Below are 89,777 nucleotides of genomic sequence, written 5' to 3' on the forward strand. Positions count from 1 at the left end.
AGGCCAACAGCGCCAACAGATCGTCAACCGGGTATTTCACATAGGCGCCGTGATCGGCCGTTTCACCATAAGGGATCCACCATAAACGCAGCATCGCCATCACGTGATCGATACGCAAGGCGCCACAGCTGGTCATATTGGCCCGCAGCAAATCGATGAACGGTTGATACCCACGTGCCACCATCACATGCGGATCCATCGGCGGCAGGCCCCAGTTTTGCCCCAGCGGCCCGAGAATATCCGGCGGAGCACCCACCGAGGCTTGCATGCAATACAGCTCGCGTTCACACCAGGTTTCCGCCCCGCCCTCTGCCACCCCGACCGCCAGATCGCGGTACAGGCCAATCGGCATCTGGCACTGCTGGCTTTGGCCGAAGCACTCGGCAAACTGGCTGGCCGCCAACCATTGCAGCCACAGGTAGAAGGTAACCTCATCCTCATGCTGCTTACAGAAGGTTTCCACTGCCGGGCTATTGCCCTGCTGATACTCCTCCGGCCAGGCTGGCCATCCCCACATAGTGCTGTCTTTAGCACTGAGATGAGCATGTAACGCGTCGAACGTTGCCTGCTGATACAGGCTGCTGCCCCCTTCGCCGACGAAGCGTTCAAATTCCTGCTTCAGCGCATCCTGCGGCTTGCGGGCCTGGAAATGCGGGAAAGCCAGCTTCAACGCCGCCAGCTTCAACTGCGTTACCGTGCTGTAGTCCACCAGCTCACTACTACGCGCTTTGGCCAACAGCTTCTGCGTCGCGGCCTTCTGCCACCATTTTTGCGCGGCCTGGCTGAGCTGGAAATCCTCCACCACGTTGACGTCGATATACACCACGTTCAACCAGCGGCGCGAAGACGGGCTATAAGGGCTGGCGCTTTCCGGGCTGGCCGGATACAGCGCGTGGATCGGGTTGAGCCCGATAAAGGCGCCGCCGCGTTCCCCCACCTCACCGACCATCGCCCGCAGATCGCCAAAGTCGCCAATCCCCCAGTTACGCTCGGAACGCAGCGTGTAGAGCTGTACGCAGGCTCCCCACAGCTTCTTGCCGGTCAACAAGGCATCCGGCTCGTAGCAACGCTTGGGGGCAACAATCAGCCGGCAGGCCCATTGCTGCTCCCCCTGTGACAAAGTGAGCTGGTGATAACCCAGCGGTAACTTGCCCGGCAGGGTCAAGGTTTTGTGCGCACTGGCACGGCCTTCTTGCTGGCTACCATCCTCGCGCAACAATACCCACTGAAACTCGCCTTCTCCCCCCAGCGGCAGCGCCACCGGGTTGCCATGATAAAAGACTTTAACCAGCGGCAAGGGAGCCGTTGACGGCTGCAACGACGCGGGGTTCATCGCCGCCAACAACTTGCGTTTGGTTTCTGGCGAAATTGCCTGCCGTTGGCCGTGGGCATTGATGTAATCGGCAGCAATCCCAGCCTGGGCTGCTACCTGATCGATACCTTTACTCATTCGCACTCCTTAACGCTTGGCTTGCCAAATGCGTTGCTGATAGTCACGGATCGAACGATCAGAGCTGAACATGCCTACGCGCGCGGTGTTAAGGATAGTGCGGCGCGTCCATTCGTCGCGGTCACGATACAGTTTGTCTACCTGCCGTTGAGCTTCGCAGTAGGAAGCAAAGTCCGCCAGCACCAGATACGGATCGCCACCTTCCAACAGGCTGTGCAGCATCATATCGAATGCGTGCTTGTCACCGTGACTGAATGCGCCGCTGGCCAGTTCGTCCAGGATTGCCTTCAGGTGCTTGTCTTTCTTGCGATAGCTCAGCGGATCATAACCCTTGGCCAACAGCGCTTTAACCTGCTCCACGGTGTTGCCGAAAATAAAGATGTTGTCCTCGCCGACCTGCTCGGCGATCTCGACGTTGGCTCCGTCCAGCGTGCCAACGGTCAGTGCGCCGTTCAGCGCCAGCTTCATATTCCCGGTGCCCGACGCTTCTTTACCGGCGGTGGAGATCTGCTCGGAAATGTCCGCCGCCGGGATCATCAATTCAGCGACGGAAACGCGGTAATCAGGGATGAAGGCCACTTTCAGACGATCTTTGACGATCGGATCGTTATTGATCTTCTCTGCGGCCTGGTTGATCGCATAGATGATGTTCTTCGCCAGGTAGTAGCCCGGTGCGGCTTTGGCACCAAACAGGAATACGCGTGGCACGATGTCCAGGTTCGGGTTATCCCGCAGTTGGCGATACAGAGAAAGAATGTGCAGCAGGTTCAGGTGCTGGCGCTTGTACTCGTGCAGACGTTTGATCTGCACGTCGAAGATTGCGTCTGGATTGAGCGTCAGCCCCATTACGCTGTGCACGTAGTTGGCCAGGATCACCTTGTTATCACGCTTGATCTGCTGATACTTCTCGCGGAATGCGGCATCTTCAGCGTATTTTTCCAGCCCCTTCAGCGCATCAAGATCGTTGGCCCACTCCACTTTCAGGGTGGTATCGATCAGGCCCGACAATGCCGGGTTACACTGCTTGAGCCAGCGGCGCGGCGTAATGCCGTTGGTAACGTTGTGGAATTTGTTCGGCCACAGCTGGTGATATTCCGGGAACAGATCTTTTACTACCAGATCCGAGTGCAGCTGGGCCACACCGTTCACCGCAAAGCCGCTGACCACGCACAGGTTGGCCATGCGTACCTGCTTGTTGTGGTGTACTGCCAGCTTGGCCCACACCGCCTCATCGCCCGGCCAGTGTTGATCTACCAACCGCTTAAAGTTGGCATTGATCTGCTTGATGATGGAGAAGTGGCGCGGCAGCAGGCTGCGGACCAGTTTCTCATCCCAGCACTCCAGGGCTTCCGGCATCAGGGTGTGGTTGGTATAGGCAAAGGTCTTGCTGGTGATCGCCCAGGCCGCATCCCAATCCAGTTGGTGCTCATCGAGCAGAATACGCAGTAGCTCTGGAATGGCGATGGTTGGGTGGGTATCGTTGAGTTGGATCACTTCGTACTTCGGCAACTCTTCAATCTTGCGCCCGGCCAGATGGTGCTTACGCAGAATATCGGCCACTGAGCAGGCACACTGGAAATACTGCTGCATCAGGCGCAGGCGTTTGCCTGCCTGATGGTTGTCATTCGGATAGAGCACCTTGGTCAGCTTGGCAGCTTCTACGCCCTGCTTTTCCGCCTGCAGGAATTTGCCGTCGTTGAAATCCCCCAGGTCGAATGGATGACTATGCGTTGCCTGCCACAGGCGCAGCGGCTGGGTGACCCCGTTACGGAAGCCCAGCACCGGCAGATCCCAAGCTTCCCCACGCAGGGTAAACTCCGGGTGCCACAGCTCGCGGCCATCGGCCAGTTTCTCGATCTTGCCACCAATCCCGACATCCACCGCCAACGCAGCATTATGGCGGAACCACGGGTAGCTCTCGCGCTGCCAGTTATCCGGTGCCTCTTGCTGATGGCCCTCTTTGAACGACTGACGGAACAGCCCATATTGATAGTTCAGCCCATAGCCGGTAGCCGGTTGCTCCACCGTAGCCATCGAGTCCAGGAAGCAAGCGGCTAAACGCCCCAGACCACCGTTACCCAACGCCGGATCGGTTTCCTGCTCCAACAGATCGGCCAGTTTGACGTCCTGCTCTGCCAACGCCGCCTCAACGGTGTCATACCAGCCAAGGTTGATCAGGTTGTTGGCCGTCAGGCGGCCAATCAGGAATTCCATCGAGATGTAGTTTACATGGCGCAACGACTTGCTGCTTTTACGCGGCGCAGGCTGCGCGGCCAGCTGTTCGGCGAGAGCGGCACTCACGGCCTCCCACCATTGATGCTGAGTCATCTGCTGTGCGGAGCTGAGGCCAAAACGCTGCCACTGACGAGTCAGTGCAGCCAGAAAAACGTCCTTTTTGAGCATAGGCTGTGACATAGGTAAAACTCTCTATCCGGTGTACCCGTCGTCTTTCAAGCGGCAACTTGAGTTCCATTGGGTAGTAAATGGGCCAATTTTTTCACTATCGTGCCGGGGAGAACCCGCAATGGCATCATCCCGCCTGGGGGTTAGCTGGGGAGGAGGATTGGGGCGTAGCTGAAACTGTGATCTCAGGCACTTTTTAAGCCCCCTTGCGTGCGGTAAGAAAGCCCATCGATATCACCGGTGAGCATAAAATCGACGGCAAACCTCAGGACGTTAGCACAGTTATGATAGCTGATGAAGTTTTGTACTTGTCCACTAACAGCCGAAAAACAGGGTAATTTCTGAGGGTAATCAGGCGCGATGTAAAGCGCAGTTAGAGCGGAACCCGGGGCAAACATAAAAAAGTGTGATCAATAGCAATTTAACTTCAAGCCAAAGCGCAAGCTTGTTGCATTACCGTTGACGATGTTCGAAGTTAAAGAGGGGGATTAATTACGAGCTACAAAATAATTAACTCAACCCGGTCCCGAGACAGGAACACGGTGAAATGAATCCTTCGGGCAGTCCTTCGGCGGCGGGAACCGCACTTTACACCTGGAATATTATGCTGATCCCATCAAAACTGAGCCGTCCGGTACGGCTGCAAAATACCGTGGTACGCGATCGTCTGCTGGCGAAGCTGGCCGGTGCGGCGAACTATCGCCTGACATTGGTCAATTGCCCGGCAGGCTACGGTAAGACCACGCTGGTGGCACAATGGGCTGCGGGCAAATCAGATCTGGGGTGGTACTCCCTGGACGAGAGCGACAACCAGCCGGAGCGCTTCGCCAGCTATCTGATCGCCGCGCTGCAACAGGCCACCACTGGCCACTGCGTGAAAAGCGAGGCACTAAGCCAGAAGCACCAATACGCCAACCTTTCGGCGCTGTTTGCCCAGCTGTTTATCGAGCTGTCTGACTGGCACCAGCCGCTGTACCTGGTGATCGACGATTACCACCTGATCACCAATGACCAGATCCATGAAGCGATGCGTTTCTTCCTGCGCCACCAGCCAGAAAACCTGACGCTGCTGATCCTTTCCCGCACCCTGCCTCCCCTGGGGATTGCCAATCTTCGCGTACGCGATCAGCTGTTAGAGCTGAGCACGCGCCAGTTGGCTTTTAATCATCAGGAGGCGAAACAGTTCTTTGACTGCCGCCTTACCTCCCCGCTGGAGCACAATGACAGCAGCCGTCTGTGTGACGAAGTGGAGGGCTGGGCAACCGCCTTGCAGCTAATCGCGCTCTCCGCCCGTCAATCCACCTCTTCCGCTCAGCAATCTGCCAAACGTCTGGCCGGGCTGAACGCCAGCCACCTGTCCGATTATCTGGTGGATGAGGTGCTGGATCGCGTTGATGCCGATGCCCGCGCGTTCCTGTTGCGCTGCTCGGTACTGCGTTCGATGAACGACGCGTTGATCGTTCGCCTGACCGGAGAAGACAACGGCCAGCAGCGCCTGGAAGAGCTTGAGCGCCAGGGCCTGTTTATTCACCGTATGGACGACACCGGCGAATGGTTCTGTTTCCATCCGCTGTTTGCCTCGTTCCTGCGCCAGCGTTGCCAGTGGGAATTGGCGCTGGAACTGCCAGGCCTGCACCATGCGGCGGCGGAAGGTTGGCTGGCGCTCGGGTACCCGGCGGAAGCCATTCACCATGCGTTGGCAGCCAGCGATGTCAGCATGTTACGCGATATCCTGTTGCAACATGCCTGGTCGTTGTTCCATCACAGCGAACTGGCCTTGCTGGAAGAGTGTCTGAATGCCCTGCCGTACGAACGGCTGATCCAGAACCCGAAACTGGCCCTGCTGCAAGCCTGGCTGGCACAAAGCCAGCATCGTTACAGCGAAGTGAATACCCAGCTGGAACGCGCCGAACAGGCCATGCTCCAGCAAAAGATCGTCATTGACCAGACTCTGCATGCTGAATTTGACGCGCTGCGTGCTCAGGTGGCGATCAACGCCGGTAAACCGGAAGAGGCCGAACGCCTGGCCACCGAGGCGCTGAAATTCCTGCCGCTATCCAGCTATTACAGCCGCATAGTGGCCACCTCGGTCACCGGTGAGGTTCACCACTGCAAGGGAGAACTGGCACGCGCGTTGCCCATGATGCAGCAAACCGAACAGATGGCTCGCCGCCATCAGGCTTATCACTATGCGCTGTGGGCGCTGTTGCAGCAGAGCGAAATTCTGATCGCACAAGGGTTCCTGCAAGCCGCCTATGAAACGCAGGATAAGGCCTTCGAACTGGTGCGTGAACAGCATCTGGAGCAGTTACCGATGCACGAATTCCTGCTGCGCATTCGCTCGCAGGTACTATGGTCGTGGTCACGGTTGGACGAAGCCGAAGAAGCGGCACGTGAAGGGCTGAAGGTGTTGGCTAACTACCAGCCGCAGCAACAGTTGCAATGCCTGGCGATGTTGGCGAAATGCTCGCTGGCGCGTGGCGATCTGGATAATGCCAATGCTCACCTGCTGCGCAGCGAAGTCCTGCTGCATGGCTCGCAGTATCACCGAGACTGGCTGACCAATGCCGATAAACCCAGGGTGATCCACTGGCAGATGACCGGGGATACCACCGCAGCGGCCAATTGGCTGCGCCATACCGAAAAACCGGGGATGGCCAACAACCACTTTATGCAGGGGCAATGGCGTAATATCGCCCGCGTGCAGATCCTGCTTGGGCAGTACGAAGAAGCCGAAGTGGTGTTGGACGAGCTGAACGAAAATGCCCGCCGCCTGCGGTTGGTGAGCGATCTCAACCGTAATCTGCTGCTCAGTAACCACCTCTACTGGCAGATGGACCGCAAAGTGGATGCCCAGCGCGCGCTGATAGAATCGCTCTCGCTGGCTAATCGCACCGGGTTTATCAGCCACTTTGTGATCGAGGGAGAGGCTATGGCGCAGCAGTTGCGTCAACTGATCCAGCTCAACACGCTGCCGGAGATGGAACAGCATCGCGCCCAGCGCATTCTGCGCGATATCAACCAGCATCACCGACACAAGTTCGCCCATTTTGACGAGAACTTCGTTGATAAGCTGCTAACTCACCCACAAGTGCCGGAGCTGATCCGCACCAGCCCGCTGACACAGCGTGAATGGCAGGTGCTGGGCCTGATTTACTCCGGTTACAGCAACGATCAGATCGCCGGGGAACTGGCCGTGGCGGCCACCACCATCAAAACCCATATCCGTAATCTGTACCAGAAACTGGGGGTCGCACATCGGCAGGAAGCGGTGCAGCAGGCGCAGCAGTTGCTGAAAATGATGGGTTATGGCGCATAGTTTAAAAGCAGATCAGTAGGTTAAGCCCGGTGTAGCGCCCCTCACCCTAACCCTCTCCCACAGGGAGAGGGGACCGAACGTGCCACATTTGACAACTGCGTTCGACCCTAAATCCGTAAGGGGTGACTGTACACAGCTGGTTTCATCTTTACTCCACTGCCTTGCTCTCTATTTTTGTCATTCTGGGTGATTTCCCAAGATGAGCATTAATCCTCCTTTTATTAAGTAACCTATAGTTTAGATAATATATAGAGCCTGATATATCCACCAAATAAATAGGTAGAGCGATATCACCAGCGGTTAATCTAAAGCCCGCCGGTTTTCTCATGACATTATCGTTTCATCTGGGTACTATTGCGGCAAATTTCCATAGGGAGTTGGGATTGTGGCAATAAACAGGAAAACACTTATTGTGGCAGGGATTTATCTTGCCACCTCTCCGGCCATGGCGAGCACGGAAACCCTCATCGATTATAGTTCTCGGCCCGACGCCGGGGTTTATCTGGGGAATCAGGTTGCCGCATCAACGTTATTTTCTCATACCCTGCACCAAAGAAAGACCGCGCCAGGGGACAGTCAATTCTGGATGCGAGTTTCGGGTTATCACAGCAAGGATCTGAGCGCGGGCGATAACGGCTTGCCCGTCGATATGGATCGTCAGGTCTTTATGCTTGGCGGCGATTTGCTGGCCTTGGATAACAACAAAGAAGAGTGGACGGCAGGCCTGATGACCGGCTACGGCCACGCCAAGAGCAGCGCTAACAACGCCACCCTCTCATCCGAAGGTAAAGTCGACGGCTATTCTATCGGCGCTTACAGCACCTGGTATCAGGATAAGAAAAAGCATTCTGGGGCGTATGTGGATACCTGGCTGCAATATGCCTGGTTTAACAACAGCGTGACCTATGCCCAAGGCAAGCAGAATTATGACAGCACCGGCTTTAGCGCCTCGCTGGAAACCGGCTATGCCTTGCAGCCTTTTTCAGCACTCGAGTTGATTATCGAGCCACAGCTGCAGATTATTTATAACCGCTTTGATGCCGATAATTATCAGGATCCGGCAGGCGTCTATATTCATCAGGCCGATGCGCCAAACTTTACTTCACGCGTCGGTATTCGCTGGTACAGCGATCAAGACGATTATACTACCGCCTATCTCGCCACCAACTGGTGGCATAATAGTGGCAAGAACACGGTCAATTTTAATGATACGCGGGTAGAATCCAATTCGCTGGATGATCTGTTTGAGGTCAAATTAGGCCTGCATTCGCCTAGTACTTACAACATGCAGCTGTGGTTTGAAGGCGGGATCACCATGGGAGCCAACAGCTACCAGGATTACGGCGGCACCTTGGGTGTGAGCTATCGCTGGTAATAATGCTACGGCTGCAAGACGGCGGGGGTAAAGACCCTGCCGTTGCTCTGGTCTAATACCTGCAGAAATTGGATACAATAAAGACATTATCCCATTACCCGGTATTTTGCAGTTATGGAACAGTTTGAAACGATCGACGTTGTGCAGGCACACCAACGCCTGAAAGACGGTAGCGCCGCACTGGTTGATATCCGCGATCCACAAAGCTTTGAGGCTGGACATACGCCAGGCGCTTTTCATCTGACCAACGCCACCCTGTCCGCCTTTATGCAGCAGAACGAGTTCGATCGCCCAGTGATGGTCATGTGCTATCACGGCAACAGCAGCCGCAGCGCCGCACAGTATCTGCTGCATCAGGGGTTTGACGCGGTTTACAGTATTGATGGCGGCTTTGAGGCCTGGGCCCGCCAGTTCCCACAGGACGTTGAGACTTCCGCTTGATCCCCATTAGGCCGCCTTTCTGGGCGGCCAATTGCTGAATTCTGCACTGTTTTTGTCAGATCCCTTCCCTGCGCTCAGGATTTCAACGGTATAATCAGCCGCCAATGCCATCGGCGGTTTTGCCCGTGGCCAAAGTCATCTACTTAGACGGAAAATCTATGGTTCGAGTGATCGCCGTATCCAACCCTCGCCTGGCGCAGGCCTTTGTCGATTACATGGCAACGCAGGGGGTTGTACTTGAAGTCCGCGCCACGGGCGATGCAGCCGAAATCTGGCTGGCGGACGAGGCCCATCTGGAGCAGGTGCAACACGAACTGCAACAGTTCCTGCTCGATCCGTTTAACCGCCGCTATCAGGCCGCCAGTTGGCAGGCAGGCAGCACCGATGCCGGTCTACAGTATCAACAGTTTTCTTACCTGCAAATCATCCGCAGCAAGGCCGGGCCACTGACGCTGACGGTGATGAGCCTGTGTATTCTGGTCTATATCCTGATGCAGGTGCTGGGCGATGATACCGTCATGTTCTGGCTCTCCTGGCCGCAAAACAGCTCGCAATATGGCCAGCTGTGGCGCTGGGTCAGCCATGCGTTTCTGCACTTCTCGCTGCTGCACATTACTTTTAACCTGATGTGGTGGTGGTATCTTGGTGGTCCGCTAGAAAAACTCCTCGGCACCGGCAAGCTATTTGTGATCGCCGTAGTGTCGGCCTTTTTCAGTGGCTGGGCGCAGTCGTTGTTCAGCGGTGCGCTGTTCGGTGGGCTTTCCGGGGTAGTTTACGCGCTGATGGGCTACGTCTGGCTGAGCGGAGAACGCGCACCGGAACGCGGTTTGAACCTGCCAAGGGGCTTAATGGTCTTTTCCGCGCTCTGGCTGGTGGCCGGTTATTTCGATATTTTAGGAATGTCGATCGCCAATGCGGCACACGTTGCCGGTTTAGTGATAGGGTTATTAATGGCATTCTGGGATACGCGGCATCGCGCGCACAACGAACAATAACAACCAGGCACATCGGTGTATTAGGGGAATATCGTGAAGCAAACACAGCGTCATGACGCAATTATCGAATTAGTGCGCCTACAGGGATATGTCAGTACGGAAGAGCTGGTGGAGCACTTTGCCGTCAGCCCGCAGACCATTCGCCGTGATTTGAATGACCTGGCCGATCAGAACAAAATACAGCGTCATCACGGTGGGGCTGCGTTACCTTCCAGTTCGGTGAACACCGCTTATCACGATCGTAAGGTGATGTGGTCGGAAGAGAAAGCCCGCATCGCCCAACGTGTAGCCAGCCAGATACCGGACGGTGCCACGCTGTTTATCGATATTGGTACCACGCCGGAAGCGGTAGCCCACGCCTTGATGGGCCATAAAAATCTGCGGGTCGTGACCAACAACCTGAACGTGGCCACACTGCTCACCGCCAAGGAGGATTTCCGCCTGATCCTGGCCGGTGGCGAAGTCCGTACCCGTGATGGCGGCATTATGGGCGAAGCCACGCTGGACTTTATCTCCCAGTTCCGCCTTGATTTCGGCATTCTTGGCATCAGCGGCATCGATATGGATGGTTCGTTGCTCGAATTCGACTATCACGAAGTGCGAACCAAACGCGCGATTATCGAAAACTCCCGCTGCGTGATGTTGGTTACCGACCATTCCAAATTTGGCCGTAACGCGATGGTGAACCTGGGTAACATGAACCTGATCGACTATCTGTTTACCGATCAGGCTCCACCGCCTAGCGTGATGAAGATTATCGAACAGTACGACGTACAGCTGGAACTCTGCTGATCGCCCCGCCCCCTCACCAAATGGAGAGGGGGCCTAACGTGCCACAAATTAGCTCATCACCCAGGGCAATACATGCGGCCATTGCTGAAGCTCCAGTCAGCGGCGTTGTTGAACTGAATAATCACCATGACATCATCGGGATGAATATTCAGCCCCCTGTTCAGGCGCTCACTCAGCACACGGTAAAAACTCTGTTTCTGCCCGACGGTACGCGGCTTTCCCGCGATGATCTGAAACAGGATAAAGTTGTCGCTGCGTTCACCACTCTGATAATGCCGGTCAAAAATGCGCTGGCTGGCAGGTAGCGTGTCTATGACCTGAAAACGGTCGTCTGGCGGAACGCCAAACTCCTCCGTCAGGCTCTGGTGCAGAATGTCAGAAATTTTCTGAAGTTGTGTCTCACTGTAGCCTTGGCGAAGTGTAATTCGGCTGAAGGGCATCAGATACTCTCCTCATCAATACAACCGATTGCAGATACTGCGGCCGGCCAGCCTGCATAAAAAGCCAAATGGGTGAACGCTTCAATAATCTCCTGGTGGCTCAGACCATTTTTCCGAGCAAAATCGAGGTGCCACGGTAGTTGTTGCACCCGCCCTAGCGCTGCCAGAGCAGACAATGTTATCAGGCTGCGATCACGCGGGGAGAGCTCACCGCGCTGCCATATATCATCAAAAAGAACCTCCTTGCTCAATTCAGCCAGTTTGGGGGCCAGTCGGGCAAGCATGTCTCGGTCGGTGGATTGGGTCATGGCATTCTCTCCGTATTGACAGTCAGCCCATTCTGGCGCGATAGTCACATCCTGAAAATCGAATTAATCAGGACCAACCATCCTGAATATAAGGATGATAATGAAGAAGCTTTTACCCGCGCTGGATCTGGATGCACTCCGCAGCTTTGTTACCGGCATTGAATGTGGCAGCTTTGCACTAGCGGCAACACGCCTGTCCCGCTCCACTTCCGCCGTCAGCGCCCAGCTGAAAAAGCTGGAAATGCAGTGCAATGCGACATTGGTGATGAAAAAGGGCCGTCATCTGGAACTGACCCCTCAGGGTGAAATGCTGATGGGTTATGCGCGGCGCATGCTGGAGCTAAACGATGAAACACAGCGTGCTCTGAAAGGAGAATTGTTAAAGGGGGAGATAAGCATTGGTATGCAGGAGGATTTTGGTGAATCGCTGATGCCAGGGATCCTCGGCCAGTTCAGGCGCCATCATCCAGAGCTGAAGATCATCGCCAGGGTTGACCGTCAACGTGCGCTGCAAACCGCATTAGACGATAAAACGGTCGATATGGCACTCATGTGGCAGCCAGATGCACAGATACGCGAAGGCCGACGGTTAGGCGAACGCCAGCTAGAGTGGATTTACCATCCGGACCTGGATCTTTCTAGTCTGCTGGCAAAAGGTGAACCGCTACCACTGGTGATGTTTGAAAGCCCGTGCCTGATGCGCTCGCGTGCTACTGCCAGCCTGGATGATGCAGGGATCCCCTGGCGGGTAATGTTTGTCAGCCACAGTCTGAGCGGTATCTGGGCTGCGGTTAAGGCCGGGTTTGGCCTGACCGTGCGCACACGCCTTGGCATGCCAGGAGATCTGCACATAGCGGGCAACCTTCTGCCAACACTCGGAAATCTGGGGATCACACTTGAGCAGACCAAGGCCGACGGTGAGAATCTCACTGCGCGGACCATGCTTGGCCAGTTAATGGAGGAAGCGTTGTCAGGATTGAAATGATACCCATACTTATGTTCATCCTCTTATCCACCCCAGTCGCTTCGTCACCAAAATCAAAAACCTCCTTATATCCACGCCCGCAATGGGCATGGGTTTGCGGCGGATGTGGCTAAGCGAAAGCTGCATCAAATATCCCTTCAATTTGTATACCTACTATCACCAAACTGTTATCTCTATCACGCAAGAATGTTTTTGTTTGGTTAACTCTTGGCTTGCTTGTTGGTTTCCGATTACAATAATGAGCGAAAACGAACATAAAAGAGCTATTTCGAACACCAGGAGGAAGTTAACGTGGAAACCAAAGACTTGATCGTTATCGGTGGTGGTATCAACGGAGCCGGCATCGCAGCCGATGCAGCCGGGCGTGGGCTGTCCGTACTGCTGCTGGAAGCGCAAGACTTGGCCTGTGCTACGTCTTCCGCCAGTTCAAAACTGATCCACGGTGGCCTGCGCTACCTGGAACACTACGAGTTTCGTCTGGTCAGCGAAGCGCTGGCCGAACGTGAAGTGCTGCTGAAACTGGCACCGCACATCGCCTTCCCAATGCGTTTCCGCCTGCCGCATCAGCCCCATCTGCGCCCGGCCTGGATGATCCGCATCGGCCTGTTCCTGTACGATCATTTGGGCAAACGCACCAGCCTGCCAGGCAGTAAGGGTTTGCGCTTTGGACCAGAGTCCGTCCTGAAGCCGGACTTAAAGCGCGGTTTCGAATATTCTGACTGTTGGGTAGACGATGCGCGCCTGGTCGTGCTGAACGCCCAAGCCGTAGCCGAACGCGGTGGCGAAGTGCGCACTCGCACCAAAGTGACCCGCGCCTGGCGCGAAAATGGCCTGTGGATGGTGGAAGCCATCGACGTCGACAGCGGCAAAACCTTTACCTGGCGCGCCAAAGGCCTGGTAAACGCCACCGGCCCATGGGTAAAACATTTCTTCGACGATGGCCTGAAGCTCAAGTCTCCTTACGGTATCCGCCTGATCAAAGGCAGCCATATCGTGGTACCTCGGGCACATAACCAGCCACAGTCTTATATCTTGCAGAACGAAGATCACCGTATCGTATTTGTCATTCCGTGGCTGGACGAGTTCTCCATCATCGGCACCACCGACGTGGAATACCACGGCGATCCGAAAGACGTGAAGATCGACGATAACGAAATCAACTATCTGTTGAAGGTGTATAACGATCACTTCAAAAAACAGCTGGGCCGTGACGATATCGTCTGGACCTACTCTGGCGTACGCCCACTGTGTGATGACGAATCTGACTCACCGCAGGCCGTAACTCGCGACTATACGCTGGATGTGCATGACGAGCAGGGCAAAGCCCCACTGCTTTCCGTGTTTGGTGGCAAACTCACCACCTACCGCAAACTAGCCGAGCATGCGATGGAGAAGTTGGCTCACTACTATCCTGGCTGTGGCCCAGCGTGGACCAAAAACGGTTCCCTGCCAGGAGGCAATATTGACGGCGATCGCGATAGCTATGCCGCTAAACTGCGCCGTCAGCACGGCTGGATGACGGAGTCTCTGGCTCGCCGTTACGCTCGCACCTATGGCAGCCATAGCGAAATTATCCTGGCCAATGCCAATAGCCTGAGCGATTTGGGTGAAGATTTCGGCCATGACCTGTACGAAGCTGAACTGCGTTATCTGGTAGAGAAAGAGTGGGTTGTCGAGCTGGATGATGCCCTGTGGCGCCGTACCAAACTGGGGATGTGGCTCAGCGAAGAACAGCAGGCGCGGGTGAAAACCTGGCTGGCAGAAAATGCCAAACCAAAAGCGTTGTCATTGGCGTCTTGATTGAGCTGTGAGTAGACGGGCGCAGCATGCAGCGCCCCTACGGCATACGGGACGCAACAAGTTAAATTCAAGGGCCGGTGATCCGGCCCTTGACTATTACAGCTTTATCGGTTTGATATTCCAAATCTCGTCCGCGTACTCCTGGATCGTGCGGTCGGAAGAGAAGTAGCCCATGTTGGCGATATTGAGTATCGCGCGTTTGGTCCAGTCGTCCTGATTGAGATACACCTCATCCACCTTATCCTGGGTATCCACATAGCTGCGGTAGTCAGCCAACAGCTGATAGTGATCGCCAAGATTGACCAGTGAATCGAACAGGCTGCTGTAGCGCTTGGGCTCCTCGGGGCTGAACGCACCGGTAGCAATCTGCGTCAAAGCCAGATGCAACTCTTCATCCTGCTCGTAATACTGACGCGGGTTATACCCATCGTGGCGCAGCGCTTCCACCTGATCGGCAGTATTGCCAAAGATAAAGATATTCTCTTCGCCCACGTGTTCCAGCATTTCGACGTTGGCCCCGTCCAGCGTACCGATGGTCAAGGCACCGTTGAGAGCAAACTTCATATTACTGGTACCCGAAGCCTCGGTCCCCGCCAGCGAGATCTGTTCGGAGAGATCGGCCGCTGGAATGATCATCTGGGCCAGGCTCACCCCGTAGTTAGGGATAAACACCACCTTCAAATCATCATGCACTCGCGGATCGTTGTTGATCACCTTCGCTACGTCGTTGATCAAGCGGATGATCTGTTTGGCGGCATAGTAGGCAGAAGCCGCTTTACCCGCAAAGATCACTACGCGCGGTACGCGTTTGGCATCAGGATCCTGCAGCAGACGGTTATAACGCGTGATCACATGCAATACGTTCAGCAGTTGCCGCTTATATTCGTGGATCCGTTTGATCTGTACGTCGAACAACGCGTCGGGGTTCACCACCACGTTGAGCTTTTTGGCGATATACGCCGCCAGCCGCTCTTTGTTCTGCCGTTTGGCAGCCTGTACGGCCTGCAAGAAGCTCGGGTAATCCGCATTCGCTTTAATTTCGCCAAGCTGGCTAAGGTCGGTACGCCAGTTATGGCCAATGCTGTCATCCAGCACTTTAGATAGCGGCCGGTTAGCCAACCCCAGCCAGCGGCGCGGCGTTACCCCGTTGGTTTTATTGCAGAAGCGATCGGGGAATACACGAGCAAAATCGGCAAACAGGGACTGTACCATCAGTTCGGAGTGCAGCGCCGAGACGCCATTCACCTTATGGCTGGCGACCACTGCCAACCACGCCATCCGCACTCTGCGCCCGTTGGTTTCATCAATGATGGAGACCCGTGCCAGCAATTGATTATCACCCGGCACCACTTGCTTAACCTGCTTGAGGAAATGATCGTTGATTTCGAAAATCAGCTGTAAGTGGCGCGGCAGGATCTTGCCCAGCATATCGACCGGCCAGGTTTCCAGCGCTTCGCTCATCAAGGTGTGGTTGGTATAGGAGAATACCTTTTCCACCACTTCCCAGGCATCCAGCCAGCTGAATTTGTGCTCATCAATCAGCAGGTGCATCAGTTCAGGGATCGACAACACCGGGTGGGTATCGTTGAGGTGGATGGCAATCTTGTCGGCCAGATTGTCGAAGGTTTTGTGCATCGTCCAATGGCGGTTGAGGATGTCCTGGGTAGTAGCTGAAACCAGGAAATACTCCTGCCGCAGGCGCAGTTCACGCCCGGAATAGGTGGAGTCATCGGGATAGAGCACGCGCGAGACGTTCTCGGAGTGGTTTTTATCTTCCACGGCGGCAAAATAATCCCCCTGGTTGAACTTACCCAGGTTGATTTCATTACTGGCCTGAGCGCTCCACAAACGCAGCGTGTTGGTGGCATCGGTATCGAAGCCTGGGATCACCTGATCGTAGGCGATGGCGATAATCTCTTCGGTTTCCACCCAGCGGGCCTTCGCCCCTTCCTGCTGTACGCGGCCACCAAAACGCACTTTATAGCGGGTATTGTGGCGCGGGAATTCCCAAGGGTTACCGTATTCCAACCAATAATCCGGCGACTCCATCTGTTGGCCATCGACGATGTTCTGTTTGAACATGCCATATTCGTAGCGGATACCGTAACCCCGGCCAGGCAGCGCCAGCGTGGCCAACGAATCCAGGAAGCATGCAGCCAACCGCCCTAGACCCCCATTGCCCAAGCCAGGATCGTTCTCTTCCTCGAGCAGTTCACTCAGGTTCAGACCCATCTCATCGAGTGCGTCCTCAATATCCTGGTAAATCCCCATCGATAACAGCGCATTCGACAGCGTACGGCCGAGCAGAAACTCCATCGACAGGTAATACACCTGCCGGACATCTTGTGAAAGCTGGGCGCGATTGGATCGCAACCAACGTTCCACCATCCTGTCGCGCACCGCAAACAACACGGCGTTAAGCCAGTCGTGCTGGGTGGCGATAGCCGGATCCTTACCGACAATAAACATCAGTTTATAGGCGATGGAATGTTTCAGCGCTTCAACACTGACCGTGGGTGAGGTGTAACTAAACGGTGAAGTCATAGTAATTCAATCCCAAGTACGTGATTACAACAAGCGTTGATAAAGCGACAGATATTCCTTTGCCGCGACTTGCCAGCCAAAATCCAGACTCATGGCGTGGCGTTGTACGTGATGCCAATGTCTCGGCCTGCTCCAGAGCACCAGAGCACGCCGAATGGCATTGCCCAGGGCAACAGCATTACAATCATCAAACACAAACCCGCTGGCAGTGCCGTCGGCCAAATTCTCCAGCGCACAGTCCACCACCGTATCTGCCAACCCACCGGTGCGGCGCACCAGCGGCAACGTGCCATATTTCAGGCCATAAAGCTGTGTTAACCCGCAAGGCTCAAAGCGGCTGGGCACCAGGATCACGTCCGCTCCGCCGATAATGCGGTGGGAGAAGGCATCGTGGTAGCCAATCTGCACGCCGACCTGTTCCGGATAATCGGCCGCCGCGGCCAGGAAAGCCTGCTGCAATACCGCGTCCCCCGCCCCCAGCAGCACCAACTGCCCCCCTTGTTCCAGCAACGCTGGCAGGGCTTCCAGCACCAGGTCCAACCCTTTCTGGTTGGTCAAACGGCTGACCACTGCAAACAGCGGCAACGATTCATCCACCTGCAGCCCCATGGCTTTTTGCAGATGAACCTTATTCTTGGCCTTGTTTTTCAAGCTGTTGGCGTCATAGCGTGCCGCCAGGCGCGCATCGTGTGACGGGTCCCAAATCTTGTCATCAACACCGTTGAGAATGCCGCTCAATCTCCCCTGCCGTTGCCGCTCCTGAAGCAACCCTTCCATCCCGTAACCAAACTCCGGCTGGGTGATTTCACGCGCATAGGTCGGGCTGACGGCGGTGATATGGTCAGCGTAGTACAGGCCTGCCTTCAGGAAAGACATCTGGCCATAAAACTCCAGGCCATAGATATTCAAGAATGACGATGGCAACCACAGCTCCGCCATATGGTGGGCGGAGAATAGCCCCTGATAGGCCAGATTGTGTACGGTGAAGATCGAGCGTGCCGGGTGGCCATTCGCCGCCAGATAAGCGCAGGCCAGGCCAGCATGCCAGTCGTGAGCATGGACCAGTTTTGGCCGCCAGTAATGATCCAACCCCTTCGCCAGCTCGCAGGCCATCCAGCCCAGCAAGGCAAAACGGCGGTGGTTGTCCGGGTAGGCATACATCGACTGATCGTGGTACGGGCTGCCCGGCCGGTCATACAGCCAGGGGGCATCGATCAGGTAAACGCCCACGCCATGATAGGTGCCATAACGCAGGCCTACGCGCCCGGCAAAAGAGTCGATCTCGGCAACCAATACCGTGTCCGGGATACCGTTGCGCACGTCAGGAAAAGCCGGTAATAGCACCCGAACATCAGCTCCTGCGGCAATCTGCGCCGTCGGTAATGCGCCAACCACGTCTGCAAGCCCGCCGGTTTTAAGCAGTGGGAACATCTCGGAACATACGTGTAAAACCTGCATTATCACTCCTGAAATTCGGTAAAAACGTCTTTACGCAGATAAGGGGCGCGGCTTGCCACGCCCTAGGTTCCGGCCGGAATGGCTACAGTTTTGCCAACATTTCGCGCGTTACCAGCACGATGCCCTCTTCCGAGCGGTAAAAACGCTTGCTGTCTTCCTCGGCGTTTTCACCAATCACCATGCCTTCGGGAATATGGCAGGCGCGATCGATAATGCAGCGACGCAGGCGGCAGGAGCGACCAACGTTGACATCGGGCAGTAATACTGAAGAGTCGATAGTGCAGAAGGAGTTCACCCGCACCTTCGAGAACAGCACCGAATGCACCACCACAGAACCGGAGACAATGCACCCACCGGCCACCAGCGAGTTCATGGTCATGCCATGGCTGCCGGAACGGTCTTGCACAAATTTGGCCGGTGGCAGTGGCTCCATATAGGTACGGATCGGCCAGGAACGGTCGTACATATCCAGCTCAGGCGTTACCGAAGCCAGATCGAGATTGGCGCGCCAGTAGGCTTCCAGGGTCCCGACATCACGCCAATACGGTGGTAGATTCGGACCACATCCCACACAGGAAAGCGTAAATGGATGCGCCCAGGCAGCACCCTGCGCGGTAATTTTTGGGATCAGATCCTTACCGAAATCGTGAGTGGAGTCAGGGGTCGACATATCCTCTTCCAGCAGTTGGAAGAGGTAGCTGGCGTTGAAAATATAGATGCCCATGCTGGCGAGTGACATATCCGGGTTGCCAGGCATAGCCGGCGGATTGTCTGGCTTCTCCAGGAATTCGAGGATCAGATCGTTATCGTCCACCTTCATCACGCCAAACTCGCTGGCTTCCTTGCGCGGTACCGGAATACAGGCCACCGTGCACTGCGCCCCTTTCTCGACGTGGTCGATCAGCATGCGCGAGTAGTCCATTTTATAAATATGGTCACCTGCCAGGATCACCACGTATTCCGCTTCATAGCGGCGAATGATGTCGAGGTTCTGGTAGACCGCATCCGCGGTGCCTTTGTACCAATGTTCGGTGCTGAGGCGCTGCTGGGCAGGCAGCAGATCGACGAACTCGTTCATCTCTTCGTTCAGGAACGACCAGCCCCGCTGAATATGCTGCACCAGCGTATGGGAATGATACTGAGTGATCACCCCCATACGACGGATCCCTGAGTTCAGGCAGTTGGACATGGCAAAATCGATGATGCGGTACTTGCCACCGAAGTGAACGGCTGGCTTGGCGCGGGTAGAGGTTAAATCTTTCAAACGCGAGCCACGGCCGCCTGCCAATATCAGGGCAACGGATTTATTCGGCAGTTGGCGCGCCAACATCAGAGGGTCTTTATTTTCGTGCTTAACCATAACTGACTCCTTTTAATTTTTCTCTACCAGCACGCAAAGCGAATGCGCAACCTGGCACCAGGCGGGTAAAACCGCCCGCGAATCTTCCTGAGTGAAGGGGGCGACAACCTGCCAATCACCCTCGGGTAACGTCATCTCAACGGTCTGCTGGGTGGCGTTGATCACCATCAGCCAGCGTTGCGACAGGCGGATCTGCAAGCAGCGATCGCCCTGTTCCCACTGTTGCGCACTGAGCGGCTGCCCCTGCGCGTTTAACCACTGCACGCTGCCGTCTCCCTCCTGCCACCAGCGGTCTGCCTGCAAAGCAGGAATTTGCTGGCGCAAGCGGATCAGCGCGGCGGTGTATGCGGTCAGTGACTCATCCGCATTGGCCCAATCGAGCCAGGTGGTTGCGTTATCCTGACAGTAAGCATTGTTGTTGCCTTGCTGGCTATTTCCGTGCTCATCACCGGCCAGCAGCATCGGTGTCCCCTGTGCCAGAAGCAGCGTGGCAAGCAGTGCTCGCTGGCTGGCCTGGCGGCGTTGCAAAACGGTTTCGTCGGCAATCAGGCCTTCAACTCCGTGGTTACAGCTAAAGTTTTGGTCGCTGCCATCACGGTTTCCCTCTCCGTTAGGCTGGTTATGTTTCTCCTTGAAACTCACTACGTCCTGTAAGGTAAAGCCGTCGTGGGCCGTCAGCATATTGATGCTGACATAAGGCGCGCGCCCACGTTGGTTGAATACCTCGCTGGAGGCAGCAAAACGCTGGGCAAACTGACCCAGTGACAGATCGCCCCGCAGCCAGAAACGGCGGATATCGTCACGGAAATGGTCATTCCACTCAGCAAAACGGCCGGGAAACGCGCCAACCTGATAACCCCCCGGGCCAATGTCCCAGGGCTCGGCGATCAGTTTGCAGCGCCCCAGCGTATCGTCCGCCAGCATCGCCTGAAACAGCGGTGCATCGCGGTCAAACGCCGGTGTACGGCCTAACACGGTGCCAAGATCGAAGCGGAAACCGTCGACATGGCACTCCCGAACCCAAAAGCGCAGGCAATCCATCACCCACGCCACGCCCGCTGGCTGATCCAACCGCAGCGTATTGCCACAGCCGGTGAGGTTATCGTAGCCACCCTCAGGGGTTAGCCAGTAGTAACTGGGGTTATCGATACCACGCAGCGACAACGTTGGCCCATCCACATCCAGCTCTGCACTGTGGTTGAACACCACGTCCAGGATCACTTCGATCCCCGCCTGGTGCAGCGCTTTCACCGCATCGCGGAACTCACGTAGCGGCGTCGTCCCGGTGCTCAAACTGCTGTAACGGTTGTCTGGCGCGAAAGGAGCCAGCACGTTGTATCCCCAGTAATTGATCAGCCCCAGGCGCTGCAAACGCGGCTCCGTGGTGTGCTGCTGCACCGGCAAAAGCTCCAGAGCCGTGATCCCCAACCGCTTGAAGTAGGCAATCATCGCCGGGTGGCCAAGAGCGGCAAAGCTGCCACGCAATACGGCCGGGATCTCCGGGTGCGTTAACGTCAGCCCCCGGACGTGGGCTTCGTAGATCACCGTTTTGCCCCAAGGGGTGGCTGGCGGGCGATCGTCTTGCCAATCGTAGCTTTCGTCGATCACTACGCATTTGGGCATCAACGGGGCGCTGTCTTGCTGGTCCGGTTGATCGTACCCCCCGTGCAAATGCACATGGTCGGCAACCGGACCTTCGACTGCCCGCGCAGCTGGATCTAGCAACAGCTTGTTGGCGTTAAAGCGCAACCCAAGATGCGGCTCAAACGGGCCATGCACCCGAAAACCATAACGTTGCCCCAACTCGCCCCCTGGCAGATATCCATGCCAGATATCACCGCTGCGGGCAGGTAGCGGCAGGCGTGTTTCACGATATTGCGCATCGAACAGGCACAGCTCAACCTGCGTGGCGTGCGCAGAAAACAGGGTAAAGTTGATGCCATTACCGTCGTAATAAGCCCCTAAAGGCGCGGCAAGACCCGGCGTCAGCTCTACCATCAAGCCTCCCGCCGTAAATAAACCGTGGCCAGCGGTGGCACCATCACGCTGATCGAATGTTCACGACCGTGGCTGCCGATCGGCTGCGAAATCACCCGCCCCTGATTACCCGCGTTGCTGCCGTGATAATGGTGTGAATCGGTATTGAGGATCTCCTGATATTCGCCAGCGCGCCCAATACCGATACGATAATGAGGGCGCGGCACCGGGGTAAAGTTGCTGATGGCAATCAGCTCATTGCCCTGCGAGTCGTAGCGTGCAAAGGCAAATACCGAGTTTTCATGATCGTCGACCACCAGCCATTCAAAACCGTCAGGACGATAATCACGCTCATACAGCGGCGCATTCTCCTGGTAGCAGTGGTTGAGATCGCGTACCAGCCGTTGCACGCCGTGGTGCCAACCGTCCAATCCATCCAGCAGATGCCAGTCCAGGCTGTTATCGAAATTCCACTCACGCCCTTGAGCAAATTCACTGCCCATAAACAGCAGTTTTTTGCCCGGGTGCGCCCACATAAAACCGTAATAGGCCCGCAGGTTGGCGAATTTCTGCCAGGCATCTCCCGGCATCCGATCCAGCACGGAGCCTTTGCCATGCACCACTTCATCGTGCGAGATCGGCAGCACGAAGTTTTCGGTATAGGCGTAGAGCATGCCGAAGGTCATCAGATTGTGATGGTATTTACGGTGCACCGGATCGCACTTCATATAATCCAGCGTGTCGTGCATCCAGCCGAGATCCCACTTGTAGTGGAAGCCTAAGCCGTTGGCATCTGGCGGTAGAGTAACGCCCGGATAATCGGTGGATTCTTCCGCCAGCGTCACCGCCCCTGGCCGCTCTTTGCCCAGAGTCTGGTTGGTGTAACGCAGGAAGGAGATCGCTTCCAGGTTCTCATTGCCGCCATAGTAGTTCGGCACCCACTCACCGTCAGCGCGGCTGTAATCACGGTAAATCATCGACGCCACCGCATCGACGCGCAGGGCGTCGATACCAAAGCGCTCCAGCCAGTAAAACGCATTGCCCGCCAGGTAGTTACGCACCTCGTGGCGGCCATAGTTGTAGATCAGCGTGTTCCAGTCCTGGTGGAATCCTTCGCGAGGATCGGCATATTCATACAGCGCGGTGCCGTCGAAGTTGGCCAGGCCATGGGCATCGCTAGGGAAATGCCCCGGTACCCAATCCAGGATCACGTTGATCCCGGCATCATGAGCCGCGGCGACAAAAGCCTTGAATTCCGCTGGCGTGCCAAAACGACGGGTTGGCGCATACATTCCCAACGGCTGATAACCCCAGCTGCCGTCGAACGGGTGCTCGTTAATCGGCAACAGTTCAATATGGGTGAAGCCCATATATTTAACGTAGGGGATCAGTTGCTCGGCCAATTCTTGATAGCTGAGCCAGAAATTATTGTCGGTATGGCGACGCCAGGAGCCCAGGTGCACTTCGTAGATGGAAATCGGACGGTCAAAGTCATTGGCCCGCTGCCTTTCCGGCGTGTTTTCCACCACCGCAGGCAGCGGTGTGATCAACGAGGCCGTTTCCGGCCGCATCTGCGCTTCGAAAGCATAAGGATCGGCTTTCAGCTGCACGTTGCCGTAACAATCGATAATCTCGTATTTATACAGCTGCCCGGCCTTCACACCCGGTAAAAACAGCTCCCAAATCCCGTTTTCTCTACGCAGGCGCATAGGATGGCGCCGTCCATCCCAAAAGTTGAACTCCCCCACTACCGATACACGTTGGGCATTCGGTGCCCAAACGGCAAAGCTGACCCCATCCACATTATCCAACGAGCCAGGATGCGCTCCCAACCGCTCATAAGGCCGCAGATGGGTGCCCTCGGCCAGCAGCCAGCTGTCAATATCCTGCAGCAGGGTGCCAAAACGGTAAGGGTCTTCGAGAAGTTGTTGATGGTCGCGCCAGCTGACTTCAAGCTGATAGCGGAAAGGGGTTTTACGACGCGGTACGAGAGCGCTGAAAAAACCACGAGCGTCATCGCAATTGAGCTGAACCAGACGGTTACCGGTTTTACTCTCTACCAGCCACACGGTGCCCGCATCCGGCAACAGCGCACAAATCTGTAGGCCGTTTTCGGTTACATGCATGCCAAGCAAGGAAAAGGGATCGGCATAGTGACCGGAGATGAGCTGATTGATCACGTCACGTTCGGGAAGTACAGGCATAGCATTCTTCCTTTGATTAAGAGCATGACTTTTAAAAGGCTACGCTGAACAAAAAGCAGCCGTTGCACCTATCATGCAATTCATTTGCTACCTAAAGCGTGATTTCAGTCGGTTATTGATTAATCGATCGCCTTCATGCTCGCAGTTTCGCTCTTTATGCTTAATTTTTAGGCGAATTTTCACCATTGATGGAAAACTTTTCATCCACCTAATAAGCATAGCCATGTCTGCTAAAAACACGGTGGCATTACCAAGGAAAATTTTTAGCCGAAAAACCGGCGGAGCGGGCAACCTTCGCTGTCTGCGTCTGATATACGACAGGCGTGACGTCACCTTGCCTCTATCGCCTTTACTGCGACAGCAATCGAGACCCAAAATGTGGAAAATAGTGCATTAGAGGACTGAAAGAGATCAGCCTTGAGGAAGTTCAATGTTATAGCAGTAACGTGCAGTGTTGGGGCTCACCGAACGTCAGATCAAACAACGCTCCAGCCCTTATCCCCCAACTCAGTAAAAACACCTAGCCAAGTAGGTAATCAAGACAATAGATTGCTTCAATGACACCCTCTATTCTCTTTGTTACACCAAAGGTCTATTCAGGAGCAAACCAAGATGAAACGTATAATCTCATGCGCCATTTTATTTAGCAGTGTGCTGTCATTCACCAGTGCAGCCAGTGGCATTCTGACCGAAAAGAATCTCTCCCTCGAATTGGCTGATAAGTTGGCGCAAAGTGCTATCCAGGCCTGTAGCGCCAATAACTACAATGTTGCCGTTACCGTTGTAGACCGCGCCGGCATTCCTCTGGTTATCAAGAAGATGGATAACGCAGGTCCTCATACGGTGGAAGCCAGCCGGATGAAAGCATTTACCGCGCTGACCACCAAAAACCCTACCGAAAATGTGATGAAAAATGCCCAGACCAACGCCGGGGCAGAAAATCTGCGTGATATCCCTGGATTTTTATTGCTGGCCGGTGGCGTACCGGTGAAAAGCGGTGAAGAAGTCGTTGGCGCTATTGGTGTAGGCGGCGCACCGGGTGGACACCTTGATCAGCAATGCGCACTTACCGCATTAGAAAAGGTGCTGACGAAATAACACGGCGGGCTTGAATCGGTACGCTGTTTCAATGACATACCGCCAGGCAGGTGCCACACAGCCCCCGCATTACGTTGCCTCCTATCGACGTCCCCAAAGTACGGCCTTGGGGATAACCTAAATGTGCGTTTTGGTCATGCTATCCACATAAAAAAGCCCGCTTTTCAGCGGGCTATCGGGATTTTTGCAGCTTAGTGATTCTTCATGCCACGCAACTCAATATCCTACAGCAGGATACGCAGCATGCGACGCAGCGGTTCGGCCGCACCCCACAACAGCTGATCGCCAACGGTGAAGGCAGAGAGGTATTCCGGCCCCATATTCAGCTTGCGCAGACGGCCAACTGGCGTGTTCAAAGTACCGGTTACGGCAGCAGGCGTCAGCTCACGCATGGTCAGTTCGCGGTCGTTCGGGATCACCCGTACCCAGTCGTTGTGCGTGGCCAGCAGTTGCTCGATTTCTGGCAGAGGGATGTCTTTTTTCAGCTTCAGGGTAAATGCCTGGCTGTGGCAACGCAAAGCGCCCACGCGCACGCACAAACCATCAACCGGGATGATGCTTGAGGTGCTGAGGATCTTGTTGGTTTCCGCCTGGCCTTTCCACTCTTCGCGGCTTTGGCCGTTATCCAGTTGCTTGTCGATCCAAGGGATCAGGCTGCCCGCCAGAGGAACGCCAAAGTTATCGGTTGGCAGCTTACCGGAACGGGTGGCCTCCGTGACTTTACGTTCGATGTCCAGGATCGCCGAGGCCGGGTTCTGCAACTCCTTCGCCACATCCGCATGCAGCATGCCCATCTGGGTCAACAGCTCACGCATATGACGCGCACCGCCGCCAGAGGCAGCCTGATAGGTGGCAACAGAGGCCCACTCCACCAAGTCGTTGGCAAACAGACCGCCCAGCGACATCAGCATCAGGCTGACGGTGCAGTTACCGCCAACAAAGGTCTTGATACCTTTGTTCAGCCCTTCCTGGATCACCGCATGGTTGACCGGGTCGAGGATGATAATCGCATCGTCTTTCATACGCAGAGAAGAGGCCGCATCGATCCAATAGCCCTGCCAGCCGGTAGCCCGCAGCTTTGGATAGATTTCATTGGTGTAATCGCCGCCCTGGCAGGTAATAATAATATCGAGAGCGCTTAATGCTTCGACATCATACGCATCTTGCAGCGTGCCTTGCTGCTGGCCACCGAAAGCCGGGGCGGCAGCACCGAGTTGCGAAGTGGAGAAGAATACCGGGCGAATGGCGTCAAAATCGCGCTCTTCAGTCATGCGCTGCATGAGAACCGAGCCGACCATACCACGCCAACCAATGAAACCAACGTTTTTCATATTTACTGTCCTGCCTTGGAGGATGACTATGCTCTATACCCTTTCAGGAAGGATATGAGATAGAGTTAAGTTATATGTTGTGTGCAATATCTACCCACCTTACAAAATGTCGGCGCGAGCGCAAAGTGAATTTATTCGATAAACGGGCATTTCTCAGCAATGCTGCTTATACCCGCCGTTTTTTCTGATTTTGAGGCCTTAGATGACAGAAATGATTGCGGCAACGGTGTTGCTGTTTTTAATTATGGATCCGCTGGGTAACCTGCCGATTTTCATGTCGGTACTGAAACACCTGGAACCGCGCCGTCGCCGGGCGGTGGTGATCCGCGAGTTACTGATAGCCTTGGTATTGATGCTGATCTTCCTGTTCGCGGGCGAACATATTTTGGCGTTCCTTAACCTGCGCACCGAAACCGTGTCGATCTCCGGCGGGATTATCCTGTTCCTGATCGCCATCAAGATGATTTTCCCTTCGCAGGAGGGCAGCGGTAGCGATCTTTCCGCCGGAGAGGAACCTTTCCTCGTGCCGCTCGCCATTCCGTTAGTGGCCGGACCGTCGATTCTGGCAACCTTGATGTTGCTTTCACACCAGTACCCCAACCAGATTTCGCATCTGGTAGTGGCCTTGCTGATTGCCTGGGGATTGTCGGCGGCCATCCTGCTGATGTCGAACGTGTTCCTACGCTTACTGGGCAGCAAAGGGGTGAGTGCACTGGAACGACTGATGGGGTTGATTCTGGTAATGCTGTCCACCCAGATGTTCCTGGACGGCGTTCGGGCCTATCTGAACCTTTAGCAGTCAGGGCGCAGCAGAGATTGCTGCGCCCCACCGTTAAGACTTAAACCACCATCGCCAACAGCAGGCAGCCAATCAGGCCACAGACTGAAATGATGGTTTCCAACACGGACCAGGACCTGATGGTTTCCATAATGGTCAGGTTGAAATACTCCTTGAACAGCCAGAAGCCTGGGTCGTTAACGTGAGAGAAAATCACGCTGCCCGAACCGACGGCGATAACCATCAGTTCCGGGCTGGCCCCGGTGGTGGCAATCAGCGGAGCCACAATGCCCCCGGCGGTGATTGCCGCTACGGTCGCGGAACCCAGTGCAATACGCAGCACTGCGGCAATTGACCAGGCCATCAGGATCGGTGACACGTCGCTGCCATGCATGATGCCAGCGATATATTGCTCAATGCCGCTGTCCACCAGCACCTGTTTGAACGCCCCGCCACCGCCGATGATTAACAGCATCATGGCGATGATTTTGATGGAGTCACTGACGGTGCCCATCACTTCGTCCATGGTACGGCCACGGTTCAGGCCGAAGGTAAAGATGGCGATCAGCACCGCGATCAGCGTTGCCATTACCGGGTCACCAAAGAACTCGGCGTAAGCCAAGATCGGGTGGCCTTTTGGCAACACCATTTCCGCCACGGCACGCAACGCCATCAGGATCACCGGCACCAGTGCAGTCGCTACACTGACGCCAAACCCTGGCATCTCTTCTTCGGTAAAGGTTTTTGGGTTGTATAAACCGACCGGAACCGGCTTATCGATGCCTTTCAGGAAGCGGGCATAGACCGGACCTGCCAGGATCACGGTTGGGATTGCCAGCAAGGTGCCATACAGCAGGGTTTTACCCATGTCCGCATGGAAAATGGTAGCAATGGCCGTTGGGCCTGGGTGCGGCGGCAGAAAACCGTGGGTAACGGACAGCGCCGCAGCCATCGGCACACCGACATACAGCAGTGGGATACGCGCAGAGGCAGCAATGGTAAACACCAAAGGCAGCAACAGCACGAAGCCCACTTCGTAGAACAGAGCAAAACCGACGGTAAAACCAGTCAGCACGATGGCCCATTGGATATGCTGTTTACCGAACTTGTCGATCAGCGTGGTAGCAATCCTCTGCGCACCGCCACAGTCCGCCAGCAGCTTACCGAGCATGGCACCAAAGCCCATGATCAGCGCCAGACCGCCCAGCGTTCCGCCCACGCCGGCCTTGATGGAACCAATTACTTTGTCTACCGGCATTCCCTGCATGATACCAACCGCCAGAGCGACCAGAATCAACGAGATAAAGCCGTTCAGCTTAAAGCGGATCATCAGCAGCAGTAGCATGGCTACGCCGATGGCAACAATCACTAGTGGCATAATTTTTCTCCAACCCTTTTATCACTTGGCCTCTTTACGCAACGGCAGCGAAAGAAGGTGCTTTGTTTTATTGTACGACCTTATCCTGGTGGTCTAAGTAGGCAGCTGAGTACAGTGGTATAGCCAATGGATGCAGATTGCAGCCCGCCACGTGGCAACATGAAACGCCGGGCGAGTTCCCTGTTCTATGCTGTGTGATGACAATCACATCTCCATTTGTTACCCGTATCATGATACCGGTAACATGATAAGATCCGGAACCAGGTAACCCAGCAAAATTCGCATTCTGAGATAGAGATCAAACTTATGGCGGGAAAAAGCATCATCCTGATGGGCGTCTCCGGCAGCGGCAAATCCACGATTGGCGCGGCGGTAGCACGGGAAATCAAGGCAAAATTTATCGATGGCGACGATCTGCATCCACGCGCCAATATCCAGAAGATGGCCAGCGGCCAGCCGCTGAATGACGAGGACCGCGCACCCTGGCTGCAGCGCCTCAACGACGCGGCGTACAGCCTGAATCACAAGAACGAAAGCGGGATTATTGTCTGCTCGGCGCTCAAGCGCCGCTACCGCGATCTGCTACGCAAAGACAATGACAATATGGTGTTTATCTATCTGAAAGGCAGCTTCGAGGTGATCCTGGCCCGTCTGCAAGCCCGCTCCGGGCATTTTATGCCCACCGAGCTGCTAAAAAGTCAGTTTGAAGCATTAGAAGAGCCCGGGGCCGACGAAAAAGATGTGATTTGCGTGGATATCGATACCGACGTTGAAGGCGTAGTTGGCCGCTGTGTTGCAGCGCTGAAGCAATAAGTTAGCCGTGCTGGGCGCTGGTGGTTGCGCCCAGGTTCAGATGCTGCCACCGGGTGCCACGGTGAAACCCACGTCCACCATACGTGGGGAAACAACTTCTCCACGCAGCCGTGCCAACAGGCGCTCAGCGGCGATCTGGCCCATATGCTCACGCGGTGTCAGCACGCTCGCCAGTTTTGGCACCATCACCTGGCCGATATCGTGGCCGTGGAAACCGGCAATCGCCATATCCTGCGGGATAGATAGCCCCTGGCGCTGGCACTCGAATGCCGCACCGATCGCCAGGTCATCGTTGGTACAAAAGATACTGTCAACCTGCGGATAATCGCGCTGTGCCTCGCGCAACATCTCACCACCGGCCGAATAGGAAGAAGAACGTGCGGTCATGATACTGTAGGCTTCAAGACCAGACTCACGCATGGCCTGTTCGTAGCCCTGCTGTTTGATAATGGTGCGTTCATCCTGACGCGCGCCAAAGTACACCACATGACGATGGCCACGAGCGATGATCTGCTGGGTCATTTGGCGGGCCGCTTCAAAGTTGTTGAACCCGACCGCCAGATCGATACAGGGTGAGACACAGTCCATCAGCTCCACCACCGGGATGCCTGCAACTTCAATCATCTTCAGGGTACGTGCGGTATGGTGGCGTTCGGACAGGATCAGCCCATCGATGTTATAAGAAAACAGCGACGTCAGACGCTCTTCCTCACGCTCCGGCAGATAGCCGTAGTGCGCCAGCATGGTTTGATAGTTGTGTGCATCGGTAACGCTTTCGATACCCCGCAACACTTCGGCAAATACCTGGTTAGTCAGCGACGGCAGCAACACGCCGATCGCCCGGCTGGTCGCATTGGAAAGGATATCCGGGGCGCGATTGGGAATGTAGCCAAGTTCGTCCAGCGCTACCGCAATTTTTTGCTGTAAAGCGGCAGAAACCTGATCGGGATTGCGCAAATAGCGGCTCACCGTCATTTTGGTGACGCCAACCTGATCTGCAACATCTTGAAGCACCGGCCGTTTTTTCTTCATTATCACTGAACTGGCTAACCGTGAATGGGCGGCCATTTTAGCAAATAAAACGCCTTTCCGATATTGTTGGTTATCCGGCCAGCAGACACAAAAAAGGGCCCGGTATTGCACCGAGCCCTTGCCATTATTCTGTCATCACACTGGTGGCAGATCGAACAGTAAAATCTCGCTGTCTTCATCGGCATGGATAGACAGCGCTGTCTCATCCCAGATGGCAAAAGCATCGCTAATACCCGCTTTGTGGCCATTGATAGAGACATTGCCATGCACCACCTGGATCCAAACGCGGCGTTCTGCCTGGATTGGATAAACGGATTGCTCGTCTTTCTTCAGCGCCCAGCGAGACAACGTCATATCCTGGAATACCTTCAGCGAACCTTCACGGGCATCTGGCGACAGCACCAACTGGCGGCCCTGAGGCGCATCAAACATCCGCTGCTCATAACGTGGCTCCAGCCCAACCTGATCCGGAATAATCCAGATCTGGTAGAGATGCAACGGCCGATCGCTATTGGCATTGTACTCGGAGTGACGCACACCGGTCCCTGCACTCATGATCTGGAACTCACCGGCATTGATCTGTTCTTTGTTGCCCATGCTGTCCTGATGCTCCACCGTGCCGCTCAGCACGTAGGTCAGGATTTCCATGTCTTTATGGGGATGAGTACCGAACCCCTGGCCTGCATCAATCACGTCTTCGTTGATCACCCGCAGCGCCGAGAACCCCATAAAGTCGGGATCGTAATAGTCAGCAAATGAGAAAGTGTGCCAGCTGTCGAGCCAACCATGATTGGCATGACCGCGATCTTGTGCCTTACGTAAATAAATCATATTCAACTCTCCTCAACGTTTTCTACAGTCTAGACCTGACGGAGGAATATGAAAGCGCAAAAATCTCACCCCTCTGTTCAAAAAATTAGGTGGAGTTTGGCAGCAAGAAGCAAAGGATTTGTGGGATGGGATAACCGCTGAATTTGGGCAAAAAAAAAAGCCAGCACCCGAGCTGGCTAAGTAAACACTGGAAGCAATGTGAGCAATGTCGTGCCTTCAGCAAACAGTATCAAAGGTTGATACTCTCTCTGAACGCATGACAATAATAATCATTATCATTCGCACCTGTAAAGCGTTTTTTTGACCAATGGGAAATTATATTGACTCAGGGGAGTAAACGGATAATTTGGGAGGTTATTCAAACGGTAAACGCGAAAGAGAGGAAAAAATGAGCGAGATTGTAGTTCGTCACGTGGAAAGTAACGATGCTGAAGCCTTGCACCAGCTATATTCCCACCCGGCCGTTTACCGTGACACGCTACAACTACCGCTACCGTCAAAAGCCATGTGGCAACAACGTATTGCTAACGTGCAACCCGGAACCTACAACATGGTGGCCTGCATTGACGATCGTGTGGTGGGGCAGCTGTTCGTAGAACTCAACCAGCGGGTACGCCGCCGCCATGTGGCCACTATTGGCATTAGCGTGGATGCCAGTTACCACGGCAAAGGCGTTGGCAGAGCGCTGATGAAGGCGATGATCGATATCTGTGACAACTGGGCAGGCATTGAGCGCATCGAGCTCACGGTGTACACCGACAATCAGGGTGCCATTGCGCTGTACCGTAAGTTCGGTTTTGAAATTGAAGGCACCAGCCGCCGCTTTGCCATGCGCGATGGCGAGTTGGTGGATGCCTATCATATGGCTCGGTTTAAAACCGCGTAATCAGAACGGCAATGTCGGAGGGGCGTTCATATGAACGCTCCTCCTGTCAGACACAGCATAACCAATAACTGACCTAAAGCCCGGCAGTTTCGCGAATATAGCGGCGTGCTTTCACAGCGTATTCAAAAGGATTGGCCAGCGCCGGATCCTGCTCGGCCTCCACCACCATCCATCCCTTATAGCCACGCTCATCCAGCAGCTTGAATATCGGCCGGAAATCGATCACGCCATCCCCCGGCACGGTGAAGGTGCCTTTTTTCACCCCGTCCAGGAAGCTAAGGCGCTTGGCCTTAACCTCTGCCACCACCTCGTCACGCACGTCTTTCAAGTGCACATGGTTGATGCGCGGCAGGTATTTCTCCAGGATCGCCAACATCGCCTGTTGGCTGCCTTCGGAGTAATAGGCATGTCCGGTATCAAACAGCAGGTAAACATCGTCGTTCACCATGCTCATATAGCGGTCTATCTCTTCGGTGGTCTGGATGCCCGTGCCCATATGATGGTGCAGGCAGACCTGCATCCCCTTTCCGGCGGCAATTTTCGCCAGCTCGTTATACCCCTGCGCCACCCGCTGCCACTCTTCATCGCTAAAATAGGGCTTCTCTTCAAATACCGCCTTGGTGGTGCCCTGAATGCTCTTGCTCTGCTCGGAGCAGCCAATCACTTTGGCCCCCATCGCATGCAGGAAATTCATGTGGTTAATAAACTCATCGATGGTCTTTTCCTTCAGCCCATCGGCAAAAAACGTGCTGAACCAGGCATTACAGATCTGGATCCCGCGGATATCCAGCATCGGCTTCAGCACCTTGGGATCGCGCGGGTATTTGCTGCCCACTTCGCTGCCGGTGAACCCGGCCAGCGCCATTTCGCTGACGCACTGCTGGAACGTATTCTCGTTGCCTAACTCCGGCATATCGTCATTCGTCCAGCCAATCGGGGCGATTGCCAGCTTTACGTTGTCTTTGTTCATTTTCAGCCTCAGTCATGTAGGCACTTACCGGCTATCTTCCCAGCCGGCCTGGCCAGGAATGTTATTTACCCAAAAGCTCTTTTTCGATGCGTTCCCTGGTGGCCACCGCCTGGGCAGGCATTCTCTCTGGGTAGCCGAACAGCGAGGTACAGATGATGGACTCCCCACCGACCTTGAAGGTACGGCTGGCAAATTCCATATCGCGCAGGGTTTGGAACAGGGTCGCGAAGTCCACTTCCCCTTCGCCAATTGCCATATGTTGGTGCACCGCCGCATCGACGCCCGGCGGATTGACGATATACCGGCAGGGGCGGGTGTGATTCATGGTATCGGCAATCAACACGTGGGAAAGATCGCTCCCGGCATAGCGCAGCATATTACCGATATCGCCGCGCCCTTGGTCGTAATAGAAGGTATGGGGAACGCTGTAGAGATAGGTCACATTATCGCTGCGCAACGATTTCACCATGTCGGCGGTTTCATTGCTAAGCTCGCAGAAGTCCCACGGATGGGACTGAATTTCCATGCGAATGCCTTCACGTTCGATAATCGGCAGCAGCTCCTCCATCGATTGATACCACAGCTCTTCGCAAATCTCCGGCTCGTTCGGGTTGCCCGCCAGCTCGGTGTTGATCACCTGAACCCCCATCTCCACCGCGATTTCGATCATCCGCCGCCAGTTCTTGACCGCCGCCCGACGGCGGTCTTCCCCAGGGCCAGACCAGCGATACACCACGATAAAGGAGGAAATCTCCACCCCGGTGGCTTTCAGCACCCGTTGATATTCCGCCAAAACGTCACGACCGGCTTTTGGATGTTTATAGAATGGGTTGATCTGCGGGTGTGGTGACTGCTCAATGTACTTATAGCCCCAGTCAGCCACCTGCTCCACCATCTTGGTAATGCCCAAATCTTTAATCACATCGACGTCAAAAGCGATTTTCATGGTCGCCTCCTTCAGAGCATGAATGCGGTAGCTACGGGCTTATTTGCCATAGAAGCCAGGGCGAGCGGGCAAGGTCACTGGCACCACTTCACCGCTGTTCTGCGCGGCGATACAGGCATCTGCCGCCACCGCAGCTGCAAAGCCATCCCAAGCAGAAGGTCCGGTGAGCTTGCCGGCCAAGACGTCATTGATAAAGGCTTGCAGCTCAACGTCATAAGCACCGATAAAGCGGTCTTTCCAGTCAACCAGGATCTCGGTGGACAGTTTGGCACCGCTGCGCATTTGCACCGCGGAAGGTTCTGGCAGCTTGGCGATGCCGGTTTCCCCCACCACCTCACACTGAATGTCGTAGCCGTATTGGCAGTTAACAAAGATTTCAACGTCAATACGGGTGCCCTTGGCCGTTTCCATCAACACAATTTGCGGATCTCTCAAATGTGGCAGGGCTTTACTGCTCTTGCGTGGGAACACCACCTGTACCGAAACGTAATCATCGTCCAACAGCCAACGCAGCACGTCTAACTCGTGAATGAGCGTATCGGTTATGGCCATATCCGTGGTGTAGGCTTCACCGACTCTTGGGTTGCGGTGGGCACAATGCAGCATCAGCGGTTCGCCGATCTGGCCGCTGGTCAGCACCTGTTTCAGCGCCCGATAGCCCTGATCGTACGGGCGCATAAAGCCGACCTGTACCAGGCGTTTGCCATGCTTGGCTTCAGCATCCACGATGTTCTTGCAGCCTTGTGCCGTGACCGCCAGCGGTTTCTCGCAAAACACCGGTTTGCCCGCAGCAATGGCGGCCAGCACAAACTCTTCATGGCTCGGCCCCCATGACGTAACCAGCACCGCCTGGACGTCTGTGGAATTGATCAGATCGTGGGCATTGTCATAAACCTTGGCGTCCAGTTTCAGTTCGCTGACCACCTTGGCCGCACTGTCTCGGTTAATGTCATTCACCGCAACCACGCGGCTGCCCTGCAACACCTGGCTACAACGGCGAATATGATCCCTACCGATAGCGCCGGTACCAATAACCCCAATGTTCAATGTCATTTTCGTTATCCTCATGGACTGTAAACGGCAGACGCAAGGTCTGAGGTAGATCCGATTGTTTATGTGAGCGCGGCGTTCTCCACCGCAGCTACGATTGCCAAGGCATTGCGTTATCAGTAGTCGCGGGCTTTATCGATGTTCTCTTGCAGCTGGCGGGCGACGGCGATAATTTTTTCACTTTCGGCCACCTGGGCACCGCCCACGCGCCACCAACTGAGATATTTGTGCACCATGGTTTTCGGCAGCACTTTGATATCCAGCAGGGTAGAAACCTGTTGCTTGCGGGCATCCGCTAGCGCATCGATCAGCTGTTGTTCGGTGGTTATGCTGTAGGTTTTGCAACCATAGGCCGCTGCCAACATGGCAAAGTTGACCGGCACGAGCTTGCCATCCAGTTTGCCGCCTTGCGGATTACGGAAGCGGAACTCGGTGGTGTAGCTCCCCATGCCGTGCTCTATCTGCAGGTTATTGATGCAGCCGTTGGTCATGTTGTCGAACAGCACCACGTTGATTTTGCAGCCTTCCTGGATCGAGGTGACCAGCTCGGAATGCAGCATCATGAACGCCCCATCCCCCACCATGGCGTAAACTTCGCGCTGTGGCTCCGCAAGCTTGACGCCTAACGCGGCGTTTACCTCATAGCCCATACAGGAGTAGCCGTATTCCACGTGATAGCCGTGCTCACCCCGGTTTTGCCAGACACGCTGCAGATCGCCCGGCAAACTGCCAGCGGCGGCAACGATGACGCTGTCCTGCGGTAAATACTCATTCAGCACCCCCAGCACTCGGCTTTGGGTTAATACGGAGTCGGTTTTTTCGATAAACTCGGCAAACACCTGTTCACGATCGAGGCTGTCGTCGATTTCCGGTACAAAGCCTTCGCCGGTATAGGTCACTTGATAGACACGCTCGGTCTCTTTTTGCTGTTCGCCACGCGCCTTGCTGATAGTTTCTTGCCAATCGGCACGATAATCCGCCTGAGCCAACAACGGGCTGAGAGAGGCCAGAGCCGTACGGGCATCCGCCAAGACTTGCAGACCGTCCAGCTTGCCGGCATCAAACGCGCTGACGTTGATGTTAAGGAAGGCCACATCCGGATTTTGGAATAGCCATTTGGACGAGGTGGTGAAATCGCTGTAACGGGTGCCGATGCCGATCACCAGGTCTGCCTGCTTCGCCAGCGTGTTGGCCGCCAGACAGCCGGTTTCACCGATGCCCCCCACATTATAAGGATGAGCCGAAAGCACCGTACCTTTACCAGCCTGAGTTTCGGCAAACGGAATATGGAAGCGTTCAGCAAACTGCTGCAACGCCTGCCCAGCCTGCGAATATTTCACCCCGCCACCGCAGATTATCAACGGCTTGCGTTTACCCACCAGCAACGCCAAAGCCTCTGCCAGAGATTCTTGGCTGGCCGGACGGCGCTCAAGGCGATGCAGCCGTTTGTGGAAGAAATAGTCTGGGTAATCGTAGGCTTCGCCCTGAACGTCCTGCGGCAGGCAAAGCGTGACGGCACCGGTTTCTGCCGGATCGGTCAGTACGCGCATGGCATTAATGCAGGCGCTCATCAGCTGTTCCGGGCGCACAATGCGATCCCAATATTTACTGACGGCGCGAAATGCGTCGTTGGTGCTGATGCTTAAATCGTAGGATTGTTCGATCTGTTGCAATACCGGATCGGGCTGGCGAGAGGCGTACACATCGCCCGGCAGCAGCAGTAAAGGAATGCGGTTAGCCGTGGCAGTGGCCGCAGCAGTGATCATATTGGCCGCGCCGGGGCCGATGGAAGAAGTACAGGCGTAGATCTGCTGGCGTAGCTTCTGCTTGGCAAACCCGGTAGCGGCATGCGCCATCCCCTGTTCGTTGCGCCCCTGATGCACCACCAGATCGCCACAGTCTTGCTCCAGAGCCTGCCCAAGGCCGAGTACGTTACCGTGGCCGAAAATGGCGAAGATACCCTTTACGAATTTGGTTTCAACACCGTCTACCAGCAGGTACTGGTTGTCGAGAAATCTGACCAACGCCTGTGCCATGGTCAACTTGATCTTACCCATTTTACTCACCCTTTCATTTGGCGTTATCCCGAGCCTGCTGCAGATGGTGGTTTGCGAGCAGGCAAGCGTATCCGTTGGCGTAGCGCTGACTTTCGTTACACAAAAGCAGTGATAATCTTTTCTGGGTTGTTACACACTGCTCATGCAATAAGCGGTTTGAAACGTGCATTGATTATAAACAAATATATTTTTCATAAAATATCAATACAGAAAAAACATTTCATTTTGCGATAAAGATCGCATATTACCAAACCACCCAGGTTGCAGTTATTTATATAATTCAATTGATTAAGTAAAAAGTCATCATGACTCTCTTTCGATCGATGCGCCCACTCGCCGATCGAACCAGCAGCCATCAAGGTGGCACTCGCTTGTGCAGGCCATTTCAGCAAGGGATTGTTCTATCAATAATAATGTGCCGATTCGGCAGGCTACCCGGTGTAAGCTGCTTTTAAATGCATCACATTTTCGGGGTATAAATTTCATTTAATATTGAAATTGAAATTTTTATTCCTCATACTTCGAGCCATGCTTCCTACTTAGCTCCTTTACCGGGTCGCAATCGGTTTTGCTTAATGACAGAAGGAAACGGGTATGGCCACACAACAAAAGCAGCTTGATGTCATTTGCCTAGGGCGCATCGCTGTCGATTTCTATGCTCAAAAAATCGGGGCACGCCTGGAAGATGCCAGCTCATTCTCCAAATATCTTGGCGGCTCCTCCGGCAACGTGGCCTATGGCACCGCAATCCAAGGGTTAAAATCCGGCATGCTGGCTCGCGTAGGGGATGAGCACATGGGCCGCTTTCTGCGTGAAGAACTCCAGCGCGTCGGCGCGGACACGCAGAGCCTGATCACCGATAAACAGCGCCTCACCGGCCTGGTGATCCTGGGCATCAAGGATCAGGAAACCTTCCCGCTGATTTTCTACCGTGAAAACTGTGCCGACATGGCGCTGACACCCGAGGATATCGATGAGAACTACATCGCATCATCACGGGCTTTGGCGATCACCGGCACTCACCTTTCCCACCCCAAAACGCGCGCTGCGGTGCTCAAAGCGTTGGAATACGCCCACCGCCACGGGCTGCGTACCGCATTGGATATCGATTATCGGCCAGTGCTGTGGGGGTTGACCTCGTTAGGCGATGGCGAGACTCGCTTTATCGAATCGGAAAAGGTGACCCGCGAGTTGCAGGAAGTTCTGCACCATTTCAATCTCATCGTGGGGACTGAAGAAGAGTTCCATATCGCTGGCGGCAGTACCGATACGCTGGTCGCGCTGCAAAACGTCCGTAAGGTCACCCAGGCCACGTTGGTGTGCAAGCGAGGGGCGCAGGGATGCTCGGTATTTGAAGGGGATATCCCCACAGATTGGCAACAAGTCAAACTGCATTCTGGCGTTCGCGTTGACGTTTTGAACGTGCTCGGCGCGGGTGATGCCTTTATGTCTGGCCTGCTACGTGGCTATCTTAATGATGAGGGTTGGGATCAGGCCTGCCGTTACGCCAATGCCTGCGGTGCGCTGGTAGTGTCACGCCACGGTTGCGCCCCGGCAATGCCGACCAAGCTGGAGCTGGACGATTACCTGCAACGCGAACAAGAGGTGAAACGTCCGGATCTGGATGCCCGACTGAACCATCTGCACCGCGTTACCACGCGCAAACAGCAATGGCCTGAACTGTGCGTATTCGCTTTTGATCACCGCAAGCAGTTGGCAGAGATGGCGCGAGAGGCGGGAGTGAGTACAGAGCGGATCCCGCAGTTAAAAACGTTGCTGTTGGCTGCCGCACAGGCTGCGGCAACAGAGGCGGGGTTACACGGCAACAGCGGAATTCTGGCAGATACGACCTACGGCCAGGCGGCGTTGAATGCCATTACTGGCCAGGGCTGGTGGATTGGCCGCCCGGTGGAGTTGCCAAGCTCCCGCCCTTTGCGGTTGGAGCACGGTAATATTGGCTCGCAGCTGATCGACTGGCCCCAAGAGCACGTGGTCAAATGCCTGGTGTTTTATCATCCACAGGATGCCGAAGCGCTGCGCCGTGAGCAGGATGAGCTGATCGTTGACGTGTATCGTGGCTGCTGCAAATCGGGCCATGAGCTGTTGCTGGAAGTCATTTTGCCAGAAGGTCATGCCGACAAAGACGAGAGCAACTATCTACAGGTGATGGAACATTTCTACCGGTTGGGCGTGCTGCCAGACTGGTGGAAATTGCCACCGCTTAGTGCCGCCAACTGGCAAAAAGTGGGTGAATTGATTGAAACTTACGACCCATTCTGCCGCGGGGTGCTAATCCTCGGGCTAGACTCCCCACAGGAAACGCTGAAAGCCGGGTTCGCCGCAGCCGCAGATGCCCACTGGGTAAAAGGCTTCGCGGTTGGCCGTACCATTTTTGGCACTTCTTCACGCCTTTGGCTACAAGGTGAGATCGATGACACCGGGCTGGTCGAACAGGTGAAACAGAAATACCTGACGCTGATCGGTTTCTGGCGGCAATATCGCCCGCAGCCTGCGAGTAAAACCAGCCGTAGTTAAGCTGGCGTGGTTAACGAACCTACCCCTTAAAGTGATTTTCGCTGCTTTAAGGGGATTTTTTTGCCCATTTTCTGTGAAGTAACGCAACTGGCGACGAAATAAATCGCTTTTTGTAGAAATGAAATGTCCACTCCATCTGTTAGAATAACCGGACAATATTTTCAGCGTATAAACCAATACGCCTCAGCCAATACTGCGAGCCGAATGGATGACTAACCCAACTCAACTTTCGCTGTTACAGGACGAAATCCGCCGCCGTTATGAAACGCTGAGCAAGCGCTTGAAACAGGTAGCACGCTACATCCTGGATAACAGTAACAGCATTGCTTTCGATACCGTTGCCTCCATCGCCGCACAGGCCAGTGTGCCGCCTTCTACCCTGATCCGTTTCGCCAACGCCTTTGGCTTCAGCGGTTTCAACGAAATGAAGCAGGTCTTCCGCCAGCATCTGATGGAAGAAACGGTGAACTATACCGAGCGCGCACGCCTGTTCCGCCAAACCTCTACCGACGACAGCGTTGCCCCGGAAAAGCCGGCAGAAATCCTTAACGTGTTTACGATGGTCAACTCGCAGGCGTTGCAACAGTTGGCGATGCAAACCAGTGCAGAGCAGTTGGATCGGGCGGTAGAGCTGCTGAATAACGCGGAAAATATCTACGTGATCGGCCTGCGCCGCTCATTCAGCGTGGCTTCTTATCTCACCTATGCCCTGCGCCACCTCGAAAGGCGCGCCTTCCTGATCGACGGGTTAGGCGGGATGTTTACCGAACAGCTCAGCATGGTGAAGCCCAAGGACGTAGTGATCGCCATCAGCTATTCGCCTTATGCCAAAGAAGCGGTAGAACTGGTGGAGTTGGGTGCCAAGCAGGGCGCACAGCTCATCGCCATTACCGACAGCCAGGTCAGCCCGCTGGCCGCCTTCAGCGATGTCTGTTTTGTAGTGCGCGAAGCACAGGTAGATGGGTTCCGCTCGCAGGTGGCCTCCATGTGCCTAGCACAGACGCTGGCGGTATCATTGGCGCTGAATAACGCCAAAGAGCTGTAATATTCGGTTAAACGGGCGCAGCCGCGCCCCTACCTTGTCAGTATCAATAGCTTTCGCTGTTGATCCAGGCGTGATCTTTTTCCCAGGTGAACTTCCACAAGCGTACCGGCCCCGCCATCACGTTGAGATAATAGCTGTCATATCCGGCCAGAGTTGCCACCGGATGGTAACCGCGCGGTACTTTCACCACATCGCGGTTATAGACCGGCATACACTCATCCAGCGAACGATCGTCGGTATAGACGCGTTGCAGGCAGAACCCCTGTTCAGGGTTAAGACGGTGGTAATAGGTTTCTTCCAGGTAGGTTTCGTCCGGCGAGTTTTCCTGGTCGTGCTTATGGCTTGGGTAGGAGCTGGTATTGCCTTCGTCGGTATAGACCTCAACCACCAGTAGGCTGTCAGCCGGTTGGCTATCAGGCAGAATATTGTGTACCAGCCGTTGGTTACGGCCTTTACCCCGCCGCTCCACACCGACGTCTGCCGGGGTGATCAAGCGTGAAGGCAGATGCCCGTTACCCGGTGCGCTGCATACCGCCAGTTCCAGATCGGTCTCTGCCCGGACTTCAACCTGGTCGTGGTGCGGAACATAAACGGAATAAGGTGGCGTACGTTCAAACGGGCTCATCCGCTTACCAATGTGTGGATACTCCGCTCGTTGCGTTGCCACAGAGGCAATACCCGCGACCAGCACCAGGCAAAGCTCCTTATCGCCACTCTCCAACCGCAACGACTGCCCGGCCGCTAACCGATAGACCTCAAACCCGACAAAACGCCAACCGGCATTTTCCGGGGTGACGGACTGAATACGTCCCTGAGCATCCGGTTGCTGACATTTCGCAAGTAATGATGACATGACAATGCTCCTTAAATCCCGTGCTTGTGAGTGTGGCTGCAATACATTGATACCAGCAACAGCGGCCGCTATCCCGGTGGAATAACGGCCTCGGCATACCTGGCTGCGGTTTAGCCCAGCGTTGGCATACTGTATTCGGAAACCGTTTGCTGGCCGGTTGGCCAACGTGCGGTGGCCGTCTTCATCCGGGTATAGAATCGCACGCCGTCCGTACCATGTACGTTAAGCGCACCGAATACCGAACGTTTCCAGCCGCCAAAGCTGTGGAAAGCCATCGGTACCGGTACCGGCACGTTAACCCCCACCATCCCCGCCTGAACCTCATGCACAAACTGGCGAGCATAGTGGCCATTATTGGTGAAAATAGCGCTGCCGTTACCAAACTCGTGGCTGTTCACCGTATCGATGGCCGTTTGGTAATCGGCGACCCGTACAATGCCCAATACCGGCCCAAAGATCTCTTCGCGATAGATACGCATATCCGGCTGTACGTTATCGAACAGGGTACCGCCCACGTAGTAACCCTCTGGATAACCCGGCACCTGATAATCGCGGCCATCGACCACCAGCGTTGCGCCCTCTTTAACGCCAATATCAATGTACCCCAGCACTTTTTTCTGATGGGCGGATGAGACCAACGGCCCCATTTCATTTTCCTCGCCGCCTTGCTGCATGCCGGGGCCAACCCGCAGTTGGGCGATCAGAGGTTTGAGTTTGGCAATCAGTTTATCTGCGGTGCTATCACCAACCACGACGGCCACTGGCAGCGCCATGCAACGTTCACCGGCCGAGCCAAATGCCCCTCCCATCAGCGCATTGACCGTGGCATCCAGATCCGCATCCGGCATAACGATAGCCTGATTTTTGGCGGCCCCAAAGGCCTGTACACGTTTGCCATGTGCGCTGGCGGTGGTGTAAATATGCTCTGCAACCGTGGATGAGCCAACAAAGCTCACCGCCTGAATGCGTGGATCGGTGCACAGCTGCGAGGCCTCTTCATTGCCGCAATGCACGACGTTGAATACCCCATCCGGCAGGCCCGCCTCTTTCAAGAGTTCTGCCAGACGCACGGAGGCAGAAGGCACCAACGCCGGAGGCTTCAGTACGAAGGTATTGCCACAGGCCAGCGCGATAGGGAACATCCACATCGGCACCATAGCCGGGAAGTTGAACGGTGTGATCCCGGCCACTACGCCCAGCGGCTGCATCAGCGAGAAACTGTCCACGCCGGTGCCTACATCCGGTGAGTATTCTCCTTTGAGCAGGTGCGGAATACCGCAGGCAAACTCCACCACCTCCATGCCACGGGTCAATTCACCCAGCGCGTCGGAATAGACTTTGCCATGTTCACTGACGATCAGTTGCGCCAACTCTTCGCGGTGCTGCTCTAGCAATGCTTTGAAATTGAACATGATACGCGCCCGGCGCAGCGGCGTGGTACGCGCCCAGTCGGTGAATGCCTGATGGGCGACATCAATAGCCTGTTTCACTTCGGCGGCGGTGCTCTGCGTCACACGGCGTTCAACCTGGCCGCTAGCCGGATTGTGCACGTCGACGGTTTGGTTACTGCTGCTCAGGCAAACCTGCCCACCAATAAAGTTACCCACGGTTTTCATGTTTCACCCTCTTTTAAGTCCGCTATCGCCACCGGTTGAAGCATTCCCGCATACCGTGACGTTCATCGTGCCGCCTGCAAGAGTACGGCCCACAGGCAGATTAAATCCTGACCAGATGAATCAAACTCTATTCCATTGAAAAAAAAGTTTCAAATAAAAGTTTTTAGAAAATTTGTTTTTAGTGCCGCCGATCGCAAATTTGCCATGTCCGTAGGCTGAGCGGGTGGTGACGAACGATGCTATCCGCGATCCGCTAGCTGCGTGGCTTTACGCAGTAATCCCTATTTTTTATACAGATACGCTTTCCCGCTTGTGCGAGTCAATTTTCCAATCTGCTATGCAAAACGATGAGAACATTTGCCCTATTTATGCTCAATTTTTTGAACTGGATCTAAAAATCAATATTTCATTATTCACTAAATATGAAATAAATGTTCTTGTCTGCCAAAGGCCCACTGAAAAACACCGCCTTGATGACAGGCACGGTTCACCCTTCTGCCTCCCTACACCCTACAAGTCACTTAAGTAGGCAGAAGCCAGGATAAAAATCGGAGCAACATATGTCACATCAGCGTAAACACAATACTGGGTATATTCTGCGTATCTGCGGGATTGCAGCACTCGGCGGCATTCTGTTTGGTTATGACACCGCCGTGATTTCTGGTGCGATCGAAGCCCTTAAAACCTACTTTGACCTCAGCCCGGCAGAAACCGGCTGGGCAGTGTCCAACGTGGTGATCGGCTGCGTGGTCGGTGCCTTCGGCGCTGGGCCGCTGGCCGGGCGCTATGGGCGTAAAAAGGCCCTGGTGGTCGCCGCCTTCCTGTTTACCGTCTCTGCAGTCGGTGCCGCTCTGGCTACCACCTTCACCTGGTTTGTTATCTATCGCATCATCGGGGGTCTGGCCGTCGGGCTGGCCGCAACGGTATCCCCTATGTACATGTCAGAAGTCTCACCGAAGGATATGCGGGGCCGGGCGCTCAGCATGCAGCAGTTCGCCATCGTGTTCGGTCAGATCGTGATTTTTTACGTTAACTTCAAGATTGCCAGCTATGCCAGTGAAGCCTGGCTGGTGGAGATGGGTTGGCGCTGGATGATTGGCTCAGAGGTGATCCCCTGCCTGCTGTTCACCGCCTTGGTCTTTGTCATCCCCGAATCACCACGCTGGAGCGTAATGGTAGGCCGCGACGATCAGGCTTTAGCCATGTTGACCCGCGTTTCAAATGCTGAGCATGCTAAAAGCGTGTTAAGAGAAATCAAGGAGTCGCTTCGCCAGGACGAGCAGCACCGTAAGCAAAAGCTGAATTATGGCGACGTACGCGTACGCTTCATCCTGTTTGTCGGCTGTATGATCGCCATGCTGCAACAGGTGACGGGGGTTAACGTCATGATGTACTACGCCCCGGTGGTGCTTAAAACCGTGACCGAAAACGCGCAAGAAGCCCTGTTCCAGACCATCTGGATCGGCGTATTGCAACTGGTCGGCTCGGTGATCGGCGCCATGCTGATGGATCGCATAGGCCGTATCCCACTGATGCGCTGGGGCACCCTGGGCACCATCGTTGGCCTGCTGATCACCTCTTATGCCTTGTATACCCAGGCAACCGGCTACTTCGCGCTGTTTGGCATGCTGTTCTTTATGGTGTTCTACGCCATGTCATGGGGTGTAGGTGCCTGGGTGCTGGTCTCCGAAATTTTCCCCAACCGCATGCGTTCACAAGGGATGAGCATTGCCGTTGGCTGTATGTGGCTGGCCAACTTCGTCGTGGCCCAGAGCTTCCCGATGATCAATGACCAACCTTATCTGTTCTCCACCTTCCACGGGGCGTTCCCAATGTGGGTGTTTGCCGCCTGCTGCCTGTTCAGCTATTGGTTTATTGCCCGCTTTATTCCAGAAACCAAGGGCGTTTCACTGGAAAGAATGGAAGACGTCGTGATGGCAAAACGCTATCGCCAACCGCTATCTGAAATCGTCACGGTAGAAGATGGCAAAGCCTAAAGCCGACAAACCCAGGAGTGATGCATCATGGCCATTGCATTGGAACGTTTTTGTATCAACCGTAAGATCGCCCCCAATCTCACGCTGGAGAACTTCTTCCGCCTGGTGAAAAGATGTGGGTTAAGCAAGGTCGAACTGCGCAACGATATGTCGGGTGGCAAAGTGGCCGACAACCTGAGCAACGAGCAGTTAAACGCGCTGGCCGAAGAGTTCGGCATTGAGATCGTCACCATCAATGCGCTGGGAATGTTCAACCTGCTGGAAGATCAAGCAGCACTGCTGAAAAACGCTGAAGCGTTGCTGGTTCAGGCGAAAGCTATCCATAGCAAGGCGGTGGTGATGTGCCCACATTGCAACGCGAGCGACCGGCGTAGTGAATCGCAAAAAAGGGAAGATACGCTGGCTGCACTGCGGCTACTCGCTCCGCTATTCAAGCAGTATGGCGTTGAGGGCTACGTGGAACCATTGGGGTTTGGCATAAGTTCACTGCGCTCTTCCTTGCTGGCACAGGCAATCATTCGTGATTCTGGCGCACCTTATAAGATCGTGCTGGATACCTTCCATCACTATCTGAGCGACGTAGCACAACCGGAGTTTGATGCTCAGATCCGGGTTGAGCAGATTGGTTTGGTGCATCTCTCTGGCGTTGAGGATCCGCTCATCAAAAGCGCATTGAGCGATGAAGAACGCATTATGCTGAGCGAGAAAGATCGGTTGGCAAGCGTAGCCCAGGTACAAAACCTGGAACGTTTGGGCTACCGGGGGATCTATGCCTTCGAACCGTTCTCTTCACAGCTAACTACCTGGACAGAGGGCGATATCGAGCGCGAGATCCGCCACAGTATTGCATTGCTGCAACAGTAAAAGTAAAACCCCCCGTAGAATGCGGGGGGTTGTTTTAACAGCGTAACCCTGACGTGTTTGATAGCGCCACCACAAGCATGCGTAGGGCCCTATGAATTCGCGTCGGAATAGTTAACGAAGTATCTATTGAATTTTAATAAATACGTCAATTATGAGCACTTAATCAAGTCAACTTCGGCAGCAAATATAGAGGCAACCCGAATATATCGATGAAATATTCGAACTATTCATCCACATGGCATGGATATTAATAGTGGCTGCTAGGGTTCGATTTGCGCACGTAAATACGCCAGTGCGCTTTGACTGTAGCTCTCCCCTTGAGTCAATTTCTTGATCAAGCCTTGGGCCTCCAGCACCATACCAAGACGATGTAATTCCTGATGCTGCGGAAGTACATCCGCAAACGCATTAAGCAGGATAATCGACGGCATGATTTTTTCTGCGCAAGTGCCTACTGCGCCAGGTTCATCCCCCCTGGCCGGACAGGGCAAGCTGTCCGTATGGCGATGTTGGCATGCCTGTAACAAGGTAATTGCCTGTTGAATTTCATGACTCCATGGCATAACCACTTTCCTCTGAGACTGATTGCCTTGCCTAGATATGATTAATAATCAGTACGTTAACATTCATTAACGACTCACAACAAACCACAAGCGCCCCTAACCAAGCTGGCCCTATACAAGATAGGTTTTTCCAGCCATGGTTTATTGATATAGGTCACATTGCATAAAGATCGCCAAATTTTTATATCCCACCAATGGTTAGGATAATTCGCAGAATTTCTATGATGCAACATTTTTTACTTAAAAAAAGATAAAATTCCTACTGCGATCTCTATCTATCCCTAACCTAAATTGGGTAAAAAAAACCAGATATTGCGATAAATTACCCATTAAAAACAATAAAAAAACGCGTTCGCAAGATGCAGGAGGATATTCTGAAAAAAACACGATAGTTGTAAACGTAAAGTTATTACTAACAAGATTATTCCTGCACACCATTTGTTATCTCGAAAACGGCCAAGAGCAAGGTCTTGCTGGCCGAAAGGTAAGCGTTCACCCTGCCATGAGGCGTTAGCAGCTGCAGGGGGCAGGAGATGCCGGGGTGTCTAAGGTGTCTGAGTAAGCTGGAAACAGGCCTGAAGCCGAACATGGCCTCAGATTTTGAGGCCATGTTCACGCAATTACGGTTTCTTGCAGGGAGCAGGGGCGTATTTAGCATCCCCAGGAAACGCCTGCGGTTGGCAATCAGGCAGACCCGGCAGCGCCATTTCATAAACCGCCACGCTAATCACGCCGGTATTCTCTTTTTCGCCCGCCAGTGAACTCGCAGCGTAGGAATCATCGGGTTTTGCGAAACGGAATGCAGCAACAGACGAATCACTTTTACGGAAGCCCTCAATCACCAGGGTTCCTTTTGGGGAGACCAGATAGCCGGAATTGCGCAGTGAACCACTGCGGCCTGAAATCACGTCCAGGCCGTCAACCGCGGTTACCACCTCATAGGTTTTGCTGGGGCTGGTGTTATAGAAGAACAGCTGGTAGCGCTCGCCGTCATTGGCAGAGAATGAAAACTCGCCATTTTTATAGCGATTGAGCGCGAAATCCCGATTGTTTTCGGTCTGCACCCGCATTCTGACGGAAGACAACACGATCTCATTGGTGTACTGCCCATTATTGGAAGCTGCCGCGCTGTACAACACTTTGGCGACACTGTCTGGAGAGGAATGCATACGCTTCGCGTCAACGGTGGTCACTTTGGAGTAAACGTCCTCACCCCATGCAGTTCCCAGTTTATGTTCTTGGGCGACTGGAGCCGGTGCAGCGGCAGGATCAGCCGCCACGCGTGAAGAGGAAATCTTTTGGCTACAGCCGGAAACCAGCACCAGAGAAGCCAGTAATGCCAAACCGCATTTGATTTTCATCAGCAGAACTTTCCTTGTTATTATTTGAATAAGAGTGCGCTTGTCTCAACGCACGAGCCGAGTCCATTATTCTGAGTTATTTCTGATGTTTCTATCTCCAAAGCTCCTAAAGTGGACGTTCCAAAACTGATAATAATCAATTAACAGAGAAAATTGGCTTCCACTTTGCCAATGCAGACACCCTGCGATCCCATCAATGTAGGATCATAACCTTGAAAAAGGATTTAAGAATTGCCGGTGCCACAGCATCCTGCGATCAACCTCTGAAACCTCGGCCTCATCGCATACCTGCTGCCAATGATTCTCAATGACTGAACACTGCTGATCAAAGATGTTTTCTGCTTCCGACGCGGTCAAAAGAAAAGCGTGGGCCGCATCAATGCAACAACTTCGCTTACTGAGCCGCGTATTGCCAACAATGAGCATCGCCTGTGATGCTTCGTTTCCTGCACGGCCTTGTGGGCAAATGTCGTAAGCGGGGGTGAGTGTCAGGGTGCTTCCATCCCAGAACGCCGCATGATTCCTGGCATGATCGTCCGTATTCCCGCATAAAATATTAAAGCACAATCGAGAAAACAGCTCTTTCAGCGTTTCCTTAGGCTGTTGAAAACGCGTACGAATGATTTCTGCCAGTGTTTCATAACTCGCATATCTCGCCATCATGTCATCCAGCTCAAACAGAGTCAGCGCAGATACCATCAAGCGACGTGTCCATCCCCGCTTTGTTCTCTCCCTGTCGAATCGCTTGATGAGCAGCACATCTTTTTTGGCCGCTTTGAGCAGACTAACCGGCGCTACGTTCAAACCAACCAACGCAGCTAGCCGCATGGCAATATATTCAGCCTTAACCACACTATAGAGATCCGAACTGGCCGAAAATTTTGCTATGTACTTTTCACCCTCCGCTTCGATCAGCGCTTTTGGACGCGCGCCACCAATAGAACTCCCATGAAAGAGGGCTTGATCAAGTTCAGGAGTCAGAGGTATCCCTTTTTCAACTCGCTCAACAGAATGCATTAACTCTTCAACGGTGACATTAATCGCTGAGCGGGGTTCATAAATCGAGGGGGAGCGTTGATAGTCCAGAGCCCCGATCCTGTCCGAGCCTGATTCAAGTAAATAGGTTAATTCATCCAAAGCGGCTGTATCAGTATCAGAACCTTTTCTTCCGAGTTTGCGATTAAGAATAACACGCCGTCCCCATGCGTCAGGAGAGCTATCTCTAAGACAGCCTGGCATACCCAACCCTGGCAGCAGAGGGATAAACCCTTTTTTCAAAGGGAGTTCAGGTTCATAGATGGAAATAGCACGAGGCTCATCACGAATGCGCTCCAGATAACTTTTACCATAGTTGAATAGTAGACTTTCCCCCTCCCGGGTGACTACTCCTGCGACAACGGGTTGAGTTTCATTCGGTAACCAGATCCAGACATAGGCTTCGTTATATTCCCTATTAGAAATCATCATTCACCTCCTTGGATATTTTCCTGGCGCGCCGTGGCAGAAGGCTAAGCTTTTCTTCAGTTCGGGTACGGTGACCGATAATCGTGCTCACCTCTGCGTCTTCGTCAAATAACCTGACTCCGACAATTTTGGCCACCTCGAAGACAACGCCAATCCCGCAGCGAGGATCCGCTTTCTCAATGCGCTGCAGTAGGCCTCTAGAAATGCCCGCGCGTTCAGCTACCTCACTGGTCGTCAGCTTTCGCTCGAGCCTTGCCGCACGAATAGACACAGCAAGCAGCCCTAGAGCTTCCTCTGTGTAACGCGAATAGGCTCTTACAATAGACTTTGGCATTCTTATGCCCCACATAATTCATATAAGGTTCATTAAAGGTGATAATGGGCTATATGTAAACCATATGAGGATTAAATGATCACCCTATCAACTGTATGAAGTGAGTCATATACGAACCATAAAACCCATTAATGAATCATATATGGCTCATTAATGTGAGCTTATCGCAAATCACTTTTAAGATCTTTGTATAGCAGCCAAAGCCTGCGCGCAGGCCCAAGCGGAACTCCAGGCCCACTGGAAGTTATAGCCCCCCAGCCAGCCCGTCACGTCCACTACCTCACCGATAAAGTACAGACCCGGGACCTTACTCGCCTCCATGGTTTTGGAAGAAAGCTCCTTGGTGTCCACACCGCCCAGGGTCACCTCTGCTGTGCGGTAACCCTCGGTGCCATTGGGTTGCACGCGCCAGTCTTGCAAACTATCAACCAATGCTGTCTGCTGCGTTGGAGTGAGTTGCTTCAACGTGGCCTCCGGCAGTTGCCCCAATTCTTGCAGTAATTCCACCAGGCGCTTGGGCAAATGCAAAGCCAGGGTGTTTTTCAGGCTCTGGTTAGGATGTGCCTGGCGCTGTTCGTTAAGGAAGCCCACCAGGTCTAGCGTCGGAAGTAAGTTAATGCTCACAAACTCACCAGGCTGCCAGTAGCTGGAGATCTGCAAGATAGCCGGACCAGAAAGCCCCCGATGCGTAAACAGGATGCTTTCACGAAAGCTAGTGCCATCTTCCGCTGTGACCACTGCGGGAACCGAAACGCCAGACAGCGCCTGGGATTGCTCCAACAACGGCTTATGCAGCGTAAAGGGCACCAAACCGGCCCGGGTCGGCAACACTTTCAGGCCAAACTGTTCCGCCAGCTTATAGCCAAAGGGAGTGGCCCCCAGGCCCGGCATGGAAAGCCCACCGCTCGCCACCACAAGTGAGCGAGCACTCACACTCTCTCCGTTAAGTGCCAATTCGAAGCCCTGGTCGGTTTTTTCGACGCTCAGGACCTCGCTGCGCAGGCGCGTTACCACCTGACCCAGTTCGCACTCTTGTACCAACAGATCAACGACCTGTTGCGCAGAATCATCACAAAACAGCTGCCCCAAGGTTTTTTCGTGGTAAGCGATGCCGTAGCGGTTAATCAGATCGATAAAATCCCATTGGGTGTAGCGTGCCAATGCCGATTTGCAGAAATGGGGGTTATGCGAGAGGTAGGCCGCCGGTTCAGCGGACATGTTGGTGAAGTTACAGCGCCCACCACCAGACATCAGGATCTTGCGGCCCGGTTTTTTGCCGTTGTCGAGTAATAGCACCCGGCAACCCAGTTGCCCTGCCTGCGCAGCACAAAACATCCCTGCGGCACCCGCGCCAATGACGACAACATCAAACTGTTCCACCCAAACCTCTCTTTGCAATAACCACAGCAATCGCGGCAACAAGAGCGTATTTTACGCCTTTTACGTGCCTGTATACCGCTAAATCCGCGGTGAGGGATTGTAAAGGCATCGGCAGGCCAACGCCAACGTAAGAAAATGTAACGGGCATAAACGGCAGTAACATGCTGAAATTGCATCGATTCAACACTGTTCAAACCCTTTGTACATCAGAGAAATCAAAAAAACGTCATATTTTCCTTTTCCCCGACACCGGTTGTCGCCGATAATGCGCGGCGTTCATGTCCACAAACCTGGCGTAACGCTTATGCTGCATTTGTTCACTGGCCTGGATTTCCATACCGGCCTGATGTTAATTCTCGCATTGTTGTTCGTGCTGTTCTATGAGGCCATTAACGGCTTCCATGATACGGCCAATGCGGTCGCTACTGTAATTTACACCCGTGCTATGCGCTCGCAACTTGCGGTCGTTATGGCTGGCCTGTTCAACTTTCTTGGCGTGATGCTCGGCGGTTTGAGTGTTGCCTACGCCATTGTGCACCTGCTACCAACCGATCTGTTGTTGAACGTCAGTTCAGCACACGGGTTAGCCATGGTCTTCTCCATGTTGTTGGCGGCAATTATCTGGAACCTCGGTACCTGGTATCTTGGGCTACCGGCCTCCAGCTCCCACACCCTGATTGGCGCCATTATCGGTGTCGGCTTGACCAATGCGTTGGTGACCAGCACCTCCGTGGTCGACGCGCTGAACGTGCCAAAAATGATCAGCATCTTCCTGTCGCTTATCTTCTCCCCGTTGATCGGGATGATAATTGCCGGGCTGATGGTGTTTATGCTGCGCCGCTATTGGAGCAATACCAAAAAGCGTCAGCGTATTCATATGACTCCGGCGGAACGTGAAAAGGTCGATGGCAAACGCAAGCCACCGTTCTGGACACGTATCGCTCTGATCCTATCTGCTATCGGCGTAAGCTTCTCACACGGCGCGAACGACGGTCAGAAAGGTATCGGTCTGATTATGTTGGTGCTGATCGGTGTTGCCCCTGCAGGCTTCGTGCTCAATATGAGTGCGACCGGTTACGACATTACCCGTACCCGTGATGCCGTGAGCCACCTGCAGCAATTCTACCAAAAGCATGGCGATTCTCTGGCACACGTGGCCACACAGACGCCATTGGTTCCTGCGCCTCAGAATGCGGCTCCAACGCCTGATCAACCGGTTGAGTTCCACTGCGACAGCTCACGTGCCCTGATCGCCGTTGAGCGCTCTCTGGACCTGCTGAACAATCTGCAAAACTACGATCAGCTGACGGTAGAGCAGCGCAGCCATCTGCGCCGCCTGCTGATGTGCGTGACCGAGACTGCAGACAAGGTGGCCAAGCTGCCGGAAACCTCAGTGGAAGATCAACGCTTCCTGAAGAATCTGCGTTCAGACCTGTTGGAAACCGTTGAATATGCACCAACCTGGATTATCGTCGCGGTAGCCCTGGCGCTGTCCCTCGGTACCATGGTGGGCTGGCGACGCGTTGCTACCACTATCGGTGAGAAAATCGGTAAGAAAGGCATGACCTACGCTCAGGGGGTGTCGGCACAGATGACGGCCGCCCTGTCGATTGGCGTGGCCAGCTATACCGGTATGCCGGTTTCCACTACCCAAGTACTGTCTTCGGCGGTTGCCGGAACGATGCTGGTGGATGGCGGTGGTGTGCAGAGCAAAACCATCAAGAGCATCTTGTTGGCCTGGGTTCTGACCCTGCCAGTCTCGATTTTGCTTTCCGGTGGCCTGTATTGGCTGGCGCTGAAAGTGATTTGACGATTGCTCGATACAAAAATGGCGGCCAAAATGGCCGCCATTTTTTTTGCCTTGCTATCGCCGGCCTAATACCAGATCGCCAATGCCACCAGGCTGATCACCACTAGCCCACACAGCGATGAAGTCAGCACAAACTGGCTGCGGACACGCTGACAGCGGCGGATGAATTCCGGGTCGTGGTGCTCCATATAGCGTTGCGTAAAGATATAGCGCACCAGCCGTATCTGCTTGCTCGGCTGGCCGTGCGAAGTAAAGAACCCTCCGCCATCGACGTATTGGTAAAGTAACGGGTCGCAGCCGCGTAAAACAAATAGCAGCGCACGCAGAGAAGAAAAATACCGGGCCATGTTAATCACACAGACCACACACAATGCCCAAAACAGCGCGACGGTACTAATCATGATAGCCCCCTCAAGGCGTTGTTATCCCGGACACCCGCCGGGCCAACGGCCCTACTTCATACCTTATGCTGCCGGAGCCTTGGCTCCCATCCCCCTAGCACCTTACGGACCCGAATCTACCCACAACCTCTGACCGCTTGATGAACAGGCATTACAGCGATCAGAGGAAATAAGTGGGGCCCACATTCACTAGTGTAGAATAATGATACGCAAACAGATCCCGGTGCCGCATAAAATTTACAGTCAGGGCCAAATTCTTCATCTACCCGCTCTCCGCTCGGATAACCGTCATAAGCTATACTTTGAGCAACAATGCTTATAATTCAATCGTTCAAACGGCGGATAACCGTATAAGCCATAGGATTTTTTGCCCCGGCGGTGTAAAACGGGTGGGGTAAACGTATAAACAAGGGTGATTGATGCGATGCAGTGTGATCGCCCCAACATATCATTGTGTTATCTGGATGGTACTATGCAGGTAAGGCGAAAGCGCCAAGCTGGAACACTGAATGCCTGCCCCCTTTAATCGGCATTATATGGAAGGAGTATTCTCATGGCTTACAAACACATACTGATTGCGGTTGACCTATCACCGGAAAGTAAAATCCTGGTCGAGAAAGCGGTATCAATGGCGCGGCCGTACAATGCCAAAGTCTCTCTGATCCACGTTGATGTAAACTATTCCGATCTGTATACCGGCCTGATCGACGTCAATCTGGGCGATATGCAAAAGCGTATTTCCGAAGAAACCCACCATGCATTAACCGAGCTGTCGCAAAATGCGGGCTATCCCATCACCGAAACCCTGAGCGGCAGCGGCGATCTGGCGCAGGTGCTGGTTGATGCGATTAAAAAATACGATATGGACTTGGTATTGTGTGGACACCACCAGGATTTCTGGAGCAAGTTGATGTCCTCTGCGCGCCAGTTAATCAATACGGTACACATTGATATGCTGATTGTGCCGCTGCGCGACGAAGAAAAGTAAGTATTCGCTAACCTGTTTGGCCAACGCCCGCCCTGCGCGGGCGTTTTTCATGGTTTCCTGTTATTTATTGCTTGTTAATCAGCCACCCCACAGTGATATAGTCGAGGTAGACACAACATCCTCCCCAACTGTGAGACACATCATAAAAACAGGGGAACCAATATGCTAAACAGGAGCTATCCATGGAACAGGCTGTATCGCTAGAATCCTTTCTAAAATCCTTACAACGTCATAACTCGCATCAACCGGAATATCTGCAGGCAGTGCGTGAAGTCTTTACCTCTCTGTGGCCATTCATCGAGCGTAATCCTCATTATCGTGACCACGCCCTGTTAGAGCGCCTGGTAGAGCCTGAGCGTATCATTCAGTTTCGCGTCAGTTGGGTCGACGATCAGGGCAAAGTACGGGTAAACCGCGCCTACCGTATCCAGTTCAACTCCGCCATTGGGCCGTATAAAGGGGGAATGCGTTTCCACCCTTCGGTTAACACCTCTATTCTGAAGTTCCTCGGTTTCGAACAGACCTTCAAGAATGCCCTGACCACGCTGCCTATGGGCGGCGGCAAGGGTGGCTCAGACTTTGATCCCAAAGGCAAAAGCCAGGGCGAAGTCATGCGCTTCTGCCAATCGCTGATGACCGAGCTTTATCGTCATCTGGGCCCAGATACTGACGTGCCAGCCGGGGATATCGGCGTAGGTGGCCGCGAAGTGGGCTTTATGGCCGGCATGATGAAAAAACTGTCCAACAACACCAGCTGCGTATTCACCGGCAAAGGCCTGTCGTTCGGCGGCAGCCTGATCCGCCCGGAAGCCACCGGTTACGGCCTGGTCTACTTCACCGATTCAATGCTGCAGCGCCATGGCCTGGGCTTTGAAGGGATGCGTGTCGCGGTTTCCGGCTCCGGTAACGTGGCGCAATACACCATTGAGAAAGCGTTGGAGCTGGACGCGCGGGTGATCACCGTGTCCGATTCCGGCGGTACCGTAGTGGATGAAGCTGGCTTCACCACTGAAAAACTGGCGCATCTGGCCGAAATCAAAAACCAGCGCTATGGCCGAGTTGCCGATTACGCCCGCGAGCGTGGCCTGACCTATCTGGCCGGTGAAAGCCCGTGGAACGTGCCGGTGGATATCGCCCTGCCTTGTGCCACCCAGAACGAGCTGGATCTGGAAGCCGCACAGGTGCTGATCCGCAACGGGGTCAAAGCCGTGGCTGAAGGCGCTAATATGCCAACTACCATCCAGGCTACCGATGCCTTCCTGGAAGCGGGCGTGCTGTTCGCACCGGGCAAAGCCGCCAACGCCGGTGGTGTTGCCACTTCCGGGTTAGAGATGGCGCAAAACGCCGCGCGCCTTAACTGGCGGGCAGAGAAGGTCGATATCCGTTTACGTCACATCATGGCGGATATCCATCAGTCCTGCGTCGAGTACGGCGGCGAAGGCAAGCAAACGCATTACGTTCACGGCGCCAACATTGCCGGGTTCGTTAAGATTGCCGATGCGATGCTGGCTCAGGGCGTGCTCTAACCTTACCCCTGAATGAGAAATGCCGGCAGATTCGCCGGCATTTTTTTATCTGGTTAACTGAGTATTACCTCAATTAATAGCCTCGATAATCACCAACCGATCGTTTAACCGCTGTTTGATGACCGGATCGGTAGCCGCTTGCGCCTGTTGTTGCAGCGCTGCAACCTGTTGCTTCATCATTTGCGGGTCACTAAACAGTAATTCTTTGACGTTGATGGAGGCCACGTTGGTATAACGCCCATCATCGGTGGTCGGCACGCTGATCTTGCCGTCATTGAGCAGCTTGTCCACAATCTTGCGCTCACGTTCGTACCCTTCCAGCCCCACCAGCTTCCAGCGGTGCATCGCTTTGCCCTGATACTCGCCCTTCTTCACCTCGGTCAGATAGCGAATGGTGAGATTACGGATAGTCCCCGCTTCCTCACCGAATTCCGCCTTGGTATCTGACAGCACCGGGAACTGCATACCTTCCAGTACGCCGCCTTTTTGCGTCAGGTGACCCATGCGATAGCTGTTCATCCCCAACTGGATCGGCGTGCTGTCGGTCACCGGAGTGCCGTCGTTCAATTTCAGCTCGGTGATGCGCTGCCCAACGGGTTTACGCAGGTCGATGGTATAAGTCACGCCGTCAAAGAAGTCATTGGTTGAGTATTTGGACGATCGGCGCTGTGGGTTAAAGCTGTAGGTGACATCGCCATCATGCTGCTGGTTGAAGTAGTCCGCTGACCACTCCATGTACTTTTTCAGCTCTTTACCGGTCAGTTGGTAGACGGTGATTTCACCACCGGCATATTGATAATTGAAGGCGATATCCTTGGCGGTGATGGTGCCCACGTTCAGCTTCGGCCTGTCGTTATCAATCTGCAACGCGATCACCTGGGCCTTAGGCGCGTAGTGACGGGCAGCCTCCTGATACAGGGCGCTGATGCCGGTATCCTGAATATGTACCTGTGGAATACCTTTCACCGCGTCCGGCGGCACCAGATCCTGGCCGGTCAACTGAGCGATCGGCCGGTTGGCGTTGGCACGCAGGATGGTATGGAACGGTTGGTAGATCTCTTCGAGCTTTTTGTCGGAGCTGACGCCTTTGATCGGGTAGGTGTAGCTGTCTTTATTGATCAGCACGTATTTGCCATTTTGCTGCTCAAATTGCAGATCGATACGCGACAGCGCACGGCCGTATTTGTCCGGCTCGGTGACGATCACGCCGTTGATCACCTCTTTATCCACCTTGACGTGCATATGCCCGGCAACGATCGCCGCCAGCTCTGGGTTGGCCCGCGCGATGTCGCCCACCCCGGTGCCCGGCCGCTGGTTCTCATTATCGATCCCCATATGGGCCACCAGCACGATAGCGTCCACCTGGCCGTGGATCTGCTGGATCACTTTTTTCACCGCCTGCACCGGATCGGTAAACGTCAGGCCGTCGATGCGATCGGTGCCCTTGGCAAACTCGGCGGTCATCGGCGTATCCATGCCGATAATGCCAATCTTCACCCCCTGGCGCTCAACGATCTTATAGGCGGGCAGGTAAGGCTTGCCGCTGTCCCAGACGATATTGCCCGCCAGCGCGGTGCCTTTGAACTGGCTGAGTGGAGTTGCCAGCGCCTTCAGGCCAAAATCGAATTCGTGGTTGCCCATCACCCATACGTCGTAATCCAGCGCGTTAAAGCCAAGGATCATCGGGCTGGTCTTGTCGTTCTTGAAAGTTTCAACAAAGTTGCCCTGAATGGTGTCCCCGGCGTCTACCAGGATCACGTTCGGCTGCTGGGCACGGACTTTATGCACCTGGGTGGCAATCTGGCTGAGGCTGCCCGCCAGGTTCTCGGTGTCGGTAGAGTAATCCCAAGGCACGAAGGTGCCATGCAGATCGGAAGTGCCCAGAATGGTGATATTTACCGGTTCAGCGGCCATGGCAGAGGTACTCAAGCAAAGCAGCAGGGAAAGCAGCGTCTTTTTCATCATGTTGTTTCATTATAGTTGATTGTAATTAAACAGGATTATGCGACGCACATCTCAGCGTTACCAGTGACATTGCAGAATGAGCATGGGAAATGTGAGGAAGTTCAATGAATACCCCCTCACGTTTATCTTACAGTGGCATATAAATATCGAAACGGTGATTTTTGGTGGTCGTGGCAGCATGAGCGGGAACATCGGCCAGCGGAGGGGCATAGTCCGGTCGTTTCACCACGACCCTTTTGGTGGCCAGCCTGCGGGCAGGCTCCAGCAAACCGTCGGCATCATCATCACTGCCCACCAGCGACTGAAATACCCGCATCTCTTTTTTCACCAACGCACTCTTCTGCTTATGCGGATACATTGGGTCGAGATACACCACTTCCGGGCGTGGATCAAGATCGCTCAGCGCCGTCAGGCTGGAGGCATGAAGCAACGTCATACGTTCACGTAGCCAAGGGCCGATCTCCGCATCCTGATAGCCCCGTTGCAAACCGTCTTCCAGCAACGCAGCGACTACCGGATCACGCTCCAACATACGAACCTGGCAACCCAGCGATGCCAACACAAACGCATCACGCCCTAACCCGGCAGTGGCATCCACCACGCTAGGCACATAACTACCTTTGATGCCTACCGCTTTGGCCACCGCTTCGCCACGGCCGCCGCCGAAACGCCGCCGATGGGCCATCGGGCCAGAGATAAAATCGACGTAGATAGCGCCAAGCTTTGGCTCGTCGCGCTTACGCAGCTCCAACCGTTCTGGCGTCAGCACCAGCGCCATCGTCGCATCTTCGTCGCTGGTTAGCTGCCAACGATCGGCCAAAATAGACAAGGCGCCGGGATCGGCGCCTGCTTCACACAATAAAAACACGCTCACTTGGCGGGTTACCCTTTAATACCGTAATGGCGCAGCATAGCATCCAGCTTCGGTTCACGGCCACGGAAGCGTTTGAACAATTCCATCGGCTCTTCGGAACCCCCGCGTGACAGGATGTTATCGAGGAAGGATTGACCGGTTTCAGCGTTGAAAATCCCTTCATCTTCAAAGCGCGAGTAGGCATCTGCCGACAACACTTCCGCCCACAGATAGCTGTAGTAACCCGCCGCATAGCCACCGGCAAAGATATGGCTGAATGCGTGTGGGAAACGGCCCCAGCTTGGTGAAGGGATCACTGCCACCATTTTCTTCACTTCGGCCAGGGTTGGCAGGATCTGCGCACCTTTTTCCGGGCTGTATTCGGCGTGCATACGGAAATCGAACAGGCCAAACTCCAACTGACGCAGGATAAACAGCGCCGCCTGATAGTTTTTCGCTTCCAGCATTTTGTCCAGCAGGGCTTTCGGCAGTGGTTCGCCAGTCTGGAAGTGACCAGAGATAAATGCCAATGCCTCCGGCTCCCAGCACCAGTTTTCCATAAACTGGCTTGGCAGCTCTACCGCATCCCAAGGCACACCGTTGATACCAGAAACCCCGGCGGTATCGATCTGCGTCAGCATATGGTGCAGACCGTGACCAAACTCATGGAACAGCGTGGTGACTTCGTTATGGGTAAACAGCGCCGGCTGGTCACCCAGTGGGCGGTTAAAGTTACAGGTCAGATAAGCCACCGGCTTTTGCAATTCGCCATTGGCTTTGCGCAGACTACCGACGCAATCATCCATCCATGCACCACCGCGCTTGTTCTCGCGGGCATACAAGTCCAGATAGAAGCTGCCACGCAGTTCACCTTTGGCATCGAACAGATCGAAGAAACGCACCTCTGGATGCCAGGTATCGACACCCTGACGCTCTTTGGCGGTGATACCGTAAATGCGGTTAACTACTTCGAACAGCCCTTCCAGCACACGCTGTTCCGGGAAATATGGGCGCAGTTGCTCATCACTGATGGAGAACAGATGTTGCTTCTGTTTTTCTCCGTAATAACTGATATCCCAAGCCTCTAGCTCATCCACACCATAGTGCTGCTTGGCAAAGGCACGAAGCTGTGCCAGTTCCTGTTCTGCCTGTGGGCGAGCGCGCTTGGCCAGATCGCTCAGGAAACCGAGCACCTGCTCCGGACTTTCTGCCATCTTGGTCGCCAGCGATTTGTCCGCATAGCTGGCAAAGCCCAGCAACTGTGCCAGTTCATGGCGCAGAGCCAGCGTTTCCGCCATTACTTCGCTGTTATCCCACTTACCGGCATTTGGCCCCTGATCGGAGGCCCGGGTGGTGAAGGCACGATACATCTCTTCACGCAGCGCCTGGTTATCGGCATAGGTCATTACCGGCAAATAGCTCGGCATATCCAGCGTCAGCAACCAGCCTTCCTGCTCTTTGGCCTGTGCCATCGCCTGAGCTTGGGCCAGCGCACTTTCCGGCAGGCCACTCAGTTCATTCACATCGGTAATCAACTTGCTCCAGCCCATGGTGGCATCGAGCACATTGTTGCTGTAGGTCGAACCCAGTTCGGACAGACGCGCCACGATCTCGCCGTAACGCTTTTGTTTTTCTTTTGGCAGGCCAATGCCCGACAGCTCAAAATCACGCAGCGCGTTTTCTACCGACTTGCGCTGTGGCGCGGTCAGTTTGGCAAAGCCTTCGCCCTCTTTCAGATTACGATAGGCCTGGTACAGCCCTTCATGCTGGCCCACCCAAGTACCGTATTCGGAAAGCAGCGGCAGCGCCTGTTCGTAAGCTTCGCGCAGTTCCGGGCTGTTTTTTACCGAGTTTAAGTGACCAACAGGTGACCAGATGCGTGACAGGCGATCGTCAGATTCGGCCAGCGGCTGACACAGATTTTCCCAGGTAAACGGCCCCGGTTGTGCCACGACGCGCTCAACCGCAGCACGGCAGTCAGCCAATGCGGATGTCACAGCAGGGACGATATCTTCAGGGCGAATGGCAGAAAACGGCGGTAAGGCAAACGGTGTCAGCAACGCATTGGTCATAGAGGAAGTCCTGATTAGGGTGGTGGACCCGATGCGCACATCAGGCCAGACAAAGATAAGCTTCTATCTAACATGGTGCCAACCAGTGGGAAAATCAATGGTCATGCGTGTCATTGAACCTGTTTCTTCACTCACGCGGATCGTTTAGTGAGGAAGATAGGCCACGATTGCATTAAGTAGATTAAGTAGGAAAGCGACAAGAATACCTCCCCGCTAAGTACCTATAAAATGCTCTCATTTGCGTTAATACACGTTTCAAACACGCTCACATACATACAGCATACTTTATGAGTCATTTTTATTTATTGATGAATATTATTATTCCTAGCTAAAAAATCAGCCTGTGCGCTAAAAACCATGTTAATTGAGGTTGTTTTGATACAAAATGGTTCGGTCTATTTTTAACCAACCCCAGCCACGAATTACATGACAAGGAGTTCATCATGGCAAATAATATCTACGCAACGATTAACGGAAAACAACAAGGGTTGATATCGGCAGGGTGTTCTACAGCGGATTCGATCGGTAACAAGCACCAATTAGGCCACGAAAACCAGATACTGGTTCTTAAGCTCGCGCATAACATCAGCCGGGGCGAAAATGTGATGCATAACCCAGTGATTTTTGTTAAACCACAGGATAAATCATCTCCTTTGTTTTTGCTGGCTATTTCTAATAACGAGTTGCTTAACCTTAAGTTTGATTTTTACCGCACATCACAAAATGGTGCCCAAGAGTTGTACTACACGATCGAACTCAGAGAGGCGACCATCGTAGATTTCAACATAAACTATCCCCACTGCTTAACGCATTCTAGTGCACAACCCGAAGAAATTATTTCCGTACGTTATAAAGATATTATCTGCCAACACCATATCGCTGGCACCTCAGGTTATAGCGTATGGGACGACAGAGTTTATTAATGACTAGCTGGGTCTCTTTTACCAAGAGGCCCTAACGTCTATAAACTGCGCTGGGTCTTTTAAGCACTTGGGTTCCTCTTTTTTTACATTCGCTGGCATCTTTAATGTAGAGGATTTCACTATTTGGGCCTGATTTCCAGCAGTAACCGTAGCCATGCACATCTAACACCGTGGTGAAGTGCCAATTAAAGATAATTGCGATTAAGAAATTAAACATAGTTATACGGCAAAACCACACTGTACAGGTTTTAATCTTGGTATAATGTTTATGTCCGTAGAGCTCAGTCTTTCCAGTAATAAGAACATAAAAACCTAGGATCATGAATAATGAATAAATTGGCACCCCAGCAATAATATAATCTTCTAACCTCTGGAATGGCACCACATCCGGGAAAGTAAACTTTACTTCATATTCTCTAACGATCTCAGGAACAAACCAAAAAGCGACAACACCAAGAAGAATAACCAGCAAAGCACTTAACCTATATTCGAACATTGCATAAATTACTTTCGTTCTGCTTTGCGGTTTTTTTTCCATGTTCTCTTATCGTTCTCCTCAAGGTGACTCTATTGATTATATAGCAGGCCTTGGTTTTCTCAGTAAAGACAAGCCTCTTTTTTTACATTCGCTGGCATCTTTGATATAGAGCGTCTCCGAATATAAACTTTTTTTCCAACAAGTGCCATAACCTTTTTGATGTAGGGCGCTAGTAAAATAAAAATTAAAAACAGTCACAAGCACAAAAAATAAGGCTGTTAAATATATACACAACATGCTAAATTTCTTTATTTTTGTTAAATCTTTCCTTCTTGTAACCAAGACATACCCTGACATCACCATCATCATTACGAATCCAAAGAAACCTGCCACCATATAATTCGCCATTAGATAAAATGACACAACATCTGGGTATGATAAGTAAGGTAATACCTTGCTTTTTAAAATGTACGGTACAAATAAAACACCAAGCAACCCAACAAAAAAGGAAAAGAGAAAACTCAGTTTCTCAGTGAAGGTCGTTTCTAATTCAATTTTATTTTTCATATTTTCTTATATAATAACTGACTATGCATACCTAATACATCCGATGTATTAGGTGCGGATTTCTCTAAATCTCTTATCTTTTTTATTATCATTTCAGATATCCCAAATTCTTCATCTATCGCATTAAGTGCAACTGCAGTGCCAAATAAAACAATTGCAACGATAATGAAAGTACCACCAATACTTACTGATGCCGCTGTCAAAATGAGTGCAGTTGCGGCCCTTGTACTAGCAGCAATTACGATTGCCTTAACCATATCAGCAGTAACATCCCCAAGGAATTTTGCAGTATCATTTCCATCTCTAAATATTAACTCAACAGAGCGAAAAGCTAATGAAGCATAAATACTCCATCTGACACCTGCTATTATACTATTATTAATACCTTTTTTTCCTAATCCTACACGGATTACCTGCATATTATTTAACGAATAACGCGTTCCATTTAAGATCCGTCTAATACCTGGGTAGCCGGTGATCTTGATTAACTTCTCGCCGTTTCTTCCGACATAAATGATGGCGGCAATCCCAAAGCCCCCCAATTTCCTGACCAGGTCAGCCGCAGAGTAGAAATCCTTTGCGTTGCCGCTATAGGTTGCAGCATATCCCAGATAGTCCAACCCTTCATCACGTGTGATATTTAGAAAACCCTCATCATGCTGCCGATCGCCTCTGCCAAACTCTCCAAAGCACTCCAGAACATCATAGGCTTCTTCTTTGGTAAGCAGCATGATGTGGCGCTGTTCGGCATTCATGCAAGCCTGGAATTTTTCTTCCGCAATTCGTCGGGCATAGGCGCCATGATCGGGTGGTGTGGGGAAGAGAGTGGAATTATTTCCCGTGAGATAGTTGGGGTATATTCTGTCTTTCATCGCGGCCTCCGGTTGCCTTATAAGAAAGTATTTCCATTTACTCATCCACTAATATAATTGAAATTCGGCATTGTATAAAGAACAATCAAGGCAAATTCCTCATAGCTATCACCTATTCTTGACTATACCGGCGTAGATCCCTCCAGGCTGCAACGCTTTTCGCTTTTTACCAGCAAGGCGGTTTATACTTGGTAGCTTAAATTCGTTGATCTACGAGTTTGCAGTAAACACGCAGAACTCTTTTGCATTTAATGAGTTGATTTTATTGAAAATAACTCGAAAATCAGGAAACACAAAACGCCATGTTAAGTTACCGCCACAGTTTTCACGCCGGCAACCACGCCGACGTGCTCAAGCACACCGTTCAGAGCCTGATCATTGAGGCGCTGAAAGAAAAAGATAAGCCGCTGCTGTACCTGGATACCCACTCCGGTGCCGGGCGCTATCAGCTGAGCGGTGAGCATGCCGAGCGCACCGGGGAATACCTGGAAGGCATCGGCCTACTGTGGCAACGTGACGATCTGCCAGAAGAGCTGGCGGCCTACATGAGCGTGGTGCACAACTTCAACCGCTCCGGCACCCTGCGTTACTACCCAGGCTCACCGCTGATCGCCCGCCAGTTGCTGCGCCCGCAGGATAAAATCCATCTGACAGAGCTGCACCCAAGTGATTTCCCGCTGCTGCGTAACGAATTCCAGAAAGACGAGCGCGCCAAAGTGCAGCGTGCCGATGGTTACCAGCAGTTAAAATCCCAGTTGCCGCCTCCGTCACGCCGTGGCCTGATCCTGATGGACCCGCCGTATGAGATGAAAACTGATTATCAAGATGTGGTGAAAGGCATTCAGGAAGGCTACAAACGTTTTGCTACCGGCACCTATGCTCTGTGGTATCCGGTGGTGATGCGCCAGCAGATCAAACGCATGCTCAAAGAGCTGGAAGCGACAGGCATCCGCCGTATCCTGCAAATCGAGCTGGCGGTGAAGCCCGACAGCGATCAACGCGGGATGACAGCTTCAGGCATGATCGTGATTAACCCACCTTGGAAGCTGGAACAGCAGATGAACAACGTGCTGCCGTGGCTACACAAGGTGCTGGTGCCGTCCGGTATCGGTCACCACCTGGTGAACTGGGTCGTACCAGAATAAGTTCGATGATGGTCGCCTGCCTGGGCGGCCATCCGTTTTTCCCTTCGCTATTCCCCCTGCTTGCTCCTCATTTTGCCGCGATCTTTTGCCGATCCTCATCACAACCGCAAAATAACTGTTTGCTTATTTTACCTTCCGATTAGATGATGACTATCGAAAGATAACGTAACCAAAGAAAACAGGAGGCAGGCGGTGTACATCATTTCGACCAATAATATGCTGCAGAAGGCACAACAACAGGGCTATGCCGTACCGGCCTTCAACATTCATAACCTGGAAACCATGCAGGTGGTGGCTGAAACCGCCGCGCACATGCGCTCACCGGTGATCCTGGCCGGTACGCCCGGTACCTATCTCTATGCGGGAACGGCTAACGTGGTCGCTATTGTCAAACAGCTGGCCGCCGAATACCGCATCCCGCTGGCGGTGCATCTGGATCACCATGAGACTCTGCAAGATATTGAAACCAAAGTGCATGCAGGCATCCGCTCGGCCATGATTGATGGCTCACACCTGCCCTTTGCGGAAAATGTCGCGCTGGTGCGGCAGGTGGCCGAGTTTTGCCATCGTTATGATGTCAGCGTTGAGGCGGAGCTGGGGCGGCTTGGTGGCGTTGAGGATGGCATCAGCGTTGATGCCAAGGATGCCCGCTATACCTCGCCGCAGCAGGCCGAGGAGTTTGTGCGTTCCACCGGCATCGATTCACTGGCGGTGGCGATTGGTACGGCACATGGGCTTTACCAGGGCAAGCCAGAGTTGGATTTCACTCGCCTTGGGCAGATCCGCGACAAAGTCAGCGTACCGCTGGTGCTGCATGGTGCGTCGGGCTTGCCAGACGCTGATATTCAGCAGGCGATTCGGCTAGGAGTGTGCAAGGTGAACGTGGCGACGGAGCTTAAGATCGCCTTTTCCGATGCGCTGAAGCAGCATCTGGCGGAGCATCCGCAGGCCAACGATCCGCGCCACTATATGCAGCCCGCCAAGCTGGCGATGCAGCAGGTGGTGCAAAAGGTGATTCAGGTTTGTGGCTGTGAAGGCAGGCTGTGACCTACGCCAGCATGGTAACGGCCCCTCACCCTAACCCTCTCCCACAGGGAGAGGGGACCGATCGAGTGTGTCTGAAAACTCAGTGACGTACCTTGGATAAGGGGACGATCGAGTTTAATGAGATGACCTCTTTACTTCCAAAAGAGCAGGGGCTAACAGCTCCCTCTCACTAAAGGAGAGGGAGCCGATCAAGTGTGTCTGAAAACTCAGTGACGCACCTTGGATAAGGGGACGATCGCGTTTAATGAGATGACCTCTTTACTTCCAAAAGAGCAGGGGCTAACAGCTCCCTCTCACTAAAGGAGAGGGAGCCGATCAAGTGTGTCTGAAAACTCAGTGACGTACCTTGGATAAGGGGACGATCGAGTTTAATGAGATGACCTCTTTACTTCCAAAAGAGCAAGGGCTAACAGCTCCCTCTCCCTGTGGGAGAGGGTTGGGGTGAGGGGCATCCTCTCGTCACAATCACCGCTTTCACTTTATTGCGTATGCCCATTCCTCTTTTCACCAAATACCTGTAATCAACTGATTTTAAATAACTAAAATCACCCCGTTCGTTAACTTACTCCCTCACACTGAAAGCACCGGCGCGGAAAAATAGCGGTAAAGTTTTCGATCTTGATCACGAATAATAGAAAAGTGCATTGCTAACCTTTCGAAACATTACGATTATATTCGTAAGAAAACGGAGGGTAGAATGAAAAATATAATCGCACGACATAAAGCAGGGGAGCCGATCGGGATCTGCTCTGTCTGTTCGGCACACCCATTAGTGATTGAAGCTGCATTACGCCTGGATCTGCACAGCGATCGCCAGGTACTGATCGAGGCCACATCCAACCAGGTTAATCAGTTTGGCGGTTACACCGGCATGAAACCGGCGGATTTCCGGCAGTTTGTCTGCGATATTGCGGCAACCGTCGGCTTCCCGCTCTCCCGGCTGCTGTTAGGGGGCGACCATCTAGGCCCGAACTGTTGGCAAAATGAACCCGCCGCCAGCGCAATGGCGAAAGCGGAAGTGTTGATCGCCGACTACGTCACCGCCGGATTCAGCAAGATCCATCTGGATGCGTCCATGTCCTGCGCCGACGATCCGATCCCGTTAGATCCCCACGTGGTGGCAGAACGCGCCGCCCGCCTGTGTCAGGTCGCCGAACGGGTCGCTACCCCAGAGCAAAAACAGCAGCTGACCTATGTGATTGGGACCGAGGTGCCCGTTCCTGGAGGAGAATCTTCCGCCATTGGCAGCGTACATATCACTCACGCGACGGATGCCGCCGCCACGCTGGAAACTCACTATCAGGCCTTCCGCAAGGCCGGGTTGGCAGAGGCGATCCCGAGGATCATCGCCGTGGTAGTGCAGCCAGGAGTGGAGTTCGACCACTCACAGGTGATCGCTTACCAACCACAGCTGGCCCGCGAGCTCTCCCAGTTTATTACCACCACGCCGCTGGTCTATGAGGCACACTCTACCGATTACCAAACGCGTGAAGCCTATCAGCAGCTGGTGCGCGATCACTTCGCCATTCTCAAGGTTGGCCCGGCCCTGACGTTTGCCCTGCGCGAAGCGGTGTTTGCCCTGGCCAATATCGAACAGGCCCTGATTGCCCCGGAAAAACGTAGCCAGATACTGGCGGTGATTGACGCCGTGATGCTCGACGAACCGGATTACTGGAAAAAGTATTACCACCCGACGTTCAGCCGCTCGCTGATCGACCTGCATTTCAGCCTGTCGGACCGTATCCGCTACTACTGGCCTCACCCGCGTATCGCACAAAGTATGACGACGCTGCTCAATAACCTCGACCAGCAAGAGATCCCAGCAGGCCTGCTGAGTCAATACTTCCCGCTGCAGTATCAGCGCGTGATGGAACGCAAGCTGGCGAAGCAGCCCCACGCACTGATGATCGACAAAATTCAGGATGTGCTGCGCGCTTATCGCTTCGGCTGTGCCCCCGCAGAGCAAGCCAAAAACGCCGAGGAGATGGCCCATGCATAACAGCCAACTGTTCGTTCGCACTGGCATCAGCTTTGCCGACGCGCAGCAGGCGCTGGAGCACATTGGCGTCACCATGCTCAACGCCGGGGTTGTTCACAACAGCTATCCGCAGGCGTTGCTGGTGCGTGAGAGCGCTTATCCCACCGGCATCGCCCTTGAGCAGCACGCGGTCGCCATCCCCCATTGTGAAGCGGAGCATGCACGTGCCCCGGCTATTTATCTAATCCGCCCTGACCAGGCTGTGCCCTTCGCTCAGGCGGATGATGACGGCACGATCGACGTTGCGCTGATTATCGCGCTGATCGTCACCGACCCGGCGGCGCAGTTGGTTTTACTGCGCACGCTGTTTGGCCAGTTGCAGCACCCCGAGTTTATCACTGCGCTACTGACCGCCCCCGAGGACCAACTGGGCGAAATTTTTGCCCAGCGGGTTTTCACTTCGCCCTCCCGACCACAACAAAAAACAGAATATGAAGGAGCCACACTGTGAAACGTAAAATTATTGTTGCCTGCGGCGGTGCCGTTGCCACCTCGACCATGGCCGCAGAAGAGATCAAAGAGCTGTGCGCGGAGCACAACATCGAGCTGGACTTGGTGCAGTGCCGCGTGACCGAGATTGAAACCTATATGGACGATGCCGATCTGATCTGTACCACCGCCCGCGTCGACCGGCAGTTTGGCGATATACCGTTGGTGCACGGCATGCCGTTTATTTCCGGCGTCGGCATCGATGCGCTGAAACAAAAAATACTGACCATTCTGACGGAGTAGCCCATGTTTACCGACATCATGCGTTACATCCTCGATCTCGGCCCTACGGTGATGCTGCCCATCGTGATCATCATCTTCTCGCTGATTTTAGGGATGAAATTAGGGGATTCATTTAAATCCGGCATTCATATCGGCATCGGTTTTGTCGGTATCGGACTGGTTATCGGCCTGATGCTGGACTCGATCGGCCCGGCGGCGAAGTCGATGGCCGAGCAGTTCCAGATCAACCTGCACGTGGTGGATATCGGTTGGCCAGGCTCATCACCGATGACCTGGGCCTCGCAGATTGCCCTGATCGCCATCCCGGTAGCGATTGCGGTCAATATCGTGATGCTGCTGACGCGTATGACCCGCGTGGTTAACGTGGATATCTGGAACATCTGGCACATGACCTTTACCGGTGCCATGGTGCATCTGGCCACCGGCTCATACTGGCTGGGTATGCTGGGCGTGGTGGTGCATGCCGCCTTCGTCTACAAGCTGGGGGATTGGTTCGCCAAAGACACCCGCGACTTCTTCGGGCTGGAAGGGATTGCCATTCCGCACGGCACCTCCGCCTATATGGGGCCGATCGCCGTACTGGTGGACACCATTATCGAGAAGATCCCCGGCCTGAACCGCATTCACTTCAGCGCAGACGACGTACAGAAACGCTTTGGTCCGTTCGGCGAGCCAGTGACCGTCGGCTTTGTGATGGGGCTGATTATCGGTGCGCTGGCCGGTTATGACCTGAAGGGCATTCTGCAACTGGCGGTGAAAACCGCTGCCGTGATGCTGCTGATGCCACGGGTGATCAAACCGATCATGGATGGCCTGACGCCCATCGCCAAGCATGCCCGTAAACGCCTGCAAGCACGCTTTGGTGGCCAGGAGTTCCTTATCGGCCTCGATCCAGCGCTGCTGCTGGGCCATACCGCCGTGGTCTCCGCCAGCCTGATCTTTATCCCGCTGACCATTCTGATCGCCGTCATCGTCCCAGGTAACCAGGTGCTGCCGTTTGGCGATCTGGCGACCATCGGCTTCTTTGTGGCCCTCGCCGTGGCGGTGCACCAAGGCAACCTGTTCCGCACGCTGATCTCGGGTTTTATCATCATGAGCATCACGCTGTGGATCGCCACCCAAACCATCGGGCTGCATACCCAACTGGCTGCCAATGCCGGTGCGCTGAAAGCGGGCGGTGTCGTGGCCTCGATGGACCAAGGCGGCTCACCGATCACCTACCTGCTGATCCAACTGCTCACCTGGCAAAACGTGGTGGGTCTGGTGGTTATCGGCGTCATTTACGCCATCGGGGTGTTCCTCACCTGGCGCCGTGCCCGTCAATTTGCCCAGGCTGAAGCCTCCGCCAAGCAACAGGCAGCCCAAAGCCTCAACGCCATGTCCTAATCCTTCGGGGGAGCCCGCCTCCCCCTCAAAGTATTTGCAAAGGAGCGAGCAGGTTCGACCCGATCTAACCCATTGATTATCCAAACGGGCGCAGCATGCAGCGCCCCTACGATGTGAGTCTGTTGGGGAGTCAACTCCTCCAATCTATTTTCTACGGAGTTCAAGTTATGCAATCAGTCGTGATCCATACGGAGGGAGAAGTGCGCGTTGAAGAACGCCAAGCTCCTGCTATTGAGGCCGCCGATGAGGTGTTGGTTCGGGTGGCGTATTCCGGGCTATGCGGTTCAGATATCCCCCGCATCTTCGCCAAGGGCGCGCATTTCTACCCGATCACCCTGGGGCATGAGTTCAGTGGCCGGGTCGTGGCCTGCGGCGATCGGGTTACCGATCTGCAACAGCATGATGCCGTGGCCTGCGTCCCTTTGCTGCCGTGCTTTAACTGCTCGGAATGCCAGCGCCATTACTATTCGCTGTGCAAGCATTACCAGTTCGTCGGTTCACGCAGCCACGGTGGCAACGCCGAGTTTATCGTAGTCAAACGCGCCAATCTGGTGAAATTACCTGCCAACGTCAGCTTATTGCAGGGGGCGTTTATTGAGCCCATCACCGTCGGCCTGCATGCCATTCAGTTGGCTGGGGGCTGCCAAGACAAAGAGGTGATCATCATTGGTGCCGGCACCATCGGCCAACTGGCGATCCAGTGTGCCAGAGCGATGGGCGCACGCAGTGTCACGGCGATCGATATCAATGACGACCGGCTCAAGCTGGCACGGCAGATCGGTGCAGAAAACGCGTTTAACAGCGCGGAGCTTAGCCCTTCAGAGATAGCCGAACGTTTACAGGAAAGGCGCTTTGATCAGTTGATTCTGGAAACCGCTGGCACGCCACAAACGGTCGGGCTGGCATTGGATATCGCCGGGCCGCGGGCACAAATCGCGCTGGTGGGGACGCTGCATAAAGATCTGCACCTGTCTTTCAGCACCTTCAGTCAGATCTTGCGCAAGGAGCTGACGCTACTGGGCAGTTGGATGAACTATTCGGCCCCGTGGCCAGGGGAAGAGTGGCAGCAGGCCATGAAGCTGTTCCAATCGGCAGATCTGGCTCTGGAGCCGTTGATTGCCAGCATCGATCGCCCGCAGCAATACGCCGCCAGCGTTGCAGCCCTGGCCGGTAAGCCGATGCAGGGAAAAATCATGCTCAAACTCGGCGAAGAGTGACATCAAGCGGCAGAGTTTCTGAATTTGTAGGGGTGAACCTATTCGCCCCTACCTAACCCATTGATTATCTTAACGGGCGCAGCGTGCAGCGCCCCTACGAAGCAAGTCAGTTGCCCTAACTCAGCCATTATTTTGCCTCAAATCCCATCTCCTTGATCTTTATGCTCCCCTTTCATATCCCTTTCGCATAAAATAAAAGCAAAACATTTCGATAGGTCAGGATGATGAACTCTTTTGAAAGACGAAACAAAATTGTCGACTTGGTTCAGCAGAACGGCAGCATCTTGGTCAGCGATCTTTCGAATTCCTTCGGAATTTCTGAAGTTACCATCCGCGCTGACCTGCGCCTGCTGGAAGAAAAAGGCCTGCTGATCCGCTTCCACGGCGGTGCTGCCAGGCCCGGCAGCCAGTTGGAGCAGGAGGCCGAGGCGCCGAAAACCACTGGTGAGGTCATCCTGGAGGAACGCTACCAGCTGGCCAAAGACCCGAAAAAGCGCATTGCGTTAAAAGCGGCGGCCATGGTCAATCCCGGCGATACGGTGATCCTCGACAGCGGCAGCACCACCATGCTGATCGCCGAAGAGCTGGTGAAGATGGGCAATATCACGGTGATCACCAATAACCTGCCCGCCGCCTTTGCGCTTTCCGACAATAAAGACATCACGCTGGTGCTGTGTGGTGGCACGCTGCGCCATAAGACGCGCTCTATGCACGGTTCTATCGCGGAGCTCTCCCTACAGGGCATTGCCGGTGACGTGATGTTCGTCGGGGCCGACGGGTTGGACGCCACCAATGGCATCACCACCTTTAATGAAGGCTACTCGATCAGCGGCGTGATGGCTCAGGCAGCCAAGCGCGTAGTCGCGGTGGTCGATTCCACCAAGTTCGGCCGCAGGGGGTTCAACCTGGTGCTGTCGATGAGCCAGATCGACATGATCATTACCGATACCGGCATCAGCAGTGCCGATCGCCAAGCGCTCGATCGGGCAAAACCCGAACTGGTTATCGTGTAAAATCAACCGGGCAGAGGATCAAGCCTCTGCCTATTACAGCCATCGACGCAATCTTTGCGACAACCCCCTGTCAGGCGTTAAACTCTTACCCTTCTCGAATCACACAACTCATGGAAAACCCAGATGACGAAACATTACGATTATCTAGCAATTGGCGGCGGTAGCGGCGGTATCGCATCGATCAACCGGGCAGCCATGTATGGCCAGAAATGCGCACTGATTGAAGCCAAAGAACTTGGCGGCACCTGCGTTAACGTGGGTTGTGTCCCGAAAAAAGTTATGTGGCATGCGGCACAGATCGCCGAGGCCATTCACCAGTACGGCCCGGATTACGGCTTCGATACCACCGTCAACGCCTTTGACTGGAAACGTCTGATCGCCAACCGCACCGCCTACATCGATCGTATTCATACCTCTTACGACAACGTGCTGGGCAAAAACAAGGTTGACGTGATCAAAGGTTTTGCCCGCTTTATCGACGCGCATACCGTAGAAGTCAACGGTGAGAAAATCACCGCCGATCATATTCTGATCGCGACCGGTGGTCGCCCAAGCCACCCTTCAATCCCAGGTGCCGAATACGGCATCGACTCCGACGGCTTCTTTGAGCTGGATGCCATGCCAAAACGCGTGGCAGTAGTGGGTGCTGGCTACATCGCGGTAGAAATTGCCGGTGTGATGAACGCGCTGGGAGCGGAAACGCACCTGTTCGTGCGTAAACACGCCCCGCTGCGTACCTTCGATCCGATGATTGTTGAAACCCTGGTTGAGGTGATGAACACCGAAGGGCCAACCCTGCACACCGAATCCATTCCAAAATCCATCGTCAAAAACGCCGACGGCAGCCTGACGCTGGCGTTGGAAAACGGCAAAGAGTTCACCGTGGACAGCCTGGTCTGGGCCATCGGCCGCGAACCAGCGACCGATAATCTGAACCTGGCAGTCACCGGCGTGAAAACCAATGCCAAAGGTTACATCGAAGTCGACAAATTCCAGAACACCAACGTGAAAGGCATCTACGCGGTAGGTGACAACACCGGTGCGGTTGAGCTGACCCCGGTTGCTGTCGCCGCTGGCCGTCGCCTGTCCGAGCGCCTGTTCAACAATAAGCCGGACGAACATCTGGACTACAGCAACATCGCCACCGTGGTGTTCAGCCACCCGCCAATTGGCACCATTGGCCTGACCGAGCCGCAGGCGAAAGAGCAATTTGGCGAGGATAAGGTGAAGGTTTATAAATCCTCCTTCACCGCCATGTACAGCGCCGTAACTCAGCATCGCCAGCCGTGCCGCATGAAGCTGGTATGTGTAGGTGAAGAAGAGAAGATTGTTGGCCTGCACGGGATTGGCTTTGGTATGGATGAAATCCTGCAGGGCTTCGCCGTGGCAATCAAGATGGGCGCGACCAAGAAAGACTTCGACAACACCGTGGCGATCCACCCAACCGCAGCGGAAGAGTTCGTGACCATGCGGTAATAGTGCGTTCTTATACCTTTGTCACTATGGAAAACCGACTGTAAAAGGTCGGTTTTCTACTTGCTACAATGAGCTCCTCCTTGAAAAAGAGACTCTCCCCCCCAAGCACTGATTATTAAACCTTTTTGACTACAGTAGCTTTTTCATACAAGAGTACTAGTAGCTTAACTCTTAAATGGTGAATCAAATGCACCACTGGAAGTAAAAAAAAGCTGTTGAAAAACTTCATTTATAGGATAAGTATCGGTGGATTCTACTGATATATTTTCGTCATTCCCCTGATCGTCTGCCTTAGCCATATCGCCTAAAAGGACCTGAGAATCGGGGACATCTTCTTTCAAGCGGTTGCAAATTCAAACCTGATCCCGCAGATTAACACACCTCGGTATGAGTAATATCCTCATGATAAACATGAGGGTGCCCCCATGAAGAAGCGTTTAACCGACGAACAGATCATCAGTATTCTCCGCGAAGCCGAAGCCGAGTGTAAGCCCGTGAACTCTGCCGTAGCCACCATTCTACAAATGGCGTAAGAATTTTGGCGGTATGGAAGTGCCTGAAGTTAATCGTCTGAAAACTCTTGAAAAAGAGAACACCCACCTGAAGAAGCTGCTCGCTGAAGCTTTCAACTAAATGTTCAGATAATTTCAGTTTTTGTAAGGTGTTACCTAATGAAAGTCACATCACGGGTAAGCTTTACACACAACGTATTGAGCGTAAAAATGAACCTTCGCAACAGACTAGATTGAATATACTACCAGCAAAAATTTAGTGATATTATGACAAGCTATTTATCTATCGAGAAAATCATTACTGGCATTATATTTCCATAAAACAACCTACTATAATCATCAAGCCTTAAAATCCTGTAGGATATTTTAAACATTACATCTGTAATATTTAAGACATCATCAAGATAGGGATATTTAAATACAGCTCATTAATTGGCGTTATTCTTGAAATGTACTTCATAATACTGATGATATAAGTTGCTCAATTAATTTAATAGTCGAAAGTGAACGATATTTTTTGCTTTAAAACTTCACCGTCTAATATGTGGGCATTATAGTCAGCTAATACTAAACCACTCCCATTTCTAAATTCATAACTAAATATTCCACGTATAAACTCCCCTCCTCCATTTTTTAATGATCTAAGTGTCAGTATTGAACTACAAGTAAAATTGTTATTCTTATTTATTATCAATAAAGAACCTGTCATTATCATTAAAGAAACTCAAAAAAACTACTGATAAAATTTTAATCAACACATTTTTATTACTATACTTAAAAATATGCGCAACTCTGGAAAGTTAAATATTAACCTCCATGATAATATTTGAATGTATTGCTTCAAAAGAGACTGATGGCGATAGCGTTAAACCTTTACGTGGCATTGTTTTTATAATGTTTCCATTAAATGACATACTTGTGAATACTTTCCTTATAGTAGATATGCATTGATAAACCGTATTTGCCGTTTCATATTGAGAGTTTATCTCCCATACATCTTGAACGAAAAACCTTTGTAGCACGGGATTAGGATAGTGTTCAATCAACAACTGTAGGCATCTATTGGCTGATAGTGGAGCTTCTTAACGTTCTCCGGGTTGTTCACATGGTATAAGGTTCCCTCTTCAGGATTGTACATAATGATTTTGTTAAAAATGATATGATACATGAAATGTGAACCTCGTTTTATTCAGAAAATCTGCTATTGTAACCAGTAAAGTGTAGTTCAGAACATTAAATTCAATAAATTAGAGAGTTAACTTACTTATCTGGCAACTAAGACCCAGTTAATATTTTTAGTTAACCACTTGATTTTTATCAAATAAAAACATTAATCACCTCATTTTCCCTTAGTATAATATTTACACATCATTAGCTAAGTGTTTAATCCTTAACTTTACAGTTCAGTGCGACCATAATAGCTCCCCATAACGACTTGAGACCTTTTGTCAGTTTGTCTTGATTGTTATTACTGTATTGGCTTTGCCATTAAAAATGGTTTTCATTAAGCGATTATGTTTTATGAAAATCATGGAAAAATTCAATTAAACCTATCAACATTAGAGTATGGAATTATTTTTATGAAAAAGAACTTGTTAACTGCTGCGCTGTTTACTATGGCTTTTAGTTTGTCTGCTGGTGCATTAGCTGCCGATGGCACAATTAATTTCCAAGGTGTAGTAAACAGCACAACATGTACATTAGATACCGGCAGTCAGGATCTAACAGTAATGTTACCAGCAATCAAATCATCCGACTTTGCCTCGGCGAACTCCGCAGCGACGTCTCCAACAGTCAAATTTAGTCTTAAAGCAACAGGGTGTGAGGCTGGTACTGTCAGTGCTGCTGCAGTATTTGCCACTGGTGGTAATGTTGATGTCACTAATGGTAATCTGAATAATACCTATACTGATGGTACGGATGCTCAGGTACGAATTTATATGGAAGATGGTACAACACCGATTAATTTGGCCAACTTTGGTGAGTCTACCAACAACGTTGGTACCGTAAATGGTAATGATGTTACTATCGATTTCCACGCCAACTACTTCAGCAAAAACACCACTGCAACTCCTGGTTTGCTGCGAACCAGTATTCAATACAGCATGCAATATCTGTAATCGCTCCCCCAGGGGAAACCCTGGGGTTATTTCTACTGAGGCTTACCATGAAAAATACTTATTTTTTTCTTACTTTATTGACTGCTACATTAATGTCAGGCCTGATTGGGTCAGTACAGGCAGCCGTCTATATTGAGGGTACACGTATTATATTCCCAGCTAACAATAGGGAAATTACTGTGAAAACTACCAATAAAGGAAAAACACCTGCATTGATGCAAATCTGGCTTGACCGTGGTAATTCTCAATCACAGCCTCATAATGCAGATGCTCCTTTTTTAGTAACGCCACCCATTTTCCGTCTGGATGCAGGGAAAGGTCAGAGCATACGATTAGCTTTTACTGGTGAGAAATTACCCCAGGACAGAGAAAGCCTGTTCTGGTTTAACGCACTGGAGGTTCCACCATTGGCTAGTAGTGATAAAAGCTATATGCAAATAGCCGTACGCTCAAGGTTAAAATTGTTTTACCGCCCTGAAGGTTTAGCCAGTGATCCCATCAGTGCAGTTAAAAAAGTGACCTGGAAAATTAATACTGCAGTTCCAGGAAAAGGTTATTCATTACGTGGTGAAAATCCAACTCCTTATTATGTAACCTATAGTAAGCTTACGTTATCTATTGCAGGAAAAGTCGAGAATTTGGGAACAGCCATGATTGCACCATTTTCCTCTAGTGAGATTAACTTAAAAACAATAAACACTAGAACTGGCGAGGCTGAACTTATTTATCGTGCCATGGGAGACTACGGCGTCGGTGTTGAGCAAAAAACACCAGTGCACTAATAGCATTTTCATGTCCTTTGCATAGTAATTAACCTCTATTCTAAAATTGTTGTTTTGGTGTATTAATAATATGTGCCGTATAGCTATAACATTTGGAGTCGTCACTCTACTGATGACTCATTCAACGCAAGCTGAAACGACCACTGATGTGCAGTTTAATACTGACTATTTGGTTAACCAGAATGGTAATTCTTTGGATTTATCTCGTTTTGAACGAGGTGACTCTTTTGACGCAGGGGAGTATCGATTAGATGTGTATGTCAATGATCTGCTTGTTGAAATAATAAGTGTGAAAATAGATAATAATAAAAATTATTATTTCTCACTATCGCAAATCAGAAAGTTGGGTGTTGATATCGATAAACTGCCAGACAGTATTGCCAAAAAAAAAGCATTGAAAAATGAAAGCCAGATCGATATTACTTTATTGGTACCAGATAGCAAGGTAGAGTTCGATACCTCCAATTTACGCATTAATTTGAGCATACCACAGGCTTACCTTACCACATCAGATCGTAATTATGTTCCGCCATCAAGGGTAGATGCAGGTGTAAATGCTGCTTTTGTTGATTATAACACCAGCATGTGGAATGCGGATATGCACGGAGAACAACAAACACAATACTATGCGGGAATTAATGCCGGGGCAAATATGGGTGGCTGGCGAGTTCGCCACAGTGGGAATTACAGTCAGAGTAGTGGCGCGAATGCCTTATATACGACAGTTAATACCTATATGCAGCGAGATATTGTGGCACTTAAATCTCAATTGACGTTAGGTGAATATTATACGCAGTCAGACTTATTCGACAGTGTGGCTTATAGTGGTATTCAATTGGCTTTTGATGATCGCATGTTACCTGATTCATTGCGAGGATATGCACCTATCGTTCGTGGAACTGCTCAAACCAATGCCAAGGTCACCGTACGTCAGGGGGGCAATATCCTGATTGAAACCAGTGTGGCCCCTGGGCCTTTTGCCATTGATGGACTTTCAGGCAGTGGATATGCCGGAGATCTGGCAGTGACAGTCACGGAGGCCGATGGTCGCGAACGCTCTTTTACCGTCCCCTTTGCATCGGTATCACAGCTCATGCGTCCTGGGTTTTACCGCTACAGCCTCGTGTTAGGAAAATACAGAGACGATCGCTTAAGTGATACACCTGAATTTATCCAGGCGACTTATCAAAAAGGGCTCGATAATCGTCTGACAGGGTATACAGGTGCAATTGCAGCAGAAAACTATCAGTCAGTATTAGGGGGGGTTGGGATGAGCACGCCATTTGGCGCATTGGCTGCGGATGTTACTCATTCGATAGCATCTGATCTGGCCGTAACCGCAGGGAAAAACACGCGCTTAACTGGGCAAAGTTATCGATTAGGTTACAGCAAATTAGTTGAGTCAACGCAGACCAACTTCACATTGGCAGCATACCGTTTCTCCAGTGATGGTTATATGAGCTTGGCTGATTATTCACAGTCCACTGAAGCTAATGCAGACAATTTTCATGCCTATCGTCAGCGCAGCCGACTCCAGACAAACATTAGTCAAACGTTGGGGGAAGGAATTGGCAGCATTTATCTCAATGGATCGATACAAAACTATTGGCACGCAAAAAAATCAAACGATATGAGTTACCAGGCGGGTTATTCCAATGCTTTTCGTTGGGGCAGTCTAAATGTGACCGTGAGTCGTACCTACACACAATATGGTGAGAATGACACACAATACAGGGCGGGAGTATCGATTCCGTTAGGAAATACATCGCACTCACCTTTCCTGACCTCGTCAATGACCCATTCCCAATCAGATGGTTGGGCCACCCAGGCTGGTTTATCCGGCATAGCTGGGAAACAGAACCAACTGAGCTACAGTGCTTATGGCACTCGCAGCCAAATGAGGGGCGATTCGTTCACCGACACCGGTGGCAACTTACAATACCGAGCTTCCAATGCTGGATTTACAGGCAATGTCAGCAAGGGGAAACAATACCGGCAGTTTGGGTTGGGGGTCACCGGTAGTATGGTTGCCCACCCGGGTGGGATCAACTTCAGCCAGGAGCAAGGTGAAACCAAGGCTATAATAAAAGCTCAGGGAGCAATGGGGGCGAATTTACTAAACAGTAATGGAGCAAAAGTGGGAAGTAATGGCTACGCCGTCGTGAGTGGGTTAACTCCTTATCGGGAAAATACCTTGTCATTGGATCCGAAAGGCCTTACAGATGATATTGAGTTAAGTGTTACTGAACAGAGCACTGCACCGGGCTATGGCGCAATTGTGATGCTTGATTACCCCACAGTTTCCGGACAGCCAGTTTTACTTAAAATAATTGATGATGAAGGTAAAAACCTACCTATTGGGGCAGAGGTAATGAATCTTTCTGATGAAAACTTGACCTTTGTGGGGCAAGGTAGCCGTGTGTTCCTGCGAGTTCAGGATACACAAGGGCAGATAAAGGTTTGGTGGGGAAAAAGTGCCGATCATCAATGTATCGCTGACTATACTTTGCCTAAGAGTGTCAGCAGCAAAAAAGCTTCATTCTTGCACGCTTCAGCTATCTGCCATCGGATCCACTCGAAAGGTTAATGATTATGCGAACTTGTTGTTGTTTTATAGCCTATATATGTTCGGGAGTATTCTTTACCCAGGCCAGTACCACGCTTGGATCTACCCGAGTGATTTATCCGGCCAACGAGCGTGAGGTGACGGTACGACTCCATAACCCTGAACACAGGGCCACTTTGGTTCAAGCCTGGATTGACAATGGCAATATAAACGCCACGCCTGATGATACCATGTCACCATTTATCATTATGCCACCACTGGTTCGTATCAATGCTGGACAAGGCTCGACTCTTAAAATTATTTTCACACATCAAGAACAACTTCCAAAAGACAAGGAATCTGTATTCTGGTTGAACTTTCAGGATGTTCCCCCCATCCTGAAAGGTAATGAAAATAACTATATGCAGCTAGCTTACCGCACAAGAGTTAAGTTATTTTATCGTCCTGAAAAACTACCTGGAAATAGCAACCAGGCCGCTAAAGACGTTAACTGGACAGTTTCTAATAACACGAATGGTAGCAGGAAATTAACTGGATGTAATAAAAGTGCTTTTTATGTCTCACTCAATAAAATCATGTTAACGGTAAGCCAAGTCAGTTATTTCAACAATGATGGAGGAATGATCGCACCTGCAGAATGTGCTGACTTTCCTGTCACAGCAACCAAAAAAATAATGGCAGGAATTGACCAAGTTGATGCTGAGTGGATTGATGATTACGGAGCACTACATCAACAACGTGAAGCGTTGAATCGATAAACTATCAGCCAAGTATTATTTATACAATAGAGTGACTTTAGAGTTATGAACAATCACATTGCCAATGCAATATCCCGAAATTTGAAATTATTCATGCTGTTTTTTACTGCAATGATAGCCTTACCTGCATTTTCAGCATGTAATTTTAATTCTGGTTTCGGGTTGCAGACACATCAGTTAACAGTCAACCCTGTAAACATCACGGCGGCAAGAGATAAAACCATTGGTTCAGTACTGGCTAATGGTGAAGTTTCTGCGGTAAATGGTACGTATGCCAAGTGTAGCGGTTCAAATACCTATGCATACAATGTCAATGCCATGAATGGTATGACGGTAGCCGGTCTGAATAACGTTTTCCCTACTAATATTCCAGGTATTGGTTTACGTTTTTATTCCAAGGATAATAATGGGAAGAATTATCGATTTGTGAACCAAGGTATAATAGGAGGAAGTACGAGCTCCATTAATTGGGGATGGTATCAGAATGGTAATGCATATTGGGGGGTAGATGTCGTAGTCATTGGTCCGATCAGCAGTGGCGCATATGACGGTAATTTGATGGCCTCTTTCCAGCTCGCGGCTTTAAATGTTCTCAATGTCAAGGTTAACCCGTTCACAGTAACCAGTAGCAGTTGTGATGCTTCAACTACACAATCGATGGTGGATTTAGGGATACAACCTTCCCGAGCATTCCCTGTTCAAGGAAGTACAGCCGGACAGAAAGATTTTTCTATCGAGTTACGCGGATGTGCGACGTCAGGCATGACGAGTATCAGCTATACCCTAACGCCACTAAATGCCATAGTTAACTCATCTCAGGCGGTTATGGACATCGATGCGATTGATGGTGCGGCTAAGGGTATCGGAATAAAAATAATGGATGACATAGGTAACCCAGTGAAGTTTAATGTTGCGAAAGCAGTAAGCTATACACCTGGTGCCAGTTCAATCAAAATTCCATTTAAGGCAGCCTTTTATCGGACTAGTACGCAAGAAGTTTCGGCTGGTATGGTTAGAGCACCACTTGTTTTCACAATGACATATAAATGAAGCACTGAAATAACACTATAATTTCTCAATGAACACACTTTTGACGCGGTATTACCAAATATCATAAGTAAATAAATGACACCAGATTCGCTGAAACTCTATTTACTCTACAGGATTATTATTTGGTTCAATACTTAATAAGAATTTTATCGTGTCGTAAAATATCTTGATAAATGTTAATAGGTAAATACCGCATGACGGCTCACACCAATCGTAAATTTTTGAGTATGGATGAAGTACAGCGTTTACTCGATGCAATTCCAGACCATAAAAATACTGTCCGCGATCAATGTATGTTGCTGGTTTGTTTCATTCATGGATTGCGCGTATCTGAACTCTCTAATCTCCGTCTTCAAGATCTGGATTTGCTCAGTAATAAATTGTATGTCAATCGCCTGAAAAACGGGTTTTCCGTCCAGCACCCGATCCAGCCGCGTGAGCAGTCTGCACTGGTCAGTTGGTTGTCGAAGCGCCCGCAATATCTTGAAGCAGATAGTGATTTTCTGTTTCTTTCACGCCAGGGGGGGCGGCTTTCTCGCCAACAAATACATCGACTGATCCGAGAGTATGGTGAACTCGCTGGTCTGAATGTACCGGTGCATCCGCATATGTTACGCCACTCCTGCGGTTATGCGCTGGCAGATGATGGCATCGATACTCGTTTAATCCAAGATTATCTTGGCCATAGAAATATTCAGAATACGGTAATTTACACCGCCAGTAATGCGAAGCGTTTCCGTTCGATTAGAATATAATTACCTCCTGGGAAATACTCTATTAAATTCGTCTATGATAGTTAGACTCATCCAATTTTGGTTGGGTCTAACACATACACAATAAACCTCAAGATACAGTTTTCAGCACCTGAAAGCCATCGTTAATTCCGGACATCATCGGACCAGATGATTTCCGTATACTCTCAATAAAAAACTGAAAATTGCATCCGAAAAACCGTGTTTGCTAGCAAGGTAGCGGTTGTTATGGGCATGCTCATTAATGACCTTTATAGCCGTTCTATCGCATACAGATTTGCACTTTACGCCAGGTCGATGCCTCTATTTAGTTAAATCGATATGTTCTAGTTACCCCATTTAAATCCACGCGTTACGAAGAAAAAAATGAAAACACTAACACTATAGCAATGTCGGATGTATTGGTTGCTAAAGAAGTATTAGATCGCCTTGAAACCCTTAGACATCGAAGATAGGCCCCCCCAAGAAAAACTGGTAAAATATCTTGGTGTACCAGTGTTCCTGCACTTTTCTTTTTATTTTATAAAAATGCAACAAATCGCTTGTTTAAATATAACTTCTTAAATATTACCTCAACGAGTTGCCGATTTTCGAGCACTATCGCGCCCAGTACGCCTATAATCACCGCGTAGTTATATGCAGTATCTCGTTTGGCGAGGCTCCTATACAAACACAGGTTACTGATCTGACGACATCGAGAGATGCCCAAGGTTAAGACAGGCTTTATCGGATTAAGGTTCAGCCCAAGGTAACTTCTGAAATTTTTTTCAGATACGTTGTATAGTGCTAAAACCTGGACGCGGAGATAGGCTTTCTGCACTCCCCCTCTTTGGTTTACTCCTCTATGCGATGCACTGTTGAAGTTTAAACAGCAATAGGGTCAATGACTTCCAGACTCCTCAGCGATGACCGCTACCGCGCCAGCAACACAGGCGGGCCAGCCATTGCTAACTCTTTGAACGCTGACTTTTTCGCCGCCAGGCACCATGACGGTGAATGAAGCCAGAGACTACGTTGCACACTTACTTTTAACCACAGAGGTCGTTATCGATTACAGTTAACCGAGGATAAAATTATGGGAAATATGATGTTTTTTATGGGATTTTTGTTTTTCGTCAGCTCACTGGGGCTGATCGCAGCCTATCTGAGCACCAAATGGGATGACTAATGAACGAAAAAGATCCGCCTAGCATCATCCTCCCCGTAGCCTCATCAAATCATTGCGGGGAGGATGAATAACCGCAATAAACGGACGGTATTTACCGCGCGTGATAATGATGATGATTTTTATTCTTGGATTGCTGTACGCTATTTTTATGATCTCGGCCGGTATTAATGAGATTTATTTACATTCCACCGGTCAAACTGCATTTCTCTCCTGTTTATTGCTGACAGCTACCGCAAGCTTGCTGCTCGTCGCTTTTGTCTGGCAATGTTCCGTAAAAACCAAACGCTGATTTTTTTAATTCAACTATGAGCTGTGCTATGCAAAATCAAAAACAGGCCGTCGCCCGAAACTCGATGATTATCAGCGGATTGTTGGCGTTAGGTAAATTTATCGCAGGTATATTTACCGGCAGTATTGGCCTGATATCCGAAGGCATTCACTCATTTACCGATTTTATTGCCACCAGCATCACCTGGTGGGCAGTGAGCGTCAGCGATAAACCTGCCGATGATGACCATCACTTCGGCCATGGCAAGGTTGAGAATCTGGCCGCATTGTTTGAGGTACTCCTCCTGCTGGCGGCTGGGGGTTGGATCGTCTTTGAAGCAATGAGCAGCCTGATAGGTGAGGCCAACCAGATTGTGGCTGCACCGGTAGTGATTGCGGTACTGCTGGTGTCCATTGTGGTTGACTTCTTCCGTGTCCGGGCCTTGAACCGCGTGGCCAAAGCCACCAACAGCGCGGCTCTGGAAGCTGATGCTCTGCATTTCTTCTCCGATATGTTGTCTTCCGGTGTGGTGCTGTTGGGCATGGTTTTTGTGCTATTTGGTTTTGCCCGTGCGGATGCACTAGCGGCACTGATAGTCGCCTGCTTTATCCTGACTGCCGCCTTGAAGCTAGGGAAACGCTCCTTTGATTCCCTGATTGATACTGCACCTGCTGGCACGCGGGAAGATATCGCGACCCTGCTTAACGATTTCCCCGCAGTGCTGTCTACAGAAAACATTCGACTGCGCAGTGGCGGAGCCACGCTGTTTATCGAAGTGAGCGTTGGGGTATGCCGGACGCTACCGCTTGAGCGGATCAAGGAATTGAAGCTGGCCATTACCGCCAAACTTGCGCAGCAATACGCCAACTCGGAAGTGAGGGTGATTGCCATCCCTCAAGCCAGAAGTGATGAAGATCTGGCAACCCGTATTCGCATGCTGGCCGCCAACCATGGGGCCGTGGTGCAGAGCCTTTCGCTACAACAATTGGCAGACCGTGTGGCGATCGGTATGGATCTGCTGGTTCCGGCCAATGCCAGCGTAGAACAGGCACATGATATTGCCAGCGAGGTGGAGGAAGCTCTACGCCAGACGTTGGGCGAAAATACGGAGATCGAAACCCACCTGGAACCCCAGATGCTGGATTGGCTAACTAGCCAGGATGTGGAACACGGCGAATTGGCAAAGATTGAACAAGCATTGACGGTGTCGGCGCAAAACAGCGGATTGGTGCAAGACATCCATGATATCCGGGCGCGAGAAACGCCACAGGGCGTGATTGTGAATTTTCACTGTCGGGCCCTTCCAGCCTTGTCGATTTCTGCGGTGCACGATGCGGTGGACCATATTGAACGGCAATTGAGAATACAATTCCCGATGGTATCGCGGGTGGTGGGGCATGTTGAGCCGCTGTGATCTCTCACAGCGGAATGATTTGTTAAAGCGCAGAATGGGCTAATTAAATTAGCCCATTCTTTGCCTTTAAGAAAACTCACTTCCCCGCCCGCTGGTTTTTTACTATCTGGCCGTCCTTCATAATGACAGTCAGGTTTTTGCCAGGATCGGCCAGCAGGCCGATATCAGCTATCGGATCGCCGTTGACCAGTAATAAATCGGCTAAAGCGCCGACTTCGACAACACCCAGTTTTCCTGGATAGGGGTTGCGTCGATCTGATAGTGCCAACAATTTTGCATTATCAGCCGTCGCCATTTTGAGCACTTCGGCTGAGGTGTACCAGCGCGTCATGGTAGAAAGCTGAGAGCCTTGCCTGGCTGCCAAATTCGCATCAAATAACACGTCCGTGCCAAATGCGACTTTCACACCGTATTTTTTTGCCAAGCGATAGGCATTATCCGTTCCGGCAAACACTTGTGCTGCCCTGGCTTGTCCGGCTGCATCGGGCAGTTGATTGGCATTTTCGTCAGCCAAAAAAGGCTGCAAACTCCACCATGTCCCCGTATCTGCCATCAGCTTTGCCGTTGCATCATCGGCTAGTTGACCATGCTCAATCACTTTTGCACCGGCCTGAATGGCATTACGAATGGCTTCCGGGGTATATGCATGGACTGTCACATAGGTCCCCCAATTTGCAGCGGCCTCGACTGCGGCGTGAATTTCATCGACGCTAAGTTGTACCGTATCTATCGGGCCATAGGGAGAAGAGACGCCACCGCCCCCGGTCAGCTTGATCTGGCTGGCTCCTTGCAATAATTGTTCTCTGGTACGCTTGCGAATCTCATCGGGTGAATCCGCTATCGCTGATATGCCAACTCGCTCTGGATAGCTCAATTGGTCAGGGGTAGACGGTATCTCTGAAAGCATACGAAAATCACCATGACCACCCGTTTGTGAAATCATTGCCCCCGATGGCCAGATGCGTGGCCCTTTGATGACGCCATTATCAATAGCGAGTTTTAAGCCAAACGCTGGGCCCCCCAAATCGCGAACGCTGGTAAATCCACGCATCAGCGTTGACTCAACTTCAGCACCGGCCAGCAAAGTAATAAAAGTTAACGGAGCCATTGATGCCTGGGCCATGGTAGGGCGCACCATAAAGGTATGCCAGTGAGCATCGATAAGGCCAGGCATCAATGTTTGACCATTGCCAGCGATATGCACTGCATCAGTGGGTGAACTAATCGGTTGGGAAGAAATTTGAGTAATTTTATTGCCTTCAACGGCCACATTCATCTTGGCAGTCAAGGTGCTTCCGTCGAAGATCCGTACATCCTCGAAGATAGTCATTGACGATTGAGCAACGGATAACGAGGGTTGGAGCAGGAGGCCGGTCCAACATGTGGCCAAGAATGTTCTTTTGATTGAATCTAACATCAGTAATGCCCTCTCGGATCCCTGAACCAGGTAGCGTTTATTATTTATGGCTAGTAGATGATCCCCTCTTATCTCCAAAGGAACGTGGGAAGACTTGAGTCTCAATAGAGTTTAGAACGTTGTTATAGGGTTAGTGAAAAATCATTTCCCATTAAGCTGGAGTGCCCCGAGCCCGTCGAAAAATCTGGCCTATATTTTGAGCATAGGAGGAGTCTATGGGCACACCACGATTTACCCCCTAAATTTAGTCCGCCAGATCACTGAGCAGCAGTGTTTAAGGTTATCGCAGGGTTCACTGCGATCTGCATGAAGTCGGTGAAGCATGTAGCAGAAACCGGACACAGTCATCTCGGTGGCGTAAGTGTGTAGGCCTTCGAAAAGCCTCGCCGTGAGGACAGAAACTGTCTACTGGGATATGGTCACTCCATCCCTGATTGAAACCAGTATAATAGACATACGCTGCCAAGCCCCCCACAGAGAGCCGTATATTACATATTTAAGGTAAAATGCCTTGGTCATCATCGCCTCTCCCGTGTTGTCACTCCCGTTCCTGCACCTTGGTTACTACTTTACTACTCTTGCCGTATGAAGACGTAGTTCCTGCAGAAAAGATAAATGTCATGCTCACTGAACAGCAGGTCACAGAATCTATGGTCACTCCCGTTTTCGCAACACCTATTGACCAACCCTCAGGCTTCGACGAGCCTTTTGATGATGACTGCCCCACACTTTTTCATATTACGGGGTTTTACAAACTGCAGCAGATGCAGGCCCTGGATTTTCAAATCTAAGAGAATAAAAGTGAATGCGTATCTACCTTAATTCTTCCATGCACATCATTAATGGGATTTTATTTGTGTAAAATAAGTAACCGGAATCCTTCATTTTAACCACCCTAAACGTTAAATTATCTTTTACATTAATGATGTACTGGTCTAATATTTCCTTCAAAAGGGGATCGGAAAGACTGTTATCTCCACCATCATGAATTTTAGAACTGTACTTTATATTATTTAATGTATAAGTGTTACTTTGTTGGGTGTAGTTGAACGTATAACTGACGTGATGCTCTGATAGTTCTCCCCTTGCTGTAAGCACATCAACGTTAATAGTAATTATCCCATTACCATCCGCCATTTCAAAATGATAAACACCATCAATAAATTCATTTTCTTTCGATTTTAAAGAGTAAAGCTTTAATATTGAAATGCATGATAAATTGTTCTGGTTTTTTTTGTGGAAAAGAATTTCACCTAAAGTGAAGGACACAATTATAATAAAAGCAAGAATAATTAAATAGATATATGTTTTTTTTAACATTTTAATTCACTCTGTAAATAGAGATGCATTTCCCCTGTTTTTCCTCATAACAAACAATGACTGACTCCTTGATGGGGGATTTCATTGAGGAATAATAGATGCTTGCCTTTGTATCACATTTTACATTTTGTTTACTGATAACATTAAGGATGTTTTCCATATCAGTAGTTTCACTTTTGTCGATGTAAATAGCACACTTTTGATAACCCCCTATTTTTTTATAGATATTACTTAGTTTACTCTGTTTTTCTTGATGTAATATATTCACATAGAATAGACCCATGATGGGAATCATAAACATTATAGTTAAAGTGATGAATGTTTTTTTCCTAAAGTAACTTCCAGAATTTATTGAAACCTTTTTTTGCTCTGCAACAATACTAGTATTCAATACATCAATTGATATATTAGTGGATAAACAAACGCCCTTTCGGGGTATGGTTATGATTACATCCTCATTAAGTGAAAGGCTTGAAAATGCTTTTCGTATGGTAGATATACATTGATAAAAAGTGTTTGCAGTAGCAGATTGATCATTTTCTTCCCACACATTTTCTAGGAAAAAACGCTGTTGTACCGGGGTAGGATAGGCTTCAATCAAAATCTGTAAACATCTGTTAGCGGAGTAGTAGAGTTTTAATACATTTTCAGGATTGTCAAGGCGGCATAATGTCCCTTCCTCCGCATTGTAATGGATGATGTTGTTGAATATGACATTAAACATAGTGATACACCTTGAATACTCTTGTTGGTCTTCTTCATTACAATGACTGTAGTATAGTTTATTGGGGTGCATTAGACAATTCTCATAAAAATTCTTAACACGCAGTTAATAACACAGTTAAGATTCTCACCAAGCCATTGATAAGAATGTAAATTTAACCATTTAATCCTAGCTGTGTATTTGTTAATATCTGGCTAAGTACTTTATACTTTTTTTCGTATCTCAAGTGTAGACAATAGATTGCATAATGAAACAGGGACGGTATTAACTACTGCTTATTGAGCGTTATTTATGTGTTTATAGTTGTGTTTGAAATTATGTTTGGCTTTGTTGAATAAAACTAATTTCTGACTGCTATCAGGATCAGATCACCACATACCTGATCCTGTAGCGGCATCCCACGGCAAAGCAATAGGGTTCAGTCGCATTAAGGCGTCGTCAGGTAACATACTTTTTTTGATATGTTGCCTGCCTATGTCTCTAATCCTAAAGCTTTCAAACGCTGGCACTAATCTCATCGATGTTGTTGTTCAATGTGGTCGCTGATATCTGGCTTATACCCTCAACCTGCGGAATCTCGAAGAGATAATGGCGGAGCGCGACGTTATTGTTGACCATTCCACGCTTCACCGCTAGGTTATTCGCCTGGTATCGTTGTTGGATAAGGCCTTCCGCCGACATAAACGTACCGTGGCTCGTTGGTGGCGCATGGACGAAACCTACATCAAAGTTAAAGGACAGTGGAAGTATCTGTACCGCGCGATGGATACAGCAGACCAGACCAACGACTTCCTGCTGACTGCCAAACGGGGCGCTGCCGTCGCCTTGCACTTCTTTCGCAAGGCTATTCGTCATCACGGCAAACTCGAGGTGGTTACTATCGATAAATAATGGTGGAGTACTCAATGGAGGCCCTGTAATATCGGTTGCGACTTACACGCTGAGTTGTGACTAATAAATTTATTTTAACCTTGTATAATTATAATGGGTGAAAATGATAATGTTTAAATGGCATTCATCCTAAATTAATAAATACATAGATGAACGTGCATCATTAGAGCGATTTTTTATGCTGTTTCAAGAACGATCAGGAGTGATATATATTACCAGGAGCAATATACTAAATTTTCAGAAAGAGAACGGGTGATTTTAATTGACACACTACATGGAAAAAAGCTTTTGTAACTGCCAAGCAGTTACAATTATCTGAAAAACTGTTTATGCACATAAAATTAATACTTTTAGAAAACTTGGCGTGGCTTTGTTGAATAATTCGGATTTAGATAAAAGCGCCTCTCGTCACTGATTTCCTCAGGCAATCCGCACACTTTCTGGCATCCCTGCACGCGTCATTTTGTTTAAGGCACGGATCATGGCCATAGTT

The 89,777-nt window shown here is 51.9% G+C and carries 72 protein-coding genes, 3 pseudogenes and 1 riboswitch (1 of these 76 only partly in view); of the genes and pseudogenes, 40 read left to right on the plus strand and 35 right to left on the minus strand.

Annotated features, from left to right (window positions below):
* Both malQ and malP read right to left on the minus strand, forming a co-directional pair.
* Positions 1 to 1,450, minus strand: the 5' portion of a protein-coding gene (gene malQ / locus ACMV5I_RS13605) for a 4-alpha-glucanotransferase (RefSeq protein ID WP_202728345.1). 632 nt of this gene lie to the left of the window's left edge; only the first 1,450 of its 2,082 coding nucleotides appear in the window; its start codon is at positions 1,448 to 1,450; its stop codon lies off the left edge, out of view.
* Positions 1,451 to 1,459: 9 nt separating this feature from the next.
* Positions 1,460 to 3,865 (minus strand): maltodextrin phosphorylase, encoded by a 2,406-nt coding sequence (gene malP, locus ACMV5I_RS13610; RefSeq protein WP_202671878.1) that lies wholly within the window; start codon positions 3,863 to 3,865, stop codon positions 1,460 to 1,462.
* Positions 3,866 to 4,457: 592 nt separating this feature from the next.
* Between malP and malT the strand changes: the two genes are divergently transcribed.
* The 5 genes from malT to ACMV5I_RS13635 all read left to right on the plus strand — a co-directional run bounded on the left by malT (position 4,458) and on the right by ACMV5I_RS13635 (position 10,775).
* Positions 4,458 to 7,172 carry an HTH-type transcriptional regulator MalT gene (gene malT, locus ACMV5I_RS13615; RefSeq protein ID WP_021181728.1) on the plus strand — a complete coding sequence of 905 codons (2,715 nt, stop codon included), beginning with the start codon at positions 4,458 to 4,460 and terminating at the stop codon, positions 7,170 to 7,172.
* A gap of 412 nt (positions 7,173 to 7,584) precedes the next feature.
* Positions 7,585 to 8,547: an autotransporter outer membrane beta-barrel domain-containing protein gene (locus ACMV5I_RS13620; RefSeq protein WP_414824583.1), complete on the plus strand. Its 963-nt coding sequence runs from the start codon at positions 7,585 to 7,587 to the stop codon at positions 8,545 to 8,547.
* A gap of 114 nt (positions 8,548 to 8,661) precedes the next feature.
* The gene (gene glpE / locus ACMV5I_RS13625; protein ID WP_021807441.1) at positions 8,662 to 8,988 is read left to right on the plus strand and encodes a thiosulfate sulfurtransferase GlpE; all 327 of its coding nucleotides are present in this window, start codon (positions 8,662 to 8,664) and stop codon (positions 8,986 to 8,988) included.
* 158 nt (positions 8,989 to 9,146) lie between these two features.
* A complete protein-coding gene (glpG, locus tag ACMV5I_RS13630) occupies positions 9,147 to 9,983 on the plus strand; it encodes a rhomboid family intramembrane serine protease GlpG (protein ID WP_024527602.1) in 837 nt (278 codons plus the stop codon).
* A 33-nt stretch (positions 9,984 to 10,016) separates the two neighbouring features.
* Complete coding sequence (locus ACMV5I_RS13635) at positions 10,017 to 10,775, plus strand: DeoR/GlpR family transcriptional regulator (protein ID WP_021181740.1); 759 nt, start codon at positions 10,017 to 10,019, stop codon at positions 10,773 to 10,775.
* A 56-nt stretch (positions 10,776 to 10,831) separates the two neighbouring features.
* On the opposite strand, the gene ACMV5I_RS13640 is transcribed toward ACMV5I_RS13635, so the two are convergent.
* On the minus strand, positions 10,832 to 11,215 hold the full coding sequence (locus ACMV5I_RS13640; RefSeq protein ID WP_414824584.1) for a tautomerase family protein: 384 nt from the start codon (positions 11,213 to 11,215) through the stop codon (positions 10,832 to 10,834).
* Positions 11,215 to 11,523 (minus strand): carboxymuconolactone decarboxylase family protein, encoded by a 309-nt coding sequence (locus ACMV5I_RS13645; protein ID WP_021807438.1) that lies wholly within the window; start codon positions 11,521 to 11,523, stop codon positions 11,215 to 11,217. Before ACMV5I_RS13645 ends, ACMV5I_RS13640 begins: the two co-directional genes overlap by 1 nt.
* An 88-nt stretch (positions 11,524 to 11,611) precedes the next feature.
* Here ACMV5I_RS13645 and ACMV5I_RS13650 point away from each other — a divergent pair, with 88 nt between their 5' ends.
* The gene (locus ACMV5I_RS13650) at positions 11,612 to 12,508 is read left to right on the plus strand and encodes a LysR substrate-binding domain-containing protein (RefSeq protein WP_414824609.1); all 897 of its coding nucleotides are present in this window, start codon (positions 11,612 to 11,614) and stop codon (positions 12,506 to 12,508) included.
* 291 nt (positions 12,509 to 12,799) lie between these two features.
* Positions 12,800 to 14,308 (plus strand): glycerol-3-phosphate dehydrogenase, encoded by a 1,509-nt coding sequence (gene glpD, locus ACMV5I_RS13655; RefSeq protein ID WP_065684000.1) that lies wholly within the window; start codon positions 12,800 to 12,802, stop codon positions 14,306 to 14,308.
* A gap of 96 nt (positions 14,309 to 14,404) precedes the next feature.
* On the opposite strand, the gene glgP is transcribed toward glpD, so the two are convergent.
* From glgP to glgB, 5 genes are all read right to left on the minus strand, one after another.
* Entirely contained in the window at positions 14,405 to 16,852 is a 2,448-nt protein-coding gene (gene glgP, locus ACMV5I_RS13660) for a glycogen phosphorylase (protein ID WP_414824585.1), read from the minus strand.
* A gap of 24 nt (positions 16,853 to 16,876) precedes the next feature.
* Positions 16,877 to 18,310 carry a glycogen synthase GlgA gene (gene glgA / locus ACMV5I_RS13665; RefSeq protein WP_414824586.1) on the minus strand — a complete coding sequence of 478 codons (1,434 nt, stop codon included), beginning with the start codon at positions 18,308 to 18,310 and terminating at the stop codon, positions 16,877 to 16,879.
* An 82-nt stretch (positions 18,311 to 18,392) separates the two neighbouring features.
* Positions 18,393 to 19,670, minus strand: coding sequence for a glucose-1-phosphate adenylyltransferase (gene glgC / locus ACMV5I_RS13670; RefSeq protein WP_024482770.1), 1,278 nt, complete (start codon positions 19,668 to 19,670; stop codon positions 18,393 to 18,395).
* 12 nt (positions 19,671 to 19,682) lie between these two features.
* Positions 19,683 to 21,668, minus strand: coding sequence for a glycogen debranching protein GlgX (glgX, locus tag ACMV5I_RS13675; protein ID WP_414824587.1), 1,986 nt, complete (start codon positions 21,666 to 21,668; stop codon positions 19,683 to 19,685).
* The gene (gene glgB / locus ACMV5I_RS13680; RefSeq protein WP_414824588.1) at positions 21,668 to 23,851 is read right to left on the minus strand and encodes a 1,4-alpha-glucan branching protein GlgB; all 2,184 of its coding nucleotides are present in this window, start codon (positions 23,849 to 23,851) and stop codon (positions 21,668 to 21,670) included. The genes glgX and glgB overlap by 1 nt, the downstream gene beginning before the upstream one ends.
* A 612-nt stretch (positions 23,852 to 24,463) precedes the next feature.
* On the opposite strand from glgB, the gene ACMV5I_RS13685 reads away from it, so the two are divergent.
* The gene (locus ACMV5I_RS13685) at positions 24,464 to 24,949 is read left to right on the plus strand and encodes a GlcG/HbpS family heme-binding protein (RefSeq protein ID WP_024482773.1); all 486 of its coding nucleotides are present in this window, start codon (positions 24,464 to 24,466) and stop codon (positions 24,947 to 24,949) included.
* 224 nt (positions 24,950 to 25,173) lie between these two features.
* Here the strand turns inward: ACMV5I_RS13685 and asd are convergent, their stop codons facing one another.
* Complete coding sequence (asd, locus tag ACMV5I_RS13690) at positions 25,174 to 26,280, minus strand: aspartate-semialdehyde dehydrogenase (protein ID WP_024482774.1); 1,107 nt, start codon at positions 26,278 to 26,280, stop codon at positions 25,174 to 25,176.
* Between the two features lie 202 nt (positions 26,281 to 26,482).
* Here asd and ACMV5I_RS13695 point away from each other — a divergent pair, with 202 nt between their 5' ends.
* Entirely contained in the window at positions 26,483 to 27,076 is a 594-nt protein-coding gene (locus ACMV5I_RS13695) for a YhgN family NAAT transporter (protein ID WP_021181749.1), read from the plus strand.
* Positions 27,077 to 27,119: 43 nt separating this feature from the next.
* On the opposite strand, the gene gntT is transcribed toward ACMV5I_RS13695, so the two are convergent.
* On the minus strand, positions 27,120 to 28,436 hold the full coding sequence (gene gntT / locus ACMV5I_RS13700; protein WP_121608398.1) for a gluconate transporter: 1,317 nt from the start codon (positions 28,434 to 28,436) through the stop codon (positions 27,120 to 27,122).
* Between the two features lie 306 nt (positions 28,437 to 28,742).
* Here gntT and ACMV5I_RS13705 point away from each other — a divergent pair, with 306 nt between their 5' ends.
* Entirely contained in the window at positions 28,743 to 29,249 is a 507-nt protein-coding gene (locus tag ACMV5I_RS13705; protein ID WP_024482776.1) for a gluconokinase, read from the plus strand.
* 36 nt (positions 29,250 to 29,285) lie between these two features.
* On the opposite strand, the gene gntR is transcribed toward ACMV5I_RS13705, so the two are convergent.
* Positions 29,286 to 30,281: a gluconate operon transcriptional repressor GntR gene (gene gntR, locus ACMV5I_RS13710; RefSeq protein ID WP_024482777.1), complete on the minus strand. Its 996-nt coding sequence runs from the start codon at positions 30,279 to 30,281 to the stop codon at positions 29,286 to 29,288.
* A gap of 135 nt (positions 30,282 to 30,416) precedes the next feature.
* Positions 30,417 to 31,112, minus strand: coding sequence for a pirin family protein (locus ACMV5I_RS13715; protein WP_021807425.1), 696 nt, complete (start codon positions 31,110 to 31,112; stop codon positions 30,417 to 30,419).
* A 388-nt stretch (positions 31,113 to 31,500) separates the two neighbouring features.
* On the opposite strand from ACMV5I_RS13715, the gene ACMV5I_RS13720 reads away from it, so the two are divergent.
* Entirely contained in the window at positions 31,501 to 31,998 is a 498-nt protein-coding gene (locus tag ACMV5I_RS13720; RefSeq protein ID WP_414824589.1) for a GNAT family N-acetyltransferase, read from the plus strand.
* A gap of 73 nt (positions 31,999 to 32,071) precedes the next feature.
* Here the strand turns inward: ACMV5I_RS13720 and iolE are convergent, their stop codons facing one another.
* The 4 genes from iolE to iolD form a co-directional block, all read right to left on the minus strand.
* On the minus strand, positions 32,072 to 32,968 hold the full coding sequence (gene iolE, locus ACMV5I_RS13725; protein WP_414824590.1) for a myo-inosose-2 dehydratase: 897 nt from the start codon (positions 32,966 to 32,968) through the stop codon (positions 32,072 to 32,074).
* 61 nt (positions 32,969 to 33,029) lie between these two features.
* Positions 33,030 to 33,914 (minus strand): sugar phosphate isomerase/epimerase family protein, encoded by an 885-nt coding sequence (locus ACMV5I_RS13730; protein WP_121608395.1) that lies wholly within the window; start codon positions 33,912 to 33,914, stop codon positions 33,030 to 33,032.
* A 39-nt stretch (positions 33,915 to 33,953) separates the two neighbouring features.
* On the minus strand, positions 33,954 to 34,967 hold the full coding sequence (locus ACMV5I_RS13735; RefSeq protein WP_024482782.1) for a Gfo/Idh/MocA family protein: 1,014 nt from the start codon (positions 34,965 to 34,967) through the stop codon (positions 33,954 to 33,956).
* 113 nt (positions 34,968 to 35,080) lie between these two features.
* Positions 35,081 to 37,021 (minus strand): 3D-(3,5/4)-trihydroxycyclohexane-1,2-dione acylhydrolase (decyclizing), encoded by a 1,941-nt coding sequence (gene iolD / locus ACMV5I_RS13740; protein ID WP_202810015.1) that lies wholly within the window; start codon positions 37,019 to 37,021, stop codon positions 35,081 to 35,083.
* 594 nt (positions 37,022 to 37,615) lie between these two features.
* On the opposite strand from iolD, the gene ACMV5I_RS13745 reads away from it, so the two are divergent.
* Positions 37,616 to 39,556 (plus strand): bifunctional 5-dehydro-2-deoxygluconokinase/5-dehydro-2-deoxyphosphogluconate aldolase, encoded by a 1,941-nt coding sequence (locus ACMV5I_RS13745; RefSeq protein ID WP_414824591.1) that lies wholly within the window; start codon positions 37,616 to 37,618, stop codon positions 39,554 to 39,556.
* Between the two features lie 208 nt (positions 39,557 to 39,764).
* Positions 39,765 to 40,601, plus strand: coding sequence for a MurR/RpiR family transcriptional regulator (locus ACMV5I_RS13750; RefSeq protein WP_021181760.1), 837 nt, complete (start codon positions 39,765 to 39,767; stop codon positions 40,599 to 40,601).
* A 43-nt stretch (positions 40,602 to 40,644) separates the two neighbouring features.
* Here ACMV5I_RS13750 and iolB read toward each other — a convergent pair whose 3' ends face one another.
* Together iolB and ACMV5I_RS13760 are read right to left on the minus strand one after the other, a co-directional pair.
* Positions 40,645 to 41,454 (minus strand): 5-deoxy-glucuronate isomerase, encoded by an 810-nt coding sequence (gene iolB, locus ACMV5I_RS13755; protein ID WP_024482785.1) that lies wholly within the window; start codon positions 41,452 to 41,454, stop codon positions 40,645 to 40,647.
* Positions 41,455 to 41,564: 110 nt separating this feature from the next.
* Positions 41,565 to 43,070 (minus strand): CoA-acylating methylmalonate-semialdehyde dehydrogenase, encoded by a 1,506-nt coding sequence (locus tag ACMV5I_RS13760; protein ID WP_121608392.1) that lies wholly within the window; start codon positions 43,068 to 43,070, stop codon positions 41,565 to 41,567.
* 560 nt (positions 43,071 to 43,630) lie between these two features.
* Between ACMV5I_RS13760 and ACMV5I_RS13765 the strand changes: the two genes are divergently transcribed.
* Complete coding sequence (locus ACMV5I_RS13765; protein WP_024482788.1) at positions 43,631 to 45,067, plus strand: sugar porter family MFS transporter; 1,437 nt, start codon at positions 43,631 to 43,633, stop codon at positions 45,065 to 45,067.
* A 27-nt stretch (positions 45,068 to 45,094) separates the two neighbouring features.
* Entirely contained in the window at positions 45,095 to 45,931 is an 837-nt protein-coding gene (locus ACMV5I_RS13770) for a TIM barrel protein (RefSeq protein ID WP_414824592.1), read from the plus strand.
* 260 nt (positions 45,932 to 46,191) lie between these two features.
* Here the strand turns inward: ACMV5I_RS13770 and ACMV5I_RS13775 are convergent, their stop codons facing one another.
* The 5 genes from ACMV5I_RS13775 to ACMV5I_RS13795 all read right to left on the minus strand — a co-directional run bounded on the left by ACMV5I_RS13775 (position 46,192) and on the right by ACMV5I_RS13795 (position 51,033).
* Positions 46,192 to 46,494, minus strand: a complete 303-nt coding sequence (locus ACMV5I_RS13775) for a hypothetical protein (protein WP_121608390.1) — start codon at positions 46,492 to 46,494, stop codon at positions 46,192 to 46,194.
* A gap of 620 nt (positions 46,495 to 47,114) precedes the next feature.
* The gene (locus tag ACMV5I_RS13780) at positions 47,115 to 47,855 is read right to left on the minus strand and encodes a hypothetical protein (RefSeq protein WP_414824593.1); all 741 of its coding nucleotides are present in this window, start codon (positions 47,853 to 47,855) and stop codon (positions 47,115 to 47,117) included.
* A gap of 204 nt (positions 47,856 to 48,059) precedes the next feature.
* Positions 48,060 to 49,322 carry a type II toxin-antitoxin system HipA family toxin gene (locus ACMV5I_RS13785; protein WP_414824594.1) on the minus strand — a complete coding sequence of 421 codons (1,263 nt, stop codon included), beginning with the start codon at positions 49,320 to 49,322 and terminating at the stop codon, positions 48,060 to 48,062.
* Entirely contained in the window at positions 49,309 to 49,653 is a 345-nt protein-coding gene (locus tag ACMV5I_RS13790; RefSeq protein WP_121609070.1) for a helix-turn-helix transcriptional regulator, read from the minus strand. The genes ACMV5I_RS13785 and ACMV5I_RS13790 overlap by 14 nt, the downstream gene beginning before the upstream one ends.
* A gap of 177 nt (positions 49,654 to 49,830) precedes the next feature.
* Positions 49,831 to 51,033, minus strand: a complete 1,203-nt coding sequence (locus ACMV5I_RS13795) for an NAD(P)/FAD-dependent oxidoreductase (protein WP_121608387.1) — start codon at positions 51,031 to 51,033, stop codon at positions 49,831 to 49,833.
* A 304-nt stretch (positions 51,034 to 51,337) separates the two neighbouring features.
* On the opposite strand from ACMV5I_RS13795, the gene pitA reads away from it, so the two are divergent.
* Positions 51,338 to 52,843: an inorganic phosphate transporter PitA gene (pitA, locus tag ACMV5I_RS13800; protein ID WP_411568170.1), complete on the plus strand. Its 1,506-nt coding sequence runs from the start codon at positions 51,338 to 51,340 to the stop codon at positions 52,841 to 52,843.
* Positions 52,844 to 52,908: 65 nt separating this feature from the next.
* Here the strand turns inward: pitA and uspB are convergent, their stop codons facing one another.
* Positions 52,909 to 53,244 (minus strand): universal stress protein UspB, encoded by a 336-nt coding sequence (gene uspB / locus ACMV5I_RS13805; protein ID WP_021181771.1) that lies wholly within the window; start codon positions 53,242 to 53,244, stop codon positions 52,909 to 52,911.
* 553 nt (positions 53,245 to 53,797) lie between these two features.
* Between uspB and uspA the strand changes: the two genes are divergently transcribed.
* Entirely contained in the window at positions 53,798 to 54,232 is a 435-nt protein-coding gene (uspA, locus tag ACMV5I_RS13810; protein ID WP_021181773.1) for a universal stress protein UspA, read from the plus strand.
* Positions 54,233 to 54,414: 182 nt separating this feature from the next.
* On the plus strand, positions 54,415 to 55,758 hold the full coding sequence (gene gdhA, locus ACMV5I_RS13815) for an NADP-specific glutamate dehydrogenase (RefSeq protein WP_021181774.1): 1,344 nt from the start codon (positions 54,415 to 54,417) through the stop codon (positions 55,756 to 55,758).
* 69 nt (positions 55,759 to 55,827) lie between these two features.
* Here the strand turns inward: gdhA and ACMV5I_RS13820 are convergent, their stop codons facing one another.
* From ACMV5I_RS13820 to prlC, 3 genes are all read right to left on the minus strand, one after another.
* Positions 55,828 to 57,720, minus strand: a complete 1,893-nt coding sequence (locus tag ACMV5I_RS13820) for a bifunctional metallophosphatase/5'-nucleotidase (protein WP_261147133.1) — start codon at positions 57,718 to 57,720, stop codon at positions 55,828 to 55,830.
* A 130-nt stretch (positions 57,721 to 57,850) separates the two neighbouring features.
* Positions 57,851 to 58,597, minus strand: a complete 747-nt coding sequence (gene rsmJ / locus ACMV5I_RS13825) for a 16S rRNA (guanine(1516)-N(2))-methyltransferase RsmJ (RefSeq protein ID WP_121608384.1) — start codon at positions 58,595 to 58,597, stop codon at positions 57,851 to 57,853.
* Between the two features lie 8 nt (positions 58,598 to 58,605).
* The gene (gene prlC, locus ACMV5I_RS13830) at positions 58,606 to 60,648 is read right to left on the minus strand and encodes an oligopeptidase A (RefSeq protein WP_202671895.1); all 2,043 of its coding nucleotides are present in this window, start codon (positions 60,646 to 60,648) and stop codon (positions 58,606 to 58,608) included.
* A 443-nt stretch (positions 60,649 to 61,091) separates the two neighbouring features.
* On the opposite strand from prlC, the gene ACMV5I_RS13835 reads away from it, so the two are divergent.
* Complete coding sequence (locus ACMV5I_RS13835; RefSeq protein WP_037376510.1) at positions 61,092 to 61,571, plus strand: Hcp family type VI secretion system effector; 480 nt, start codon at positions 61,092 to 61,094, stop codon at positions 61,569 to 61,571.
* 31 nt (positions 61,572 to 61,602) lie between these two features.
* On the opposite strand, the gene ACMV5I_RS13840 is transcribed toward ACMV5I_RS13835, so the two are convergent.
* From ACMV5I_RS13840 to ACMV5I_RS13850, 3 genes are read right to left on the minus strand one after another with little or no spacing between them, the layout of a single operon-like run.
* Positions 61,603 to 62,109, minus strand: a complete 507-nt coding sequence (locus tag ACMV5I_RS13840) for a hypothetical protein (protein ID WP_414824596.1) — start codon at positions 62,107 to 62,109, stop codon at positions 61,603 to 61,605.
* A gap of 36 nt (positions 62,110 to 62,145) precedes the next feature.
* Complete coding sequence (locus ACMV5I_RS13845; protein WP_414824597.1) at positions 62,146 to 62,616, minus strand: DUF1240 domain-containing protein; 471 nt, start codon at positions 62,614 to 62,616, stop codon at positions 62,146 to 62,148.
* The gene (locus ACMV5I_RS13850) at positions 62,613 to 63,488 is read right to left on the minus strand and encodes a hypothetical protein (protein ID WP_414824598.1); all 876 of its coding nucleotides are present in this window, start codon (positions 63,486 to 63,488) and stop codon (positions 62,613 to 62,615) included. The genes ACMV5I_RS13845 and ACMV5I_RS13850 overlap by 4 nt, the downstream gene beginning before the upstream one ends.
* Positions 63,489 to 63,790: 302 nt before the next feature.
* Here ACMV5I_RS13850 and ACMV5I_RS13855 point away from each other — a divergent pair, with 302 nt between their 5' ends.
* The 11 genes and pseudogenes from ACMV5I_RS13855 to ACMV5I_RS13905 all read left to right on the plus strand — a co-directional run.
* Positions 63,791 to 64,633 carry a 23S rRNA (adenine(2030)-N(6))-methyltransferase RlmJ gene (locus ACMV5I_RS13855; protein ID WP_021181782.1) on the plus strand — a complete coding sequence of 281 codons (843 nt, stop codon included), beginning with the start codon at positions 63,791 to 63,793 and terminating at the stop codon, positions 64,631 to 64,633.
* A 192-nt stretch (positions 64,634 to 64,825) separates the two neighbouring features.
* On the plus strand, positions 64,826 to 65,680 hold the full coding sequence (locus tag ACMV5I_RS13860) for a tagatose bisphosphate family class II aldolase (RefSeq protein WP_284122315.1): 855 nt from the start codon (positions 64,826 to 64,828) through the stop codon (positions 65,678 to 65,680).
* A gap of 697 nt (positions 65,681 to 66,377) precedes the next feature.
* Positions 66,378 to 67,679: a tagatose-bisphosphate aldolase subunit GatZ gene (gene gatZ, locus ACMV5I_RS13865; RefSeq protein WP_141133142.1), complete on the plus strand. Its 1,302-nt coding sequence runs from the start codon at positions 66,378 to 66,380 to the stop codon at positions 67,677 to 67,679.
* The gene (gene gatA / locus ACMV5I_RS13870) at positions 67,672 to 68,169 is read left to right on the plus strand and encodes a PTS galactitol transporter subunit IIA (RefSeq protein WP_202671898.1); all 498 of its coding nucleotides are present in this window, start codon (positions 67,672 to 67,674) and stop codon (positions 68,167 to 68,169) included. Before gatZ ends, gatA begins: the two co-directional genes overlap by 8 nt.
* The gene (gene gatB / locus ACMV5I_RS13875) at positions 68,166 to 68,450 is read left to right on the plus strand and encodes a PTS galactitol transporter subunit IIB (protein ID WP_021181786.1); all 285 of its coding nucleotides are present in this window, start codon (positions 68,166 to 68,168) and stop codon (positions 68,448 to 68,450) included. Before gatA ends, gatB begins: the two co-directional genes overlap by 4 nt.
* A gap of 3 nt (positions 68,451 to 68,453) precedes the next feature.
* Entirely contained in the window at positions 68,454 to 69,836 is a 1,383-nt protein-coding gene (locus tag ACMV5I_RS13880; RefSeq protein ID WP_024482804.1) for a galactitol-specific PTS transporter subunit IIC, read from the plus strand.
* A gap of 167 nt (positions 69,837 to 70,003) precedes the next feature.
* The gene (gatD, locus tag ACMV5I_RS13885) at positions 70,004 to 71,053 is read left to right on the plus strand and encodes a galactitol-1-phosphate 5-dehydrogenase (protein ID WP_414824599.1); all 1,050 of its coding nucleotides are present in this window, start codon (positions 70,004 to 70,006) and stop codon (positions 71,051 to 71,053) included.
* Between the two features lie 224 nt (positions 71,054 to 71,277).
* Entirely contained in the window at positions 71,278 to 72,066 is a 789-nt protein-coding gene (locus tag ACMV5I_RS13890) for a DeoR/GlpR family DNA-binding transcription regulator (RefSeq protein ID WP_059199417.1), read from the plus strand.
* Between the two features lie 123 nt (positions 72,067 to 72,189).
* The gene (gorA, locus tag ACMV5I_RS13895; RefSeq protein WP_021181790.1) at positions 72,190 to 73,542 is read left to right on the plus strand and encodes a glutathione-disulfide reductase; all 1,353 of its coding nucleotides are present in this window, start codon (positions 72,190 to 72,192) and stop codon (positions 73,540 to 73,542) included.
* Positions 73,543 to 73,967: 425 nt separating this feature from the next.
* Positions 73,968 to 74,166 (plus strand): annotated as a pseudogene (locus ACMV5I_RS13900) (transposase); the annotation flags it as partial.
* A 10-nt stretch (positions 74,167 to 74,176) separates the two neighbouring features.
* Positions 74,177 to 74,285, plus strand: a pseudogene (locus tag ACMV5I_RS13905) (IS1 family transposase); the annotation flags it as partial.
* 569 nt (positions 74,286 to 74,854) lie between these two features.
* Here the strand turns inward: ACMV5I_RS13905 and ACMV5I_RS13910 are convergent.
* Positions 74,855 to 75,103: a winged helix-turn-helix domain-containing protein gene (locus ACMV5I_RS13910; RefSeq protein ID WP_414824600.1), complete on the minus strand. Its 249-nt coding sequence runs from the start codon at positions 75,101 to 75,103 to the stop codon at positions 74,855 to 74,857.
* Positions 75,104 to 75,634: 531 nt separating this feature from the next.
* Between ACMV5I_RS13910 and ACMV5I_RS13915 the strand changes: the two genes are divergently transcribed.
* The 8 genes from ACMV5I_RS13915 (at position 75,635) to ACMV5I_RS13950 (ending at position 84,932) form a co-directional block, all read left to right on the plus strand.
* On the plus strand, positions 75,635 to 76,174 hold the full coding sequence (locus tag ACMV5I_RS13915; protein ID WP_261262663.1) for a fimbrial protein: 540 nt from the start codon (positions 75,635 to 75,637) through the stop codon (positions 76,172 to 76,174).
* A 47-nt stretch (positions 76,175 to 76,221) separates the two neighbouring features.
* Positions 76,222 to 76,956, plus strand: coding sequence for a molecular chaperone (locus tag ACMV5I_RS13920; RefSeq protein ID WP_414824601.1), 735 nt, complete (start codon positions 76,222 to 76,224; stop codon positions 76,954 to 76,956).
* A gap of 112 nt (positions 76,957 to 77,068) precedes the next feature.
* Positions 77,069 to 79,543: a fimbria/pilus outer membrane usher protein gene (locus ACMV5I_RS13925; protein ID WP_414824602.1), complete on the plus strand. Its 2,475-nt coding sequence runs from the start codon at positions 77,069 to 77,071 to the stop codon at positions 79,541 to 79,543.
* 5 nt (positions 79,544 to 79,548) lie between these two features.
* A complete protein-coding gene (locus ACMV5I_RS13930) occupies positions 79,549 to 80,280 on the plus strand; it encodes a molecular chaperone (RefSeq protein ID WP_414824610.1) in 732 nt (243 codons plus the stop codon).
* A 45-nt stretch (positions 80,281 to 80,325) separates the two neighbouring features.
* On the plus strand, positions 80,326 to 81,330 hold the full coding sequence (locus ACMV5I_RS13935) for a fimbrial protein (RefSeq protein ID WP_414824603.1): 1,005 nt from the start codon (positions 80,326 to 80,328) through the stop codon (positions 81,328 to 81,330).
* Between the two features lie 194 nt (positions 81,331 to 81,524).
* On the plus strand, positions 81,525 to 82,085 hold the full coding sequence (locus tag ACMV5I_RS13940) for a tyrosine-type DNA invertase (RefSeq protein ID WP_261156188.1): 561 nt from the start codon (positions 81,525 to 81,527) through the stop codon (positions 82,083 to 82,085).
* A 635-nt stretch (positions 82,086 to 82,720) separates the two neighbouring features.
* Positions 82,721 to 82,894, plus strand: a riboswitch (M-box (ykoK) riboswitch).
* Positions 82,895 to 83,169: 275 nt separating this feature from the next.
* Positions 83,170 to 83,250: a protein MgtS gene (gene mgtS, locus ACMV5I_RS13945; RefSeq protein ID WP_223501571.1), complete on the plus strand. Its 81-nt coding sequence runs from the start codon at positions 83,170 to 83,172 to the stop codon at positions 83,248 to 83,250.
* A 317-nt stretch (positions 83,251 to 83,567) separates the two neighbouring features.
* Positions 83,568 to 84,932 (plus strand): cation-efflux pump, encoded by a 1,365-nt coding sequence (locus ACMV5I_RS13950; protein WP_414824604.1) that lies wholly within the window; start codon positions 83,568 to 83,570, stop codon positions 84,930 to 84,932.
* A gap of 76 nt (positions 84,933 to 85,008) precedes the next feature.
* Here the strand turns inward: ACMV5I_RS13950 and ACMV5I_RS13955 are convergent, their stop codons facing one another.
* The gene (locus ACMV5I_RS13955; protein ID WP_414824605.1) at positions 85,009 to 86,349 is read right to left on the minus strand and encodes an amidohydrolase family protein; all 1,341 of its coding nucleotides are present in this window, start codon (positions 86,347 to 86,349) and stop codon (positions 85,009 to 85,011) included.
* A 620-nt stretch (positions 86,350 to 86,969) separates the two neighbouring features.
* On the opposite strand from ACMV5I_RS13955, the gene ACMV5I_RS13960 reads away from it, so the two are divergent.
* Positions 86,970 to 87,140: a hypothetical protein gene (locus tag ACMV5I_RS13960; protein WP_414824606.1), complete on the plus strand. Its 171-nt coding sequence runs from the start codon at positions 86,970 to 86,972 to the stop codon at positions 87,138 to 87,140.
* Between the two features lie 22 nt (positions 87,141 to 87,162).
* Here ACMV5I_RS13960 and ACMV5I_RS13965 read toward each other — a convergent pair whose 3' ends face one another.
* Together ACMV5I_RS13965 and ACMV5I_RS13970 are read right to left on the minus strand one after the other, a co-directional pair.
* Positions 87,163 to 87,669: a hypothetical protein gene (locus tag ACMV5I_RS13965; RefSeq protein ID WP_414824607.1), complete on the minus strand. Its 507-nt coding sequence runs from the start codon at positions 87,667 to 87,669 to the stop codon at positions 87,163 to 87,165.
* Position 87,670: 1 nt separating this feature from the next.
* Positions 87,671 to 88,393 carry a winged helix-turn-helix domain-containing protein gene (locus ACMV5I_RS13970; RefSeq protein ID WP_414824608.1) on the minus strand — a complete coding sequence of 241 codons (723 nt, stop codon included), beginning with the start codon at positions 88,391 to 88,393 and terminating at the stop codon, positions 87,671 to 87,673.
* A 474-nt stretch (positions 88,394 to 88,867) separates the two neighbouring features.
* Here ACMV5I_RS13970 and ACMV5I_RS13975 point away from each other — a divergent pair.
* Positions 88,868 to 89,281 (plus strand): annotated as a pseudogene (locus tag ACMV5I_RS13975) (IS6 family transposase); the annotation flags it as partial.
* Positions 89,282 to 89,777: the final 496 nt, after the last annotated feature.

This window comes from Serratia sp. T13T92 (assembly GCF_047530105.1).
GTDB lineage: Bacteria > Pseudomonadota > Gammaproteobacteria > Enterobacterales > Enterobacteriaceae > Chania > Chania fonticola.

Coding starts and splice junctions, on each gene's coding strand:
- malP (WP_202671878.1), bottom strand. CDS start 3,865: ATGTCACAGCCTATGCTCAAAAAGGACGTTTTTCTGGCTGCACTGACT.
- malT (WP_021181728.1), top strand. CDS start 4,458: ATGCTGATCCCATCAAAACTGAGCCGTCCGGTACGGCTGCAAAATACC.
- glpE (WP_021807441.1), top strand. CDS start 8,662: ATGGAACAGTTTGAAACGATCGACGTTGTGCAGGCACACCAACGCCTG.
- glpG (WP_024527602.1), top strand. CDS start 9,147: ATGGTTCGAGTGATCGCCGTATCCAACCCTCGCCTGGCGCAGGCCTTT.
- ACMV5I_RS13640 (WP_414824584.1), bottom strand. CDS start 11,215: ATGCCCTTCAGCCGAATTACACTTCGCCAAGGCTACAGTGAGACACAA.
- ACMV5I_RS13645 (WP_021807438.1), bottom strand. CDS start 11,523: ATGACCCAATCCACCGACCGAGACATGCTTGCCCGACTGGCCCCCAAA.
- glgP (WP_414824585.1), bottom strand. CDS start 16,852: ATGACTTCACCGTTTAGTTACACCTCACCCACGGTCAGTGTTGAAGCG.
- glgA (WP_414824586.1), bottom strand. CDS start 18,310: ATGCAGGTTTTACACGTATGTTCCGAGATGTTCCCACTGCTTAAAACC.
- glgC (WP_024482770.1), bottom strand. CDS start 19,670: ATGGTTAAGCACGAAAATAAAGACCCTCTGATGTTGGCGCGCCAACTG.
- glgX (WP_414824587.1), bottom strand. CDS start 21,668: ATGGTAGAGCTGACGCCGGGTCTTGCCGCGCCTTTAGGGGCTTATTAC.
- glgB (WP_414824588.1), bottom strand. CDS start 23,851: ATGCCTGTACTTCCCGAACGTGACGTGATCAATCAGCTCATCTCCGGT.
- ACMV5I_RS13685 (WP_024482773.1), top strand. CDS start 24,464: ATGAAACGTATAATCTCATGCGCCATTTTATTTAGCAGTGTGCTGTCA.
- asd (WP_024482774.1), bottom strand. CDS start 26,280: ATGAAAAACGTTGGTTTCATTGGTTGGCGTGGTATGGTCGGCTCGGTT.
- ACMV5I_RS13695 (WP_021181749.1), top strand. CDS start 26,483: ATGACAGAAATGATTGCGGCAACGGTGTTGCTGTTTTTAATTATGGAT.
- gntT (WP_121608398.1), bottom strand. CDS start 28,436: ATGCCACTAGTGATTGTTGCCATCGGCGTAGCCATGCTACTGCTGCTG.
- ACMV5I_RS13705 (WP_024482776.1), top strand. CDS start 28,743: ATGGCGGGAAAAAGCATCATCCTGATGGGCGTCTCCGGCAGCGGCAAA.
- gntR (WP_024482777.1), bottom strand. CDS start 30,281: ATGAAGAAAAAACGGCCGGTGCTTCAAGATGTTGCAGATCAGGTTGGC.
- ACMV5I_RS13715 (WP_021807425.1), bottom strand. CDS start 31,112: ATGATTTATTTACGTAAGGCACAAGATCGCGGTCATGCCAATCATGGT.
- ACMV5I_RS13720 (WP_414824589.1), top strand. CDS start 31,501: ATGAGCGAGATTGTAGTTCGTCACGTGGAAAGTAACGATGCTGAAGCC.
- iolE (WP_414824590.1), bottom strand. CDS start 32,968: ATGAACAAAGACAACGTAAAGCTGGCAATCGCCCCGATTGGCTGGACG.
- ACMV5I_RS13730 (WP_121608395.1), bottom strand. CDS start 33,914: ATGAAAATCGCTTTTGACGTCGATGTGATTAAAGATTTGGGCATTACC.
- ACMV5I_RS13735 (WP_024482782.1), bottom strand. CDS start 34,967: ATGACATTGAACATTGGGGTTATTGGTACCGGCGCTATCGGTAGGGAT.
- iolD (WP_202810015.1), bottom strand. CDS start 37,021: ATGGGTAAGATCAAGTTGACCATGGCACAGGCGTTGGTCAGATTTCTC.
- ACMV5I_RS13745 (WP_414824591.1), top strand. CDS start 37,616: ATGGCCACACAACAAAAGCAGCTTGATGTCATTTGCCTAGGGCGCATC.
- ACMV5I_RS13750 (WP_021181760.1), top strand. CDS start 39,765: ATGACTAACCCAACTCAACTTTCGCTGTTACAGGACGAAATCCGCCGC.
- iolB (WP_024482785.1), bottom strand. CDS start 41,454: ATGTCATCATTACTTGCGAAATGTCAGCAACCGGATGCTCAGGGACGT.
- ACMV5I_RS13760 (WP_121608392.1), bottom strand. CDS start 43,070: ATGAAAACCGTGGGTAACTTTATTGGTGGGCAGGTTTGCCTGAGCAGC.
- ACMV5I_RS13765 (WP_024482788.1), top strand. CDS start 43,631: ATGTCACATCAGCGTAAACACAATACTGGGTATATTCTGCGTATCTGC.
- ACMV5I_RS13770 (WP_414824592.1), top strand. CDS start 45,095: ATGGCCATTGCATTGGAACGTTTTTGTATCAACCGTAAGATCGCCCCC.
- ACMV5I_RS13775 (WP_121608390.1), bottom strand. CDS start 46,494: ATGCCATGGAGTCATGAAATTCAACAGGCAATTACCTTGTTACAGGCA.
- ACMV5I_RS13780 (WP_414824593.1), bottom strand. CDS start 47,855: ATGAAAATCAAATGCGGTTTGGCATTACTGGCTTCTCTGGTGCTGGTT.
- ACMV5I_RS13785 (WP_414824594.1), bottom strand. CDS start 49,322: ATGATGATTTCTAATAGGGAATATAACGAAGCCTATGTCTGGATCTGG.
- ACMV5I_RS13790 (WP_121609070.1), bottom strand. CDS start 49,653: ATGCCAAAGTCTATTGTAAGAGCCTATTCGCGTTACACAGAGGAAGCT.
- pitA (WP_411568170.1), top strand. CDS start 51,338: ATGCTGCATTTGTTCACTGGCCTGGATTTCCATACCGGCCTGATGTTA.
- uspB (WP_021181771.1), bottom strand. CDS start 53,244: ATGATTAGTACCGTCGCGCTGTTTTGGGCATTGTGTGTGGTCTGTGTG.
- uspA (WP_021181773.1), top strand. CDS start 53,798: ATGGCTTACAAACACATACTGATTGCGGTTGACCTATCACCGGAAAGT.
- gdhA (WP_021181774.1), top strand. CDS start 54,415: ATGGAACAGGCTGTATCGCTAGAATCCTTTCTAAAATCCTTACAACGT.
- ACMV5I_RS13820 (WP_261147133.1), bottom strand. CDS start 57,720: ATGAAAAAGACGCTGCTTTCCCTGCTGCTTTGCTTGAGTACCTCTGCC.
- prlC (WP_202671895.1), bottom strand. CDS start 60,648: ATGACCAATGCGTTGCTGACACCGTTTGCCTTACCGCCGTTTTCTGCC.
- ACMV5I_RS13835 (WP_037376510.1), top strand. CDS start 61,092: ATGGCAAATAATATCTACGCAACGATTAACGGAAAACAACAAGGGTTG.
- ACMV5I_RS13840 (WP_414824596.1), bottom strand. CDS start 62,109: ATGGAAAAAAAACCGCAAAGCAGAACGAAAGTAATTTATGCAATGTTC.
- ACMV5I_RS13845 (WP_414824597.1), bottom strand. CDS start 62,616: ATGAAAAATAAAATTGAATTAGAAACGACCTTCACTGAGAAACTGAGT.
- ACMV5I_RS13850 (WP_414824598.1), bottom strand. CDS start 63,488: ATGAAAGACAGAATATACCCCAACTATCTCACGGGAAATAATTCCACT.
- ACMV5I_RS13855 (WP_021181782.1), top strand. CDS start 63,791: ATGTTAAGTTACCGCCACAGTTTTCACGCCGGCAACCACGCCGACGTG.
- gatZ (WP_141133142.1), top strand. CDS start 66,378: ATGAAAAATATAATCGCACGACATAAAGCAGGGGAGCCGATCGGGATC.
- gatA (WP_202671898.1), top strand. CDS start 67,672: ATGCATAACAGCCAACTGTTCGTTCGCACTGGCATCAGCTTTGCCGAC.
- ACMV5I_RS13880 (WP_024482804.1), top strand. CDS start 68,454: ATGTTTACCGACATCATGCGTTACATCCTCGATCTCGGCCCTACGGTG.
- gatD (WP_414824599.1), top strand. CDS start 70,004: ATGCAATCAGTCGTGATCCATACGGAGGGAGAAGTGCGCGTTGAAGAA.
- ACMV5I_RS13890 (WP_059199417.1), top strand. CDS start 71,278: ATGAACTCTTTTGAAAGACGAAACAAAATTGTCGACTTGGTTCAGCAG.
- gorA (WP_021181790.1), top strand. CDS start 72,190: ATGACGAAACATTACGATTATCTAGCAATTGGCGGCGGTAGCGGCGGT.
- ACMV5I_RS13915 (WP_261262663.1), top strand. CDS start 75,635: ATGAAAAAGAACTTGTTAACTGCTGCGCTGTTTACTATGGCTTTTAGT.
- ACMV5I_RS13920 (WP_414824601.1), top strand. CDS start 76,222: ATGAAAAATACTTATTTTTTTCTTACTTTATTGACTGCTACATTAATG.
- ACMV5I_RS13925 (WP_414824602.1), top strand. CDS start 77,069: ATGACTCATTCAACGCAAGCTGAAACGACCACTGATGTGCAGTTTAAT.
- ACMV5I_RS13930 (WP_414824610.1), top strand. CDS start 79,549: ATGCGAACTTGTTGTTGTTTTATAGCCTATATATGTTCGGGAGTATTC.
- ACMV5I_RS13935 (WP_414824603.1), top strand. CDS start 80,326: ATGAACAATCACATTGCCAATGCAATATCCCGAAATTTGAAATTATTC.
- ACMV5I_RS13940 (WP_261156188.1), top strand. CDS start 81,525: ATGACGGCTCACACCAATCGTAAATTTTTGAGTATGGATGAAGTACAG.
- mgtS (WP_223501571.1), top strand. CDS start 83,170: ATGTTTTTTATGGGATTTTTGTTTTTCGTCAGCTCACTGGGGCTGATC.
- ACMV5I_RS13950 (WP_414824604.1), top strand. CDS start 83,568: ATGCAAAATCAAAAACAGGCCGTCGCCCGAAACTCGATGATTATCAGC.
- ACMV5I_RS13955 (WP_414824605.1), bottom strand. CDS start 86,349: ATGTTAGATTCAATCAAAAGAACATTCTTGGCCACATGTTGGACCGGC.
- ACMV5I_RS13960 (WP_414824606.1), top strand. CDS start 86,970: ATGCTCACTGAACAGCAGGTCACAGAATCTATGGTCACTCCCGTTTTC.
- ACMV5I_RS13965 (WP_414824607.1), bottom strand. CDS start 87,669: ATGTTAAAAAAAACATATATCTATTTAATTATTCTTGCTTTTATTATA.
- ACMV5I_RS13970 (WP_414824608.1), bottom strand. CDS start 88,393: ATGTTTAATGTCATATTCAACAACATCATCCATTACAATGCGGAGGAA.